This is a genomic window from Streptomyces sp. NPDC058284, from assembly GCF_042881135.1.
Taxonomy (GTDB): Bacteria; Actinomycetota; Actinomycetes; order Streptomycetales; family Streptomycetaceae; genus Streptomyces.
On sequence record NZ_JBHVYE010000006.1, the window covers coordinates 1 to 113,921 of the forward strand.

The 113,921-nt window shown below is 71.0% G+C and carries 100 protein-coding genes, 1 rRNA gene, 3 pseudogenes and 1 riboswitch (1 of these 105 running past the window's edge); of the genes and pseudogenes, 67 read left to right on the forward strand and 37 right to left on the reverse strand.

Annotated elements, in window-relative coordinates; translation table 11 throughout:
• Positions 1–153: 153 nt before the first annotated feature.
• From rrf to ACFVYR_RS10935, 11 genes and pseudogenes are all read left to right on the forward strand, one after another.
• Positions 154–270 (forward strand): 5S ribosomal RNA (gene rrf, locus ACFVYR_RS10885).
• Positions 271–447: 177 nt separating this feature from the next.
• Positions 448–1,056 (forward strand): CDP-alcohol phosphatidyltransferase family protein, encoded by a 609-nt coding sequence (locus ACFVYR_RS10890; protein ID WP_384251734.1) that lies wholly within the window; start codon positions 448–450, stop codon positions 1,054–1,056.
• Positions 1,057–1,168: 112 nt separating this feature from the next.
• Positions 1,169–3,664: a sugar phosphate nucleotidyltransferase gene (locus tag ACFVYR_RS10895; RefSeq protein WP_384251737.1), complete on the forward strand. Its 2,496-nt coding sequence runs from the start codon at positions 1,169–1,171 to the stop codon at positions 3,662–3,664.
• A gap of 88 nt (positions 3,665–3,752) precedes the next feature.
• Positions 3,753–4,652: a DUF881 domain-containing protein gene (locus tag ACFVYR_RS10900; RefSeq protein WP_384251740.1), complete on the forward strand. Its 900-nt coding sequence runs from the start codon at positions 3,753–3,755 to the stop codon at positions 4,650–4,652.
• Positions 4,649–4,981, forward strand: coding sequence for a small basic family protein (locus ACFVYR_RS10905; RefSeq protein ID WP_003988855.1), 333 nt, complete (start codon positions 4,649–4,651; stop codon positions 4,979–4,981). The genes ACFVYR_RS10900 and ACFVYR_RS10905 overlap by 4 nt, the downstream gene beginning before the upstream one ends.
• Positions 4,982–4,986: 5 nt before the next feature.
• Positions 4,987–5,820: a DUF881 domain-containing protein gene (locus ACFVYR_RS10910; RefSeq protein ID WP_384251743.1), complete on the forward strand. Its 834-nt coding sequence runs from the start codon at positions 4,987–4,989 to the stop codon at positions 5,818–5,820.
• An 82-nt stretch (positions 5,821–5,902) separates the two neighbouring features.
• Complete coding sequence (locus ACFVYR_RS10915; protein ID WP_384252138.1) at positions 5,903–6,865, forward strand: FHA domain-containing protein; 963 nt, start codon at positions 5,903–5,905, stop codon at positions 6,863–6,865.
• A 44-nt stretch (positions 6,866–6,909) separates the two neighbouring features.
• Positions 6,910–7,653, forward strand: a complete 744-nt coding sequence (locus ACFVYR_RS10920) for a MerR family transcriptional regulator (protein ID WP_384251745.1) — start codon at positions 6,910–6,912, stop codon at positions 7,651–7,653.
• A 75-nt stretch (positions 7,654–7,728) separates the two neighbouring features.
• Positions 7,729–8,202 (forward strand): bifunctional nuclease family protein, encoded by a 474-nt coding sequence (locus ACFVYR_RS10925; RefSeq protein ID WP_384251747.1) that lies wholly within the window; start codon positions 7,729–7,731, stop codon positions 8,200–8,202.
• 169 nt (positions 8,203–8,371) lie between these two features.
• Positions 8,372–8,986 (forward strand): MerR family transcriptional regulator, encoded by a 615-nt coding sequence (locus tag ACFVYR_RS10930; protein WP_384251750.1) that lies wholly within the window; start codon positions 8,372–8,374, stop codon positions 8,984–8,986.
• Between the two features lie 46 nt (positions 8,987–9,032).
• Positions 9,033–10,648 (forward strand): annotated as a pseudogene (locus ACFVYR_RS10935) (DNA polymerase IV).
• Here the strand turns inward: ACFVYR_RS10935 and ACFVYR_RS10940 are convergent.
• Positions 10,564–10,944, reverse strand: coding sequence for a PRC-barrel domain-containing protein (locus ACFVYR_RS10940; protein ID WP_384251753.1), 381 nt, complete (start codon positions 10,942–10,944; stop codon positions 10,564–10,566). The pseudogene ACFVYR_RS10935 and the gene ACFVYR_RS10940 overlap by 85 nt on opposite strands.
• Before the next feature lie 144 nt (positions 10,945–11,088).
• A riboswitch (glycine riboswitch) is annotated at positions 11,089–11,187 on the forward strand.
• 188 nt (positions 11,188–11,375) lie between these two features.
• On the opposite strand from ACFVYR_RS10940, the gene gcvP reads away from it, so the two are divergent.
• The gene (gene gcvP, locus ACFVYR_RS10945; RefSeq protein WP_384251756.1) at positions 11,376–14,264 is read left to right on the forward strand and encodes an aminomethyl-transferring glycine dehydrogenase; all 2,889 of its coding nucleotides are present in this window, start codon (positions 11,376–11,378) and stop codon (positions 14,262–14,264) included.
• Between the two features lie 121 nt (positions 14,265–14,385).
• Here the strand turns inward: gcvP and ACFVYR_RS10950 are convergent, their stop codons facing one another.
• Together ACFVYR_RS10950 and ACFVYR_RS10955 are read right to left on the reverse strand one after the other, a co-directional pair.
• On the reverse strand, positions 14,386–14,592 hold the full coding sequence (locus tag ACFVYR_RS10950) for a DUF5999 family protein (RefSeq protein WP_384251759.1): 207 nt from the start codon (positions 14,590–14,592) through the stop codon (positions 14,386–14,388).
• A gap of 305 nt (positions 14,593–14,897) precedes the next feature.
• Complete coding sequence (locus ACFVYR_RS10955; RefSeq protein ID WP_384251762.1) at positions 14,898–15,482, reverse strand: hypothetical protein; 585 nt, start codon at positions 15,480–15,482, stop codon at positions 14,898–14,900.
• Between the two features lie 483 nt (positions 15,483–15,965).
• On the opposite strand from ACFVYR_RS10955, the gene ACFVYR_RS10960 reads away from it, so the two are divergent.
• Complete coding sequence (locus ACFVYR_RS10960) at positions 15,966–17,486, forward strand: glutamate--cysteine ligase (RefSeq protein ID WP_384251764.1); 1,521 nt, start codon at positions 15,966–15,968, stop codon at positions 17,484–17,486.
• Positions 17,487–17,509: 23 nt separating this feature from the next.
• Here the strand turns inward: ACFVYR_RS10960 and ACFVYR_RS10965 are convergent, their stop codons facing one another.
• Positions 17,510–19,309, reverse strand: a complete 1,800-nt coding sequence (locus ACFVYR_RS10965) for a substrate-binding domain-containing protein (RefSeq protein ID WP_384251767.1) — start codon at positions 19,307–19,309, stop codon at positions 17,510–17,512.
• Positions 19,310–19,494: 185 nt separating this feature from the next.
• Here ACFVYR_RS10965 and ACFVYR_RS10970 point away from each other — a divergent pair, with 185 nt between their 5' ends.
• Entirely contained in the window at positions 19,495–20,298 is an 804-nt protein-coding gene (locus ACFVYR_RS10970; RefSeq protein WP_384251770.1) for a CPBP family intramembrane glutamic endopeptidase, read from the forward strand.
• Between the two features lie 160 nt (positions 20,299–20,458).
• Here the strand turns inward: ACFVYR_RS10970 and ACFVYR_RS10975 are convergent, their stop codons facing one another.
• Positions 20,459–21,280, reverse strand: coding sequence for a PhzF family phenazine biosynthesis protein (locus ACFVYR_RS10975; RefSeq protein WP_384251773.1), 822 nt, complete (start codon positions 21,278–21,280; stop codon positions 20,459–20,461).
• 243 nt (positions 21,281–21,523) lie between these two features.
• Here ACFVYR_RS10975 and ACFVYR_RS10980 point away from each other — a divergent pair, with 243 nt between their 5' ends.
• Positions 21,524–22,195 (forward strand): PadR family transcriptional regulator, encoded by a 672-nt coding sequence (locus ACFVYR_RS10980; protein ID WP_384251776.1) that lies wholly within the window; start codon positions 21,524–21,526, stop codon positions 22,193–22,195.
• Positions 22,196–22,303: 108 nt separating this feature from the next.
• Here the strand turns inward: ACFVYR_RS10980 and ACFVYR_RS10985 are convergent, their stop codons facing one another.
• Both ACFVYR_RS10985 and ACFVYR_RS10990 read right to left on the reverse strand, forming a co-directional pair.
• Entirely contained in the window at positions 22,304–22,735 is a 432-nt protein-coding gene (locus ACFVYR_RS10985) for an SRPBCC family protein (protein ID WP_384251779.1), read from the reverse strand.
• A 95-nt stretch (positions 22,736–22,830) separates the two neighbouring features.
• A complete protein-coding gene (locus tag ACFVYR_RS10990) occupies positions 22,831–23,037 on the reverse strand; it encodes a hypothetical protein (RefSeq protein WP_384251783.1) in 207 nt (68 codons plus the stop codon).
• Between the two features lie 164 nt (positions 23,038–23,201).
• Between ACFVYR_RS10990 and ACFVYR_RS10995 the strand changes: the two genes are divergently transcribed.
• The 3 genes from ACFVYR_RS10995 to ACFVYR_RS11005 all read left to right on the forward strand — a co-directional run bounded on the left by ACFVYR_RS10995 (position 23,202) and on the right by ACFVYR_RS11005 (position 26,399).
• Complete coding sequence (locus ACFVYR_RS10995; protein WP_384252142.1) at positions 23,202–23,885, forward strand: Clp protease N-terminal domain-containing protein; 684 nt, start codon at positions 23,202–23,204, stop codon at positions 23,883–23,885.
• Positions 23,886–24,008: 123 nt separating this feature from the next.
• Complete coding sequence (locus ACFVYR_RS11000; protein ID WP_384251786.1) at positions 24,009–25,115, forward strand: DMT family transporter; 1,107 nt, start codon at positions 24,009–24,011, stop codon at positions 25,113–25,115.
• Positions 25,116–25,376: 261 nt separating this feature from the next.
• Entirely contained in the window at positions 25,377–26,399 is a 1,023-nt protein-coding gene (locus tag ACFVYR_RS11005; RefSeq protein ID WP_384251789.1) for a DMT family transporter, read from the forward strand.
• Between the two features lie 44 nt (positions 26,400–26,443).
• Here ACFVYR_RS11005 and ACFVYR_RS11010 read toward each other — a convergent pair whose 3' ends face one another.
• The gene (locus tag ACFVYR_RS11010; RefSeq protein WP_384251792.1) at positions 26,444–27,154 is read right to left on the reverse strand and encodes a pyridoxamine 5'-phosphate oxidase family protein; all 711 of its coding nucleotides are present in this window, start codon (positions 27,152–27,154) and stop codon (positions 26,444–26,446) included.
• Between the two features lie 107 nt (positions 27,155–27,261).
• Between ACFVYR_RS11010 and ACFVYR_RS11015 the strand changes: the two genes are divergently transcribed.
• Positions 27,262–28,593: an aminotransferase class I/II-fold pyridoxal phosphate-dependent enzyme gene (locus tag ACFVYR_RS11015; protein ID WP_384251795.1), complete on the forward strand. Its 1,332-nt coding sequence runs from the start codon at positions 27,262–27,264 to the stop codon at positions 28,591–28,593.
• Here ACFVYR_RS11015 and ACFVYR_RS11020 read toward each other — a convergent pair.
• Positions 28,584–29,612 (reverse strand): DMT family transporter, encoded by a 1,029-nt coding sequence (locus ACFVYR_RS11020; RefSeq protein ID WP_384251798.1) that lies wholly within the window; start codon positions 29,610–29,612, stop codon positions 28,584–28,586. The genes ACFVYR_RS11015 and ACFVYR_RS11020 overlap by 10 nt on opposite strands.
• Before the next feature lie 75 nt (positions 29,613–29,687).
• Here ACFVYR_RS11020 and ACFVYR_RS11025 point away from each other — a divergent pair, with 75 nt between their 5' ends.
• Positions 29,688–30,590 (forward strand): LysR family transcriptional regulator, encoded by a 903-nt coding sequence (locus tag ACFVYR_RS11025; protein ID WP_384251801.1) that lies wholly within the window; start codon positions 29,688–29,690, stop codon positions 30,588–30,590.
• A gap of 11 nt (positions 30,591–30,601) precedes the next feature.
• Here ACFVYR_RS11025 and ACFVYR_RS11030 read toward each other — a convergent pair whose 3' ends face one another.
• Entirely contained in the window at positions 30,602–31,087 is a 486-nt protein-coding gene (locus ACFVYR_RS11030) for a pyridoxamine 5'-phosphate oxidase family protein (protein ID WP_384251804.1), read from the reverse strand.
• A gap of 215 nt (positions 31,088–31,302) precedes the next feature.
• On the opposite strand from ACFVYR_RS11030, the gene ACFVYR_RS11035 reads away from it, so the two are divergent.
• Positions 31,303–31,947 carry a cysteine hydrolase gene (locus ACFVYR_RS11035; protein ID WP_384251807.1) on the forward strand — a complete coding sequence of 215 codons (645 nt, stop codon included), beginning with the start codon at positions 31,303–31,305 and terminating at the stop codon, positions 31,945–31,947.
• Positions 31,948–31,994: 47 nt separating this feature from the next.
• On the opposite strand, the gene ACFVYR_RS11040 is transcribed toward ACFVYR_RS11035, so the two are convergent.
• Positions 31,995–32,450, reverse strand: coding sequence for a Rieske (2Fe-2S) protein (locus ACFVYR_RS11040; RefSeq protein WP_384251810.1), 456 nt, complete (start codon positions 32,448–32,450; stop codon positions 31,995–31,997).
• Positions 32,451–32,510: 60 nt separating this feature from the next.
• A complete protein-coding gene (locus ACFVYR_RS11045; RefSeq protein ID WP_389611649.1) occupies positions 32,511–34,694 on the reverse strand; it encodes a prolyl oligopeptidase family serine peptidase in 2,184 nt (727 codons plus the stop codon).
• Between the two features lie 63 nt (positions 34,695–34,757).
• On the opposite strand from ACFVYR_RS11045, the gene ACFVYR_RS11050 reads away from it, so the two are divergent.
• The 7 genes from ACFVYR_RS11050 to ACFVYR_RS11080 all read left to right on the forward strand — a co-directional run bounded on the left by ACFVYR_RS11050 (position 34,758) and on the right by ACFVYR_RS11080 (position 40,821).
• Positions 34,758–35,546, forward strand: coding sequence for a HipA family kinase (locus ACFVYR_RS11050; protein ID WP_384251815.1), 789 nt, complete (start codon positions 34,758–34,760; stop codon positions 35,544–35,546).
• Positions 35,543–35,926, forward strand: a complete 384-nt coding sequence (locus tag ACFVYR_RS11055; protein ID WP_384251818.1) for a DUF3037 domain-containing protein — start codon at positions 35,543–35,545, stop codon at positions 35,924–35,926. The genes ACFVYR_RS11050 and ACFVYR_RS11055 overlap by 4 nt, the downstream gene beginning before the upstream one ends.
• A gap of 149 nt (positions 35,927–36,075) precedes the next feature.
• On the forward strand, positions 36,076–36,837 hold the full coding sequence (gene fabG / locus ACFVYR_RS11060; protein WP_384251821.1) for a 3-oxoacyl-ACP reductase FabG: 762 nt from the start codon (positions 36,076–36,078) through the stop codon (positions 36,835–36,837).
• Between the two features lie 21 nt (positions 36,838–36,858).
• A complete protein-coding gene (locus tag ACFVYR_RS11065) occupies positions 36,859–37,614 on the forward strand; it encodes an SDR family oxidoreductase (protein ID WP_384251823.1) in 756 nt (251 codons plus the stop codon).
• A 137-nt stretch (positions 37,615–37,751) separates the two neighbouring features.
• On the forward strand, positions 37,752–39,359 hold the full coding sequence (locus ACFVYR_RS11070) for an ABC transporter substrate-binding protein (protein WP_384251826.1): 1,608 nt from the start codon (positions 37,752–37,754) through the stop codon (positions 39,357–39,359).
• Positions 39,360–39,466: 107 nt separating this feature from the next.
• On the forward strand, positions 39,467–40,150 hold the full coding sequence (ung, locus tag ACFVYR_RS11075; protein ID WP_384251829.1) for a uracil-DNA glycosylase: 684 nt from the start codon (positions 39,467–39,469) through the stop codon (positions 40,148–40,150).
• A gap of 182 nt (positions 40,151–40,332) precedes the next feature.
• The gene (locus ACFVYR_RS11080; RefSeq protein ID WP_384251831.1) at positions 40,333–40,821 is read left to right on the forward strand and encodes a hypothetical protein; all 489 of its coding nucleotides are present in this window, start codon (positions 40,333–40,335) and stop codon (positions 40,819–40,821) included.
• 117 nt (positions 40,822–40,938) lie between these two features.
• Here ACFVYR_RS11080 and ACFVYR_RS11085 read toward each other — a convergent pair whose 3' ends face one another.
• Together ACFVYR_RS11085 and ACFVYR_RS11090 are read right to left on the reverse strand one after the other, a co-directional pair.
• Positions 40,939–41,430: a hypothetical protein gene (locus ACFVYR_RS11085; protein WP_384251833.1), complete on the reverse strand. Its 492-nt coding sequence runs from the start codon at positions 41,428–41,430 to the stop codon at positions 40,939–40,941.
• A 125-nt stretch (positions 41,431–41,555) separates the two neighbouring features.
• Complete coding sequence (locus ACFVYR_RS11090) at positions 41,556–42,149, reverse strand: TetR/AcrR family transcriptional regulator (protein ID WP_384251836.1); 594 nt, start codon at positions 42,147–42,149, stop codon at positions 41,556–41,558.
• Between the two features lie 137 nt (positions 42,150–42,286).
• Here ACFVYR_RS11090 and ACFVYR_RS11095 point away from each other — a divergent pair, with 137 nt between their 5' ends.
• Complete coding sequence (locus tag ACFVYR_RS11095; RefSeq protein WP_384251838.1) at positions 42,287–43,459, forward strand: FAD-dependent monooxygenase; 1,173 nt, start codon at positions 42,287–42,289, stop codon at positions 43,457–43,459.
• A 207-nt stretch (positions 43,460–43,666) separates the two neighbouring features.
• Positions 43,667–45,080, forward strand: a pseudogene (locus tag ACFVYR_RS11100) (hydrolase).
• A 54-nt stretch (positions 45,081–45,134) separates the two neighbouring features.
• Here the strand turns inward: ACFVYR_RS11100 and ACFVYR_RS11105 are convergent.
• Together ACFVYR_RS11105 and ACFVYR_RS11110 are read right to left on the reverse strand one after the other, a co-directional pair.
• Positions 45,135–45,806, reverse strand: a complete 672-nt coding sequence (locus ACFVYR_RS11105) for a LuxR C-terminal-related transcriptional regulator (protein ID WP_384251841.1) — start codon at positions 45,804–45,806, stop codon at positions 45,135–45,137.
• Between the two features lie 269 nt (positions 45,807–46,075).
• Positions 46,076–46,822 carry an FG-GAP repeat domain-containing protein gene (locus ACFVYR_RS11110; RefSeq protein ID WP_384251843.1) on the reverse strand — a complete coding sequence of 249 codons (747 nt, stop codon included), beginning with the start codon at positions 46,820–46,822 and terminating at the stop codon, positions 46,076–46,078.
• A gap of 463 nt (positions 46,823–47,285) precedes the next feature.
• Here ACFVYR_RS11110 and ACFVYR_RS11115 point away from each other — a divergent pair, with 463 nt between their 5' ends.
• Entirely contained in the window at positions 47,286–48,191 is a 906-nt protein-coding gene (locus ACFVYR_RS11115; protein WP_384252145.1) for a Gfo/Idh/MocA family protein, read from the forward strand.
• On the opposite strand, the gene lnt is transcribed toward ACFVYR_RS11115, so the two are convergent.
• The 5 genes from lnt to ACFVYR_RS11140 form a co-directional block, all read right to left on the reverse strand.
• A complete protein-coding gene (lnt, locus tag ACFVYR_RS11120; protein ID WP_384252148.1) occupies positions 48,115–49,893 on the reverse strand; it encodes an apolipoprotein N-acyltransferase in 1,779 nt (592 codons plus the stop codon). The genes ACFVYR_RS11115 and lnt overlap by 77 nt on opposite strands.
• A 148-nt stretch (positions 49,894–50,041) precedes the next feature.
• Positions 50,042–50,569, reverse strand: coding sequence for a nuclear transport factor 2 family protein (locus tag ACFVYR_RS11125; protein ID WP_384251846.1), 528 nt, complete (start codon positions 50,567–50,569; stop codon positions 50,042–50,044).
• An 89-nt stretch (positions 50,570–50,658) separates the two neighbouring features.
• The gene (locus ACFVYR_RS11130) at positions 50,659–50,838 is read right to left on the reverse strand and encodes a hypothetical protein (protein ID WP_384251848.1); all 180 of its coding nucleotides are present in this window, start codon (positions 50,836–50,838) and stop codon (positions 50,659–50,661) included.
• Between the two features lie 386 nt (positions 50,839–51,224).
• Positions 51,225–52,211 carry an endonuclease/exonuclease/phosphatase family protein gene (locus ACFVYR_RS11135; protein WP_384252151.1) on the reverse strand — a complete coding sequence of 329 codons (987 nt, stop codon included), beginning with the start codon at positions 52,209–52,211 and terminating at the stop codon, positions 51,225–51,227.
• Between the two features lie 116 nt (positions 52,212–52,327).
• Positions 52,328–53,008, reverse strand: coding sequence for a M15 family metallopeptidase (locus ACFVYR_RS11140; protein WP_384251850.1), 681 nt, complete (start codon positions 53,006–53,008; stop codon positions 52,328–52,330).
• 87 nt (positions 53,009–53,095) lie between these two features.
• On the opposite strand from ACFVYR_RS11140, the gene ACFVYR_RS11145 reads away from it, so the two are divergent.
• From ACFVYR_RS11145 to ACFVYR_RS11195, 11 genes are all read left to right on the forward strand, one after another.
• Positions 53,096–53,791, forward strand: coding sequence for a response regulator transcription factor (locus ACFVYR_RS11145; RefSeq protein ID WP_384251852.1), 696 nt, complete (start codon positions 53,096–53,098; stop codon positions 53,789–53,791).
• Complete coding sequence (locus ACFVYR_RS11150) at positions 53,784–54,857, forward strand: sensor histidine kinase (protein ID WP_384251855.1); 1,074 nt, start codon at positions 53,784–53,786, stop codon at positions 54,855–54,857. The genes ACFVYR_RS11145 and ACFVYR_RS11150 overlap by 8 nt, the downstream gene beginning before the upstream one ends.
• A 238-nt stretch (positions 54,858–55,095) precedes the next feature.
• Positions 55,096–55,365 carry an acyl carrier protein gene (locus tag ACFVYR_RS11155; protein ID WP_384251857.1) on the forward strand — a complete coding sequence of 90 codons (270 nt, stop codon included), beginning with the start codon at positions 55,096–55,098 and terminating at the stop codon, positions 55,363–55,365.
• A complete protein-coding gene (locus ACFVYR_RS11160; protein WP_384251860.1) occupies positions 55,355–56,578 on the forward strand; it encodes a beta-ketoacyl-[acyl-carrier-protein] synthase family protein in 1,224 nt (407 codons plus the stop codon). Before ACFVYR_RS11155 ends, ACFVYR_RS11160 begins: the two co-directional genes overlap by 11 nt.
• Positions 56,579–56,627: 49 nt before the next feature.
• The gene (locus tag ACFVYR_RS11165; protein WP_384251862.1) at positions 56,628–58,760 is read left to right on the forward strand and encodes an MMPL family transporter; all 2,133 of its coding nucleotides are present in this window, start codon (positions 56,628–56,630) and stop codon (positions 58,758–58,760) included.
• Between the two features lie 5 nt (positions 58,761–58,765).
• Positions 58,766–59,881, forward strand: coding sequence for a type III polyketide synthase (locus ACFVYR_RS11170; protein ID WP_384251865.1), 1,116 nt, complete (start codon positions 58,766–58,768; stop codon positions 59,879–59,881).
• A gap of 68 nt (positions 59,882–59,949) precedes the next feature.
• Positions 59,950–60,882, forward strand: a complete 933-nt coding sequence (locus ACFVYR_RS11175) for an acyl-ACP desaturase (protein WP_384251867.1) — start codon at positions 59,950–59,952, stop codon at positions 60,880–60,882.
• Between the two features lie 14 nt (positions 60,883–60,896).
• The gene (locus tag ACFVYR_RS11180; protein WP_384251869.1) at positions 60,897–61,541 is read left to right on the forward strand and encodes an isoprenylcysteine carboxyl methyltransferase family protein; all 645 of its coding nucleotides are present in this window, start codon (positions 60,897–60,899) and stop codon (positions 61,539–61,541) included.
• Between the two features lie 357 nt (positions 61,542–61,898).
• Entirely contained in the window at positions 61,899–62,174 is a 276-nt protein-coding gene (locus ACFVYR_RS11185; RefSeq protein WP_384251872.1) for a DUF6879 family protein, read from the forward strand.
• Complete coding sequence (locus ACFVYR_RS11190; RefSeq protein ID WP_384251874.1) at positions 62,171–63,010, forward strand: helix-turn-helix domain-containing protein; 840 nt, start codon at positions 62,171–62,173, stop codon at positions 63,008–63,010. Before ACFVYR_RS11185 ends, ACFVYR_RS11190 begins: the two co-directional genes overlap by 4 nt.
• A gap of 544 nt (positions 63,011–63,554) precedes the next feature.
• A complete protein-coding gene (locus ACFVYR_RS11195; protein WP_384251876.1) occupies positions 63,555–64,043 on the forward strand; it encodes a hypothetical protein in 489 nt (162 codons plus the stop codon).
• A gap of 222 nt (positions 64,044–64,265) precedes the next feature.
• On the opposite strand, the gene ACFVYR_RS11200 is transcribed toward ACFVYR_RS11195, so the two are convergent.
• From ACFVYR_RS11200 to ACFVYR_RS11210, 3 genes are all read right to left on the reverse strand, one after another.
• The gene (locus ACFVYR_RS11200) at positions 64,266–65,138 is read right to left on the reverse strand and encodes an undecaprenyl-diphosphate phosphatase (protein WP_384251879.1); all 873 of its coding nucleotides are present in this window, start codon (positions 65,136–65,138) and stop codon (positions 64,266–64,268) included.
• A gap of 286 nt (positions 65,139–65,424) precedes the next feature.
• Positions 65,425–66,579: an ACR3 family arsenite efflux transporter gene (gene arsB / locus ACFVYR_RS11205; protein WP_384251881.1), complete on the reverse strand. Its 1,155-nt coding sequence runs from the start codon at positions 66,577–66,579 to the stop codon at positions 65,425–65,427.
• Positions 66,576–67,043, reverse strand: a complete 468-nt coding sequence (locus ACFVYR_RS11210) for a metalloregulator ArsR/SmtB family transcription factor (protein ID WP_384251884.1) — start codon at positions 67,041–67,043, stop codon at positions 66,576–66,578. The genes arsB and ACFVYR_RS11210 overlap by 4 nt, the downstream gene beginning before the upstream one ends.
• Positions 67,044–67,139: 96 nt before the next feature.
• On the opposite strand from ACFVYR_RS11210, the gene ACFVYR_RS11215 reads away from it, so the two are divergent.
• On the forward strand, positions 67,140–67,562 hold the full coding sequence (locus tag ACFVYR_RS11215) for an ArsI/CadI family heavy metal resistance metalloenzyme (protein ID WP_384251886.1): 423 nt from the start codon (positions 67,140–67,142) through the stop codon (positions 67,560–67,562).
• Positions 67,563–67,634: 72 nt separating this feature from the next.
• Here the strand turns inward: ACFVYR_RS11215 and ACFVYR_RS11220 are convergent, their stop codons facing one another.
• Positions 67,635–68,567 carry a LysR family transcriptional regulator gene (locus ACFVYR_RS11220; RefSeq protein WP_384251888.1) on the reverse strand — a complete coding sequence of 311 codons (933 nt, stop codon included), beginning with the start codon at positions 68,565–68,567 and terminating at the stop codon, positions 67,635–67,637.
• A gap of 179 nt (positions 68,568–68,746) precedes the next feature.
• Between ACFVYR_RS11220 and ACFVYR_RS11225 the strand changes: the two genes are divergently transcribed.
• Positions 68,747–70,030, forward strand: a complete 1,284-nt coding sequence (locus ACFVYR_RS11225) for an MFS transporter (protein ID WP_384251891.1) — start codon at positions 68,747–68,749, stop codon at positions 70,028–70,030.
• Here ACFVYR_RS11225 and ACFVYR_RS11230 read toward each other — a convergent pair.
• Complete coding sequence (locus tag ACFVYR_RS11230) at positions 70,002–70,706, reverse strand: TVP38/TMEM64 family protein (protein ID WP_384251893.1); 705 nt, start codon at positions 70,704–70,706, stop codon at positions 70,002–70,004. The genes ACFVYR_RS11225 and ACFVYR_RS11230 overlap by 29 nt on opposite strands.
• A gap of 49 nt (positions 70,707–70,755) precedes the next feature.
• Between ACFVYR_RS11230 and ACFVYR_RS11235 the strand changes: the two genes are divergently transcribed.
• The 3 genes from ACFVYR_RS11235 (at position 70,756) to ACFVYR_RS11245 (ending at position 73,890) form a co-directional block, all read left to right on the forward strand.
• Entirely contained in the window at positions 70,756–71,466 is a 711-nt protein-coding gene (locus ACFVYR_RS11235; protein WP_384251896.1) for a DNA alkylation repair protein, read from the forward strand.
• A 295-nt stretch (positions 71,467–71,761) separates the two neighbouring features.
• Positions 71,762–72,940, forward strand: coding sequence for an elongation factor Tu (gene tuf, locus ACFVYR_RS11240; RefSeq protein ID WP_384251897.1), 1,179 nt, complete (start codon positions 71,762–71,764; stop codon positions 72,938–72,940).
• A 104-nt stretch (positions 72,941–73,044) separates the two neighbouring features.
• The gene (locus ACFVYR_RS11245) at positions 73,045–73,890 is read left to right on the forward strand and encodes a spermidine synthase (protein ID WP_384252153.1); all 846 of its coding nucleotides are present in this window, start codon (positions 73,045–73,047) and stop codon (positions 73,888–73,890) included.
• On the opposite strand, the gene ACFVYR_RS11250 is transcribed toward ACFVYR_RS11245, so the two are convergent.
• The 3 genes from ACFVYR_RS11250 to ACFVYR_RS11260 all read right to left on the reverse strand — a co-directional run bounded on the left by ACFVYR_RS11250 (position 73,852) and on the right by ACFVYR_RS11260 (position 77,492).
• On the reverse strand, positions 73,852–75,168 hold the full coding sequence (locus ACFVYR_RS11250; RefSeq protein WP_384251900.1) for an MFS transporter: 1,317 nt from the start codon (positions 75,166–75,168) through the stop codon (positions 73,852–73,854). The genes ACFVYR_RS11245 and ACFVYR_RS11250 overlap by 39 nt on opposite strands.
• A 72-nt stretch (positions 75,169–75,240) precedes the next feature.
• On the reverse strand, positions 75,241–76,332 hold the full coding sequence (locus tag ACFVYR_RS11255; protein ID WP_384251902.1) for a hypothetical protein: 1,092 nt from the start codon (positions 76,330–76,332) through the stop codon (positions 75,241–75,243).
• 101 nt (positions 76,333–76,433) lie between these two features.
• Positions 76,434–77,492 (reverse strand): hypothetical protein, encoded by a 1,059-nt coding sequence (locus ACFVYR_RS11260; protein WP_384251905.1) that lies wholly within the window; start codon positions 77,490–77,492, stop codon positions 76,434–76,436.
• A gap of 80 nt (positions 77,493–77,572) precedes the next feature.
• On the opposite strand from ACFVYR_RS11260, the gene ACFVYR_RS11265 reads away from it, so the two are divergent.
• From ACFVYR_RS11265 to ACFVYR_RS11285, 5 genes are all read left to right on the forward strand, one after another.
• The gene (locus ACFVYR_RS11265; protein ID WP_384251907.1) at positions 77,573–78,031 is read left to right on the forward strand and encodes a DUF4442 domain-containing protein; all 459 of its coding nucleotides are present in this window, start codon (positions 77,573–77,575) and stop codon (positions 78,029–78,031) included.
• A gap of 141 nt (positions 78,032–78,172) precedes the next feature.
• A complete protein-coding gene (locus tag ACFVYR_RS11270; RefSeq protein ID WP_384251909.1) occupies positions 78,173–78,571 on the forward strand; it encodes a hypothetical protein in 399 nt (132 codons plus the stop codon).
• A 204-nt stretch (positions 78,572–78,775) separates the two neighbouring features.
• Positions 78,776–81,259: a beta-glucosidase gene (locus tag ACFVYR_RS11275; protein WP_384251912.1), complete on the forward strand. Its 2,484-nt coding sequence runs from the start codon at positions 78,776–78,778 to the stop codon at positions 81,257–81,259.
• Positions 81,256–82,887 (forward strand): carboxylesterase/lipase family protein, encoded by a 1,632-nt coding sequence (locus tag ACFVYR_RS11280; protein ID WP_384251914.1) that lies wholly within the window; start codon positions 81,256–81,258, stop codon positions 82,885–82,887. Before ACFVYR_RS11275 ends, ACFVYR_RS11280 begins: the two co-directional genes overlap by 4 nt.
• Before the next feature lie 87 nt (positions 82,888–82,974).
• Positions 82,975–83,640 (forward strand): DedA family protein, encoded by a 666-nt coding sequence (locus ACFVYR_RS11285; protein WP_384251917.1) that lies wholly within the window; start codon positions 82,975–82,977, stop codon positions 83,638–83,640.
• Between the two features lie 9 nt (positions 83,641–83,649).
• Here the strand turns inward: ACFVYR_RS11285 and ACFVYR_RS11290 are convergent, their stop codons facing one another.
• Positions 83,650–84,183 carry a gamma carbonic anhydrase family protein gene (locus ACFVYR_RS11290; protein WP_384252156.1) on the reverse strand — a complete coding sequence of 178 codons (534 nt, stop codon included), beginning with the start codon at positions 84,181–84,183 and terminating at the stop codon, positions 83,650–83,652.
• 157 nt (positions 84,184–84,340) lie between these two features.
• Between ACFVYR_RS11290 and ACFVYR_RS11295 the strand changes: the two genes are divergently transcribed.
• Positions 84,341–85,078, forward strand: coding sequence for an acyltransferase (locus ACFVYR_RS11295; RefSeq protein WP_384251919.1), 738 nt, complete (start codon positions 84,341–84,343; stop codon positions 85,076–85,078).
• A 255-nt stretch (positions 85,079–85,333) separates the two neighbouring features.
• A complete protein-coding gene (locus tag ACFVYR_RS11300; protein WP_384251921.1) occupies positions 85,334–85,900 on the forward strand; it encodes a YbaK/EbsC family protein in 567 nt (188 codons plus the stop codon).
• Positions 85,901–85,924: 24 nt separating this feature from the next.
• Here ACFVYR_RS11300 and ACFVYR_RS11305 read toward each other — a convergent pair whose 3' ends face one another.
• Both ACFVYR_RS11305 and ACFVYR_RS11310 read right to left on the reverse strand, forming a co-directional pair.
• On the reverse strand, positions 85,925–87,127 hold the full coding sequence (locus ACFVYR_RS11305) for a CaiB/BaiF CoA transferase family protein (RefSeq protein ID WP_384251924.1): 1,203 nt from the start codon (positions 87,125–87,127) through the stop codon (positions 85,925–85,927).
• A 73-nt stretch (positions 87,128–87,200) separates the two neighbouring features.
• Entirely contained in the window at positions 87,201–88,226 is a 1,026-nt protein-coding gene (locus tag ACFVYR_RS11310; RefSeq protein ID WP_384251926.1) for a LacI family DNA-binding transcriptional regulator, read from the reverse strand.
• Positions 88,227–88,586: 360 nt separating this feature from the next.
• Here ACFVYR_RS11310 and ACFVYR_RS11315 point away from each other — a divergent pair, with 360 nt between their 5' ends.
• The 7 genes and pseudogenes from ACFVYR_RS11315 to pulA all read left to right on the forward strand — a co-directional run bounded on the left by ACFVYR_RS11315 (position 88,587) and on the right by pulA (position 99,038).
• A complete protein-coding gene (locus tag ACFVYR_RS11315; protein ID WP_384251928.1) occupies positions 88,587–89,858 on the forward strand; it encodes an extracellular solute-binding protein in 1,272 nt (423 codons plus the stop codon).
• Positions 89,859–89,878: 20 nt separating this feature from the next.
• Positions 89,879–90,889: a carbohydrate ABC transporter permease gene (locus tag ACFVYR_RS11320; RefSeq protein WP_384251931.1), complete on the forward strand. Its 1,011-nt coding sequence runs from the start codon at positions 89,879–89,881 to the stop codon at positions 90,887–90,889.
• Positions 90,890–90,924: 35 nt separating this feature from the next.
• Complete coding sequence (locus ACFVYR_RS11325) at positions 90,925–91,794, forward strand: sugar ABC transporter permease (protein ID WP_384252159.1); 870 nt, start codon at positions 90,925–90,927, stop codon at positions 91,792–91,794.
• Between the two features lie 183 nt (positions 91,795–91,977).
• Positions 91,978–93,627, forward strand: a complete 1,650-nt coding sequence (locus tag ACFVYR_RS11330) for a glycoside hydrolase family 13 protein (RefSeq protein WP_384251933.1) — start codon at positions 91,978–91,980, stop codon at positions 93,625–93,627.
• Complete coding sequence (locus tag ACFVYR_RS11335; RefSeq protein ID WP_384251935.1) at positions 93,615–94,682, forward strand: LacI family DNA-binding transcriptional regulator; 1,068 nt, start codon at positions 93,615–93,617, stop codon at positions 94,680–94,682. Before ACFVYR_RS11330 ends, ACFVYR_RS11335 begins: the two co-directional genes overlap by 13 nt.
• Before the next feature lie 100 nt (positions 94,683–94,782).
• A pseudogene (locus ACFVYR_RS11340) lies at positions 94,783–96,177 on the forward strand (alpha-amylase family protein); the annotation flags it as partial.
• A 128-nt stretch (positions 96,178–96,305) separates the two neighbouring features.
• Entirely contained in the window at positions 96,306–99,038 is a 2,733-nt protein-coding gene (gene pulA, locus ACFVYR_RS11345) for a pullulanase-type alpha-1,6-glucosidase (protein WP_384251938.1), read from the forward strand.
• A gap of 14 nt (positions 99,039–99,052) precedes the next feature.
• Here pulA and ACFVYR_RS11350 read toward each other — a convergent pair whose 3' ends face one another.
• Together ACFVYR_RS11350 and ACFVYR_RS11355 are read right to left on the reverse strand one after the other, a co-directional pair.
• Positions 99,053–100,108: a chitinase gene (locus ACFVYR_RS11350; RefSeq protein WP_384251940.1), complete on the reverse strand. Its 1,056-nt coding sequence runs from the start codon at positions 100,106–100,108 to the stop codon at positions 99,053–99,055.
• A 162-nt stretch (positions 100,109–100,270) separates the two neighbouring features.
• On the reverse strand, positions 100,271–100,726 hold the full coding sequence (locus tag ACFVYR_RS11355; protein ID WP_384251942.1) for an Lrp/AsnC family transcriptional regulator: 456 nt from the start codon (positions 100,724–100,726) through the stop codon (positions 100,271–100,273).
• Between the two features lie 141 nt (positions 100,727–100,867).
• Between ACFVYR_RS11355 and ACFVYR_RS11360 the strand changes: the two genes are divergently transcribed.
• Together ACFVYR_RS11360 and aspA are read left to right on the forward strand one after the other, a co-directional pair.
• Entirely contained in the window at positions 100,868–101,893 is a 1,026-nt protein-coding gene (locus ACFVYR_RS11360) for an asparaginase (protein WP_384251945.1), read from the forward strand.
• A 101-nt stretch (positions 101,894–101,994) separates the two neighbouring features.
• Positions 101,995–103,404, forward strand: coding sequence for an aspartate ammonia-lyase (gene aspA / locus ACFVYR_RS11365; RefSeq protein WP_384251947.1), 1,410 nt, complete (start codon positions 101,995–101,997; stop codon positions 103,402–103,404).
• Positions 103,405–103,478: 74 nt separating this feature from the next.
• On the opposite strand, the gene ACFVYR_RS11370 is transcribed toward aspA, so the two are convergent.
• The 3 genes from ACFVYR_RS11370 to ACFVYR_RS11380 all read right to left on the reverse strand — a co-directional run bounded on the left by ACFVYR_RS11370 (position 103,479) and on the right by ACFVYR_RS11380 (position 109,583).
• Positions 103,479–103,961 (reverse strand): Lrp/AsnC family transcriptional regulator, encoded by a 483-nt coding sequence (locus ACFVYR_RS11370; protein WP_384251949.1) that lies wholly within the window; start codon positions 103,959–103,961, stop codon positions 103,479–103,481.
• A gap of 124 nt (positions 103,962–104,085) precedes the next feature.
• A complete protein-coding gene (locus ACFVYR_RS11375) occupies positions 104,086–105,096 on the reverse strand; it encodes a LacI family DNA-binding transcriptional regulator (protein ID WP_384251952.1) in 1,011 nt (336 codons plus the stop codon).
• Between the two features lie 149 nt (positions 105,097–105,245).
• Positions 105,246–109,583 (reverse strand): discoidin domain-containing protein, encoded by a 4,338-nt coding sequence (locus tag ACFVYR_RS11380; RefSeq protein ID WP_384252162.1) that lies wholly within the window; start codon positions 109,581–109,583, stop codon positions 105,246–105,248.
• Positions 109,584–110,003: 420 nt separating this feature from the next.
• Here ACFVYR_RS11380 and ACFVYR_RS11385 point away from each other — a divergent pair, with 420 nt between their 5' ends.
• The 4 genes in view from ACFVYR_RS11385 to ACFVYR_RS11400 are tightly spaced (at most 26 nt apart) and all read left to right on the forward strand, a layout consistent with a single transcriptional unit that may run on beyond the window.
• Positions 110,004–111,371, forward strand: coding sequence for an ABC transporter substrate-binding protein (locus ACFVYR_RS11385; RefSeq protein ID WP_384251955.1), 1,368 nt, complete (start codon positions 110,004–110,006; stop codon positions 111,369–111,371).
• Between the two features lie 5 nt (positions 111,372–111,376).
• On the forward strand, positions 111,377–112,321 hold the full coding sequence (locus ACFVYR_RS11390; protein WP_384251957.1) for a carbohydrate ABC transporter permease: 945 nt from the start codon (positions 111,377–111,379) through the stop codon (positions 112,319–112,321).
• 4 nt (positions 112,322–112,325) lie between these two features.
• Complete coding sequence (locus ACFVYR_RS11395) at positions 112,326–113,207, forward strand: carbohydrate ABC transporter permease (protein WP_384251960.1); 882 nt, start codon at positions 112,326–112,328, stop codon at positions 113,205–113,207.
• Positions 113,208–113,233: 26 nt separating this feature from the next.
• Positions 113,234–113,921, forward strand: partial view of a glycoside hydrolase family 13 protein gene (locus tag ACFVYR_RS11400; protein ID WP_384251962.1) — the start only. Its footprint extends 875 nt past the window's final position; only the first 688 of its 1,563 coding nucleotides appear in the window; its start codon is at positions 113,234–113,236; its stop codon lies beyond the right edge, outside the window.

Below are 113,921 nucleotides of genomic sequence, written 5' to 3' on the forward strand. Positions count from 1 at the left end.
AGATCTGGAAGCCCGGTAACGGGTGGAGGTGACTGGTACTAATAGGCCGAGGGCTTGTCCTCAGTTGCTCGCGTCCACTGTGTTGGTTCTGAAACCACGAACAACCCCGTATGTCGGGCCACGACTGCGGTGCGGTTGACAGTTTCATAGTGTTTCGGTGGTCATAGCGTGAGGGAAACGCCCGGTTACATTCCGAACCCGGAAGCTAAGCCTCACAGCGCCGATGGTACTGCAGGGGGGACCCTGTGGGAGAGTAGGACGCCGCCGAACTCAATTTGATAAAGCCGTGGTCCCTAGACAATGTCTGGGGACCACGGCTTTTTTGTGTTTCGGGTCGAGTATCAAGTCGGATGCCCTTACTGCCCGTCCACCCCTCTGCACGGTCGGGCGACAACTGAGGGTAAGGTCAGGGGGCATCATTGGCTCTTTCCCACAGGAGGCCCCCGGGTGGAGGTCCAGGAGACTCGCGTCCAGACGGACCGGGTCCTCACCATCCCGAACATCCTCAGCATGGCGCGCCTGGCCGGCGTACCCCTCTTCCTGTGGTTGATCCTCAGGCCGGAGTTCGGGGGCCCCAAGAGCGACGGGTGGGCGCTGCTGGTCCTGGCGCTCAGTGGCATCAGTGACTACCTCGACGGCAAGCTCGCGCGCCGCTGGAACCAGATCAGCAAGCTCGGCCGGCTGCTCGACCCCGCGGCCGACCGGCTCTACATCCTCTCCACGCTGGTAGGCCTGACATGGCGGGAGATTCTTCCGCTCTGGCTGACCGCGGCGCTGCTGCTGCGCGAGCTGGTCCTGCTGGTGATGGTCGGCATCCTCAGGCGTCACGGCTACCCGCCGCCGCAGGTGAACTTCCTGGGCAAGGCCGCGACCTTCAACTTGATGTACGCCTTTCCACTACTGCTCCTCAGTGATGCAAGTGGCTGGATCGCCACACCCGCTGCTATTTTCGGATGGGCGTTCGCCGGATGGGGTACAACTCTCTATTGGTGGGCAGGGATCCTCTATGTGGTTCAGGTCCGCCGACTTGTGAAGGCGGACAACACGGCCGATTGAGCTCGCCGATTCGGCGGCTGTAACGGCTCCCAGGCCCGCATCTGACATATGCGGGCCCTCTCGGTGAGCTGAGTCGGCCAGACCGTCGTCTAATGAGGAGGACGTTTCCGACATGAAGGCCGTCGTGATGGCCGGCGGTGAGGGCACGCGCCTTCGCCCCATGACCTCGAGCATGCCCAAGCCGCTCCTTCCCGTGGCCAACCGGCCGATCATGGAGCATGTGCTACGCCTGCTCAAGAGGCACGGGCTCACCGAGACCGTAGTGACAGTGCAGTTCTTGGCGTCGCTCGTCAAGAACTACTTCGGCGACGGCGAAGAGCTTGGGATGGAGCTCACCTATGCCAATGAAGAGAAGCCCCTCGGTACCGCAGGCAGCGTGAAGAACGCCGAGGAAGCGTTGAAGGACGACGCCTTTCTCGTGATCTCCGGTGACGCGCTGACCGACTTCGACCTCAGCGACCTGATTGCCTTCCACAAGGAAAAGGGCGCGCTGGTCACTGTCTGCCTGACGCGCGTACCCAATCCGCTGGAATTCGGCATCACCATCGTCGACGAAGAGGGAAAGGTCGAGCGCTTCCTCGAGAAGCCGACCTGGGGGCAGGTCTTCTCCGACACGGTCAACACGGGCATCTACGTGATGGAGCCCGAGGTCTTCGACTACGTCGAGGCCGATGTGCCGGTCGACTGGTCCGGTGACGTCTTCCCGCAGCTCATGAAAGAGGGCAAGCCCATCTACGGCTACATCGCCGAGGGCTACTGGGAGGACGTCGGTACGCACGAGAGCTACGTCAAGGCGCAGGCCGACGTGCTGGAGGGCAAGGTCGACGTCGAGCTCGACGGCTTCGAGATCTCGCCCGGCGTATGGGTCGCGGAAGGGGCCGAGGTGCACCCCGACGCCGTACTGCGCGGCCCGCTCTACGTGGGTGACTACGCAAAGATCGAGGCGAACGTCGAGATCCGTGAGCACACTGTCATCGGGTCGAACGTCGTGGTGAAGGACGGTGCGTTCCTGCACAAGGCGGTCGTGCACGACAACGTCTACATCGGACAGCACAGCAATCTGCGGGGCTGCGTCGTCGGCAAGAACACCGACATCATGCGTGCCGCGCGTATCGAGGACGGCGCTGTCATCGGTGACGAGTGCCTGGTCGGTGAAGAATCGATCGTTCAGGGCAACGTCAGAGTTTATCCATTCAAGACGGTCGAGGCCGGTGCGTTCGTCAACACGTCCGTGATCTGGGAATCCCGGGGGCAGGCGCATCTCTTCGGAGCGCGCGGGGTCTCCGGCATCCTGAATGTGGAGATCACGCCCGAGCTCGCCGTACGTCTTGCGGGCGCGTACGCGACGACCCTGAAGAAGGGCTCCACCGTGACCACCGCGCGTGACCACTCGCGTGGTGCGCGGGCCCTGAAGCGGGCGGTGATCTCGGCACTGCAGACCAGCGCCATCGACGTACGGGACCTGGAGAACGTGCCGTTGCCGGTCGCCCGTCAGCAGACGGCGAGGGGCAGCGCCGGCGGAATCATGATCCGGACGACTCCCGGCGTGCCGGACTCCGTCGACATCATGTTCTTTGACGGGCAGGGCGCCGACCTGTCGCAGGGCAGCCAGCGGAAGCTGGACCGGGTGTACGCGCGCCAGGAGTACCGGCGGGCCTTCCCCGGTGAGATCGGCGATCTGCACTTCCCGTCCAGTGTCTACGACTCCTACACGGGCTCCCTGCTGCGGAACGTGGACACCACAGGTGTCGCCGAATCAGGACTCAAGGTCGTCGTCGACGCGTCCAACGGAAGCGCGGGACTCGTCCTCCCGAGCCTCCTCGGGAAGCTCGGGGTGGACGCCCTGACCATCAACCCGGGGCTCGACGAGTCGCGGCCCACCGAGACCGCCGACGCCCGCAGGTCCGGGCTCGTGCGGCTCGGGGAGATCGTGGCGTCCGCCCGGGCCGCGTTCGGCGTGCGGTTCGACCCGGTGGGCGAGCGGCTGTCGCTCGTGGACGAGAAGGGCCGGATCGTCGAGGACGACCGGGCCCTGCTGGTCATGCTCGACCTGGTCGCCGCCGAGCGGCGCAGCGGGCGGGTGGCGCTGCCGGTGACGACGACGCGCATCGCCGAGCAGGTCGCGGCGTACCACGGCACCCAGGTGGAGTGGACGACCACGTCGCCGGACGATCTCACGAGGGTCGGGCGCGAGGACTCGACCATCTTCGGCGGCGACGGACGCGGCGGGTTCATCGTCCCCGAGTTCAGCGGCGTCTTCGATGGCACCGCCGCCTTCGTGCGGCTCGTCGGCCTCGTGGCGCGTACGCAGCTCACGCTGAGCCAGATCGACGCGCGCATCCCGCGTGCGCATGTGCAGCGGCGCGACCTCGCGACCCCGTGGGCCGTCAAGGGCCTGGTCATGCGGCGCGTGGTGGAGGCGGCCGGAGAGCGGTCCGTGGACACCACTGACGGCGTGCGGGTCGTGGAGAGCGACGGGCGGTGGGTGCTCGTGCTGCCCGACCCCGCCGAGGCCGTCACCCATTTGTGGGCCGAAGGGCCCGACGACGCGTCCGCCCAGGCGCTGCTCGACGAGTGGTCGACGGTGGTGGACAGCGCCGGCCGCTGACCTGCCCCGGCACCGGGCGGCACCCGCAACGGGTGCCGCCCGGCGCGCCGGTGGGGCCATTCGGAGGTAGCGCCCGCGACGTGCGACGATGTGCGGCATGCCGCAGCAGCCCCCCGTTCGGAGCACCCCCTCGCGCCCTCGGCGTCCGGACGCGTCCATGTCGCTGCTCACCACCGTCATGGACCACAGCCTGGACGAGGGATACGCGGAGGCGGCGGCCCGCAAGAAGGCCAGAGGGGCCAGTGGTGTGCCCCGCCCACTGCGGGCCAAACTGGGACTCGCGGCCGGACTCGTGCTCGCGGCGCTGGTGGTCACCGTGGGGGCCGCGCAGGCGCGGATAGAGGCGCCGGTGGTGGCCAAGGAGCGCGAGGAGCTCATCGACCGCGTCGAAGAGGCGACGGCGGGCGCCGACGCGCTCGAGGACGACGTGGACAAACTCCGCGACGATGTCGGAGAGCGGCAGGAGGCCGCGCTGAAGGAGCACGGCGGCAGCCAGGGCGAGCTGGTGGGGCTCCTCTCCGGCGCCACGGAGGTCCACGGGCCCGGCGTCAAGCTGGTGGTGGACGACAAGAAGCAGGCCGACCAGGGCGGCGGCGGACCCCGTGAGAGCGCCGACTTCTCCGACACCGGTCGGGTGCGCGACCACGACATGCAGCGGGTCGTCAACGGCCTGTGGCAGTCGGGCGCCGAAGCGGTGTCCATCAACGACCAGCGCCTCACCGCGCTGTCGGCGATCAGGGCCGCGGGTGACGCGATACTGGTCGACAACAGACCGCTGGTGCCGCCGTATACGGTGCTCGCGGTGGGGGACGCGAAGCGCTTGAGTACCCGGTTCCAGAACAGCTCCGACGGTCAGTACCTGCATGCTCTGCAGGAGAACTTCGGCATCCGGACCAGCATCTCCGTGTCGGACGAGCTCCGGCTGCCGGCAGCGCCCAGCGTGACCGTACGTACAGCAGAGCCGAAGGCAGGAAAGGGCACATCGTGATCGCCGTACTGGGCCTCGTCGTGGGAGTCGTGGCCGGATTGTTGGTTCGGCCCGAGGTTCCGGCGGTGGTCGAGCCGTACCTTCCGATTGCCGTCGTCGCGGCTCTCGACGCCGTGTTCGGCGGTCTGCGGGCCATGCTCGACGGCATCTTCGACGACAAGGTGTTCGTCGTGTCGTTCCTGTCGAACGTGGTGGTGGCCGCGCTGATCGTGTTCCTGGGGGACAAGCTGGGCGTCGGCGCCCAGCTGTCCACCGGCGTCGTCGTGGTCCTCGGCATCCGGATCTTCTCCAACGCCGCGGCGATCCGTCGGCACGTCTTCAGGGCGTGACGCCGATGAGTTCCGACGAGAGGCCCGAGTACAACCGGCGCAAGGAACTCCCGGCGGAGGTCCCCAGCGCGCCCGAGACGCCCGTACCGCCGGAGCCCGGACGGAAGCCGCAGCTCACCGGCCGCCAGCGGCTGGCGCAGGGGCTGTGGCCGCCGCGAGTGACGCGCCCTCAACTCATCGTCGCCCTGCTTCTGTTCGTGCTCGGGCTCGGTCTGGCCATCCAGGTGCGGTCCAACAGCGACAGCAGCGCACTGCGCGGTGCGAGACAGGAAGATCTCGTACGCATCCTCGATGAACTGGATGACCGAACTCAGCGTCTGGAAGAAGAGAAGCGACGTCTCGAGGACCAGCGGACCGGGCTGGAGAACAGCTCGGACCAGGCCGAAGAGGCCCGCAAGCAGACGGTCGAGCGGGAGAGGCAACTCGGCATCCTGGCCGGCACCGTGGCGGCTCAGGGGCCCGGCATCACGCTGACCATCGAGGACAAGAGGGGGGCGATCAAGGCGGACATGCTGCTTGACGCCATTCAGGAGCTGCGCGCCGCCGGCGCCGAGGCGATCCAGATCAATGACGTACGCGTCGTGGCCAACACGTACTTGTCGGACGCCGGCGGCGGCCGTGGCGTACGGGTGGACGGTCACAAGGTCGGCGAACCGTACCTCTTCAAGGTGATCGGCAAGCCGCAGGATCTCGAACCTGCGCTGAACATCCCGGGAGGCGTGGTGCAGACTCTGGAGAAGGAGCAGGCCACGGTGACCGTGGAACGCTCCGAGAAGATCGTTGTGAACGCCTTGCGACCTGCGAAGCAGCCTGACTACGCTCGGTCGTCCTCCCAGTGAGGGGCGGGCGCGTGGGCGCCGGGAGGCGAGGGCATGAGGTTGCGGGGGGTCGGCGCACCGGAAGCGTGGTGCGTGGTGGAAACTGTTTGGTGGACACGGACGTTGTGAGGATGTCTGGCTCACCGATGAATGCCGGTGTGTGCAATCAGGGTTCGTCCTGCCCCACGGGCGGGTCTGTTTCGGTCAAGGGGAATCGCCCGTGAAGTTGTTTGCGAAGTTGTTCGGCAAGAGCGCACGAGAGGACAGCGGCAATCCGGCCACTGCCCGTCATCGTGCCCCGCGCCATGGTGATGGTGAGGAGCAGGGCGCCGAGCGCCCGATGTTCCGCGATCAGGTCGCTGGTCCAGGTGGTGACATTTCGGGCGGACAGGGCGCGTCGTCTGTTGACCCTGCCGGTCCCGGCCGCATAGGTTTCGGAGAACCTTCAACCTCAGGTACGGGTGGAGGGTTTACCCCCGGCCCGTACGCATCGAATGCCCCTGCGGGGCAGCCACGGCAGGAGGACCAGTCCATGGCCCTGGTGTGTACGAGGTGCGGGAACCGCAACGCCGAGGCGAGCCGGTTCTGCTCCAACTGCGGTGCGCCGCTGCGGGCCGGAGCCGCGCCGGAGCGTCCGTCCGAGACGACCTCGACGATCTCCATCTCGGGTCTCGAGGCCTACGACGCCGAGACGACGGGGCAGACCCTGTCTCCCGCGCTCTCCCCGGAGGCGCAGGCGGCCGTGGACGCGCTGCCGCTCGGTTCCGCGCTGCTCGTCGTGCGCCGCGGTCCGAACTCGGGCAGTCGTTTCCTGCTCGACGGCGAGCTGACCACGGCGGGGCGTCACCCGCAGAGCGACATCTTCCTCGACGACGTGACGGTGTCGCGTCGCCACGTGGAGTTCCGTCGTGTCCAGGACGGTTCCTTCACCGTCGCGGACGTGGGCAGCCTCAACGGCACATACGTCAACCGTGAGCGCATCGACTCCGTCGCGCTCTCGAACGGTGACGAGGTGCAGATCGGCAAGTACCGGCTGGTCTTCTACGCGAGCCAGCGGGGCATCTGAACCACCCCCAGACGCCGTCCGGGGGGCATCCCCAGGGAAGGTCCATGCTTCAAACACCGAGGGGCGGTGCCGACTTCGGCACCGCCGCCGCGGACCGTCGGCTGATGAGCATCGGTACCGTGCTGAACGTCCTGCGCGACGAATTTCCCGAGGTCACGATCTCCAAGATCCGTTTTCTGGAGACCGAGGGGCTCATCGAGCCCCAGCGGACGCCGTCCGGTTACCGGAAGTTCAGTGCTCAGGACGTCGAGCGGCTCGGGCACGTGCTGCGGATGCAGCGGGACCACTACCTGCCGCTCAAGGTCATCCGGGAGCATCTCGACGCGCTGGAGCGCGGTGAGCGGCCTCCGATGCCGTCGCTGGGGCGCCAGCGGGACGGCGGGGACGCGCAGGGCCTGGACGAGGCCGAGGGGCCGACGGTGGCCCGCGTGGGCCGTGCCGAGCTGCTGGCCGCCGCCGAGATCGATGAAGTGCAGCTCAGCGAGTGGGAGGCGTACGGTCTCGTCGCACAGCTGCCGGACGGCGGGTACGACGCGGAGGCCGTCACGGTCGCCTCGCTCGTCCTCGAACTCGGCCGGTTCGGTATCGAGCCACGGCACCTGCGGGCCATGAAGGCCGCCGCCGAGCGCGAGGCCGGGCTCGTGGACCAGGTCGTCGCACCGCTGCGGCGGCACCGTAATCCGCAGACCAGGGCCCATGCGGAGGCCCGTACGAAAGAGCTGGCGGGACTCACGGGCAGGCTCCATTCGGCGCTCGTGCAGACGGCGCTCGGGGTCAGACTGCCCTGACCCGGACCACGCCCGGCCGGTACTCGGCGGGTGCCCGACTACCCAAACCTGCCGACCACGTCCTAGGGTTGCTGTGTGAACGAGCTCGACGTCGTAGGTGTCCGGGTCGAAATGCCCTCCAACCAACCGATCGTGCTCCTGCGTGAAGTGGGAGGCGACCGGTACCTTCCCATCTGGATCGGACCAGGTGAGGCGACCGCCATCGCCTTCGCACAGCAGGGCATGGCACCCGCACGGCCGCTGACCCACGACCTGTTCAAGGACGTGCTGGAAGCGGTGGGACAGGAGCTCTCCGAAGTGCGCATCACCGACCTGCGGGACGGTGTCTTCTACGCGGAGCTGGTCTTCGCCAGCGGGGTCGAGGTGAGCGCCCGGCCGTCCGACGCCATAGCGCTGGCGCTGCGCACCGGGACGCCGATCTTCGGCAGCGACGGGGTCCTCGACGACGCCGGTATCGCGATCCCGGACGAGCAGGAGGACGAGGTGGAGAAGTTCCGCGAGTTCCTCGACCAGATCTCGCCCGAGGACTTCGGCACCAACAGCCAGTGAGCCGTCTCGGGCGGCCCGCGTCGGGCCATTCGGCTAGCCTTTCCCCGCGGTGAGGCACGCGAAACCACTCTCAGGGTGATTATCACTCGGCGTGCCGAGTGTGGCGATCGTTGACGAGCCCCTGGCGACTGCCTACCGTCGAGAAGGCAGGTCAAGGAGGGAGGTCGGCGTGGGAAGCAGCGGCGACGGTACGGCGGTGGGCGGGCCGTACCCGCTCCACGGCGGGGCGACCGGTCACTCTCCGAATCGACCGATGGCGGTCCAGGGGAGCGGGGACGCGACGTCCGGGCACGAGCAGATCGGCTACCGCGGTCCCACCGCGTGCGCGGCCGCGGGCATCACTTACCGACAGCTCGACTACTGGGCGCGTACCGGCCTGGTCGAGCCCAGCGTGCGGGCCGCGGGCGGCTCCGGTACGCAGCGCCTCTACAGCTTCCGCGACGTGGTCGTCCTGAAGATCGTGAAGCGGTTCCTCGACACCGGCGTCTCCCTCCAGAACATCCGCACCACGGTCCAGCACCTGCGGGAGCGCGGGTTCACGGACCTGGAACGGATGACGCTGATGAGTGACGGCGCGACGGTCTACGAGTGCACGTCGCCCAGCGAGGTCCACGACCTGCTCCAGGGCGGCCAGGGGGTCTTCGGGATCGCCGTGGGCGTCGTATGGCGTGATGTCGAGGCCGCGCTGTCCCAGCTGCACGGAGAGCGCATCGACACCGGCGAGACGCTCGTCGGGCACAACCCGGCCGACGAGCTGGCCAGGCGCCGCAACAAGGCCGTGTAGGTAGCCTCGGGCAGCGTTGTCAGTGGCATAGGGCAGCATCAGAGGTGTGAGAAGCGCGCCGACGATCCTGCATCTGGACATGGATGCCTTCTACGCGTCCGCGGAGCAGGCCGCGAAACCCAGCCTGCGCGGAAAGGCCGTGGTGGTGGGCGGTCTGGGGCCGCGGGGTGTGGTCGCCACCGCTTCCTACGAAGCGCGTCGTTTCGGCGTGCACTCGGCGATGCCCATGGGGCAGGCACGACGGCTCGCGCCGAACGCCGCGTATCTCGTGCCGCGCTTCGGGCTGTACCGCGAGGTCAGTGAGCAGGTGATGGGCCTGCTGCGGGAGCTGTCGCCGCTCGTGGAGCCGCTCAGCCTGGACGAGGCCTTCGTGGACCTGGAGGCGGGCGGTGTCGCCGACGACGAGGAGTCGGCCAGGGCCGTGGGGGAGCGGCTGCGGGCGGACATCAGGGCGGTGACCGGGCTGACCGGGTCCGTGGGGCTCGCCGTCTCCAAGATGCTGGCCAAGATCGCCTCCGAGGAGGCCAAGCCGGACGGGCTCAGGCTGATAGCGCCGGGCACGGAGCGGGCGATGCTCGGACCGATGTCGGTGCGTACGCTGCCGGGGGTGGGGCCGGCCACGGGGGACCACCTGCGGCGGGCCGGAATCACCACGGTGGAGGAGATCGCGGAGGCGGGCGAGGACGAGCTCGTGCGGCTGCTCGGCAGGGCGCACGGGGGATCGCTGTACGCGATGGCGCTCGCGCACGACGAGCGGCCCGTGGTGGCCGAGCGGGACACGAAGTCGGTCAGCGTGGAAGACACGTACGACGTGGACATCCACGACCGGGTGCGGGTCCGCGCGGAGGTCGCGCGGCTCGCCGAGCGCTGTGTGCAGCGGTTGCGGGCGGCGGGCCACTCGGGGCGGACCATCGTGCTGAAGGTGCGGCGGTTCGACTTCTCGACGCTGACGCGCTCCGAGACGCTGCGCGGGCCCACGGACGACCCCGGGGTGGTGCGGGAGGCCGCGGCGCGGCTCCTTGAGTCCGTGGACACCACGGGTGGCGTGCGGCTCCTCGGCGTGGGCGTCTCCGGCCTCACGGACTACACGCAGGAGGACCTCTTCGCGCAGGCCCAGGCGGAGGCCGCCGCGACGGAGACGGTCGAGGGCGGAGCCGGTGAAGGCGGTGCGCCCGGGGACGAGGCCGATGTGCCCCGGGAGCCGGGTGTACAGGCGGTGGAGAATGCCGAGGAGCCCGTGGTGCCAGTCGAGCGGCGGTGGCCGGCCGGTCACGACGTGCGGCACGCCGCGTACGGGCACGGGTGGGTGCAGGGGAGCGGGCTTGGGCGGGTGACGGTGCGCTTCGAGACGCCGTACTCGGCGCCGGGACGGGTGCGGACGTTCCGGACGGACGACCCGGACCTCGTTCCTGCCGAGCCGTTGCCGCTGGTGGCCGCCGGCCCGGATGGGGAGGCGGCCACTGGAGCGGTGGTGGAGGCGGTGTCCGGTGCGGCTCGTGCGGAGGCGGGGGAGCAAGGCTGAAATGCGGCGGCGGACGGGGGCGCGTCTGCTGGGGGCTCTCGCCCCCGCAGCGGGGTCAGGGGCCCTCGGTGCCCGCGATGCGGCCGAAGCTCTGGTCGGGAGGGGGTGGGGAGGGCGGTGGCGCCGTGTCCAGGCCGTAGTGGTGGTAGAGCTGGAGCTCCTGCTCGGGTGAGAGGTGGCGGCCCACTCCGAAGTCGGGGGCGTCCCTGATGAGTGCGCGCTCGAACGGGATGCGTACGGTGCCGTCCCCGGTCAGCTCGCTGGGCTCCAGCGGGACGAAGGCGTCGCGGCTGAACAGGCCGGTGCGTATGGCGGCCCACTCCGGGGCGCCGGTGGCGTCGTCGAGGTAGACCTCGTCGATCGTGCCGATCTTGGTCCCGTTCCGGTCGAACGCCTTGCGGCCGATCAGGTTGCGCGGATCGATGTCGGTCTGCACGGGCCCTCCAACGGGTCGCGGCCTGACGAAATCGGGCGTAACTCATCCTTAGTCGTTCGTAGTCACTACGAAAGAGCACTTCGGGGCAGGCGGCCACTCGAGGGAACGGCCGTGGTCCCCGCTGGTAGGCTGGCGTACGGCTGTTGACCCCGTGCGGGAGAGCTCTCCGGAACACGCTCCCGGAGGCGCCGAAGGAGCAAATCCTCCCCGGAATCTCTCAGGCACCCGTACCGCACGGACGAGGTCACTCTGGAAAGCAGGGCGGGCGTCGGGCGGGCACGTTCGGAACCCTTCCTCACCGACGGTGAAAGCAGGTCTGCCGACAGGCAGGCCTGTGAAGCTCTCAGGTTGAGATGACAGAGGGGGAGGCCGTCCGGGTACCCGCGCCGTGGTACCCCTCGCAGGTCGTGCAGACCAGGAGGCCTCCCGCAATGACTGCCACCAATCGCATCCCGCTCTCCGAGCTCGAACAGGGAATTCCGTTCGAGCAGCGGCACATCGGGCCCGATGCGGAAGAGCGGGCCAAGATGCTCGCCCAGGTCGGATACGGCTCGCTCGACGAGCTGACGGCCGCCGCGGTGCCGGATGTGATCAAGAACGCCGAGGCGCTGAACCTGCCGGGTGCCCGCTCCGAGGCCGAAGTCCTTGCCGAACTGCGCTCCCTCGCGGACCGCAACCAGGTCCTCGATTCCATGATCGGCCTCGGCTACTACGGAACCTTCACCCCGCCGGTCATCCTGCGGAACGTCATGGAGAATCCTTCCTGGTACACCGCCTACACGCCGTACCAGCCGGAGATCTCGCAGGGCCGCCTCGAGGCGCTGCTCAACTTCCAGACCATGGTCGCCGAGCTGACCGGCCTGCCCACCTCCGGGGCCTCGCTCCTGGACGAGGGCACCGCCGCCGCCGAGGCCATGGCCCTGTCGCGACGCATGGGCAAGGTCAAGAACGGCGCCTTCGTCGTCGACGCCGACGCGCTGCCCCAGACCATCGCGGTCATCCGGACCCGCGCCGAGCCCACCGGTGTCGAGGTCGTCGTCGCCGATCTGAGCGACGGCATTCCGGCCGAGGTCGCCGAGCGCGGTGTCGTCGGCGTCCTCATCCAGTACCCGGGCGCCTCCGGAGCCGTACGCGACATCAAGCCGCTCATCGATCAGGCGCACGAGATCGGCGCCGTCGTCACCGTCGCCGCCGACCTGCTCGCACTGACGCTGCTCACCTCGCCCGGCGAGCTGGGCGCCGACATCGCCGTCGGCACGACGCAGCGCTTCGGCGTCCCGATGGGCTTCGGCGGCCCGCACGCCGGATACATGGCGGTGCGCGAGAAGTTCGCGCGCAGCCTGCCGGGCCGGCTCGTCGGCGTCTCCGTCGACGCCGACGGCAACAAGGCCTACCGGCTCGCGCTGCAGACCCGCGAGCAGCACATCCGCCGCGAGAAGGCCACCAGCAACATCTGTACCGCTCAGGTGCTGCTGGCGGTCATGGCCGGAATGTACGCCGTCTACCACGGGCCCGACGGCCTGAAGTCCATCGCGCGGCGCACCCACCGCTACGCGACGCTGCTCGCGGCGGGGCTCACGGCCGGCGGCTTCGAGGTAGTCCACGGCGCGTACTTCGACACGCTGACCGTACGCGTCGAGGGCAGGGCCGAGGCGCTGGTGCACGCCGCCCGGGAGGGTGGCGTGAACATCCGCCAGGTCGACGCCGACCACGTCTCCCTCGCCTGCGACGAGACGACCACCCGGGCGCAGCTGGCCGCCGTCTGGCGCGCGTTCGGCGTCGACGCCGATGTCGAGTCGCTCGACGCCACCGTCGCGGACACGCTGCCCGAGGGCCTGCTGCGCCAGGACACCTACCTCGCCCACCCGGTCTTCCACCAGCACCGCTCCGAGACGGCGATGCTGCGCTACCTGCGCAAGCTCGCCGACCGCGACTACGCCCTCGACCGCGGCATGATCCCGCTGGGCTCCTGCACCATGAAGCTCAACGCGACCACCGAGATGGAGCCGGTCACCTGGCCCGAGTTCGGGCAGTTGCACCCCTTCGCCCCGGCCCAGCAGGCGCAGGGCTACCTCACGCTCATCCGTGAGCTGGAGGAGCAGCTCGCCGAGGTCACCGGCTACGACAAGGTCTCCCTCCAGCCCAACGCCGGTTCGCAGGGCGAGCTGGCCGGTCTGCTCGCCGTCCGCGGCTACCACCGGGCCAACGGCGACGAGCAGCGCACCGTCTGCCTCATCCCGTCGTCCGCGCACGGCACGAACGCCGCGAGCGCCGTCATGGCCGGCATGAAGGTCGTCGTGGTCAAGACCGCCGACGACGGCGAGATCGACGTCGAGGACCTGCGCGCCAAGATCGAGAAGCACCGCGACGAGCTGGCCGTGCTGATGATCACGTACCCCTCGACGCACGGCGTCTTCGAGGAGCACGTGGCCGACATCTGCGCGTCGGTGCACGAGGCCGGTGGCCAGGTGTACGTCGACGGGGCCAACCTCAACGCCCTGGTGGGCCTGGCCAAGCCGGGCCACTTCGGCGGCGACGTCTCACACCTGAACCTGCACAAGACGTTCTGCATCCCGCACGGTGGCGGCGGCCCCGGCGTCGGTCCTGTCGGCGTCCGCTCGCACCTCGCGCCGTACCTGCCCAACCACCCGCTGCAGCCCGCTGCCGGTCCCGACACCGGTGTCGGCCCGATCTCCGCGGCGCCCTGGGGCTCGGCGGGCATCCTGCCGATCTCCTGGTCGTACGTGCGCCTGATGGGCGGCGATGGCCTCAAGCGGGCCACCCAGGTCGCGGTGCTCTCCGCCAACTACATCGCCAAGCGGCTCGAGCCGCACTACCCGGTGCTCTACACCGGCCCCGGCGACCTCGTCGCGCACGAGTGCATCATCGATCTGCGGCCGCTCTCCAAGGAGACCGGTGTCAGCGTCGACGACATCGCCAAGCGGCTCATCGACTACGGCTTCCACGCGCCGACCATGTCGTTCCCGGTCGCGGGGACCCTGATGATCGAGCCGACGGAGAGCGAGGACCTGGGCGAGATCGACCGGTTCTGCGAGGCGATGATCGCCATACGCAGGGAGATCGAGAAGGTCGGCTCCGGCGAGTGGGCCGCCGACGACAACCCGCTGCGGAACGCCCCGCACACCGCCGCCGCGCTGAGCGGTGAGTGGGAGCACGGGTACAGCCGCGAGGAGGCCGTCTTCCCGGCCGGTGTCGCCGCGTCGGACAAGTACTGGCCGCCGGTACGCCGCATCGACCAGGCGTACGGCGACCGGAACCTGGTCTGCTCCTGCCCGCCGCTGGATGCGTACGAGGACTGATGCCGGCGCCCGCGCGGAGCGGGCATGCGGCGGGGCCGGTTCGGAGAGTGTTCTCCGGGCCGGCCCCTCGTCGTTCGGTGGTGCGGTGCGGTGCGTTCGTGCGGGTGTGCCAGCGGTGCGCTCAGGCGGCTGTCATGACCCGATCGGTGCCCAGCGGTCGGTGCGGGGCGATGATCTGGCCGTCCGGCAGCAGCTCACCGGTGTCCTCGAAGAGCAGGACGCCGTTGCACAGCAGGCTCCAGCCCTGTTCCGGGTGGCTCGCCATGAGGAGCGCGGCTTCCCGGTCGGCGGAGTCTGCTGTCGGACACGCTGGTTGGTGCTGGCACATGGAAGGGTTCTTTCGCTGCGATGAGATGGCTGTGACGTCGGTCCTGTGGCTCGATGCGGTGTTCATAACCGCCCCCCGTTGTAGTCGGTCCGGTCCCAGTGTTGCCCTCCGCGCGTCAATCCGCAGGGATTTTGCCGCAGCGGCTCCTACTGCTTAATGACGTATCACCCGCCCGGACGGTTCAGCCCAACTTCCGTGTCTCTTCGGGTGGTTCGGGGTGGCCTGACTGGGCTAGTCCACTCGGGCGGGCAGCGCTGTGCCCCGCGGCCGGGGGCGGCGGGGCACAGGAAGCGGGTGGGGCGGCGTCAGGCGGGTGAGCTCAGCAGCGGTGCGGGCGTCAGGCGGTGGTTGAGCATCGGCAGCAGTTCGGCGACGCGGTGCGGGCGGTGGGCCGCGATGCCGGGCGGGGCGGGCGCCAGCGGTACGAGCAGGTCGGTGGCGGCCAGCGGGCCCTCGGCGCCGTCGTCCGTGCAGTCGCGGTGCAGCCAGAGCGTGAGCATGTAGAGCTCGGGCACGGAGAGCAGCCGGGGCTGCCAGGGCGTCGGCATCGCCTCGGCATGCCGCAGCGCGCGTTCCGTGGAGGTGATGTACGGGCCCTCGAAGAAGTGGGAGAACGCCCACCCGTCCGGAGTGAGCATCGTGTCGGCCGCGGCGACGGCGCGTTCGCCGCAGCGGATGAGGAAGCGCCAGCCGGCGAGGCGGGTGGGCGAGGTGCCCTCCGGGGTGATGCGGTCCAACACATGGACTGGCAGCGGGAGTTCGGGGCTTACCGGGCCCTGCGCGGTACGCAGGGACGGCGTGCGGGCTTCACGTACGGCTGTGGGGGAACCGAGTGCCGCGAGAACGCTGCGCAGGGCGGGCGCGGGGGCCGGGGGGACATGCAGCGGCATGGTGGGTCGCCTCTCTCATTCGACAGGCACGGTGGAACGGGGGCAGGTGCGTGACGGCGCTGTCAGCTCTGGGTCAGAGGGGCGGGGGCTGGGAACCGCGAGCGCCAACTCTCTGCCTAGATTGCGGAGTTTATACGAGGTGTGTTCGAGCAGTGTTTCCTCTAGATGTACCGGATATTGCCGGCAAGGCGTTAATGCGCCGTCCTTGTGGGACGTTTATCCCGATTTCACACCGGCCCTGCCGTCATGACCTCGGATTTCTCGCGATACGCGGTCGGCCGATTTTTGCCGGTACTTTTGACCAGGCACTCCGGAACGGAATCTGCGCCGTGCCGCATGCCTGGTGAATGTGCCGGACAGCGGCTGCGTCGAGGGTACCGGCCGACGGCCCCGCGTGGGGCGTTATCGATCACATTGCCGGGGCATCATCCCCCGTACACAGCGGCCGGACCCATGGCTGCCCGTTCGAGGAGGGACGCTTCGATGGGGGAGAAGGTCGTGGCGGGCACGTTCGACCTGGCCGATCGGCACCACTACCGAGGCAAGCTCCGAGAGTGTCTCGCGGGGCTGGAGCGATTGCTGGCGGAGGAGCGGTTCGACCGGCCCAGGAATCTGATGGGCATGGAGATCGAGCTGAATCTCGTCGGGCCCGACGGGCTGCCGAGAATGTTGAATGCGCAGGTTCTCGAGCGCATCGCGAGCCGGGATTTCCAGACGGAACTCGGAATGTTCAATCTGGAAGTGAACATCGCCCCGCACCGGCTCGGCGGACGCGTACTCGACCGGCTCGCCGAAGAGCTCCGCACCGGCCTCAACTACGCCCATAGGAAAGCGAACGAGCTCGCCGCCGGAATTGTCATGATCGGCATCCTGCCGACGCTGAACCGCGCCGATCTCGTCTCCGCGAACCTCTCCGACGTCGATCGCTACGCCCTCCTGAACGATCAGATCGTGGCGGCGCGCGGCGAGCACTTCGCCCTGGACATCCAGGGCGTCGAGCGGCTGACCTGCACCTCGGCGTCGATCGCACCCGAATCGGCGTGCACCTCCGTGCAGTTGCACCTCCAGGTCACCCCGGGCCGGTTCGCCGACGTGTGGAACGCGGCGCAGGCCATCGCGGCGGCGCAGGTCGCGGTGGGTGCCAACGCGCCGTTCCTGTTCGGCCGTGAGCTGTGGCGCGAGTCGCGGCCGCCGCTGTTCCTGCAGTCCACCGACACGCGGCCGCCCGAACTGCAGGTCCAGGGCGTGCGGCCGCGCACCTGGTTCGGGGAGCGGTGGGTCACCGGGCCGCTGGAACTCTTCGAGGAGAACCTCCGGTACTTCCCGGCGCTGCTGCCGCTGATGGAGGAGGAGGACCCGCTGGGCGTCCTGGACGCGGGCGGTGTGCCGCGGCTCGGCGAACTCGTCCTGCACAACGGCACCGTGTACCGCTGGAACCGCCCGGTGTACGGCATCGCCGACGGCGTCCCGCACCTTCGGGTGGAGAACCGCGTACTGCCCGCGGGCCCCACCATCACCGACGTCATCGCCAACGCCGCCTTCTACTACGGCCTGGTGCGGGCGCTCGCCGAGGAGCCCAGGCCGGTGTGGTCACGGCTGCCCTTCGAGGCCGCCGCCCGCAACTTCGACGCGGCGTGCCGCCACGGCATCGACGCCACGCTGCAGTGGCCGCGGCGGGGCAGGCTCGGCGGTACCACCGAGGTGCCGGCCGTCCGGCTCATACGCGACGAACTGCTGCCGCTGGCGGCCTCGGGTCTCGACGCGTGGGGCGTGGAGGCCGCCGACCGGGACCTGTACCTCGGGGTGATCGAGGAGCGGTGTCGGCTGCGGATCAACGGATCGTCGTGGCAGGCGATGACGTACCACCGCGCCCTGGAGAGCGGCATGGCCAGGGAGGAGGCGCTCGCGGCGACCACCAAGGGGTACTGCGAGCTGATGCATGCCGGGGAGCCGGTGCACACGTGGCCCGTGGGGCTGCGGGAGCCTGCGGTGCCGCTCGGCTGAGATCTCCGGCCGGAGGTCTTCGCTCAGCCCCGGTTGCCGCCCGCCTCCATGATCGCCTTGAGGATGACCGCGTGGATCTGCGCCGGGTCGTCGACCTGGTGGCCGGAGCCGCCGGTCGCCTCGGCGATCTGCTGGACCTCGCCCTTGTCCGCGTCGGGGCCGACGGCGATGGCGATGACCGGCACCGGCTCCTTGGGGTCGGTGAGTTCCTCGAGACGGGAGATGAGGGCCCCGCGCGAGATGCTGTCCGGGTCCTGGTTGACGCCGTCGGTCAGGATCACGAGGGCGTTGAACTTGCCGCTCTCGTACGTCGACCGCGCGTGCCTGTAGGCGGCGAGTGTCGTGTCGTACAGACCGGTGGCACCGCCCGGCACGGGCTGCAGGCCACGGAAGGCCTTCGACAGCCTGTCGCGGTGGGTGGCGCCGCCCCTGCGCTCGCCGAGGCGCTCGGCCGGTTCCAGTTCGCGGTAGTCGCGGGCGCCGTCCAGCCGCGTGGCGAACTCCCACAGGCCGATCTCGTCCCTCTCGGTGAAGCCCGCGAGGGCCCGCAGCAGCGCGGACTTGGTGACCTCCATACGGGAGCGGGCGCGGCCGGGGACCAACTGCCGCATGGACTCCGACGCGTCGACGACCGTGCTGATCCGGGCGCTCTGCACGGTGATCGTCCACATGCCCAGGGTCTCCTGGAGCTGCTTGTCGGACGGCGGGTCCGTCGCCTGTGCCGCGTAGGGTTGCGGGGTGCGGCCGCCCGCGGTGGTGACGAGGCGGTCGGAGGGCCGGTCGGAGCCGGTCCTGAAGCCGTGCTCCGCCAGGATCCGTTCGCCGTCGTCGTCGCTGAACAGCGCCATGTAGCGCAGGGCCGCGCGGCTCATGTCGGTGGTCATCTCGTTGTCCTCGACGAGGGTGTACGGGTAGTCGAGCCGGGGTGAGCCGTCCTTGGGGTAGAACAGGTCGAGGCGGTTCTCGGCGCCCGCCGCCGTGTTGTGCGCGTACGCCGCCTGTTCGGAGAGGATCAGGGCCTGGTTGCGGCGGGCATCGCCCGGCTCGGCGCCGGAGCCGTCGCGGGCCAGGGTGTCCAGGAGCCGGCCGTCGCTGTCCGACGTACGGGCGGAGAGGGCCTTGGCCAGGGCGGCGGCCCGGGTGCCGCCGTCCTTGCCGTTCTCTCCGCCACCCTGCTCGGCGGCTTGCCTCTTCACCGACGCGCCCAGCGCGGCGAGGGCGAGCAGGCCGGTGGCGCTGCGCGCGGGGTCGGCCGCGCCCAGGCGGAGCTTGTCGCTCCGCAGGGCGGCCGTGGTCAACTCCGGCCAGTCGTACGTCTTCCCGGGCCAGCCCAGCGACGCGGCGGCGGACGGGACCATGCCGATGCCGACGGGTGACGAGGCGATGTTGCCCGCGGGCGAGATCTTGTTCTGCTGGGAGCCGAGGCCCACCTGCCGCACCCAGATGTCGGAGTCCGGCACCCATACGTCGTACTCCGGATCGCCTCTGCCCGCGCGGAGTTGGGCCGCGACCTCGTACGAATCGCGCGCCGTCACCCGCACGTCGATGCAGTGGCCGTCCGAGGTGATCTCCTCCTCGCGGGCGTGGTCGGCCGCCTCGCGCAGGGCGGGGGCCACCGCGGGCGCGGCGACGACGTCGAGGCGTACGGCGTCGTCGCCGCAGGAACCGCCGAGGGAGAGCAGGCCGCTGCGGACCGCCGCCGCCGTGCCGCCCGCGATCACGAGGACGAGCGCCGTCGCGATGGCGATCGTGCGCCCGCGCGCACGCGATCGGGGGTCGGGCGCTGCCGCCCCGTGCTCATCGGGCAAGCTGTGACGTCCCATGGCGGTGGTGCCCCTCCTTGAACGATGTAGCAAGGAAAGGGGAGCTGTACGTCCGAAAACGGCGTGCACGCCCGGAATCGGCGTCCGTCCCCCTCGGCCTGTCGCGCACGGTCTTCGCAACTTCTTTCGCGACCCTAGTGGGGCGAAGATGGGGATGAGACGGGATTACTCAACTGGAGGCGGAAGTGCAAGCGGAGCCGGGGCCGATGGCCGGTTCTTTTCGAACGGAGGGGGCTTCGCGACGGAACCTCCGGGATGAGACGTTGCTCGTCCTGGCTCTCTCGCTCGGCGCGAGCGGTGTTTCCGCGCTGATCAGCTTTGTCGGTTCGGTCACCAGACCGGGCGGCCTCAAGGATCAGGCGGCGACGATGAACACGTCGGCGGCGCCGGGGCGGCCCTGGCTGGATCTCGCGTGGCAACTCTTCGGAATCGCGACAGCCCTGGTGCCGGTCGCGCTGGTCGCGCACTTCCTGCTGCGGGAGAGGGCGGGGCTGCGGACGATCGGTTTCGACCGGAGCAGGCCGTGGCCGGACCTGGGGCGCGGCGCCGCGATCGCCGCGGTGATCGGCAGTACGGGCATCGCCTTCTACCTGTCGGCACGCGGGCTCGGCTTCAACCTCACCGTGGTGCCCGAGGCGTTGCCGGACGTGTGGTGGAAGTACCCCGTCCTCGTGCTGTCCGCGGTGCAGAACGCGGTCCTGGAGGAAGTGATCGTCGTCGGCTACCTGCTGCGCAGGCTGGGGCAGTTGGGGTGGACGCCGATGGCCGCGCTGGTGGGCAGCTCGGTGTTGCGGGGTTCGTACCACCTGTACCAGGGCATCGGCGGCTTCCTGGGCAACGTCGCGATGGGCGTGGTGTTCGTGCTGCTGTACCGCAGGTGGGGGCGGGTGGGGCCGCTGGTCGTGGCCCATTCCCTGCTGGATATCGGGGCGTTCGTCGGGTACGCGCTGCTCGCGGGGAAGGTGGGGTGGCTGCCGACGCCTTCGTGAGGCGCCAGGCGCGGCCGGGTTCGGTGCTGTGGGGACGTACGAGGATCTCGTACGTCCCCACAGTTGCGTCCGCACGGTGCTGAGCCGTCCCACGTGGTGGCAGTCCGGGTTCTCCGGGTGAGCGGTCTTCGGTTGAGCGGCCTCCGGGTGACCGGCGCCGTCAGGCCAAGAGGTCGCCCTCGATGACCGTGACCGCCCGGCCGGTCAGGAGCGTGCGCTCGCCCCGCAGCCGGGTGCGTACCAGGCCGGTGCGGGCGGAGGCCTGCAGGCCGGTGAGCTCGGCGCGGCCGAGGCGCTCGGACCAGAAGGGCGCGAGCGCGGTGTGCGCGCTGCCCGTCACCGGGTCCTCGTCGATACCGACGCGCGGGAAGAAGCAGCGCGATACGAAGTCGTAGCCGCCGGAGGGGTCTTCGGCGCGGGCCGTGGCGATGACTCCGCGTTCGGAGTGCCGGACAAGGGCCTTGTGGTCCGGGGTGAGCGACCTGACCGTCTTCTCGTCGGCGAGCTCCACAAGCAGGTCGCCGACCTGCCGGCCCGTGTCGTACGCGGTGACAGGATCGGCGCCCAGGGCGTCGGCGATCCCGGCGGGGACCTCGGCCGCGGTGAGCGTGGCGGTCGGGAAGTCGAGGGTGAGGGCGCCGTCCTCGTGCGCGGTGGCGGTGAGGACGCCGCTGCGCGTGGCGAAACGGACAGGGCCCGATGTGGCGCCCGTGGTGTGCAGGACGTGCGCCGTGGCCAAAGTGGCATGACCGCAGAGGTCGACCTCGGTGGCGGGCGTGAACCAGCGCAGCGCCCAGTCGGCGTCGGCGCCCGCGGGCAGCCGGTGGGCGAAGGCGGTCTCGGCGTGGTTGACCTCTCTGGCCACGTGCTGCAGCCAGGTGTCGTCGGGGAAGGCGTCGAGGAGCAGAACGCCGGCCGGGTTGCCGGCGAAGGGCCGGTCGGTGAAGGCGTCGACGATGCGGATGCGGTGGGAAGTCGGCATGGTGAGGACGGTAGAGGGCCGCGGAGCGCTGTGGGTAAGGCCAATGTGCGGGAACTGGACTGAGTTGCGGGCGCGATTGGCGTGGGGCGACACGGACCGCACGGTCCGGATCCTGAACGGGGTGAAGGGGTTGCCGAACGAATGTTGCCGATATATCGTTGACGCATCGCGATAGGGACGCGACGGATCAAGGATCCACATACCGATTGGGTTTCCGATCGACTGCATCAAGGAGTGATTGCTATGCGTTCCCATGGTTTTGAACACGAGCACGGACGCGGGCATGGGCATGGACACGGGCGCCGTGGTGGCTCCGAGGGCCGCGAGGGAGGCTTCGGCCGCGAAGGGTTCGGTGGCTTCGGCGGCTTCGAGGGGCGGCGCGGTGCGTTCGGTCCCTTCGGTCCAGGCTTCGGCGGCCCCGGCGGCCCCGGCGGCCCCTGGGGTGGTCGCGGTGGCCGCGGCGGACCGCGGGGCAGGGCGCGGCGCGGCGATGTGCGCGCGTCGATCCTGGCCCTCCTGAAGGACCGGCCCATGCACGGCTACGAGATGATCCAGGAGATCGCCGAGCGCAGCGGCGGGGCGTGGAAGCCAAGCCCCGGTTCGGTCTACCCCACCCTCCAGCTCCTGGAGGACGAGGGCCTGATCAGCAGTGCCAGTGAGGGCGGCAAGAAGCTCTTCTCGCTCACCGACGCCGGCCGTGAGGCGGCCGAGGGAGGTCCCGAGGCGCCCTGGGAAGAGGCCGGGCGCGGGGTCGACTGGGACACGCTGAACGAGATCCGGCAGGCCGGCTTCGGTCTGATGGAGGCGTTCGGTCAAGTCTGGAAGACCGGCAGCAAGGAGCAGCGCGAGAAGGCGGTATCCGTCATCAACGACGCCCGCAAGAAGCTGTACCTGATCCTCGCCGATGAGGACTGAGGCGATGGAGGCCGACGGCTCGCCGTCGTGGACGAGGCGCCCCGCACGCATGGTGTGGGGCGCCTCGTTCTCGTTGTGGAGGTCGTTCTTCTACGGAGGCGGCGCGCGTCAGCCCGTCACCAGCCCGTCCAGCTTGCGCAGCGACTCGTTGAGGGCGGCGGTCGCCGAGTCCTTCAGCTTGCCCGCCATCAGGGACACGGCGGCGCCGGTGAACTCTCCCTCGATGCGGACCACCGTGCCGGAGCCCTCGGGGGAGAGGGAGTAGCGGGTGCCGACGTTCACGCCCATCGGGCCCTTGCCCGCGATGGCCAGGGCGCGGGTGGTCTCCAGCTCCTCGATCGTCCACTTGACCTCGGCGGGGAAGCCCATCAGCTTCATGTTCTCCACGAAGGTGCCGCCGCGCTCCAGGGTGGTGGGCGTGCCCTGGGGGAAGCTCGTGTGCGTGGAGTTCCACTCGCCGTACGAGGAGAAGTCGGTGAGCCGGGCCCAGACCTTCTCGACGGGTGCCTCGATCCGTGCCTCCGCGCTGACTTCGGCCATGTGACCACCCCTTCCCCTCGGGCGCTGCGACGGCCGCAGCTACGGTGTCGCGGAACGTAGCCGCAGGGTCCGGAACATTCAATACTGATGAACCGTCAGATTTGCTGGGACGTCAGGCCCACGCGCCGTATCACCGCCGCGTCGAAGAGGTCGGAGGCGCGCGGGAACGGTCCTTCGTCGTGGCAGTGCCAGGCCTCCCAGAACAGGTCGGCGGGCAGCGCGTCCTCGGGGGCGTACACCCGGTAGACGTACTCCCTGCCGTCGAGCGCCGGCAGGGCGACCATCCAGCACCTGTCCTCCATGCCAGGGAAAGACGAACGGCGCCGGGCGGCGGTTGCGGAGGCGCGGCGGAGCGTGGCCCGCAGGCGACCGGAGGGCCGGGCGGATCTCATCCGTAAGGAGGACAACCGACGCGGGTGTGCCCAACCTGTGTCGGACGCCAAGATGCTTCCCGCCGCCGATGCATATGCCAGTGGGGGTTGATGTGGTGGGAGATGTGCAAAGCCGTCGTACCCCTTCCGGCGCCGAACCCGGCCCGATTCGAGCAGAACCGGACTCCGGACTCAGTCCCGAGCTGGCGTCCGTGGTGGCGGGCGCGCGACGCCGCGCCGTGCGTGACGGGGACCGGCAGATAGACACCGCGCACCTGCTGCACTCCCTCCTGGAGACCGGCTCCGAAGTACGCGCCGTCTTCGAGAGTGGTGCGCAGGCGGTGCGCGTCCTCGGCTATCTCGTGCAGCGCAGCATCGGCTACGGCCTCCAGTGGCAGGCCGCCGTGGAGGACTCCGGCGCCGTGCCGGTGGTCTCCTCCGTCCCCGAGGCGGGCTGGTCGCCGGCCGCCACCAACGCGATGGACGTGGCCCTTGAACGCGCCGCACTGCGCGGCGAGCCGCGCGCCCTCGGCATGGATCTGCTCGCCGGGCTCGTCGCCGACCCGGACTGCCGCGCCGTCGAGGTCCTGGCGCGGGCCCGGGTCGACGTCCCGTCGCTGCTGCGGCGCATAGAGGCGGGATGCAGGCAGTACGTGTCCGGAGGCGCGGGGCACACCGAGGGCGCGGGGTGCGCCGAGGGCGCCGGGTACGCCGGAGGTTCCGGGTGTACGGAAGGTGCTCGGTACGACGGAGTGCAAGGGGCCGGTCCCGACTGCTGATCCGCCTTCCTGCGAGCGGCATGGCGTCCGCCGATTGAGACAGGGGTCAGTAGGGGTGACGCTCATGACGCCGCCTGCCATGATGTGCCGGTGCAAGCGTCTGACGGGGTACAGAAGAGCCGGGTGGGTCGGCGGAACGCGGGCGTCCGGGGAGATCGGGGCGGCCGGGGCGAGGGCGGCAGGGGCGTCGGGCTCACCCTGGCCCTGGTGTCGGCGGTCGCCTTCGGCGGCTCCGGTGTCGCGGCGAAGCCGCTGATCGAGGCGGGACTCGACCCGCTGCACGTGGTGTGGCTGCGGGTGGCGGGCGCCGCCCTGGTGATGCTGCCGGTGGCCTGGCGCCACCGCGGACTGCTGCGGAGCAGGCCCGCGCTGCTCGCCGGGTTCGGTCTCCTCGCCGTCGCGGGCGTCCAGGCCTGCTACTTCGCCGCGCTCTCGCGCATCCCCGTCGGTGTCGCGCTGCTGATCGAGTACCTCGCGCCCGCGCTCGTCCTCGGCTGGGTGCGTTTCGTGCAGCGGCGGCCCGTCACGCGGGCGGCCGCGCTCGGTGTGGTGCTCGCCGTCGGCGGCCTCGCCTGCGTGGTCGAGGTGTGGGCGGGGCTGAGCTTCGACGCCGTCGGGCTCCTGCTCGCACTCGGCGCCGCCTGCTGCCAGGTCGGCTACTTCGTCCTGTCCGACCAGGGCAGCGAAGCGGGCGATGACGCCCCCGACCCGCTCGGCGTCATCGCGTACGGCCTGCTCGTCGGCACCGTCGTACTGACCGTCGTCGCGCGGCCGTGGGGCATGGACTGGTCGGTGCTCGCGGGGGACGCGGATCTGGACGGTTCGGCCGTTCCGGCCTGGGCCCTGCTCAGCTGGATCGTGCTGATCGCCACGGTCGTCGCGTACGTCACCGGCGTCCTGTCCGTGCGCAGGCTCTCGCCCCAGGTGGCCGGCGTCGTGGCCTGCCTCGAAGCGGTCATCGCGACCGCCCTTGCCTGGGTCGTCCTCGGCGAGCGCCTCTCGGCGCCGCAGGTCGTCGGCGGTGCGGTGGTCCTCGTGGGCGCGTTCATCGCGCAGTCGTCGGCGCCGACCGAGCCCGCGGAGACGACGGAAGCCGCGGAGACGACGGAAGCCGCGGAGACGACGGAAGCCGCAGGGGAGGGCGGAGGCCCGAAGAAGGGCGGGGGCTCGGCGGAGGGCGGAGTCCCGGCATCCGAAACTGAGTTGTCGCGCGTCGGCGACGCGACCTAACGTGCTGATCATGCACGCACGAGCGCTCGTTCTTCCGCCCCCCGCAGCCTAGGGCCTGTCTCTCGGATCTGTCCGGGGTCGCAGCTGCACGCACCAGACCCCGCTCGAGCCCCACCCAAGGCAAGGCCACCCAAGTCCGGCCTGATCCGAAAGACAGACCCTAGCGCGGGGCGCTCACGAATCATGCCCGGCCGACGGCCGGGCCGAACAGCGCTGCCCGCAGACGGAGCCACCCATCCCTCTCTGCTGCGGAGAACTCACGTGTCACACACGCCGAGCACGTCCGACGTACCCACTGTCGGCTCCCATTCGACCGCCGGCCTGTCCGTCGGGCGGGGCCTGCTCTACCTCATCGTCGCCGGAACCGCGTGGGGTACCGCGGGCGCGGCCGCCGCGCTGGTCTTCGCGGCCGGTGGCATGGGTCCGGTCAGCCTCTCCTTCTGGCGGTGCGCGGGCGGGTTCGCCCTGCTGCTCGTCGCACGCACGGCCGCACGGCTGGTACGCCCGCCCCGGGCGGCCACGCGGGGGGCGGCTGCCGGGCCGCTGAGCCGCAGGGTGCGCCGGATCGTCGTGACGGGCGTGGCTCTCGCCGTGTTCCAGACCGCCTACTTCGCGTCCGTCGAGGCGACCGGCCTCGCGGTCGGCACCGTCGTCACCATGGGTTCGGGGCCCGTCCTCATCGCACTCGGCGCCCGCCTGACGCTGGGGGAGCGGCTCGGCCGCGGCGGCGCTGTCGCCGTCCTCGGCGCACTCGCAGGCCTCGTCGTGCTCGTCCTCGGGGGCGGCGGCGGCGCGGGCGGCGCGAGCGTGCGGCCGGTGGGTGTGGGCTGGGGGCTCGTCTCCGCGGCCGCGTACGCCGCCATGACGCTGCTCACGCGGCGGTGGGGGCGGGACGGCGGAGCGGACTCGTCCGACACCACGGTCTGGGCGTTCGCCGTCGTCTCGCTCTGCCTGCTGCCGCTCGCCATGGCGGAGGGGCTGCTGCCGCACACCGCCGAACCCGCGCGCGTGGGCCTCTGCCTGCTGTACATCGCCGCCGTGCCGACGGCGGTCGCGTACGCGCTGTACTTCGCGGGTGCGGCCGTCGTGCGCTCCGCCACCGTTTCCGTGATCATGCTCCTTGAGCCGGTGGGCGCCGCCGTCATCGCGGTCACCCTGCTCGGTGAGGCGCTGACGGCGGCGACCGTGGCGGGCACGGCCCTGATGCTGGCCGCCGTGACGGGCCTCGCGGTCGCGGAGACGCGGGACGCGGTGGCGGAGCGGCGGGAAGTGGCGGCGGTGTAGGAGGCACAGGCTTTGGGGCCCGGGCGCCGCGGACGCCGACGGCCCTACGGCTCGATCAGGTACTCCGGGACCTCGATGTCCGGCGCGAGGTCCGCCGAGGGGATCAGGGCGCCGCGGCCCTTGCTCAGCGGGACGACGCCCGCCCAGTGGGGCAGGTCCATGTCCTGCGGCTCGTCGTTCGGGCCGCCGGTGCGCGCCTTCGCCGACACCTCCCTGAGATCGAGGCGCAGGACGGCGGTCGCCGCGAGCTCCTTGGCGTTGGCGGGGCGCGAGTCGGCGGCGCGCCCCGGCACGACGTGGTCGACCAGCGCGTCAAGGGCGGCGCGCTTCTCCTCGGGGTCCGTCACCTGGTGGGCGGTGCCGTGGACCACCACGGAGCGGTAGTTGATCGAGTGGTGGAAGGCCGAGCGGGCCAGGACCAGGCCGTCGACGTGGGTGACGGTCAGGCACACCGGCAGGCCGGGGTCCCGCTCCTCGGAAGCCGCGGCGCCCGCCATGCGCAGCGGCCGGGAACCCGTGGAGCCGTGCACGTACAGGCGCTCGCCGACGCGCGCGTAGAGCGTCGGCAGGACGACGGGGGCGCCGTCGCGCACGAAACCGAGATGGCAGACGTACGCCTCGTCGAGTATCGCGTGCACCGACTCCTGGTCGTACGAAGCGCGTTCGGCTGAGCGAGTGGGGGTGGTGCGGCCGGTCGGTGTGTAGGCGGCGCTCTCCGGCGACATGGTGTCGGTGGTACTCGGCGTCGTCTGCATGGCTCTCCCTGTACGGCTTCCTTGTGCGGCTTTCCCGGACTGCTTTTCCTGCTGCCGCTCTGCTCACGATTTGCCGGCAGCTATTGCACTAGTGCATAATCAGCTTTGTGCTAGGAGAGTATCGGATCGAAGGCCGACGCGCAGCCGAGATCGCTGCGAGCGTGGAGCGTGCGGTGGGTGAAGGCGGCCTCGAACCGGGCCAACTGCTGCCGCCCATGAGGGAGTTGGCGGAACGCCTCGGAGTGAATCCCAATACCGTGGCGGCCGCCTACCGCACGCTGCGCGAACGCGGCGTCATCGAGACGGCGGGACGGCGCGGCAGTCGCGTACGCCCGAAACCCGCGACCACCACGCGCGAGCTGATCCGGGTGGACGCGCCGCCCGGGGTGCGCAACGTCTCCCAGGGCAATCCCGACCCGGAGCTGCTGCCCCCGCTGTCCGCGGCCTTCGCGGCGGCCGCCGCGCAGAACGACCGGCAGCCCGTCCTCTACGGCGAGGGCGCGGTGGACCCCGAACTCGAACGCCACGCGCGCGTGGCCTTCGACGCCGACGGCGTCCCCCATGGCCCCCTCGCCGTCACCTCCGGTTCGCTCGACGCCATCGAGCGAGTGCTCGCCGCCCACCTCAAGCCCGGCGACGGGGTGGCCTTGGAGGACCCGGGCTGGGGAAGCCTGCTCGACCTCGTCTCCGCCCTCGGGCTGCGCGCGGTCCCGGTGGGCGTGGACGACGAGGGGCCGCTGCCCGCCGATGTTGAACGAGCGCTGGCATCCGGTGCCCGGGCGGCCGTGGTGACCGACCGCGCGCAGAACCCCACGGGCGCCGCCGTCACCGCCGCGCGTGCGCACGCCCTGCGGGAGGTGTTCGCCGCGCACGCGGACGTGCTGCTCATCGAGGACGACCACGGCCACGGCATCGTCGACCTGCCGCTGCACCCGCTGGCCGGGTCGACCCGCAGCTGGGCCCTCACCCGCTCGACCGCCAAGGCGTACGGCCCCGACCTGCGGCTCGCGGTGGTCACGGGCGACCCCGTCACCATCGACCGGGTGCGGGGGCGCCAGCGGCTCGGGCCCGGCTGGGTGAGCCGGCTCCTGCAGCGGGCCGTCGCGCAGCTCTGGGCCACGGGAGCGGTCGACGCCCGGGTGGTGGCCGCGTCCTACGGGCGGCGCAGGGACGCGCTGATCGGGGCGCTCGCCGAGCGGGGTGTGGCCGCGTACGGGCGCAGCGGCATGAACGTATGGGTGCCGGTGCCCGATGAGACCGGGGCCGTCGCACGGCTGCTGCACGCGGGGTGGGCGGTGGCTCCGGGAGCGAGGTTCCGCCTGGGCACGCCGCCCGGGGTGCGGATCACTGTGGCGGCGCTCGGCGACGAGGACATCGTGGTGGTGGCGGACGCCGTCGCCGCCGCGACCGGGCCAGCTCCGGCGCGCCGCTACGACTGACGGGCGGACTGGCGGGCCGGCTGGTCGGCGGATTGCCGGGCGGGCCGGTCGGCGGGGGCCGCCGTGGCGCGCCGGGGTCTGGACTGGGTGAGGGCCGCGCCCGCCAGGATGATGACCGCGCCGACCGGCGTCGACCAGCTCAGGGACTCGCCGAGCACCGCGACGCCCGCGGCGGTCGCGATGACCGGAACGAAGTACGTGACCATCTGGGCGGTGGTCGGGCCGACCTCGTCGACCAGTGCGTACTGCAACAGGAAGGCGACCCCGGTGCCCAGGGCGCCCAGCGCCACGATCGCCAGCAGCGGTATGACGGGGAAGTGGGCCGGGAGCGAGGTGAACAGCGGCGTCACCACGGCCAGTTCGAGCGAGGCGACCAGCAGCTGGGCGCCGGAGAGGGAGAGGTTCGAGTGTCCGGCGCCGGCCAGTGTGCGGCGCACGTAGATCCAGCCGATGGGGTAGCTGACCGAGGCGAGCAGCGCCATCGCCGTGCCGCCGAGATCCAGTCCGCTGAAGCCCTGCCATACGCCGAGCACGGTGAGCACCCCGAAGAAGCCGAGGCCCAGGCCCGCGACGCGGCGCCGGGTCGGCCGGTCCTCGGAGAGCGCGACGAGGGAGAGTGCCATGCCCCAGAGCGGCGACGTCGCGTTGCAGATTCCGGCGAGAGTCGACGGGATCGTCAGCTCCGCGTAGGCGAAGAGGGAGAACGGCAGGGCGTTGAGGAAGAAGCCCGCCACCATCAGATGCAGCCAGGTCCGTGCCGTGCGCGGCAGCCGCTCCCGCTTCGCCACGAGCACGACGGCGATCACCGCCGCGCCGAACACGAGCCGCCCCAGGGTGACCTGGAACGGTGCGTACCCCTCGGCGCCCACCTTGATCAGCAGGAAGCTGAAGCCCCAGATCAGGGAGAGGAAGCCGAAACGGACGCGCCAGTCGAGGGCGGGGCGGCCGGGTGCGGGGGAGTCGGCGGCCGGTGCGGCGGCTGATCGGGGCGGCGTGGGCGGTGGGGGTGCGGAACTCATGCCTCTCACCATGGACCTCAAGGATCTCGTAGCACAAGCGAGTTTTTGTGCGAGTCATCGCGTAGCATCACTTACATGTTGAACCTGGAGCGCCTGCGTACGCTCGACGCCCTCGCCCGGCACGGCTCGGTCAGCGGAGCCGCCGCGGGCCTCCACGTCACGACGTCCGCGGTCTCGCAGCAGATGACGAAGCTGGAGCGCGAGGTGGGCCAGCAACTGCTCGCGAAGAACGGCAGGGGCGTGCGCCTGACCGACGCAGGACGGCTGCTCGCCGAGCACGCGGCCCGCATCCTCTCGCAGGTCGAGCTCGCCCAGGCCGACCTGGAGGAACAGCGCGGCAAGGCCGTCGGCGAGCTGCGGATCGCCGCGTTCCCCACGGCCATGCGGGGCCTGCTGCCCGCCACGCTTGCCGCGCTGCGCACCGAGCACCCCGGGCTGCGGGTGGGCTGCCACGAGATGGAGCCGACGCCGGCCGTCTCGGGCGTGGTGCGCGGCGACATCGACATGGCGGTCGTCCTCGACTGGTACAACAAACCGCTGCCCGTCCCGGAGGGCCTGGTCAAGACGCCCCTCCTCGACGACCCCGCCGACGTCGCGATGCCCGCGGCGCACCCCCTCGCCGACCGTGCCGAAGTGGACCTGGAGGAGTTCGCGGACGACGAGTGGATCACCTGGGCGGAGGGCGAGTTCTGCCATGAGTGGCTGATGTTCACGCTGCGCGGCAAGGGCATCGAGCCGCGCATCGCCCACCGCGCGGAGGAGCACCACACCCAGCTCGCCCTGGTCGCGGCCGGTCTCGGCGTCTGCGTGGCACCGCAGTTGGGCCGCGACCCGATGCCTGCGGGCGTGCGCGCGGTTCCGGTGCGGCACCGGGTGCGGCGGCATGTGTACGTGGTGTGGCGCGCGGACGCGGACCGCCGCCCGTCGATCAGGGCAGCAGCGCAGGCGCTCAGGGCGGCCGGGGCGGGGCTCCGGTAGGGGGAGTCGCCTCAGCCGGATGTGCGGCCCCCGGCACCCGTCAGCTTCCTGAAGTCCCACGACGCGACGGCGTCCGGCGTCAGGCGGACCCACGCGTGACGGCCGTCGTGCGGCATCGTGTCAAGGCCGAAGAGCTTCTGGGCGAACAGCCGCTCCGGCGCGTCGAGTTCGGGGCACGGCTCACCCGTGCGCGGGGCCTCGCCGACGAAGGTCACCGTGCCCGACAGCTCGACGCCGCGCAGCTCCCCGTACTCCTCGCCGGTGTCGACGACCACGGCGATCCGCGGGTCCTTGCGCAGGTCGGCCCAGCGCTTGCTGCGGATGATCGAGTACAGCCACAGCGAGGTGCCGTCCCAGGCGAACCAGAGCGTGCTGACGTGCGGGGCGCCGTCCGCGGACACGGTCGCCACCCGGCAGGTGCGTTCCGCGGCGAGGAAGGCGTCGAGCTCGTCCGGCGTCATCATGATCCTGCGGCCCCGGCGCTGCGTGACGGCCATGTGGATGTCCCTCCCGAGTGGCGATCCGGCCGCACGACCCCTCGTACGGCCGACCTGGCTGCACCGGCTTACCTGACATCCCGTCAGGGGCCCGCGTCAGGAAAGGATGAGGGCTCTTCCTTCGTGACGCAATGGCCGTTAGCCTCGCGCGGATTCCGGGCCCGTGCGCCGGCCCGTCCCGCCGGCGTCCCGGACGTCCGCGACAAGGGGGAGCCATGCCGTCGTACGAACAGCTCAGGGAACTCCTCGATCCCGCCACCACGGCCCTGCTGACCGTCGAGTGCCAGCAGGGCGTCATCGGCACGGAGAGCGCCCTGCCCGAACTCGCCGCCGAGGCGCGGTCCTCGGGCGCACTCGCCAATGTCGCCCGGCTGGTCGCCGCGGCCCACCTGAGCGGCGTCCAGGTCCTGCACGCGATCGCCGAACGGCGGCCCGACGGACGCGGGGCCAATCGCAACGCCCGGCTCTTCCGCGCCGCCGAACGGCTGCCCGTGCGGCAGCTCTCGGGCACCGCGGCCGTGCGTGTCGCACCGCCGATCGAGGTGGCGGACGAGGACTTCCTCGTGCGCCGCCTGCACGGTCTCTCACCCGTCGCGGGCACCGACGTGGACGCCCTGCTGCGCAATATCGGCTGCCGGACCCTGCTCGTCACCGGGGTCTCCGCCAACGTCGCGATCCCGAACGCCGTGTTCGACGCCGTGAACCTCGGCTACACCGCCGTCGTGCCCGCCGACGCCATCGCGGGAGTCCCCGCCGACTACACGAAGGCGATGATCCGCAACACGCTCGCGCTCGTCGCCACCGTCACCACCACGGGGGAGATCCTGAGCGCCTGGAAGCGCCCGCGACGCGCCGGTTAGGGCATGTGCATTCTTCCGGCCGGGGGGCGGGGGCAAAGGGCAGGCGTTCAGGCCAGCTTGACCGAGCCGCCCGTCACGGTGATCTCGGCGGCCGGCAGCGGCTTCGGCGCGGGGCCGCCCTTGACGCTGCCGTCCGCCACGTCGAACTTGCTGCCGTGGCAGGGGCAGTTGATGGTGCCGCCCTCGAGACTCGACACCGGGCACTGTTTGTGGGTGCACCGGTTCGAGAAGGCCTTGAACCGGCCCTTGACCGGCTGGGTGACGACCACGCCCGCGTCCTTGAAGATCTTGCCGCCGCCCACCGGAATCTCCGACGTCCTGGCCAGCACGGTCCCGGCGGCCCCCGCGTCACCGCCCGGCGCCTGCGCGCCCGCGGGTTCGGAGGAGTCGTCGCTGTCACCCGCCCCGCAGGCGGTGAGCGCGGCGGCGAAGCCCGCGGCGCCGAGTGTGGCCACGACGGTGCGGCGGCAGGGCCCGGAAACGGTCTCTTCGGAAGTCGTCATGGCCAGTGATACGGGGCTCCGGGCCCCGGTGTTCAAACATTCACCACGGCATTCCGACGTTCAGGCATGTCCGCCCGGAAGAGCGGCGTGGGCCGGACGGGCGGTCGGCTTCAAGTGCTTGTTCAGGAAGTCCAGTTCGAGCCGCAACAGATTCGCGGCCTGGTCCTCCTGGCTCAGCAGGTGGCTCGCGCCGGACAGCGGCAGCACGGTGTGCGGACGCCCCGCGGCCAGCAGGGCCGAGGAGAGGCGCAGCATGTGCACGGGGAGCACGTTGTCGTCGGACAGCCCGTGGACCAGCATCAGCGGCCGGCTCAGCCGATGCGCGTGCGCGACCAGGGAGCAGTTCTCGTACGCGGCGGGGCGCACGTCCGGGTGCCCCAGATAGCGCTCCTTCCAGTGCGTGTCGTAGAGGCGCAGGTCCGAGGGGGCCGCGCCCGCAACTGCCGCGTGGAAGACGTCGGGGCGGTGCAGCACGGCGCCCGCCGCCAGGTACCCGCCGAACGACCAGCCACGGATGCCGACGCGCTCCGGATCGAGGTCGGGGAACCGCTCGGCGGCGGCGTGCACCGCGGCCACCTGGTCGTCGAGCACGGGGGTCAGCTGGTCGCCGTGGACGGCCTTCGCCCAGTCCTCGCCGCGCCCCGGAGTGCCGCGCCCGTCCGCGATCAGTACCGCGTACCCCTGCTCGGCGAACCACTGGGCCACAACCGTCCACCACGCGCGCGCGTGGACCACGAGTTGGATGCCCGGACCGCTGTAGGGGCAGAGCAGCACCGGCAGCTTTCCCGAACCCGGCTCGTACCAGGACGGCAGGTACAGCGCGCCGCGCAACTCCCGCTTCCCGAGGGTGAGGTGGCGGGGGCGCGGGGTCACGACCGGCTCCTCGGCGTACACGGCGATCCGGCCGACCGGCTCGCCCCCGCGCAGCACGGTCACCGTCTGCCCGTCGGGCGTCCTGCTGTCGAGTACCACGGTGTCGCCCCCGACGGCTGCCGTGTGGACGCCGGGACCCGAGCTGATCTGCTTCAGGGTGCCGGTGCCGGAGCGGCGTTCGGGGCCGGGCCCGTGGCCCGCGTGGTCGAACGTCCAGACGTGGACCTCCGTCGGCTCGGTCGACGCGGTGAACCACAGGCGCTCGCCCGCGGCGGCCAGGACCTCGCGCACCTCAAGGCCGCCGGGCGTGCTCGTGTCGCCCACCCACAGACCGCGCGTGCGGCCCTGTACGTCTCCGTGCCGGACGACCCGACCGCTCTCCAGGCGCAGCGGTGTACCCGGCATCAGCTCCAGCCAGGCGGGATCGTGCCGTCGGCCGAGCAGGCGTGTCCGGCCGGTCTCGGGGTCGACCTCCAGGAGGTGGACCGAACGCTGGTCACGGGTCTGCAGAGTGATCAGCGGCCCGTGGGCGTCCCAGCGCGCCGTGGGGACGTAGTCGAAGGCGTCGTCCGTCCACTGCTCGGCGACGGGGTGGTCCGCCGCGCGCTCCGGGGTGACCACCGCGGTCCTGGTGCCGTCCGTGCGCACGATGTGCAGCGACGTCTCGGCGTTGGCGGTACCGGCCGCCGGGTAGCGGACGGCGCGCGGCGGGCGCTCCGGGTGCGCCGGGTCCGAGAGCCACCAGACGCGTACCGCAGAGGCGTCCACACGCGCGACGAGCAGGGCGTCGCTCTTCGGGGACCACCAGAAGCCGCGCTGTCTGTCCATGGACTCGGCGGCCACGTGGTCGGCGAGCCCGTAGGTGACCGCCGCGCCCTCGGGCTCCGCGAGCGCCCTGTCACCCGTACCGTCGGCGCCGACCACCCGCAGGGCGCTGTCGCAGACGTACGCGATGAGGGCCCCGTCCGGCGAGGGGCGCGGGTCGACCGCCGGGCCCGCCGTGCGGATCCGGCGCGGCGGGCCGCCGGCCGTCTCCACCACCCAGAGCGCCCCGCCCAGCGTGAAGGCGGCCACGCGCGCGTGGTGGTCGCTCGCGTAGGCCACCACTCCTTGCGTCGTCTCGCGCGCCCGCTCCCTGCGGACCCGCTCCGCCTCCGGCACCGGACCCTCGGCCCCCAGCGCCCGCGGATCGGCGAGCACGCGCTCGGCCCCGTCCTCGTACAGCCACAGCCTGCCGACCGGATCGTCGCCCGCCGTCGACCGCACGAACAGCACCCGCTCGCCGTCCGGGGAGACCGTGAAGCCGCGCGGCACACCCAGGGAGAAGCGGCGCGTGCGCGCGAACTGGCGGGGAAGATCAATCGACTCCATGCCGGGCACTGTAAGCACCTCCCACGTGATCCAACAGCGTGGAACCGGCAGTAATCTGGGGCAATGCTCAGCGAAGTCACCGCGGTCCGCTACGTCACGCCCCTGCGGGAGGGCGGATCGCTGCCCGGGGTCGTCGAGGCCGACGACCACGGGACGTACGGGACGTACGTCATCAAGTTCACCGGCGCGGGACAAGGGCGCAAGACGCTCGTCGCCGAGGTGATCTGCGGTGAGCTGGCCCGCGGGCTCGGCCTGCGCGTGCCGCGTCTCGTGGCGGTCCGGCTCGACCCGGTCCTCGGACTCGGCGAGCCCGACGAGCGGGTCCAGGAACTGCTGAAGGCGAGCGGCGGCCTCAACCTCGGCATGGACTTCCTCTCCGGCGCGCTCGGCTTCGACCCGCTCGCCTACGACGTCGGCCCGGCCGAGGCCGGCCGCATCGTCTGGTTCGACGCCCTGATCAACAACGTGGACCGGTCCTGGCGCAACCCCAACCTGCTCCGCCTGCACGGCGATCTCTGGCTCATCGACCACGGGGCGAGCATGATCTGGCACCACAACTGGCGCACCGCCGAGACCGCGGCCGCCAAGCCGTACGACGCGTCCGACCACGTCCTCGCCCCCTACGGCCCCGACATCGCGGCCGCCGCCGCCGAGCTGGCCCCCCGCGTCACCGAGGAACTGCTCGCCGGGGCCGCGGCCGCGGTGCCCGACGAGTGGCTGGCCGACGAGCCCGGCTTCGCGAGCCCGGACGACGTGCGCCGCGCCTATGTGGCCGCGCTGCTGCCGCGCGCAGCGACCATCCACGAACGGATCGCGCTGGGCGAACCGCAGCCGAAGGGTGCCCTCAAGTGACGAAGCGGGACGTCTTCGAGTACGCGCTGGTGCGTGTCGTGCCCCGGGTGGAGCGCGGCGAGCAGATCAACGCGGGGGTCGTGGTCTACTGCCGCGCCAAGTCCTTCGTGGCCGCCCGCACCCACCTGGACGAGGCCAGGCTGCGCGCCCTGGATCCGGCGGCCGACGTGGCCGGCATCAGGGCCGGGCTCGGCGCCGTCGAGCGGATCTGCGAGGGCGGCGAGGCCGCGGGCCAGGCCGAGCACGACGACGCGGGGCGGCGCTTCAGGTGGCTGATCGCGCCCCGCTCCACGGTGATCCAGCCGGGTCCGGTGCACACGGGCCTGACGGCGGATCCCGGGGCCGAGGTCGACCGTCTCCTGCAACTGTTGGTGAGGTAAAGCGTCACACCTCTCCTGTGGGCCGTTGACACCCGGTGCCAGGGCTTCTAGCGTCTCGTCCAGCTGAAGGTACTAAGCGGTCGCTCACCATCGGGGCGTACCGTGGGCCGCACCCCCAAGAGCCGTATCCAAGGGCGAGGAGAACCAGCATGTCCACCACAGAGCAGCGCGTCGCTGTCGTGACCGGCGCGGCACGAGGCATCGGCGCCGCGACCGCCGTACGCCTCGCCGCCGAGGGCCGCGCCGTGGCCGTCATCGACCTCGACGAGGCCGCCTGCAAGGACACCGTCGCGCAGATCACCGCGGCCGGCGGCAAGGCGCTCGCCGTGGGCTGCGACGTGTCCGACGAGGCCCAGGTCGAGGCCGCCGTGGCCCGCATCGCCGAGGAGCTCGGCGCGCCGACGATCCTCGTCAACAACGCCGGTGTGCTCCGCGACAACCTCCTCTTCAAGATGAGCGCGGGCGACTGGGACACGGTCATGAACGTGCACCTGCGCGGCGCCTTCCTGATGACCAAGGCCTGCCAGAAGCACATGGTGGACGCCAAGTTCGGCCGCGTCGTGAACCTCTCCTCGTCCTCCGCGCTCGGCAACCGCGGCCAGGCCAACTACGCCGCGGCCAAGGCGGGACTGCAAGGCTTCACCAAGACCCTCGCCAAGGAACTCGGCAAGTTCGGCGTCACCGCCAACTCCGTCGCCCCGGGCTTCATCGTCACCGAGATGACGAAGGCCACCGCCGAAAGGGTCGGCATGGGCTTCGAGGACTTCCAGGCCGCGGCCGCCACCCAGATCCCGGTGCAGCGCGTCGGCCGCCCCGAGGACATCGCCAACGCCATCGCCTTCTTCACGGGCGACGCGGCGGGCTTTGTCTCCGGGCAGGTCATGTACGTCGCCGGCGGCCCGCTCAACTGACCCGGAAGGCGGAGACAGACCATGGCTGTGCAGGACAGTGGGAAGGTCGCGCTCATCACGGGCGCGAGCCGCGGCATCGGATACGGCATCGCCGAGGCGCTGGTCGCCCGCGGCGACCGGGTCTGCATCACCGGACGCAACGAGGACGCCCTCAAGGAGGCCGTCGAGAAGCTCGGCTCCGACCGGGTCATCGGCGTCGCGGGCAAGGCCCATGACGAGGCGCACCAGGCGGTCGCCGTCGAGCGCACGATGGAGGCGTTCGGCAGGGTCGACTTCCTGATCAACAACGCGGGCACCAACCCGGTCTTCGGCCCGATGGCCGAGCTCGACCTCAACGTGGCCCGCAAGGTGTACGAGACCAACGTCATCTCGGCGCTCGGCTTCGCCCAGCAGACCTGGAAGGCCTGGCAGAGCGAGAACGGCGGCGCGATCGTGAACATCGCCTCCGTCGCCGGTGTCTCCGCCTCGCCCTTCATCGGCGCGTACGGGATGAGCAAGGCCGCCATGGTCAACCTCAGCCTTCAGCTGGCGCACGAGTTCGCACCGAAGGTGCGCGTGAACTCCATCGCGCCCGCCGTCGTCAAGACCAAGTTCGCCCAGGCCCTGTACGAGGGCAGGGAGGCGGAGGCGGCCGCCTCCTACCCGCTCGGCCGGCTCGGTGTGCCGGAGGACATCGGGGGCGCCGCCGCGTTCCTCACCTCCGGCCAGTCCGACTGGATCACGGGCCAGACACTCGTGGTCGACGGCGGCATCTTCCTCAATGCGGGCGTCGGCTGACCAAGGCCGCACACCCGCCCAGTACGCCTCTTTCAGTGACGTACGCACTCATCAAGTGCCCTGTCGGAATCCGCAGTTGGACCGGCGGGGCACTGCGATATTGTCTCCCGATTCCATGGCATGGCCGATCGAGGAGCGTGCGCGTGTTCAGTGAAGTTCCCCCAGCCAGGCGGACCAGAGGTCTGCGTCCGGTGGCGGCGATCGCGTCCATATCGCTGCTCGCCGGATGCGGAATGCTGTCCTCCGAGGGATCGGACGACGACGAGCAGATCACCGTCGGCACGATGAGCGCGCCGAGCACCCTGGACCCGGCGAAGGCCTGGGACAGCTCGTGGGAGCTGTACAGGAACGTCTTCCAGACGCTGCTCAGCTTCCCCTCGGGCGCCACCGAGCCCGAACCGGACGCGGCGGAGTCCTGCCGGTTCAGCGACTCCTCCAGCACGGTCTTCACCTGTGAGCTCCGCAGTGGCCTGCGGTTCTCCGACGGCGACACGCTGGACGCGGCGGCCGTGAAGTACTCCTTCGACCGGATACGGAAGATCGGGGCTAAGGGCGGACCGACCGGGCTGCTCGGGTCGCTCGACACGGTCGAGGCGAAGGGGAAGCGGACCGTCATCTTCCGCCTCAAGAAGGCGGACGCGACGTTCCCGTTCGTTCTCGCGACCCCGGCCATGTCGATCGTCGACCCCGTCGAGTACCCGGCGGACCGGCTCCGCGAGGGCGACGAGATCACCGGCTCCGGGCCCTACACCCTCGACGCGTACACCGCGAACGAGAAGGCGGAGCTGCGCAGGAACGACAAGTACAAGGGCGCGGCCGACGTCAAGAACGAAGCCGTCACCATCCGCTACTTCAAGAAGTCCTCGGCCATGGTCGACGCCCTGAAGGACAAGCAGATAGATGTGACCTTCCGCGGTCTGGCCTCGAAGGACATCGTCGAGATGCAGGGCAGGGGCAGGCGCGAGCAGGACATCGAGCTCGTCGAGGGCGCGGGCACCGAGATCCGCTACCTGGTGTTCAACACCAAGGACCCGTGGGTGCGGAAGCTGCCCGTCCGGCGGGCCTTCGCGCAGCTCGTCGACCGCGGGGCCATCGCCCACAAGATCTACAAGGACACCGTGGAGCCGCTGTACTCGATGGTGCCGCGCGGGCTCACGGGTCACGCCACCGGCTTCTTCGACGAGTACGGCAACCCCAGCGCGGCCAAGGCCAGGAAGATCCTCACCGACGCCGGAATCCACGGGCCGGTCCCGCTCACCCTCTGGTACACCACCGACCGCTACGGTTCGGCGACCGAGGCGGAGTTCGCCGAGATCAAGCGGCAGCTGGAGGGCTCGGGGCTCTTCAGGATCACGCTCAAGAGCCGTCCCTGGACCGAGTTCCAGGAGGGGTACAGCAACGGCGAGTACCCCGTCTTTGGACGCGGGTGGTTCCCCGACTTCCCGGACGCGGACAACTTCATCGCGCCGTTCGTGGGCCCGAAGAACGTCCTCAACACGCCGTACCCGTCCAAGGAGATCACCGACGAGGTGCTGCCGCGCGAGCGCAGGGAGGCCGACCGGGGCGCGGTGATCAACGATTTCCAGCGGGCCCAGGACATCCTCGTCGACGACGTCAGGCTGCTGCCGCTGTGGCAAGGCAAGCAGTACATCCTGTCCAGCGAGGAGATCGCGGGCGGCGAGCGAGCCCTCGACCCCTCCGCGATCATGATGATGTGGGAGCTGCAGCGCAAGACCAGCTGGTAGCCGGGCACCGGCGGGCGGGCGGCCGGACCGATTGTCAGTGCGCGCCGGTAGGTTCTGGGGTTCAGAGACTGGATCTGAGAAATGACCGTACACCGGAGGTTGTTGACGTGACCGACATCGCCATGCTGCCCGCGTCCTGGCGCGGAGTCCTCGGCGAGGAACTCCAGAAGCCCTACTTCAGGGAGCTCACCGAGTTCGTCGAGGAGGAGCGGGCGAAGGGCCCTGTCTACCCGCCGCGCGAGGAGGTCTTCGCCGCCCTCGACGCGACGCCGTACGACCGGGTGAAGGTCCTGGTCCTCGGCCAGGACCCCTACCACGGCGCGGGCCAGGGGCACGGGCTCTGCTTCTCCGTGCGCCCCGGTGTGAAGACCCCGCCCTCGCTGCGGAACATCTACAAGGAGATGAAGGAGGAACTCGGCCACCCCGTGCCGGACAACGGCTACCTGATGCCGTGGGCCAGGCAGGGTGTCCTCCTGCTCAACGCGGTGCTCACGGTCCGTGCCGGGGAGGCCAACTCCCACAAGAGCAAGGGCTGGGAGAAGTTCACGGACGCGGTGATCCGCGCGGTGGCCGACCGCCCCGACCCGGCCGTCTTCGTCCTGTGGGGGAACTACGCCCAGAAGAAGCTCCCCCTCATCGACACGGAGCGGCACATCGTGGTGAAGGGCGCGCATCCCTCGCCGCTCTCCGCGAAGAAGTTCTTCGGCTCGCGCCCGTTCACGCAGATCAACGAAGCGGTCGAGGCGCAGGGGCACGAGCCGATCGACTGGCGGATCCCGGACATCGGCTGAGGTCTCCGGGCCGGGAGCCTGTCTTCGGGGTTTCCCGGCCGAGGGGGCCGCGGGCGTCACCGGCCTGGCCCAGCGCCGGGGGTGAGCGCCCCGCCCGCGAACGTGCCTGACCGTGATTGTCAGTGGTGGCCGCTAGCGTCGTGAGGGATGGGGGCTACGGCCGTACGACCACGGAGGACCCGGTGACGGAGCAGCAGGAGCAGACGGCGGAGGACGCGATGATGACCCGGATCGGGCAGGCGGTCATGCTGCACCACGGCGGCGACCGCGAGGAGGCGCAGGACCGCTTCCTCGGCCTGTGGGGGGAGATCGGCGAGGACGGCGACGCGCTGCACCGCTGCACGCTCGCGCACTACATGGCGGACACGCAGGCCGACCCCTCGGACGAACTGGCGTGGGACCTGCGGGCGTTGTCGGCGGCCGACGAGCTCACCGACCAGCGCCTGAACGAGCACCACCAATCGCTCGCGGTGCGCGGCTTCTACCCCTCCCTGCATCTGAACATCGCCGCGGACTACGTGAAGCTGGGCCGTCCGGAAGCGGCCCGCAGCCATCTGCGCCGGGCCCGCGGCGCGGTGGGCACCCTGGAGGACGACGGCTACGGCAACGGCATCAAGGAGGCCATCGCGAGGCTGGAGCGCGAGGTCGGGGAGGGCAGCGAGGAGGAGTAGGGAGGCAGGGGGGAGAGGGCAAGGGGGGGCAGGGGGAGGGGGCGGCGCGGAGAGTACGGCGCCGCCCGACGCGGGGCCGCCGCCCGACGCAGGGCCGCCCGATGTGGCACCGCCGCGTCAGCGGCCGTACGTCTCGCGGCAGATGACGGCCTGGGCGCTGCCCGGCGGCCAGTTGCCGTAGGCCTCGCCGAGCGCGCACACGTCGGCACCGGGCGCGGCGGGGGCCGTGGCCGGGGCGGGCCGGGTCGCTCCCGCGTCGGGCCGTGCCGGAGGGGGCCTGCGGGCCGGTTCCGAGGGCGCGGGCGCGGGCGGGCGCGCGGGCCGGGCGGGGCCGGGTGGGGGAGTCGACCGGGCGGCCTCGGGGGCGGTCGGCCGGGAGGTGGCGGGTCCGGGCGGGGTGCCCATACGCTCCAGCGCCTCGCGCGCCGGAGCCTGGACGACGCGCGGCCTGCTGCTCCCGTCGGGGTGGGGCGCGGGCGCCGACGTGGTGGCCGCGACGGGACCGGTCCCCGCGGGCCGCTCGACGCTCACGCACCCGGAGACGGTGGCCGTGACGGCAGTGACGGCCGCGGAGACGAGGAGCGCGGCGGTGGTCGTCGATCGATGCACCCGCGCAACTCTGCTGCGCGGAGCCAGTTGACCCGGGAAGTCCGGGAGGTTGCCCCGCACGGGTGATGCGGGACGCGCGGCACGGATGATCACGGCCTCTCACGGACGGAGGCCCCCCTCCCGCCTCACCCGTCCAGCATCCCCCTCAGCAGCTCCCCGACGCTCCTGCGAAGCTCCTCCTCCGTCGGCGTCGTGGCGTGGTACGAGCCCGCCACGCACGAGAACATCAGGCCGTCGCACCACGCCACGAGGGAGAGCGTGTGGAGCTCGGGGGCGGAGGAGCCCGCGGCCCGGAGCAGGGCCTCCAGGGGCTCCCTGAACTGGGCGCCCGCCGCGTCGTAGTGGGCGCGCAGTTCCGGTCTGCGGGTCGCCTCCAGGGCCAACTCGTAGCGCGATACGAGCAGTTGGCGGGCGTCGCCGGAGAGGTAGCGGTGCAGGGCGGCGGCCAGGCCGGTGACCACCTGCTCGCGGCCGGCCGCCAGGGCGGGCATGTCGGCAGGGCTCAGGAGCTCCGCCTCGCGTTCGGCCTGTCGCCGCACCGCCGTCTCCAGGAGGGCGAGCCGAGTGCGCGCGTGATTGGACGTGGACCCCTGCGGCAGTCCCGCCGCCTCGTCGACGGCCCGGTGGGTGAGGCCGCGCATACCGCGCTCCGCGAGCAGGGAGAGGGCGGCGTCGGCGATGAGCTGGGGGCGGGTGGGTCCCGCGCTGCGTACGGACATGGCGAAAACCTTACCTCCCTCACTACAGATGTAGTACGGTCATCCTCGGCGTCGCGCACTACATCTGTAGTGCAGGAGGGCGCGGGAGTGGATGGCACGTACACAGTGGCCGTGTGCGGCGCCCCGGAGGAGGAGCCATGAAGCAGCAGCCCCACGCGGTCGTCATCGGCGGTGGCATCGGCGGACTCACCGCCGCCCTCGGCCTGTACGGGTCCGGGTGGCGCGTCACGGTCCTTGAGCGTGCCGCCTCCCTCAAGCCCGTGGGCGCCGGCATCGGACTCGCGCCCAACGGCCAGCGCGCCCTGGACGTCCACGGCCTCGGCGACCGGGTCCGTGCGCTGGCCGCCTGGCAGGGGGACGGCGGCATGCGTGCCCAGGACGGCCGCTGGCTGGTGCGCACGAGTGCGGCCGAGACCCAAGCGGCGTACGGCGGAAGCCTGGTGATGCTGCACCGCGCGACCCTCGTCGACCTGCTGGTCTCCGCGCTGCCCGAGAAGGCGCTGCGTACCGGCGCGCGGGCCCGGCTGTCGGACCCGGGCGCCGCGGGCCGCCGCGCCGTCGTCAGCACCGACGACGGCGACATCGAGGCGGACCTCGTCGTCGGCGCCGACGGCATCGACTCCGCCGTGCGGGCCGCTCTCTTCCCGGTGCACCCGCGCCCCGGGTACGCGGGCTTCACCGCCTGGCGGTTCGTCGTCCCGGCCCCCGACGAGCCCTTCGCGCCCCACGAGACCTGGGGCCGCGGCGGCGTCTGGGGCACGCAGCCGCTCAAGGACGGCAGGGTGTACGTGTACGCCACCGCCCGCCTCCCCGAGGGCGGCAGGGCGCCCGACGACGAGAAGGCCGAGCTGGAGCGCCGGTTCCGTGACTGGCACGACCCGATTCCCCGGCTGATCTGCGCCGTGGGCGCCGACAGCATCCTGCGCAACGACGTCCGTCACCTGCCCACGCCCCTCGCCGTCTTCCACCGGGGCCGCGTCGTCCTCGTCGGCGACGCCGCGCACGCCATGACGCCGAGCCTCGGCCAGGGCGGTAACCAGGCGATCGAGGACGGCGTCGTCCTCGCCCACCACGTGGCACCGGACGCCGACCTCGCCGCGGGCCTGGCCGCCTACAGCGCGGCGCGCGTCCCGCGTACCACGGACATCGTCCGCCGGTCGGCACGCACCTCCCGCGTCACGCACCTGACCGGCGCCCCGGCCATCGCCGTACGCGACGCCCTCATCTCGGCGGCGACGAGAATCGCCCCCCACTCCGTGCTGCGCGGCCTCTCCGCCATCACCGACTGGCGTCCCCCGCAGGCCCCTTGAACCCAGGCTCCATCAGCCGCGGGAACGGAGGCCGGGGCGGGGAGGGAGAAGCCACCCCCTCACCCCGCTCGGCCTCCCGGCTGTCGCGGGCGGCGCCGATCCAGGTGTCGAAGACCGGACCGGCGGGCATCGGGGCCGCCCCTGTGGGCAACCGGCTCTGCCCCCCGGTCTCCTGACGGGCTCCGCGAGGGCTCCTAGCGTCGTGGCGTGAGCCTTTGGACCTCCCTGGAACCTGCCTCCGTGACCGTCGACCCGGGCAGCGGCACCACCGTGCAGCTGCGGGTGCGCAACACCGGTGACATCGTCGACGAGTACCGCTTCGAACCGGTCGGCGACCTCGCGCCCTGGGCCACGGTGGAGCCGGCGATTTTGCGGCTCTACCCGGGGACGACCGGCACGGTGGAGCTGACGTTCGCCCCGCCCCGTACGCCCGACGCGGTCGCAGGACCGCACCCGTACGCGGTACGGATCACACCGGCGGAACACCGCTCCGCCGTCATCGTCCCCGAGGGGAACGTCACCGTCACTCCCTTCACCGAGGTGCGCGCCGAGCTGGTGCCGCCGACGGTGAAGGGGTGGTTCCGCGGACGGCCCCAGCTGGCCGTGGACAACATCGGCAACACCGGGGTCACCGCGTCACTCAGCGGCAACGACACCGGCGACAGGCTCTCCTACGACCTCCAGCCGGGCAACGTCCAGATCGAACCGGGGCGGGCCGCGTTCGTGAAGGCGACGCTGCGGCCCCGGCAGATCACCTGGTTCGGTTCCAAGCAGGAGCAGCCCTACGCGCTGGCCGTGCGGCGGTCCGGCAGCGAGCCGGTGAACGTGGACGGTGTCTTCGTGCAGCGCGGGGTCTTCCCGGGCTGGCTGGACCGCCGTGCTCGGCGTGGTCCTCGCGCTGACCGTCGCGTTCGTGACGATCTGGATGTCGAACCGGCCGCAGCTGCGGACCCAGGCCAGGGAGAAGCTGGAGCAGGGCGGCCGGCTCAAGCCGGACAGCCCGCCCCCGCCCCCGAAGAGCGCGCCGCCCGCCCCCGAGAAGCCGCAGGAGGCTCCCCAGGAGCCCGGCGGGGACGGCCAGAAGGACGAGAAGGACGCAGGCGGCGGTGACGGTGGCGGGGGCGGTGGCGGCGGCGAGAAGGACGAGCCCGACGAGGTGACGGCGGCCGACGCGGTGCGTGAGCTGGCCGGGAGCAGCGAGGGACGCCACATCTGCTACCGCGCCTTCGTCCAGGGCGACGGCTGGCAGGACGCCGTGTGCGACGGCGCGGAGGCAGGCGCGGCGGGCCAGGGCACCCCCATCAAGGCGCTCAACATCGCGGTGTCCGACACCCAGGGCGTCACCGGCACGGGCGCCTTCGTGGGCGAGGGCTGGCGGGAGGGGATCCCGTGGTCGAACGCGGACGACACCGAGGACATGTTCTTCGGCAGCACCGAGGAGGCCGACCCCGCCCTTGAGGGCTACACCTACAAGGTCTTCGACGGCTCCGTGTGCAGTGACGCCTACGTGAAGGACCGGGACTGGATGGGCGAGGTGTGCACCGACCCCGGCCAGTTCAAGTACCACGGGAGTCCGATGGAGCTGAACCTCCAGCTGGAGGCGGTCCGCTTCACCGTCTGACGAGTCGTCGGGGGAGAGGCCCACCCACGGGAGGCCCACCACGGGGCTCTTCCCTCAGATGTAGCCCTCACGCAGGGCGTACGCCACCACGTGGGCGCGGTTGCGCAGGTGCAGGCGGGTGGTGAGGCCGTGCATCACGTTCTTGACGGTGCGCTCGGAGTACGACAGCTTCACGGCGATCTCCGAGGTGTCGAACCCCTCGGCCACCAGCCGCACCACGTCCACCTCGCGCTTGGTGAAGCTCATGAAGAACCCCGGCTGGTCGTCGCCGCCCCGGTGCAGGCGCCGCACCTGGCCGATGAGCTGCCCCAGCAGGTCCGCGGGCAGGTCGCCGCCTCCCTTGGCGGCGGTCACCACCGCGTGCACCAGGCGCTGGACGGTCGCCTCGTGGCGCCAGACGATGGCGCCGACACCGCATTCGATGACGTCGAGGAGTTCGTGCTCACGGACCGCCCCGGCGACGAGTACGGCACGCGTGCCCTCGCTGCGCACGGTGCGCCGCAGGCGGGCGAGCGCGGCCTCGTCGATGGTGTCCTCGATGACCAGGACGACCGCGGCCCGGCCGGAGTCCCCGCACACCTCGACCTCGGGGTGCCGGCGCAGCTGGCTGAGGGCGCCCTCGCGGCTGATCGGATCCGGGGCGACCACGGCGACGGCGACCCGCACGCGGTTCGTCTTCGGCAGACCGTGCGAGGGGGCCGCGGAGAGCGGGGACTTGGGGGCCATAGGGGATACGGGGGAGATGGGTGAGCTCGGGGAGATGGGGGAGGCTGCGGAAACAGTCGAGGCGGGGGAGGCCGCAGGGGCCGCGGGGGCCACGAAGGCCGGGGGCGAGCTGGACACGCGATCTTCCTCTGGTCTCTGACTCTGGCTCTGGGGGCGGTTCGTGCTCTGAGGGGTCGGCGCCGCGGACGGTGTGCCGGCGGACGCCACCGGGTGCCGCCGGTCCCCCTGGAGGCCCGGGAGGCCCGAGGACCGGCGGCACCCGGTCGAGGTCAGGAGCAGGGCTTGAAGAAGTGCTTCCAGCCGTCGCCGGGCATGGCCGGCGGCTCGGCCGGGGTGCCGGACTCGCCGTACTTCTGCTGGTGATCGGCGTTGTAACGGCCGGGGCCGCTGCTCGCCTTGGTCAGGCGCACCTCCCGCTCCCACACGCCGTCACCGGCGTTGACGAGGGTCGCGAGGTCCGGGTAGGCGTCGTTGCCGTAGTTGGCGATCCGCAGCTGTTTGACCTCGCGGCTGTCGCCGATGTCCAGGCGGCGGGCGTGGGCGGAGCCCAGGTTCGCGCGCTTGAGCGGCCCGGGGCGGTACTCGGCGACGCGCGAGGTGGACGGGTCGTCCACGCCGGAGGGGGTGACGAGGTTGACGACGATGTCCAGGGCGCCGTCCTTCTGGAAGTCGGCGACCGCGGCGGTCGCGACCTCGCCCGGCTCGGCGCCGAGGAGCTTGCCGACGGAGTGCTTGGTGCCGAACGTGCCGTTCGCGGTGCCCCACTGGACGGTCATCTTGGTGCCGGTGTGACCCGGGTCGATGATCTTGTCCGGGCGGCCGTCACCGTCGAGGTCGCCGACCAGCGTCGTCGCGCCGGTGAGGCAGGGGCCCGCCGCCCGCGCGGTCGTGGCGGAGCGTCCCGCGCTGCCCGAGTCCGCCGACCCGGCCGCGCTGGCCTGGTAGCCGGCGGCCGTCAGGGTCAGGGCGACGGCCGCGACCGGTGCGGCGATCAGACGTGAGCGCTTGCGAAGCATGTACGAACTCCCGATGTCGTTGCTACTGGGTTGTGCCGGGTGGCCCGGGGGCCTTCCCGGATGAGCACGACTCGAGCTTGCGGGCCGAGCTGTCCCAACGGCCAGGAATGCCGGGCAGTTGGGGACACTGGAATGCGAAAATGGGCCCTGGCCTGGGAGAACGTACGGCGCCTGGAACGCGGAACTGGGACGAGGCGGGCCGTAGGTGCACCGCGGAGCGCCGGATTCCTGGCCGTGGGGCCGGCATGTGCCGACCGTTCGGCCCCGGCCCCGCCCGCGTGACGCGGCGTAGGGCGCGCATGGGAGAGTTTCGCGAGAAGTCATGACTGCCGGGACCGAGAACGGGCGGAACCGCTCAGCCGGCCGGCCCGTCATGACGCGACCGCACACTGTCAGAGCCGCACGCTCTGCTGAACACACGAAGGACGAGGGCGGAGCGGTGGACACCAGCGCGAACCGGGACATGAAGATCGGCTGCATCGGGCTCGGCGACATCGCGCAGAAGGCGTACCTGCCGGTGCTCACCACCCAGCCCGGCGTCGAGCTGCACCTGCAGACGCGCACGCCCGCGACCCTGGCCCGGGTCGCGGGCGTCCACCACATCCCGGACTCCCGCTGCCACACCGACCTGGACGCACTGCTCGCCCAGGGCCTCGACGCCGCCTTCGTGCACGCGCCGACCGCCGTGCACCCGGAGATCGTCGCCCGGCTCATCGAAGCGGGCGTACCCACCTATGTCGACAAGCCGATCGCATACGAACTCGCCGACTCCGAGCGCCTGGTGAACCTCGCGGAGGAGCGCGGCGTCAGCCTCGCCGTCGGCTTCAACCGTCGTTACGCGCCCGGCTACGCCGAGTGCGTGGAGCACCCGCGCGAGCTGATCCTCCTGCAGAAGCACCGCGTCGGCCTGCCCGAGGACCCGCGCACGCTGGTCCTCGACGACTTCATCCACGTCGTGGACACGATGCGGTTCCTCGCACCGGGACCGATCGACCACGTCGGGGTGCGCGCCCGCGTCGTCGACGGCCTCATGGAGCACGTCGTGCTGCAGCTCGCCGGCGCCGGATTCACCGCGATCGGCATGATGAACAGGCTCAGCGGCTCGGCCGAGGAGATCCTCGAGGTCTCCGGCCAGGACGCCAAGCGGCAGGTGATCAACCTCGCCGAGGTCGTCGACCACAAGGGCGGGCCCAGCGTGCGGCGGCGCGGCGACTGGGTGCCGGTGGCCCGCCAGCGCGGCATCGAGCAGGTGGTGCTCGCCTTCCTCGACGCCGTGCGCGTCGGCAAGGTACTCAGCGCCCGGGACGCACTGGCGACCCATGAGCTGTGCGAGCGCGTGGTCCTTGCCGCTCGGGAGCAGGCCGCCTGACGGTCCGTACGCCCTCGATCGCGGCCAGCAGCAGGAGCACGACGAGCGCGGCGCGCACGGGCCAGTCACCCCACCTGACGTACGCCGTGGTTCCCGTGCCCAGCGGCACGTCGTACACCGCCGCGGCGCTCGCCGAGGTGCCGAGCGGGGCGCCGACGCGCGAGCCGTCGGGGGCGTAGACGGTGGAGACGCCGGTGAGCGTGGCGTGCACCATCGGGCGGCCCGTCTCGGCGGCCCGCACCGCCGCGAGGGAGGCGTGCTGGCGGGGCGCCCAACTGGACTGGAACGACGAGGTGGCCGACTGTGCGAGGAGCACCTGCGCGCCGTCACGGGTGAGTTGGCGGCTCATGTCGGGGAAGGCCGACTCGAAGCAGACCAGCGGCCCGATCCGCAGATCGCGCCCGACGTCCATCACCACCTGCCGGTCACCGCGTTTGCGGTCCTCGCCCGCCGCCTTGCCGACCGACGTCGCCCAGCCGAGCAGGGAGCGCGCGGGGACGTACTCGCCGAAGGGCACGAGCCGCATCTTGTCGTAGCGGTCGCCGGTCGGTCCTTCCGGGCCCACCAGGACCGAGCTCTTGAAGATGCCGGGCCGGTCGGACCGGCGCGCGTCGACGTTCACCAGGATGTCCGCGCCGACCTCGCGGGAGAGCGCGGCGATCCGGCGTGCGACGTCCGGCCGGTCCGCCAGGTCGAAGCCGACGCTGCTCTCGCCCCAGACGACGAGGTCCAGGTCCCGGCCGGCCAGCGTGCGGGTCAGCTCCTCCTCGCGGGCGAGCCGCCGGTCGGCGCTCCCGGCGCCGTCGATGACGCCCGGCTGGACGACGGCGACATGCACGCGTCCCGCGGACTCGGGGCGCGGTGCCCACGCCCAGGCGGCGGTGGTGGCGGCGGCCACGGCGAGCAGGCCCGCGACGGCGGGGACGGCCGCCATGGCGGGGGCGGCCCGAAGAGTGGTGGGGGAGAGGAGCCGGTCCTCGGACGACCTGGTCGCCGTGGGCAGGGGCGCGGGCCGGGCGAACGAGCGCGGGCGCGCGATCCGGGGCGACACGCGCACGGCTGTACGCGGCGCCGCGGGACGCGGGTCCACGCGCGAGGTCGAGGGAGGCACGGCTATTCGTACCGGCGAGGTATGCGGGGACGCGCGCAACATCGAGGCGCGCACCGCGACGATCAGCAGCGCCACACCCGTGTTCACCGCCACCAGCAGCGCGCTGACCAGCCACACCCCGCCCACCGAGGCGAGCCGCAGCGCGGGCGCCACCTGCCACTGGCTGGAGCCGAGCAGGCCCCACGGCCCGCCCAGCCCCTCCCAGGACCTGACCAGTTCGACCATCAGCCAGCCCGACGGCAGCACCACGAGTGCGACCGCGGCCCGCCCGGGCACCGCCGCCCCGCCCACGTACCGGCGCACCAGCCATCCCCAGGGCGCCCACAGCAGCCCGAGCAGCGCGGCGATGACGACCGTGAACACATGCAGGCTCGGCAGCAGCCAGTGGTGCACGGCCACCATGAAGCCGAGGCCGCCGAGCCAGCCGTCGACCGCGGCCCGCCGACCGGTCGGGGCCGACGCGGCAAGGAGGATCCAGGGCACCAGTGCGACGTACGCGAACCACCACAGCGAAGGGGCGGGGAACGCCAGCGCGGGCAGCGCCCCTGCCACCACGGCGATGCCGCCGCGCCACCTGGGCGAGGCGAGCATCCGCGCGGCGCGCCGCCTGAGCCGCTCCTGCCGCTCCCACCGTTCCCGCCGGTCAACGTCCCGGCCCTCGTCGCCGAACAGATCCATGCAGCGCCTCCCTAGGTCCCCGACGCCCTGATCGTTCCCCAGTGTGCGCGCCCTGAACGATCTAGGACAGTGGGTGAGGACTGTCCGTGGCCGGCTCCTGCCGCTGCCGCTCACCGGCCATGCGGCGCCACTTCTCCGTGACGACCACGCGCCGCAGCCGCCAGCCCCCCGGCGTACGCACGAGCGTGAAGGCGTAGCGGCCGCCGCAGACGAAGTCCGGCGCGGTCGACGGATCCGCTGCCGGGGTTGTGCCCGGGCGGTCGGCGAAGCGCATGGGGTTCAGATAGTCGGCCTGTACGTGAGCGGTGTCGCCGGTGTCCTGGTCCAGCGTCCCGAACTCCAGCTTGCGGTTGGAGATCAGGTGCTGGCGCATGGGAAACATCCGCATCGTCTCGGCCAGCCACCCGGCGACGTCGTCGGCGCCCCCTTCTATGCCGCCCGCCGAGCGGTAGTCGGCGCTGCCCCCAGGGGCGAAGAGCTGTCGGTAGGCGTCCCAGTCGCCGTCGTCGACGGTCACCGCGTACTCGGTGATGAGGGCATCGATGGCCAACCGGTCCATCACGGCGGCGAGTTCCACGCGCTGCGTCATCGGCTCAGTGTTGGGCACGGGAGGTGCCGAGCCAAGGGGGCGGGCAGCGAAGAGTGCGTACGCGTCCGGTCCGGCGCCGGGCGGGCCGCCTACGCGGCTTCGACCATCTCCTCGCGGACCGCGGCGGCCCACTCGGTCACCAGCTGTTCGTACTCCCGGCGCTGCTCGGGGCTGAGCCGGCCGCCGGTGCGCAGCCACAGGTCGCGGATCCGCTCGTTCAGTTCGACGGAGGACCGCGCGACACCACGGGATGGCGGGGTTAAGGGCATGAAGTCAACCTTAGGCGATGGCTACGACAATCGGAACTGTCAGCTACCACACACCTCCGCCACGTGATCACCGCGCCCGGTCGCCATCGGCATAGCGGTATGGAACGGTGGAAAGCAGCGAAAGAGCAGGCTTATACCGCAAACCTGCTCGATCCTGACCGAAACTGCTCTCCGATGGAAAGGGGCGGCGACATGTCCTCGAAGCGACGCCGCAAGAAGAAGGCCCGCCGCAAGCACGCGGCCAACCACGGCAGCCGCCCCCAGTCCTGATCGGGCCCCGCCCAGTACCGCTGAGCGGGTGGGCAGGGCGTGCGGGGCAGGGCGTGCAGGGCGTGCAGGGCGTGCAGGGTAGGGCGGGGCGTGCAGGCCGGGGTCGGTACGCGCGTTCACCAGCTGATCCCGGCCGCCACCGGCCGGTGATCGCTGTCGGTGGCCGGCAGCACCCATGAACTCGTCGGCGCGACGCCGCGGACCAGGATCTGGTCGATCCGCGCCACCGGGAACTTCGCGGGCCAGCTGAAGCCGAAGCCGTCGCCGGCCTCCTCCTGGGCGGAGTCCAGCCGCGAGGTGATGCCGGCGAGCGCGCGGTCGTCCTCCGTGCCGTTCAGATCACCGAGCAGCACCATTCGCCTGTTCGGCTCCGCGGCGACGGCTTCGGCGAGCGCCTTCGCGCCGCGGTCCCGGCTGCCGGTCCAGAAGCCGTCGCGGGGGAACACGCGTACGGACCCCAGATGGGCCACGTACACCGCCAGCGGACCCTTGTCCGTGGCCACGGTGGTGCGCAGCGCCCGCGTGTCGGCCGACGTGGCCTTGGCCGGCCTGGTGTCCGCCAGCGGTCCGTAGTCCGTCTCGATGTCGACACGCCTGGTGTCGGACAGCGGAAACCTGCTCCACAGCCCGACCGTGCCCCGCACCGCGTGGTACGGGTACGCCTTGGCCAGAGCCTTCTCGTACAGCGGCTTCGCCTGCGGGGTGATCTCTTCAAGGGCCAGTACGTCGGCCTTGGAGGCGGCCAGATCGCGGGCGGTGCCGACCGGGTCGGGGTTGGCGGCGTCGACGTTGTGGCTGACCACGGTGAGGTCGCCGCTCGGGTGGGACTTGTCGCCGAGCAGCCCGCCGAAGAGGTTCAGCCACACCGTGACCGGCAGCAGCAGCGCGACCACGGCCGAGGCGGAACGGCGCCACAGTGCTGCGGCCAGCAGCACCGGAATGAGCAGGCCGTACCACGGCAGGAAGGTCTCCACCAGACTGCCGAGGCCGCCGCGGTCGGTGATGTGCGCGTGCAGCAGCAGGAGCAGGCCGAGGGAGAGCGCCAGGGCCGCGAGGATGAGGCCGCGCTTCCATATGCCGGGCCGGAGGGCGCCACCGACCAGCCGGCGGACGCGGAGGATGCCGAGGGCGCGCCGGGCGCCAGGTCGGGCCCCGCCCTGCCGGGCCTCCGCTCCAGCACCGGCCTCAGCTTGTGCCGCCGCCGTCTCCACACTGCTGTTCACTGCTGCATCCTCGGGTCCTGGGAAGGGTCGGCATACATGCGCGGGCAGTGGCCGTCGGCCGCTTCGGGGCGCAGTTCGTAATGCCAGGGTTCGTTTTCGTAGAGGGGGCACAGCCCGTATGCGGCGCCGTGCTCGGACAGCCACGCCGTTGCCTGTGAGCGTCCGATGTCGACCGCGTCGCCCGACACATGGGGAGACGTCGCCGCGGTCGCCACCCATCGGGCCGCCTCGTCCTTGGAGCCGTACTTGTCGACCGCCTCGCGAAGGAGCTGATTCTGGTACCGCGAGGAGCGCCAGCCGCTGTTCACGTAGAACTCGACTCCGTCGTCCGCGGCGGCCCCTGCGGCCCGGTGGAGCGCCTTGAGCAGATCCGGATCGAGGTTGGCCACGGCGGGAACCGAGTCGTCGAAGACCGTCACACCGTCCGGTACGACACCGTCGGCCTCGTCCAGCGCATCGCGGGACTCGCGGGACTCGCCGGATTCACGGGGCTCGCGGGACTCACCGTGCTCACGGTGCAGAGAATTCGTCGGTAAGGGGGTCGAGGAGAACGAGGATTCCAGTACGTCGCGGCCGAGGACCGCGGCGATCGCCGCTGTGAGGACCAGCAGGCCGACGACGAGAAACCGGCGTATTCGACGGGGTGATGATCGTGCTGATGGTGGGATCCGAGTCATGCCGCCAGTCAAGGCAGCACGGTGTTGTCAGCACGTATGCGGTTTTCGATACGCCGACGATAAGTGTCGGCTCGTAGCATCGCAGCCATGCGTGTGCTCATCGTCGAGGACGAGCCCTATCTGGCGGAAGCCATCCGCGACGGCCTGCGGCTGGCCGCGATCGCTGCCGACATCGCAGGTGACGGGGGCACGGCTCTGGAACTGCTGAGTACCAACAGCTACGACATCGTCATCCTCGACCGCGACATCCCCGGGCCGTCCGGCGACGAGATCGCCGCACGCGTCGTCGCCTCCGGCAGCGGCATGCCGATCCTCATGCTCACCGCGGCCGACCGTCTCGACGACAAGGCCTCGGGCTTCGAACTCGGAGCCGACGACTACCTCACGAAACCCTTCGAACTCCGCGAACTCGTGCTCAGACTCAGAGCACTCGACCGCAGGCGCGCCCACATCAGGCCGCCCGTGCGGGAGATCGCGGGGCTTCGGCTCGACCCGTTCCGCAGGGAGGTCTACCGCGACGGCCGTTACGTCGCGCTGACCAGGAAACAGTTCGCCGTACTCGAAGTCCTCGTCGCCGCGGAAGGCGGTGTCGTCAGCGCCGAGGAACTCCTTGAGCGGGCCTGGGACGAGAACGCCGATCCGTTCACCAACGCGGTGCGCATCACCGTCTCGGCACTGCGCAAACGACTCGGCCGGCCCTGGATCATCGCCACCGTGCCGGGTGTCGGCTACCGCGTCGACACGCCATCACAGGCCGAGGACCAGGGAGCGGACTGTGGCTAGAACCCCCGGGCTCAGCGTTCGCGCCAAACTCACCCTCAGCTACGCCGGTTTCCTCATGCTCACCGGCGTCCTGCTGCTCGCGGCCGCCTGGGTGTTCCTGACGCGTGTGAACCACGTCGGACTCGTCTTCAGGCCCGGCTACAGCCTGTCCGTCCTGCGCGACTTCGCTCCGATCGCGGCGGTCGTCCTGACGTTCCTGCTGGTGTTCGGCCTCGGGGGAGGGTGGCTGCTCGCAGGCCGGATGCTCGCACCCCTGACGCGCATCACCGAGGCCACCCGCATCGCCGCGAACGGTTCCCTCTCCCACCGCGTCCGGCTGCCGGGCCGCAACGACGAGTTCCGCGAACTCGCCGACGCCTTCGACACGATGCTGGCGCGGCTCGAAGCGCACGTCGCCGAGCAGCGGAGGTTCGCGGCCAACGCCTCGCACGAGCTGCGCACCCCGCTGTCCGTGACGAAGGCACTTCTCGACGTGGCCCGCACCGACCCGAACCGCGACACCGACAAGATCATCGAACGCCTCCACACCGTCAACACCCGGGCGATCGACCTCACCGAAGCCCTGCTGCTGCTCAGCCGCGCCGACCGGCGGTCCTTCACCCGTGAACACGTCGACCTGTCCCTCATGGCCGAAGAAGCCACCGAAACGCTCCTCCCGCTCGCGGAGAAGCGCGGCGTCACCCTTGAGACGGGCGGTGACATCACTCCGACGACCGGCTCGCGGGCCCTGCTGCTGCAGCTGACCACGAACCTCGTCCACAACGCGATCGTCCACAACTTGCCGCGGGAGGGAATGGTGCGGGTCACGACCGGCGTCCACCGCCCAGGGACCGTACTGCTCACGGTGGAGAACACCGGCGAGCAGGTCACCCCGGAGCTGGCCTCGACCCTCACCGAACCGTTCCAACGCACCGAACGCGTACGCACGCACACCGATCACGCCGGCGTCGGCCTGGGCCTGGCCATCGTCAAGACCATCACCGAGGCCCACGACGGCACACTCACCCTGACCCCGCGCCCCACCGGCGGACTGCACGTGACGGTGGAACTCCCGATGAGGGCATGAGACCCGTCGGACCCGCCCGTCCCGAGCCGCTGGTCAGCCCCGCAAGTCCGGCACGCGGCCCTACGAACACGAACGAGTGACAGGTCGTTCCCTACACACCTTGTTGGTGTTTACACAGCGACGCACAGCTGAACAGATGACGGGCAGGACGGGGGAGAGGTGCGGGCGTGGTCGGCAATATGGCGGAAGCTGTGCTGCGGGAGCGGGAGCGAGAGCTGTGGAAACAGGAGACCAAGACATGAGGCAGGCGGCAGAAGGCGCGGCGGAGTCGGCCCTTCCCGAGGAGTTGGTGGCCCTGCTGACCGGCCATCTCAATGTCGAGGCGGATGCCGGTGAGTTCTCCGCCAGGACAACGTTCGAGAGTCTCGGCCTGGACTCGCTGTCGCTGTTCGAGTTGGTGGTGGCGGCGGAGGAGGAGTACGGAATCGTCCTGCCCGAGAACGCCCTGGACATGCGCCCGTCCTCGACCCTGGGCGAGGCGGCTCGGGCGTTCGAGCATGCACGCTGAGATCGCGGTCACCGGGCTGGGGCTTGTGACTCCGGCCGGGCATACGGCGGAGGCGAACTGGGCGGTCCTGTGCCGGGGGCGCTCGCTGGCCGCGACGGATCCCGGCCTGGCGGGCCTGCCCGTCGACTTCTCCTGCCGGGTGACGGACTTCGACGCCGAGACGGAACTCGGCCGGGCGTCGGCGCGGCGCGGGGACCGCTTCATCCAGTTCGCCCTCGTCGCAGCCCGGCGGGCTGTCGCGGACGCGCGCCTCGATCGTCGTACCTGGGAAGCGGAGCGAGTCGGTGTCGTCCTGGGCGTGGGATCGAACAGTTTGAGCACGTACGTCACCGAGTTCGGCCACCTCGGCGCCGGGCGGCCGGAGCGGGTCTCGCCGCTCGCGCTCCCGCGCAGCGTTCCGAGCATGGCCGCGGGCGAGGTCGCCATCGACCTGGGCGTGCGCGGCCCCAACTTCACCACCGCCAGCGCCTGCGCGTCGGGTGCCACCGCGATCGGAGTGGCCCGGGACCTGCTGCGATCCGGTACCTGCGACATCGTCCTTGCGGGCGGCAGTGAGTCGGCTCGCTCGCGCATGACGGCCACGTGTTTCACGCGGATGCGGGCACTGTCCCGGCGCAAGGCTGAACCGGCTCTGGCCAGTCGGCCCTTCGACGCGCAACGTGACGGCTTCGTCCTGGGCGAGGGCGCCGGCATCCTCGTCCTCGAACGCGCATGCGCGGCGCGGGCCCGCCGGGCTCCCGTACTGGCGCTGCTGCGGGGTTACGGTGCCGGCGCCGACGCTCACCACCCCATCGCCCCGCACCCGCAGGGCGACGGCGCGGTCCGCGCTGTCCGTACCGCTCTCGCCGACGCCGCGTGCGGGCCGATGGACGTCGGCCACGTCAACGCGCACGGTACCTCCACCCCGCTGAACGACGCGGCCGAGGCACGAGCCCTCGTCCGCGTCTTCGGTGACGACGGGCCGCCGGTCACCGCGTCCAAGGGCGTGATCGGGCATGCGCTGGGGGCGGCCGGGGCGATCCAGGCGGCGTACACGGTTCTCGCGCTGCGCCATGCGGCCGTCCCGCCGGTGGCGAACTTCGAGGGCCAGGACGGGGACCACAAGCTGGACATCGTCGCCGGACGTCCCCGCCCCACGCGCGGCGACGCGGGGATCAGTTGCTCCTTCGGCTTCGGTGGCCAGAACGCCGTTCTGTTGTTCACGGCTTCCTGACGGGAGCCGGACGAAGCGTCCGGATCGGATGCAAGACGGAGACACGCGGATGGATGCGGTGCGGCGCCGGGCCTGGCTGGTGGTGGTGAGCGCCCTGCTGGCGGCGGTGTGCGCGGGGGTGCTGGCCCCGGTCGCCTTCTCGGCGCTGAGCACGGGCGGCGCGGTCGCGACGGACACGGAGGCGAGGCGCGCCGGACGACAGGCGGAGCGGCTCGGTGTGCCCTCGCCCGATCTGCTCCTGGCCGTTTCCCGGCGCACCGGCGTTTCGCAGCCCACCGACGGTGGACGGGGGGTCTCCGTCCGGGACGGCACCACAGCGGTGACGGACACGCTGGCCGGGCAGCGCGACGTCAAGACCGTGTGGTCGGCACGGACCACGCGTGACCCGTGGCTGCGCTCCAAGGACGGACGGACCCTGCTGGTCGCCGTACGGCTGAAGGGGACGGACAAGGAACGTAAACAGGTGGCACCCGGCGTGGTGGCGGCGGCCCGCTCAGCCGTCCCGGGGATGCGGGTGGAGCCCAGTGGCGAAGTATGGGCCAACCGGGAGATCGACGAGACCGTCGAGCGCGATCTGAGCCGGGCCGAACTGCTGGCGGCGCCGGTACTCTTCGTCGTCCTGGTCTTCGCCTACGGGTCCGTGGTGTCCGCGCTGCTGCCCGTGGTCGTGGCCGCGCTGGCCATCGGCTGCACCATCCCGGTCCTGGGCCTGCTGGCGCAGGTGACCGACGTTTCACGGGTCGCGGTGAACGCCGCATCGGCGATCGGTTTCGGCCTGGCCGTCGACTACAGCCTCTTCCTGCTGGCCCGCGTACGGGAGGAGACCTCGCGGGGCGCGGACCTTCACACGGCGCTGGCGGCCGCCCGCCGCTCCAGCGGCCGTTCGATCGCGTTCTCCGCCGCCGCAGTCACCGTATGCCTCGCCACCGCCTTGGTGGTGCCGGTGCCGATGCTGCGCGCACTGTCCCTGGCGGGCATGGTCGTCACCGCCCTCGCGGCGTTGGTCGCCCTGACCGTGCTGCCCGCCAGTCTGCGGCTGCTCGGCCCCCGGGCCCAGGCATGGGACCCGCTGGGGCGGTGGCGGCGTGCCCGTACCGGGGACGGGAGCCGCTTCTGGCATCGCACGACGTCCAGGGTCACCGCCAGGCCCCTCCTGTCGGGCGGCCTGGCGGTGCTGCTGCTGGCCCTGTTGGCGCTGCCCTTCACTCACGCTCGGCTCGGCATCGTGGACGAACGTACGCTGCCTCCGTCGGCTCCGGCTGCCGCAGCGGCCGAGCGTGTGCGCGCCGGGTTCACCGCGCCACCGGAGCGGCTCCTCACCGTGGTCGTCACCGGACCGCGGGCGACGGACGGTGCACCGGTGTACGGCGACCGAATCGCCCGTGTCCCGGGCATCTCCGGTGTCCGCGTGGTGCGTGCGGCTCCGTCCGGTGAGGCCCTCGTGCTGCTGGCGACCATGTCCGCCGCCCCCGGCACGCCGGAGGCGGGCACCGTGGTGCGCGAGGTACGGCAAACCCCCGCCCCGGGAAGCGTGGCGGTGGGCGGGCGAGCCGCGGAGGTCGTCGACACGGTGGACGCCGTGCTCGGCGCCCTCCCGTGGTGCCTGTCTCTGCTGGCTGTGGGACTCCTGGCCCTCCTCAGCGCCTTCACGCGAACCCTGGTTGCCCCCTTGAAGGCTCTGATCGTGGCCGCCGCCAGTCTCGGGGCGAGCCTCGGCGCGCTCGTCGTTCTCTTCCAGTACGGCCACGGCAGCGCGGTGCTCGGCCACTTCACGGCGACGGGCACGCTGGACGCCTCGACGCTGCTGTTCGTCCTGTTCATCGCGCTCGCCCTGTCGGTGGACTACGAGGTCTTCCTGCTCGGCCGTATCCGGGAGGAGTACGACCGCTGCGGAGACAACCGCACCTCGATCATCGAGGGCGTCGCCCGCACCGGCCGGCTGATGACGTCCGCCGCGGCAGCCGTGGCGGTCTCGACCGCGGCCATGGCCACCTCCCACGTCGCCCTGCTCAAGTTCATCGGCATCGGCGTCGCGCTCGGCGCGCTCGTGGACGCCGTCCTGGTGCGGGGAGTTCTGGTGCCCGCCGTCATGGCGGCCCTCGGTCCGGCGAACTGGTGGGCTCCGGCGCGCATCAGGTTCCCGTTAGTGATCACTGCACCCGTGAAGAAAGACGGAAGCTGATGTCGATGCCTCAGGCGACACATGACCGCACCACCCGGCAGTCGGCGGTCACCGGCCCACAGGTGGCGGCGATCCGGACGGCCTTCCCGCCGTACCAATACCGGCAGGAAGAGATCCTGGCCGCGCTGGCCCGCACGACGCTGCTGGAGTCCGAGACGGGCGCTCTGGTACTCCGCAAGATCCATGCCAACTCGGGTGTGGAGACCCGCTCGCTCTCCCTGCCGCTGGAGAAGCTCGCCGATCTCGCCCGCAGGGAGGACTTCACCGAGCAGAACCGCGTCTGGCTCGAGACCGCCATGGATCTGGGGGAACGGGCGCTGACCGGCGCGCTGCGCGCCGCGGGCGTCCGGCCTGAGGAGGTCGACGCGGTGATCAGCACCACCGTCACCGGGCTGGCCGTGCCGTCGCTGGAGGCGCGGCTCGCCCACCGGGTCGGGCTGCGGCCGGACGTCAAACGTATCCCGCTGTTCGGCAACGGCTGCGCCGGAGGCGCCGCAGGTCTGGCGCGGCTCCATGACTACCTACTGGCCCACCCCGACCAAGTGGCCGTCCTCCTCGCCGTGGAACTGTGCACACTGGCGCATCAGCGCAATGACGGTTCCGTGGCGAACATCGTCGCCGGGAGCCTCTTCGGGGACGGCGCTGCCGCCGTCGTGGCCTTCGGAGCCCAGCGGGACGGCTGCCCCGCCGGGCCTGAGCTGGTGGACACCCACAGCCTGCTGGTCCCCGGCACCGAGGACGTCCTCGGCTGGGACATCGGCTCCCACGGCTTCCGGATCCTGCTGTCGCCCGAGGTCCCGACGCTCACGGAGAAGCACTTGCCCACGGCCGTCCAAGGGCTCCTCGCGCGGCACGCGTTGGCGCCGCACCAGATCGCGAGCTGGATCATCCACGGTGGTGGGCCGAAGGTCTTCACCGGTGTACAGCAGGCCTTGGACCTGCAGCCCGGCGCCTTGGACCTCACTCGGCGCTCCGTGGCCGAGCGGGGCAACCTCTCGTCCGTCTCCGTACTGGACATCCTGCACGCGGCCATGGAAACACCGCCCCCCGCGAACGCGCCCGGCCTGGTCGCCGCCATGGGGCCGGGGTTCGCCATCGAACTGGTCCTCCTCCGCTGGTAGCCACGCCCCGTAGGGGGACGCCTGCCGCCGAACCCGACGACTGCACGACAAGAAAGGTGTCCCGGACCATGCCCGCCGTCCCCGCAGACGTACGCATCCTGATCGACCTCGAACCGGTGGTCACCGACGCCCTCGACACGCATCTCCGGACCACCGTCGACTGGTACCCGCACCAGTACGTCCCGTGGAGCCAGGGCCGTGACTTCGACGGTCTCCTCGAAGGGGAACCTTGGGACCCCTCCCAGCAGAAGCTGAAGGCGGCCGCTAGGGACGGTCTTCTCTACAGCCTGCTCACCGAGGAGAACCTGCCCAGTTACCACCGGGTGATCGGGGAAATGCTGTCGCTCGACGGCCCTTGGGGTGTCTGGGTCAATCGATGGACCATGGAGGAGGCCAGACACGGCACCGCCATCCGTGACTACCTCGTGGTCACCCGCAGTGCCGACCCGGCGCTTCTGGAGGACGCCCGCGCCGCGCATGTGCAGCACGGCTACGAGATCGACTACCGCGGCGACCTCATCGCCTCTCTGGTCTACGTCACCATCCAGGAACTCGGCACCCGCGTCAGCTACCAGGGAATCCGCCGACTCTGCGACGAGCCGGTGTGCGGGGCCCTGATGCAGCGCATCGCCCACGACGAGAACCGGCACATGCTCTTCTACCGGACCACCCTCCAGGCGTGCATGCGCATGCACCCCGACCGAACGCTGCAGGCTGTGGCCAAGGTCCTCAGGACATTCCGCCCCCCTGGCCACGCCGCACCCGGCTTCGGCCGACTGGTCAGCTCCATGGCCAGGTCGGGCATCCTCTCACCGGAGATCTACTACAAGGACATCGCCCTTCCCTTCGTCCGCATGCTCGGCGCCCTCGACACCACCGGACTCACACCGGTCGGACAGCACGCCCAGGAGGAGATCGCCGCCCACCTGGAGGAATCAGCGGACCGTGCCGGCAGGTACCGCGCCCTGGCCGAACGCCTCAACCGGCTCGCGAACGCGTAGAAGGAGGAGCCGACATGACCCTGGGCTGGGTGGCGATCCCCGTAAGCCTGTTCGTTCTCATGACCGCGGTGACCATCGTGCGCCTGGTCGAACTGACAACCGCCCGTCGGAACGCGCGATGGGCCATCGACCGCGGAGGCATCGAGTACGGGCAACGCCACCACCCCGTCATGATCACCCTTCATGTCTGCCTGCTCGTCGGGATCGTCGCGGAGGTCGCCCTCACCGACCGGGCCTTCGTCCCTTGGATCGGCTGGCCGGCGCTGGCCGTCCTCGTCCTCGTGCAGGCAGTCCGCGCCTGGTGCATGAGGGCGCTCGGCCCCCGATGGAACACCCGCGTCATCGTCGTACCTGGGCTGCCGCTGGTCACCACCGGGCCCTACCGCTGGATGCGGCACCCCAACTACCTCATCGTCCTGTTCGAAGGCATCGCCCTGCCCCTCGTCCACACCGCATGGATCACTGCCATGCTCTTCACCATCGCCAACACGCCGTGGCTCGTCGTCCGCGTCCGCACGGAGAACGCGGTGCTGTGGCCTGCGGCGGGACCAGCGGGGCGGGGCAATTCGCGGAGCTGTTCGCCGACCTCGTCAACGGACTCCTACTGTCCGTGCCGCACGTCATCTAGTTGCACGTCACCTACCCGCACAACGTCGTGAGCATCGATCGGCGAGGCCCTTTGCGCGTGGACCGGGCCAGGCCGTGGCGTTCGGGGGCGTCGAGCTGGGTCATCGTGCCTGGCGGCGGGCGTTTGTGAACTGCCTGCGGGGGCCTGTGGGTAACCGACACCTGTGGGTAACCGACACAATGCGGGGCGTGGATTCTGGAAGCGTCGCCACACTCGGCGCGGTCGCAGCTGTTCTAGGTGGGGTCGTTGAGGCTGTTGGCGCGATCGGCGGCGCCATTGCGACAACACGCTTACAAGACCGTTCGCGACGACGAGAGCAAGTTGCGGAGGCGTTCGCGGCGTTCGCGGCGTTCGTCGAAGCGATCTTCGCTTGGGACGCTCTGATCCCATGGCGAGCGCACCGAGCAACGTCGCCGCGGGCGAGGACATCCGACACCTCACGCGCTCGCGTGCGCAGGAACTCCGGCTGCCCAGCTGCGACTTCTGGCTGTTCGACTCCCGACTTGTCGCCCGCTTCGCTTTCGACGAGGACGACACCGCCCTTGGCGTGTACGTCACCGAGGACCCTACTGAAGTCCTCGCCGCATGCCAGGCCCGCGACGCCGCATGGCATCACGCGACGCCTACCAGGAAGTTTCAGCGACGGGTACGTTCCAATGTGTGAGTGACTTCCAGGAGGCCCGGCAGATCCTCGGTGCACGGCTCAGTGAGCTGCGCGCCGAGTCGGGCATGGAGGGCAAAGACCTCGCGGCCAAGCTGGGTTGGCAGCCGTCCAAGGTGAGCCGTATCCAGAACGGTCGACAGTCGGCGAGCGCGCGTGACGTCACCGCTTGGGCCGGCGCCGTGGGCCGACCGGAGGTGGAGCCCGAGTTGCAGGGGCTACGCGCGGGTGTGGAGATGAAGCACCGTTCCTGGCGGCGGCAACTTGCGGGCGGCCATTCGGAGCGGCAGAAGCTTGCGATCCGTGAGACCGAGGCGACGCGCCTGATCAGGGCTTTCGAGGTCACCCTGATTCCGGGTCTGCTGCAAACCCGCGAGTACGCGCGTGTCATCTTCGACTCGAACGCTGCCTTTCGCGAGATCCCGGCCACGACCGAGAAGGCCGTGGAGAACCGCATGCGCCGCCAAGGGGCTCTGTACGAGCCAGGCCGCGAGTTCCGATTCCTGCTGTGTGAGGCCGCGCTGTACCACCGTTCGTGCCCGAAGGGTGTGATGGCCGCACAGCTCGACCGCTTGTATAACGTGGTCGGTCAGCCTCAAGTCGACCTCGCTGTGATCCCGTTCGGGGCCGAGCTGCGCCGTACGGCAGCGCACTCATTCTGGATCTACGACCGGCGGCAGGTCATCGTCGAGACCATCACTGAGGAGCTCTGGCTCACGGCCGAGGAGGACATTCGACTGTACGAGCGGGCGTGGGACTGGCTCGATGAGTCGGCGGAGCGCGGGCCGACGGCGCGGCGTCTGATCGGCCGCGCCCGTGCCTCTCTGGACCCTTCTTGAGCAACCCCTGCAACTGACATCTCGTTAGGTGCAATCGCGCGCAATCGATCAACAATCGAGCGCGCCGGACTCCTACGGTCCTACTCATGGTCTCAACGACACACATCCCTGAGTACGGAGCCGGGGATGCCTGGCTTGCTGACTGCGTCCGAGCCCCCGATGCAGCCCGTAAAGCATGGGCGGGCGGCGAGCTCGCCGCCATCCACTCCACCCGATGGCTTGTCGCCGAGGCTCAGCATTCCCACGCCCTTCAAGCCGTCCAACGCGTCCCAGACCACCAGCAAGGCCCGGTGTTCCTCGACTTCCGGGTCGACCGCGCATGGTGGCCCGTTCCGCTCGATGCCGCCGAGCAGCTCGCCGACGTCCGACCGCTCACTGTGCTGCCCCCTGACTGGCCGCTGCGCTGCCCGCCACCGAACAGGACTATCGGTAGCCGCGTATGGCTGGAGGGTCCGGACGGTTCAGGCCGCCCGACAGACCCGGTATACCTCGCCGCCGCACTATGCCCCGGCGGTGGCCCACGACTTCCCGCGGAGGCATTCGGATGACCATTCAAAGAGATGGCTCGGCCATCTCCGACTGGCTGGCGCGTTCCCTGCAGGAGCCTGCGCAGGCCCGCCGGGAGTGGGCGGATACCGGCGTAGCGCTGCTCCCGTGCGGCCGCAGGTTCGATGCAGTCCGCCTGCCCGAGCGCCTTGTGCGCGCTGCGGTGCGCTCCACCGATCCGGAGGTGGTCGCGGCCCGGCTGGCGCAGCATCTCGACGGCCCTGTGATCTATGACGGCCGCACCATGGGCGGCACGTACTACGCCCTCACGAGGCGACGCCGTAAAGGGACGTGGCGGCATCAGGACGTCGCGCCGTGGCTGGGAATTGACACCTTCCTCGGCGTGCCGAGGCTCGACCGCACCGAACCGCCCGGCACGCAGTGGGTGGTCGTGCCCCGCTTCGAGGGCGATCTGTGCGAGCCCCTCGCCGTGGAGGCCCTCAGCCGCATCGGACGCAGTGCCGAGGAGGGGGCAGAGCAGTGCTGACGGAACGGACAGCCGAGGAGCGCCAAGAGCAGGAGACGTACCAACGTCTCCTCGCGCACCGTGACGGATGCGGCCCCTGCCAGGCCATGACGGACTGCGAGGAGGGCGGGAGGATCCGGCGCGCGCTCCGCGCCGCCCGGGCCGCACGGGCAGAGGCCCCCCGGAGCCTGCCGAGGCCGCCCTCTACTCCGACGGACTGACCCGCCCCCCTCCTAGCCCGTTTCAGTGGCTCGCTTCACCGGCGTGAGGGCTCAGCGCACCCATGCTGACCAGCACAACCAGGACGATGCCGAGCAGGATCCGGTAGTACACGAACGGCATGAAGGACTTCGTAGTAATGAACTTCATGAACCAGGCGATGACCGCGTAGCCGACGACGAAGGCGATGATCGTGGCGAAGATCGTCGGGCCCCAGGCGACGTGTCCCTCGCCCGCGTCCTTCAGCTCGAAGACGCCGGACGCGAGGACCGCGGGGATCGCGAGGAGGAACGAGTAGCGGGCCGCGGCCTCGCGGGTGTAGCCCATGAGGAGGCCGCCGCTGATAGTGGCGCCCGAGCGTGAGACGCCGGGGACCAGGGCCATCGCCTGGCAGATGCCGAAGATCAGGCCGTCCTTGACGCCGAGTTCCCTCAGGCCCTTGCGCTCCCGTACGGCGCGGTGCTTGCCGCCCGTTTCGTCGCGGGCCGCGAGGCGGTCGGCGATGCCGAGGACGACGCCCATCACGATGAGCGTGGTGGCGATCAGCCGGAGGTCGCGGAAGGGGCCCTCGATCTGGTCCTTGAACGTGACGCCGAGGACGCCGATGGGGATGGAGCCGACGATGACGAGCCAGCCCATCTGCGCGTCGTGGTCCGAGCGCGGCACCTTGCCGAAGAGCGAGCCGAACCACGCCGACAGGATCCGCGCGATGTCCTTGCGGAAGTAGATGAGCACGGCGGCCTCGGTGCCGATCTGCGTGATCGCCGTGAACGCGGCCCCGGGATCGTGCCAGCCCGCGAACGCCGCGGTCAGCCGCAGGTGCGCGCTGGAGGAGATGGGGAGGAACTCGGTCAGTCCCTGGACGAGTCCGAGGATGAAGGATTCAAGCCAAGACATGGAAACTGCGCCGTCCAAGTACTGATCATCAGGCCGCGGATGCGGTCGTAGCGGTCATAGCGGGCGAGGCTGAGGCGTGGCGGAAAGGTGACTTCGGCGTGCGCGGGGCGGAACGCCGGAGCACGAGGCACGGTCGGGTTCCTCGTCGTGGGCAGCGTAGCGGTCTTGGGTTACGGGACGGTGGGAGGGCCGTCGACCGCGGGCCGCGCCGACCCGGCGGGGGCCCGGTCGACCGCCGTGATGCTCGCGGGCTGCCCGTCACCCCCGGAACGACGGCTCGCGCTGTTCACCTCCGGAGCGACGGCTCGCGCTGTCCCGTCTCCTCGCCGACCGGGCCCGACGGCGGCGACGCCCCGGCCGCCCCGGCCGCCCCGGCCGCCCCAGGAAAGAAGCGGCGCGCGGCGAGGGCGACATACACCAGGCCGATCAGAACGGGGACCTCGATGAGCGGGCCGACGACTCCGGCGAGGGCCTGCCCGGAGGTGGCGCCGAACGTGGCGATGGCGACCGCGATGGCCAGCTCGAAGTTGTTGCCCGCGGCGGTGAACGCGAGCGTGGTCGCCCTCGGATGGTCGAGTCCCACCGCGCGGCCCACGGCCATGGACCCGGCCCACATCAGCGCGAAGTAGACGAGGAGCGGCAGCGCGATGCGGGCGACGTCGAGGGGCCGGGAGGTGATGGCGTCGCCCTGGAGGGCGAACAGCACGACGATGGTGAACAGCAGTCCGTACAGGGCGTACGGCCCGATGCGGGGGATCAGCTTCGTCTCGTACCAGGTACGGCCCCTGGCCTTCTCGCCGAGGCGGCGGGTGAGGAACCCGGCGAGCAGCGGGATGCCGAGGAAGATCAGCACGCTGCGGGCGATCTCCCACACGGACACGTCGAGCGCCGTCTGTTGCAGTCCGAGCAGGCCGGGCAGCACGGACAGGTAGAACCAGCCGAGCAGGCCGAAGGCGAGGACCTGGAAGACGCTGTTCAGGGCGACCAGGACGGCGGCGGCCTCGCGGTCGCCGCAGGCGAGGTCGTTCCAGATGACGACCATGGCGATGCAGCGGGCGAGGCCCACGATGATCAGGCCGGTGCGGTACTCGGGCAGGTCCGGCAGGAACAGCCAGGCGAGCGCGAACATCAGCGCCGGGCCTACGAACCAGTTCAGGACCAGCGAGGGAACGAGCAGGCGGCGGTCACGGGTGACGGTGTGGAGGCGGTCGTAGCGGACCTTGGCCAGGACCGGGTACATCATGACGAGCAGGCCGAGGGCGATGGGCAGCGACACCCCCGTGACGGTGACCTTCGCGAGTGCGTCGCCGAGGCCGGGGACGAGGCGGCCGAGGCCCAGGCCGGCGGCCATCGCGACGAGGATCCACACGGCGAGGAATCGGTCGAGGAACGACAGCCGGCCGGCGACCGGCCCCGCGGACGTGGAAGTGCCGGTGCTCACGAGACGGCCCCGGCGGGGGTGGGCGAGGGCTGCCCGGCGGGGGTTGCCGGGGTCTGCCGGGCGGAGGTGGGCGAGGGCTGCCCGGCAGGGGTGGCCCGGGTCTGCCCGGCGGGGCGGGTGAGAAGCGCGGCGAGCTGGTCGGTCATGTCGGGCAGCAGCCGGTAGTACACCCAGGTGCCGCGCCGCTCGGAGTCGATGAGCCCGGCCTGCTTGAGCAGTTTGAGGTGGTGGGAGATCGTCGGCTGGGACAGGTCGAATGCGGGGGTGAGGTCGCAGACGCAGACCTCGCCGCCGGACCGGGAGGCGATCATCGACAGCAGCCTCAGCCGGACCGGGTCGCCCAGGGCCTTGAACACCTTTGCCAGCGTCTCGGCCCGGTTCTCGTCCAGCGGAGCGGTCAGCAGGGTGGGGCAGCATCCGTCCGCGCCGTCCTGGCCGAGCACCACGAGCTCTTGTTTCGACATCCTTCTATATTGACGCCCATCGATCCAGGGCGCAAGGTGGCCATGTCCGTCATGCATCGACAGACATCGATGCAACACCAACCCGGGAGGACCGCCATGTCCCGTGCCCAGCTCGCGCTCAACGTCGCCGACCTCGAAGCGTCCGTCACCTTCTACTCCAAGCTCTTCGGGGTCGGGCCCGCCAAGCGCCGCCCCGGCTACGCGAACTTCGCCCTCACCTCCCCGCCGCTCAAGCTCGTCCTCATCGAGGGCGAGCCCGGCCAGGAGACCCGCCTCGACCACCTCGGCGTAGAGGTGGAGAGCACGGACGAGGTCACCGCCGCCACGACCCGCCTCAAGGACGCGGGCCTCGCCACCTTCGAGGAGAACGACACCTCCTGCTGCTACGCCCTCCAGGACAAGGTGTGGGTACACGGCCCCGGCAAGGAGCCGTGGGAGGTCTACGTCGTCAAGGCCGACGCCGACCGGATGGGCAAGAGTCAGGCCCTTGCCCCGACGGATTGCGCCTGCGGCAGCTGAGCGTCTCCGGGGCCCTGGCGTCGACGCTGGGAGCTGCTACGGAGCTGAGGGCTGCTACGGAGCTGAGGGCTGCTACGGAGTCGTGGCCCAGGACGGGAGCCAGACCGGCTCGGGGAGCGGCGCCAGGTTGGCGAAGTGGTTGATGACCGGCCGGAGACCCGGGTGCGGGTTCGTCCGGGGGAGCATGAGGGAGAGCGGGTAGGCGGGCGTCGGGTTCACGATCGGGATGCGGCGCAGGTCATGACCGGCCGGCCAGATGTAGCGGTCGCGCGCGCCGACGAGCGTGGCCACGTCGGCGGAGTCCGCGAGGGCGTCGAGGAGCACCTCGTTGCCGAAGTTCGGGCCCGCCGCGTCGACGCGCAGGTCGAACTGGCCGGCCAGCTCGTCGTAGAACTCCGCCCACTCGCTGCGGGGAGCGATGCCCGGCACCCAGATCCGCAGCCCGCGCAGCCGGGCCGGTGTCACCGTGCGCGCGGCTGCGAGCGGGTGCTTGGGGCCGACGAGGAGTTCCAGCGGGGAGTGGAAGGCGTGGATCATCCGCACGTCGGGCGGGAGCGCGGCCGGGTCGGTGACGCTGCGGAACGAGGCGTCGACATCGCCTGCCCGGACCGCGGCGGCCGCCACGTGCGGGTCGTCGACCCTGAGGGTCACCACGTCGAGGTCGGTCCCGGGATGCGATCGCCAGTAGTCGTGCAGGATGACGGCCTGCGCGCTGCGCAGGCCCAGAACGTCGATGCGCAGGGCCCGTGAGCCCGGCCTGACGGCGCCGACGGCGCGGTCGACACCCGCGACGATGCTCCGCGCGTGCGGCAGGAAGGCCTGGCCGTCGAGGGTCAGCTCGACTCCGCGCGCGGTGCGGGTGAACAGGCGGACGTCCAGCTCGCGCTCCAGGGCGGCGATCCGCTTCGAGACCGCCTGCTGTGTCACGCCCAGCTCGTCGGCCGCGTGCCGCAACTGCCCGAGCTCGGCCGCACGGACGAACGATCGCACTGCCTCGGTATCCACGGGGGCAGCCTATGGGGCCTATGGGGCGTGATCCGGCAGACGTAGGGGAGACAGACTCAACCGATCGTTGTGGCTCGCCGAGCCACGGTTGTTTGCGCCTGCGGCCGGACGGGCGATGTGATGCGGGACCCAAGCATCAGTTGTCCACCTCCGAGTGGATCGAGTGGAGGGGCCATCGCGTGCGCGTAAGGCTGGGTTCCGACTTCGGCCGGCTCTGGTCGGCCTACGCGGTCAGTACGTACGGCACCTGGACGGCCTTCGGGGCGTTCCCGCTCATCGCGGTGCGGGTGCTGCACTCGTCGCCGTTCGCCGTTTCGCTGCTGGGGGCGGCCGGGCTCGCCGTCGCGGCGCTCGTGGCGTTCCCGCTCGGGCCGTGGGTCGAGCACCGGGCCAAGCGGCCGGTGATGGCCGCGACGGACTTGGTCCGCTTCCTCGCGATGGGAAGCGTCCCGCTCGCGTACGTCCTCGGCGTGCTGTCCTACGGCCAGTTGCTGTGCGTCTCCGTCATCTGCGGCACCGCGGGCATCGCCTTCACCGCCGCGTCCGGCGCGTACCTGAAACACCTCGTCCACAGTGATCATCTGCTCGTCGCGAACAGCAGGTTCGAGGGCACGAGCTGGGTGGCGACCGCGGTGGGCCCGCCCCTCGGCGGCGCGCTCATCGGGCTGCTCGGCCCGGCCGTCACCGTCCTGCTCGACGCCCTCAGCTACCTGCTGTCCGCGCTCGGGATCCTGCGTATCCGTGGCGGCGATGTCGCGACGCCCCGCTCCCCGGCGGGCGGGCCGCGCGGCGCCGACCTGCTCGACGGCTGGCGGTGCATCCTGCGCGACGGCGCACTGCGGCGCCTGTTCCTCAACTCGATCCTGGTCAGCGGACTGATCATGGCCGCCGTGCCGCTTTTGACCGTCCTCCTGCTGGGCGTCTACCACTTTCCGGCCTGGCAGTACGGTCTCGCCTTCGGCGTTCCCGCGCTCGGCGGTCTCGTGGGCGCCCGCCTCAGCGCACGCCTGGTGAGGCGGTACGGCCGGTACCGGGTGCTGACCGTCTCCGGTCTGCTGCGGGCGCTCTTCCCGCTCGGTCTCGCGTTCGTCCGGCCGGGGATTCCCGGGCTCCTCACGGTGATCGTCGTCGAGAGCCTGCTGATCACCTGCATGGGCGTCTTCAACCCGATCCACGCCACGGAACGCCTGCGCCGGGCCCCCGCGGACCGCGCCGCCCAGGTCATCGCCGCATGGAGCGTCAGCAGCCGACTCGTACAAGCCGCCCTCACGGTGCTCTGGGGCATCCTCGCCACGCTCACCGGCCCGCTCGCCGGGATCACCCTCTCCGGCGTCCTCCTGCTCGCCACTCCGCTCCTGCTGCCCGGACGGGCACACCTGTCCGGTTCCGTGGAAGGCGGTTTGGAGAGCGGTTCGCGGAAGAGGGGCGCCGCCCTCAGCGGTCGCGGAAGTGGTGGCGCTTGAACCAGGCCACCGCCGCCCCGCCCAGACCCGTCACCGCGATGAACCCCATCGCGATCAGGAAGACCGGCGACGTGGGCGTGGAGGCGCGCGCGCCCGCGATGACGTACGCCGCCGTGTTCGGGATGGACCCCAGGCCGGTGGCGATCAGGAACGGCAGCCAGCCCATGCGGGACACGGCGGCGCAGTAGTTGGCCGCGGCGAACGGCACCCCGGGGAAGAGCCGCACCGCGAGCATCGACCGGAAACCGTGCCGGCTGAGCTGACCGTCGACGGCCTTCAGCCAGCGCCCGCGCAGCAGCGGCCGCAACGCGTCCTGGCCCAGCATCCGGCCGAGCCCGAAGGAGATCCCGGCACCGAAGACCGTGCCGGCGATCGCCGAGACGAGCCCCGCCTGCGAGCCGAAGAGCGCCCCCGCCGCCAGATTGAGCAGCGGACGCGGCACGAACGCGGCGGTGCACACCCCGTACGCCACCGCGAACAGGGCCACCGCCGTGGCTCCGCCCACCTGCGCGGGCCAGCCGTCGGAGAGGAGCCGCTGCGGCTCGAAGACCAGCACACAGGTCGCCGCCGTGACCAGCAGCATCACGAGCAGGGAGAGCCGCGACCACGGCGAGAGCAGCGCTCTGGCGCAGCGCACGGCGAGGCCCTGCGGACGGGTGACGGCGGTCTGGAGCATCCGGGAAGCGTAGCCGGAACATGTGTCTGATCGCCGTATGGTGCGTCTCATGAGCGTCACAGTCCCGGTACGGGCGCCGCACAGTGAGGTCGCCGACGTCGTCGTCCGACGGCTCGTCACCACCTACGCGCAGGCGGCCGATCCGGTCCGGGCCGCGCGGATGAGGGCGTACATGAAGGACGTCGCCCCCTTCCTCGGCCTGCCCTCGCCGGTCCGCCGCGAGCTGTCCCGCACCGTCCTTGCCGGTGTCCCGCGGCCCGGCCAGAGGGACTGCACGGCGATCGCCCTGCGCTGCTGGGAGCTGCCCGAGCGCGAGTACGCCTACTTCGCCGTCGACTACCTGACCCGCCACGTCCGGCGCTGCTCCTCGGACTTCCTCCCCGTCGTACGCCACCTCATCACCGCCCGCCCCTGGTGGGACACGGTCGACGCGCTCGCCGCGCACGTCGTCGGCGCGCTGGTCACCGCCGACCCGCAGCTGCGGACCGTCATGGACGAGTGGATCGGCGACGAGAACCTGTGGGTGGCCCGCACGGCCCTCCTCCACCAACTCCGCCACAAGTCGGCCACCGACACCGAGCGCCTCTTCGCCTACTGCGTACGGCAGTCGGGGCACCCCGACTTCTTCATCCGCAAAGCGATCGGCTGGTGCCTGCGGGAGTACGCCAAGACCGACCCGGAGGCCGTGCGCGCCTTCGTGGAGCGGGAGCGGGACCGGTTGTCGCCGCTCTCCGCACGGGAGGCGCTGAAGAACCTCTGAGGCGCGGGCGCGGGCGTGGGCCGCGCGAAATTCATTCGACGTGGGCCTTCTCTTCGGTGAGGATCAGGCCATGTTCCGGTACGCCTTCCTCGCAGCCACGCCCGCAGTCGCGGGCGCTGCGAAGGCTGCCGTCCTTCCCCCCGCCGCCTTCGACGGCGCCCGAAGCTGACCCTCCCCGGACATTCCGGCGGACCCCCAAGGGGGAGGGTCGGTCGGGCCCAGGGGTCCCCGTCCCGACCGCGCGCACCGACGCGGGCCCGGGGCAGCAGCTTCGAGTTCCGGAGAAGGAACCACCATGCCCAAGACGGCTTATGTCCGCACGAAACCGCATCTGAACATCGGCACCATGGGCCATGTCGACCACGGCAAGACCACCCTGACCGCCGCCATCACCAAGGTCCTCAGCGAGCGCGGCACCGGCGGCGGCACCCAGTACGTGTCCTTCGACCGCATCGACCGCGCGCCGGAGGAGGCGCAGCGCGGCATCACCATCAACATCGCGCACGTCGAGTACGAGACGGACACCCGGCACTACGCGCACGTGGACATGCCGGGCCACGCGGACTACGTGAAGAACATGGTCACCGGCGCGGCGCAGCTGGACGGGGCGATCCTCGTGGTGTCGGCGCTCGACGGGATCATGCCGCAGACCGCCGAGCACGTGCTGCTCGCCCGGCAGGTCGGCGTCGACCACATCGTCGTCGCCCTCAACAAGGCCGACGGCGGTGACGAGGAGCTCATGGACCTCGTCGAGCTCGAGGTCCGCGACCTGCTCTCCGAGCACGGGTACGGGGGCGACTCCGTCCCCGTCGTACGGGTCTCGGGGCTCAGGGCGCTGGAGGGCGACCCGCGGTGGACGTCGGCGATCGAGGCGCTGCTCGACGCGGTGGACACCTATGTGCCGATGCCCGAGCGCTACCTCGACGCGCCGTTCCTGCTGCCCGTCGAGAACGTGCTCACCATCACCGGGCGCGGCACCGTCGTCACCGGCGCCGTGGAGCGCGGCACCGTCCGCGTCGGGGACCGCGTGGAGGTCCTCGGCGCGGACACGGAGACGGTGGTCACCGGCCTGGAGACCTTCGGCAAGCCGATGGAGGAGGCGCAGGCGGGCGACAACGTGGCGCTGCTGCTGCGCGGCCTGCCCCGCGACGCCGTACGACGCGGCCATGTCGTCGCGGCGCCAGGCAGCGTCGCCCCACGGCGGCGCTTCACCGCCCAGGTCTACGTCCTGTCGGCGCGCGAGGGCGGCCGCAGGACGCCGATCACCACCGGGTACCGGCCGCAGTTCTACATCCGCACCGCGGACGTGGTCGGCGACGTCGACCTCGGCGGGGCGGCCGTGGCCCGACCCGGCGACACGGTCACGATGACGGTCGAACTCGGCCGCGACGTACCGCTGGAGACCGGCCTCGGCTTCGCCATCCGTGAGGGCGGCCGCACGGTCGGCGCGGGCACCGTGACCGAAGTCGCCTGACCGGCGGCGCCCGGTGCCGCCCGCCTCGGGGGAACAGGCCCCCGGGGCGGGCGGGCACAATGGGCGGCGTGGACGAGCACGAGTTCGAGGGCGGGGCCGACGGCGTGGCCGAGGCGGTCCCGGTCATCAGGGAAGTCGACTACGGCACCGCCAAGCTGATGCCCGACGTGGACCGGCCGCGCGCCTGGCTGCTCACGGTCGACGGCGCGCCCCAGTCGTACGTGGATCTGGACGAACCCACCCACCTCGAGTTCGAGTACCTGCGCAGGCTCGCGCACGTACTGGACACCGCGGCGGAGCCCGGCGCCCCGCTCGACGTCACCCATCTCGGCGGGGGAGCGCTCACCCTGCCCCGCTACCTCGCCGCCACCCGCCCCGGTTCCCGGCAGCAGGTGGTCGAGGCGGACCGGGGCCTGCTGCGACTGATCGCCGAACGGCTGCCGCTGGCCGAAGGGAGCGGGGTCGGCGTGCACGGCGCGGACGCCAGGCAGTGGCTCGAAGCGGCGCCGGCCAGGAGCGCCGACGTCGTCGTCGCCGATGTCTTCGGCGGCTCCCGCGTCCCCGCGCACCTCACTACGGTCGCGTACGCACACATCGCCGAGCGGGTGCTGCGCCCGGGCGGGTACTACGTCGCGAACCTCGCCGACGGCGCGCCCTTCACGTTCCTGCGCTCCCAACTGGCCACGTTCGCCGAGGCCTTCGAGGAGCTCGCGCTGATCGCCGAGCCGTCCGTGCTGCGCGGGCGCCGCTTCGGGAACGCGGTGCTGATCGCCGCGCACGGCCCCATCGACGTCGGAGAACTGGCCCGCCGAACTGCGTCCGACGTCTTCCCCGCCCGGGTCGAGCACGGCGACGCGCTGCGGCGCCTCATCGGGGACGCGGCACCGGTGCGCGACGAGGACGCGGTGGCCTCACCCGAGCCGCCCGACGGCGCCTTCTCCATCGGGTGAGGGATCGGCGGCCCCGCGCGAGAGGGGTTTCGCCGACGCCACCACCTCCGTCGTACGCCGGGTCAGCCGGCGTACGTCGGGGACGAACAGGACGGCCGCCGTCACCAGGACCACCAGCACGGCGCAGCCCCACAGCGACGCGGACAGGCCGAACGCGGACTCCGCGGGCCCGGCGAGCGCCGTGGCCAGCGGCACCATCGCGACCGAGCCGAACCAGTCGTAGGCGGAGACGCGCGACAGCTTCTCCTCGGGGATTTCCTGGTGCATCGCGGTCATCCACGACACGCCGAACACCTCGATCGCCACCCCGCTGACGAACATCACCGCGGCGAGACCGGCCACCGGCAGCGGCACGGCGAGCGCCGCCGAAGGGGCGGCCAGCGGGAAGACGCAGAGCGTGCCCGCGAACAGCAGCCGCCGCGGCTTCCACCACGTCATCAGGAACGCCCCGCCGACCGTGCCCGCGCCGAACGCGCCGAGTGCCAGGCCCCACGGTCCCGCGCCGCCCAGTTCGTCGCGCGCCACCAGCGGCCCGAACACCGACTCGGCGGCGCCGACCACGGCGACCACCACCGAGAACTGCGCCACGATCGACCACAGCCAGGGCCGCCCGGTGAACTCCCGCCAGCCGTCCCGCAGATCGGCGAGTAGCCCGCCGCCGGGCGTGCGCTCCGGTATGTGACCGACGTCGAGGAAGGAGCGCAGCGCACCGGAGACGGCGAACGCCGCGGCGTCCACGGCGAGCACCCAGCCGGGCCCGATCGCCGCGACCATCAGACCGCCGAGCGCGGCCCCGCCGAGCCCCGCGCCCTGCATCGCCATCCGGTACACCGCGAACGCCCGGCCCGCCTGCTCGCCGGTGACCGACGACATCAGCATGCCCTCGGCGGCCGGTCCGAAGAAGGCCTGGCCCGCTCCGCCGAGCCCGGCGAGGACCATCATCTGCCACAGCCGGGGTTCGCCCGCGAGGACGAGCGCGGCGAAGGCGGCCTGCGAGAGGCAGTTGAGGGCGTTGGCCGCGACCATGACGTGGTGGCGCGGCAGCCGGTCGGCCACCGCGCCGCCGATCAGCAGGAACAGGACGAGCGGCAGCGTCCGCGCGGCGGCCACCAGACCGACGTCACCGCCGTCGCCGCCCGCGTCGAGAACCGCGAACGCCGCCGCGATCAACGCCCCGTGGCTTCCGAGGTTCGTCACGATCGCGGCGGCGGTGAGCAGGGTGTAGTTGCGGCCCGCCCAGGAGGGACGGCGGCGCGGTGCGGGGGCGGCAGTGGTCACCCCGGGACTATCCACGACGGGCCGTCGGCCTGCCAAACCGTTTGTCCGGCTCCGCCCCGGGGTGCCGGTGGATCAGGAGGGGGAGTCCTCGGACGCCGCCTCGCTCCACCGGACCGTGCTCAGGATCTTCTTCACCGTGGCGTCGGGGACCTCGTCCTTGACGCCCTTGGCGCCGTAGAGGGTCCAGGCCACGTACTCGCCGGCCTCGTTCTTGAAGCCGAACGTGGTGGCCTTGCCCTCGGAGTCGCACTTGGCCGAGGTTGCGGCGCCGGACGTCGTCGACGTCGCGAGGCTGCCCTTGATGCCCGACGCGGTGGTGTAGTCCTCGATCTTGCTGATCTTGATCTTCTTCTTGTCGGCCTTCGTCTGCTCGGTGTAGCCGCCGTAGACCCACCAGGCGGAGTCGTTGCGCGCGATGTCCTCGGTGTTCTTGGCGCCGTTCTGGCCCTTCGTGCCGACCGCGGCGAGCTTGGTGTCGTCCATCTCACCGTCCTTGTCGTCGTCGGACGAGCACCACTTCTCCTTGAGGATCGCGGGCGCGGTCATGATGATGATCGACTTCGCGCCGTTGTCCTTGCGGTCGTCGAAGCCGATGAGGGTGTCCGGCGTCTCGACCTTCCAGTCGGGCGGCACGTCGAACGCGGTGCCCCACTTGGGGTTCACGACCACCTGCCAGCCGTCGATCGTCGGCTTGTCCTCGCCGCCCTCGCCGCGCGCGTTCCCGTCGTCGCTGGGCTTCGGGCTCGGATCCTTGGACACGGACTTCGCCGGGGACGGCTTCGCCGGGCCCGCCTCGTCGTCCTTGTCACCGCCGAGGACGAGGTAGCCGGTGACGCCGGCGGCCACCACCACGGCGAGCGCGGCCACGATGGCGGTGATCTTCGTCTTCTTGCCGTCGCCACCGCCCTGACCGCCACCGTTCTGCGGCGGCGGCATGGGCGGCGGCGTCGGGGCCGCCCACTGCTGCGGCTGCTCGGGCTGGGAGAACCCGGCCGAATGCGGCTGCTGGTAGCCCCCCGCAGGCTGCTGGTAGCCCGGTTGCTGCTGCTGGTATCCCGGCTGCTGATAAGGGTTCGGCTGCTGGTACCCCGGCTGCTGGTACGGGTTCTGACTCTGGTCCTGCGGGTTCTGCTCGCCCCCGGGCGGCTGCTTTTCTGGCCACATGGCCAGTAACCATAGAGGGGCCCGGGGCGCGGTGCCATCCGCGCCCCCTGTGGGGCGCGGACCGGACCGGGAAGCGGAGCCGCGGGCGGGCCGGTGGCGACTCAGTTCTCCGAAGCCTCGTACTCGCGCACCGTCGAGAGGATCTTCTTCACGGTCGCGTCAGGGACCTCGTCCTTCACACCCTTGGCACCGTGGAAGGACCAGGACGCGAACTCCCCCTCGGAGTCCTTGAAGGCGAACACCGTCGCCTTGCCGTCCGAGTCGCACTTGTCCGGCTTCTCGGCACCGGACGAACTCGCGCTCACCAGGCTGCCCTTGAGACCTGACTTCGTCGTGTACGTCTCGGTCGGCCCGGTGGTGACCTTCTCCCTGTCGGGCTGCGTGTACGCGCCGTAGACCCAGTTGGCCGCGTCGTGCCGCGCGGCCTCCTCGGTGCTCCTGACACCGCGGTTGCCCCGGGTGCCCGCGGCCGCCAGCGCCGTGTAGTCCTTCGTGCCGTCCCGGTCGTCGTCGCTCGCGCACCACTTCTCCTTGAAGTAGGCGGGAGCGGCGTACGCGGCGAGGAACTCGGCCGACTCGTCCTCGGCGTCCTTGTCCTCCACGACCCCGCCGGCCCAGTCCCGCGACTCCAGGGACCACCCGGCCGGCACGTCGAACGCGAGGCCGCGCTTGGGATTGACGACGACCTTCCAGCCGGCCACGGTCGGCTCCGGCATGCCGTCACCGGTACGGGGGTTGGCGTCATCGTCGGCCGGGTCGGCCGAGGCGGACGCGGAGCCGGTCGGTCCCGGCTTCGCGGTGTCGTCCCCGTCACCGCCGAGGAGCAGGTAGCCGGTGACGCCCGCGGCCACCACGACGGCGCCGACGGCGACGAGAGCGATCAGCTTGGTGCGGCTGCCGTTGCCCTTGCCCATGCCCTCGCGCGGAGGCTCGGGTGCCGCGCCCTGCGGGCCGCCGGGCATGGTCGGCGCGTTCCACGGGGCCTGCTGCCCGTACGGGGCCGACTGCTGGTACCCGGGCTGGTGGTACGGGTTCTGCCCCACGCCCGGATTCTGCCCCACGCCAGGGTTCTGCCCCGCGCCCTGGTTCTGTCCCGCGCCCTGATGTCCCTGGCCACGCTGGTTCTGTTCGCCCCCGGGCGGCTGCTCTCCTTGCCACATGGGTGTCAACGATAGGTGACGGTGATCCACGCCAAGACAGGTCCTGGTCAAGAATCGCTACTCGTGGGTAACATCACGGTATGAGCGCAGACCAGATGTCGATCGGCGAGATGCTCGCCGCCACGGTTCCGATGGCCAGGACCCTGAACCTCGAATTCCGGGAGACCTCGCCGAGCAGGGCCGTGGTGGCCCTGCCCGACCAGAGCGAGTACCACAACCACGTCGGCGGCCCGCACGCCGGCGCCATGTTCACGCTGGGCGAGTCCGCGAGCGGCGCCATCGTCCTCGCCGCGTTCGGGGCCGAGCTGCAGCGGGCCGTGCCGCTCGCCGTCAGCGCCGAGATCGCTTACAAGAAGCTGGCGATGGGGCCCGTGACGGCCACGGCGACCCTCGGCCGCCCGGCCGCCGACGTGATCGCCGAACTCGACGCGGGCGAGCGCCCCGAGTTTCCCGTCGCCGTCGAGATCCGGCGCGAGGACGGCGCCGTCACCGGCGAGATGACCGTCGTATGGACGCTGAGGCCGAACAACCCCAGCTGACCCGCATCGGCGAAACCGGCGCCGGACGCGCCGGTTCCGTACGCTCCGGATGCCGAACAGGCCTGCGTGGGCCCGTGGTTGAGAATCGTGGCGAGGAGCCCCGGTGCCGCCACGGGCCTCCCGTCGTGCGAGACTCCGCCGATGCCCGCATGGATCACTCCGCGCCGACTCGGCGCCGCCGCCGCCCTTTACGCCGTCTTCGTCTCCGGCTGGTGGTTGGGCCAGCCCGTACGCTCCGACGGCTGCCTCGAGGACTCGGCCGCCCAAGGTCAGTACGGCCGCTCCGACGCGGGCGGGCGGCTGACGGAGCCCGGCGAACCAGGCCGCTATCTGGACCGGGCCACCGGAAAGCTCCGGGGTCTGCAGGACTGGGCCGACGATCTCGACGGCTACCGGGACGGTGAGTACGGCCCGTCCGGCTACGGATACGAGATCGTCGAGCCGCGCGTCATGGACCAGGCGTTCACCTCCACCCTCAGTGTGTGCTCGTACAAGGAGCGTGCCCGCCTCGTCTCCTGGGTGAATGGCGACTGGGGCTGACGGCGCTTTCCGTTCAACTCATTGACACGAGTCATCCACGGTCATAGTTTTCCCGCCGCCACACCTGGTGCCTAACGGCGTGTCAAGTCCGCTCTGCCCCATAGTGCGTTCAAAGAGCGAACGTCGACCCGCCACTGGCACGTGTACACGCTTCGCTTCGCACAGTCGTGTTCGCGCACAAGGCACAGAAGGAAGTGACGGCTCATGTCCGACTCCGTGTCCCGGCGGTCAGCGCTCAGGCTGGTCGGCGGTGCGATCACCGTGGCGGCCGCGGCCACCGCCGGTGTGCCGGCGCCGTCGTACGCGGCCCGCGCCCGGCAGGGTCCCGGCGCGGGCCCCCGCGTCGAATCCCTCATCGTCAGACTCACTCTCGACGAGAAGATCTCCCTGCTGCACGGCGCCACCGACCCCGAGAGCCTCGGCCAGGCCGGATACGTCCCCGGGGTGCCGCGCCTGAAGATCCCGCCGCTGCGGCTCGCCGACGGTCCCGCGGGCGTCCGCGTCACGGCCCGCGCCACCGCCCTGCCGGCCCCCGTCCTGCTCGCCTCCGCCTTCGACCCGGCGCTCGCCCGCCGCTACGGCCGCGTCATCGGCCGCGAGGGACGCGCCCTTGGGCAGGACGTGCTGCTCTCGCCCATGGTCAACCTCATCCGCACCCCGTACGCGGGCCGCAACTTCGAGACCTTCGCCGAGGATCCGCTGCTCGCCGCCGACATCGTCTCCGCGGAGATCAAGGGCATCCAGGGCGAGGGCCTCATCGCGACCGTCAAGCACTTCGCCCTGAACAACCAGGAGAAGGACCGCATGTCCATCGACGTGCGGGCCGGCGAACGGACCATGCACGAGAGCGAGCTGCGTGGATTCGAGGCGGCCGTCGCCGCGGGCGCCGGCGCCGTCATGGGCGCGTACAACAAGGTCAACGGCACCTTCGCCTGCGAGAACAAGGAACTGCTCGACGACATCCTGCGCGAGCGCTGGGGCTTCGACGGCCTGGTGATGACCGACTGGTTCGCGCAGCACAGCGCCGCCGCCGCCCTCGCCGCCGGACTCGACATGGAGATGCCCGACGACGCCTACTACGGCGCCGCCCTGAAGAAGGCCGTCAGGAACGGCAGCGTCCCCGAAGCGCAGGTGGACCGCTCGGTGCGCCGCGTCCTCGGCGTCATGGACCGGTTCGGGCTGCTCGGCAGGAGCGCGCCGCCGCGTCCGGAGCGCGACGCGAAGGCCGGTGCGGCGGTCGCCCTGGAGGTCGCCAAGGCGGGCGCCACCCTGCTGCGCAACACGCACAGGACCCTGCCGCTGACCGGCCGCGCCGCCCGCGACATCGCCGTCGTCGGACCCACCGCCCGCCACCCGTTCGTCAGCGGGGGCGGCAGCGCCCACGTCGTCCCCGACCGGGCCGACAGCCCGCTCCACGCCATCAGGGCGCGCGCCGGACGCCACGCCGACGTCACCTACGCGCTGGGCGAGGACCTCTACGGCAAGGCCGTCCCGCGGCGCGCGCTCAGTCCCGCCTTCGACACGGAGGGGCAGCGGGTCGCTGCCGGGAAGGAGTGGACGTACGAAGGGACGCTGACGCCCGGGGAAGCGGACGAATGGACACTCGTCATCCACTACTCGGGCGAGCGGCCCAAGGTGGAGCTGGACGGCGTCGAGCTCTACCCGACGCTGCCGGGCGTCGGCGAGTACTTCTCCGGCGGTCTCGTCTCCACCGCGCCCGACGGCCTCAACGTGCGCCGCGCGACGCTGCGCCTCGACGCCGCCCGGCACCGGCTGCGGATCAGGGCGAAGGGCGGCGACAAGGGGCAGACGTTCCGGCTCCGCCGCGTCACCGGCGCGACCCTGGCCGCGGACGTCGCCGCGGCGGTGCGGGCGGCGCGCGGCGCGCACAGCGTTCTCCTCTTCGCGTACGAGGACGCGACCGAGGGCCAGGACCGCACGACCGTCGCGCTCCCCGGCCACCAGGAGGACCTGATCCGGGCGGTGACCGCCGCCAACCCGCGTACCACCGTCGTCTTGAACACGTCGTCGGCCACCTCCATGCCGTGGCTGGAGCGGACTGCCGCCGTGCTGCAGATGTACTACCCCGGCCAGGAGGGCGCGGCCGCCACCGCCGCCGTCCTGTTCGGCGACTGCGACCCCGGCGGCCGGCTCACCCAGTCCTTCCCGGTGGACGACGACCACCATCCGATGGCGGGGGACCGGCGCCGCTACCCCGGGGTCGACGGCGTCGAGGAGTACTCGGAGGGCATCCACGTCGGCTACCGCTGGTACGACGCCGAAGGGGTGCGGCCGCTCTTCCCCTTCGGGCACGGCCTCTCGTACACGACGTTCTCCTACCGCGATCTCACCGTCCGCAGGTCGGGGCAGGGGCTGGACGTGAGCTTCACCGTGCGCAACACCGGTCGACGCGACGGCATCACCGTCGCGCAGGTGTACCTAGGGCCCTCGCCCGACCTGGGAATGGCGCAGGCCGAGCGGGCGCTCGGCGGCTACCGGCGGCTCGCCCTGCGCGCGGGTCAGCGGCGGCGCGTCACCGTCCACGTCGACGGGCGTTCCCTGTCGGCGTGGGACGTCGAGCGCCACGGCTGGGTGCGCGGCACGGGCCGGCGTACCGTTCAAGTAGGCACGTCCGTACGCGAGTTGATCCTCTCCACGACCACCGTCATCAAGGGAGGCAAATCATGAGGGGAAGAGCCGGCGGGATACGCCGGGCCGTGTCGGTCGGCGCCGCACTGGCGGCGACCGCCGCGGCCGCACTCGTACCCGTCCAGGCAGCGGCCCACGGCGGCCCGGCCGGCGCGGACAGCACGCTGGTGCGCACCGACGCCGGCTGGATCAGGGGCGCGTCCACCGCCGAGGGCCGCCAGTTCCTCGGCGTCCCCTACGCGCGGCAGCCCGTCGGACGGCTCCGCTGGCAGGAGCCGCGCCCCGCAGAGCCCTGGCAGGGCGTGCGCCGAACGACGGCGTTCGGCCACCGCTGCGTGCAGAGCGCAAGCTGGGACCCCGGCTACGAGAACCCAAGCCACACCGAGGACTGCCTCGACCTCAACGTCTACACCCCGAGGGGCCGCGCCGCGCACCGCCCCGTCATGGTGTGGCTGCACGGCGGCGGGCTGACCGCGGGCGCGGGCGAGGACATCGTGCCCGACGCCTTCGCCCGCCGGACCGGCACCGTCGTCGTGACCGTCAACTACCGGCTCGGAGCGATGGGCTTCCTCGCCGCGGAAGGCCTCGACGGCGAGGCCTCCGACGGCGTGTCGGGCAACTACGGCCTGCTCGACCAGCAGGCCGCGCTGCGCTGGGTGCGCGCCAACGTCGGAGCGTTCGGCGGCGACCCGGACCGCGTCACCATCGCCGGTGAGTCGGCGGGCGGCCGTTCGGTCTGCACGCTGCTCGCCTCGCCGACGGCCCGCGGCCTGTTCCGCGCGGGCATCATCGAGAGCGGCGCGTACGGCGACTGCGCGGCCCGCGAGCGACGGCGGGCGGCCGGCGACGGCGCGGCGTTCGCGAAGAAGGCCGGCTGCCCGGACCCGAGGACCGCACTCGCCTGCCTGCGGCGCAAACCCGCCAAGGACATCCTCACCGCGCAGGCCGGCTTCGACTGGGGCCCGGTCGTGGGCGGCGCGTTCCTGCCGGTGCAGCCCGAGGAGGCTTACCGGAAGGGGAGCGCGGCCCGCGTACCCGTCCTGAACGGCGCCAACAGCGACGAGGGACGGCTCTTCGCCTTCGGGCAGTTCGACGGGCAGGGCAGACCGCTGACCGCCGAGCGGTATCCGGCCGCGCTCACCGAGGCGTACGGCCCCGAGCTCGGACGGCGGGTCCTTACGGCCTACCCGCTCGCGCACTACACCTCGCCCACGCACGCGTACGCCGCGGCGCTCGGCGACCGGATGTTCGCCTGCACGGCGCTGCGCCTTGACACGGCCCTCGCGGCCCGCGGGCCCGTCTACGCCTACGAATTCGCGGACCGCACCTCGCCGCCCTTCGCGTCGCTGCGGAACCTCGGCACCGACTTCGACTTCGGCGCGACCCACGTCAACGAAGTCCAGTACCTCTTCAAGCACTTCGGCCTCGACTCGCCGTTCGACGCGGAGCAGCGCGCGCTGGCCCGGCAGATGGTCCAGTACTGGGGTTCCTTCATCAGGACCGGGGTGCCGCGCGCCGCGGCCGGGCCCCCCGCGCCCGACCAGCGCGTCAGGCCGGGGCAGGTGCTCTCCCTGCGTACCGCCTCGGCGGGCGGGAACGCGATCAGTACGACGGTGCGCGAGGAGCACCGGTGCGGGCTCTGGGACGACGCCATTCCGGCCGGGTGAGCCCGTCCGGGTAGGCTGCCCGGCGTGCGCGACCGAGGGGGGAGCGCACGCCGGGCACACACACTTGGACCACGGGAGGAACCGGCGTTGCACGTTCAGGAGTGGCTGGAGCACGTACCAGCCGTCAGCATCTACGCGCTGGTGGGTCTCGTCATCGGACTGGAGAGCCTGGGCATCCCACTGCCCGGTGAGATCGTCCTGGTCTCCGCGGCGCTCCTCTCCTCCCAGCACGGCGACCTCAACCCGGTGATCCTCGGGGCGTGCGCCACCGTGGGCGCCATCGTCGGCGACTCCATCGGATACGCCATCGGACGCAAGGGCGGCAGGCCGCTCCTCGCCTGGCTGGAGCGCAAGTTCCCCAAGCACTTCAGCGCCGCCCATGTGGCGAGCGCCGAGCGCTCCTTCCAGAAGTGGGGCATGTGGGCGGTCTTCTTCGGCCGCTTCGTCGCCCTCCTGCGGATCTTCGCAGGACCCCTCGCGGGCGTCCTGCGCATGCCGTACTGGAAGTTCCTGATCGCCAACGTCCTCGGCGGCGTCATCTGGGCGGGCGGCACCACCGCCGTCATCTACTACATCGGCGTGGTCGCCGAGGACTGGCTCAAGCGCTTCTCGTACGTGGGACTCGGCATCGCCGTGCTGATCGGCATCGGCTCGATGCTGCTGGTCAAGCGGCGGGCGAAGAAGGCGGCGGCGGAGCTGGAGGCCGAGGAAGCCGCGGCGGCCGATCCGCGCCCCCTCACCGCCACCGACTGACCTGCCCGGTCAGCCCGCCGCGTGCGCGTCGCGGTGGGCTTTGACCAGCTCCAGGTACATCGTGCCGTTGAGGGTGATCCCCGCGCGCTCCTCGTCGGTGAGCGCCCGGCGCACCTTCGCGGGCACCCCCGCGACGAGCGACCCCGGCGGCACCTCCATGCCCTGCGGCACGAGGGCCTGCGCCGCCACCAGGGAACCGGCGCCGATCACCGCGCCGTTGAGGACGGTCGCGCCCATGCCGATCAGGCTGTTGTCCTCGACGGTGCAGCCGTGCAGGACGGCGTTGTGCCCGACCGAGACGCGCTCCCCGATCGTGAGGGGGAAGCCGGGGTCGACGTGCAGGGTGCAGTTGTCCTGGATGTTGCTGTCGGCGCCCACGACGATGGGCCCGCAGTCGGCACGCAGCACCGCGCCGTACCAGGTGCTCGCCCCGGCGCGCAGGGTCACCTCGCCGAGCACGACGGACGTCGGCGCGGTGAAGGCGTCCGGGTCGATCTCCGGAACCTTGCCGCCGATGCCGGTGACGAGTGCCTCGTGGCCCATCGGGTCCGCCTCTCCTGTATCCGTCACTCTTGTATCCGTCCGCGACGCGTCGCGCCTGACGGCACCGTACGGGACGCCGCGGCGGCAGCGGGCGCGTGGGGCGAAGATCACAGGCGGGCGGCCTGCGGGGCACCTCGGCACTGAGTAACGTGAGCGCGTGCCGAAGAACAGGAACACGTTCTCATCGCTTGCCACTGGGCCCCGCCGCCTGGCGCAGCGCGCCGTCCACGCGGGGTGGGAGTGGGTGCAGCGCACCGGCGCGGTGACCGCCGCGCACCCCGGGCGGCTGCGGTTCGGCGCGATCGGCGAGGGCACGAAGCTCGCCTTCCCGCAGGGCACGGTCTTCGGTGAGCCGTGGATCACGATCGGCGACCACTGCATCGTGGGCCAGCACGTCACGCTCACCGCCGGGATGATGCCGGACCTCGACCTCGGCCCCGACCCGATACTCCGGATCGGCAACGGCGTCGTCCTCGGCCGCGGCAGCCACGTCATCGCCGACACGACGGTCTCCATCGGCGCCGACTGCTACTTCGGCCCCTACGTGTACGTGACCTCCACCAACCACTCCTACGACGACCCGCACACCCCCATCGGCAAGCAGTGGCCCCGCATGGACCCGGTGGAGATCGGCTCCGGCTGCTGGATAGGGACGGGCGCGGTGATCCTGCCCGGCGCCCGGATCGGCCGCAACGTGGTGGTCGCCGCGGGCGCGGTCGTCCGCGGCGAGGTCCCCGACCACGCGGTGGTGGCGGGGGCGCCCGCCCGGGTCGTCCGCACCTGGCACCCCGACCAGGGCTGGCAGCCCCCACTGCGCACCCCCGCACCGGTGCCGATCCCCGACGGCATCACACCGCAGCAGCTGATCGCGCTCGGGGAGTTGGGGGAGGGGTGAGAGGCAGCCCTGCTCCGAGACCGCTGACGGCCGGTGCCGTCAACAGGCCCCTCCACGGCGGCTGTTAGAGCCTGTCTTTGAACCCCCGTCTGCGCCCCGGCGCCCGGCACGCGCCCTCGGCGCACGGAGCCCCAGGACAGGTGGCTCCGCCACATGACCTGGGACTCCGCACTCCGATCGCACGCACCGAACACCGCTGCGCCCGCGCTTCGCGCGGACGACGGGGGTTCAAAGACAGGCTCTTAACGTGCCGCCATGCGCGCTCCTCTCGGTGATTTCGACGTCGTCAGCCCCGCCTCCGAAGCCCTCGACCTGCTCGTACCGTCCGTCGCGGACGCCGTACGGGCCTGGGGCGGGCCCGTCCCGGCCGACGAGCTGGTCCACGTCGACACGGCGCCGGAGTGGGCCGACACCGCCACGTTCCTAGAGCACTACGGCCCCGAGCTCCTCAGCCGGTCCGCCAACTGCGTCGTCGTGGCGGGCAAGCGCGGTGGTGAGACCACGCTCGCCGCGTGCGTCGTCCTGTCCGGTACGCGCGTCGACGTGAACGGCACGGTGCGCCGCCAACTGGGCGCGCGCAAGGTGTCGTTCGCCCCGATGGAGACGGCCACGGGTGAGACGGGGATGGAGTACGGCGGCATCACGCCGATCGGGCTGCCCGCCGCGTGGCCGCTCCTCGTCGACGCCGCGGTGGCGGACCTGCCGCACGTCCTGGTGGGCAGCGGCAGCCGGCGCGGCAAGCTCATCGTGCCGGGCAAGGTGTTCGCGCAACTGCCGAACGCGGTCGTCCTGGAAGGGCTCGGCGTCGCCGTCGACGGCTGACCGCCGGCCGAACGCGCGGGCCGCTCACCGGCAGACGCCCTCCTCGCGCAGCCGGGCGACGTCGTCCGGAGTGCGGCCGAGCTCGGCGAGGATCGCGGCCGTGTGCTCGCCCGCCGACGGCACCGGGCCCATGCGCGGGGTGACCCCGGAGAGGTTGGCCGGGGGCAGCAGGGCCTGGACGGGCTCCGGCGCGCCGGGCACCTGGATGTCCTGCCAGCGGTCGCGCCCGGTGAGCACGGGGTGGGCCAGGAACGCGTGGACGGAGCTGACCCCCGCGTTGGCGATGCCCGTGCGGTCGAGCAGCTCCGTCGCCTCGTCGCTGCCGAGTTCGGCGAAGCGTGCGGAGATGATCGCGTCGAGCGCGTCGCGGTGGGCCACGCGGTCGGACCCGGTGGCGAAGCGCGGATCGTCCGTCAGCTCGGGGCGGCCGATGAACTCCCGGCACAGCGCCGCCCATTCGCGTTCGTTCTGCACGGAGAGCAGCACGTCGTTGCCGTCGGACGCGGTGAAGGGACCGTACGGCGCGATCGTCGCGTGGCGGGCGCCGACGCGGGGCGGCTGGGTGCCGCCGTAGCGTGTGTAGTACGCGGGCTGGCTCATCCACTCGGCGAGCGCGTCGAAGAGGGACACCTCGACGGCGGGCGCCCGCCCCGTCGTCGCCCGTGTGAAGAGCGCCGACAGGATGCCGCTGTACGCGTACATCCCGCCCGCGATGTCGGCCACCGAGATGCCGACGCGCGCGCACTCGTCCGGGGAGCCGGTGAGCTGGAGCAGCCCGGTCTGGCACTGCACCAGCAGGTCGTAGGCCTTGCGGTCCGCCCACGGCCCGTCCGTGCCGTAGCCGCTGACGGTGCAGGGGATCAGGGACGGATGGCGGCCCTGCAGCTCCTCGGCGCCCAGGCCCATGCGGGCGGCGGCGCCGGGGGCGAGGTTCTGCACGAACACGTCGGCCCCGGCGAGGAGTTCCTCCAGGATCTCCCTGCCGTCCGTCGACTTGAGGTCGAGGGTGAGTGACTCCTTGGAGCGGTTGAGCCAGACGAAGTAGCTGGCCTGGCCGTGCACGGTCGTGTCGTAGCGACGGGCGAAGTCGCCGCCGCCGGGACGCTCGACCTTGATGACACGGGCCCCTAGATCGGCGAGCTGACGCGTGACGAAGGGCGCGGCGACGGCCTGCTCCAGGCTGACGACGGTGATGCCGGTGAGGGGGAGGGGAGAGGGTGTACGCATGCCGCGTTTGTACGGGCAGGTGAACGAGGCGTCAATGAAGGGGCATGCCACCCCGGCCGCGCCCGCCGGCCGTTCACTGCGGCGTGCGCCGCCCCGACCCCGTGGAACCCCGCACCACCAGCTCCGGCATGAAGACGAACTCGCCGTGCGGTGCGGGCGTTCCGCCGATCTCCTCGAGCAGCGCCCGGACCGCCGCCTGGCCCATCGCCTGCACCGGCTGGCGGATCGTGGTCAGCGGCGGGTCGGTGAACGCGATGAGCGGGGAGTCGTCGAAGCCGACCACGGAGATGTCCGTGGGTACGGAGAGGCCCAGGTCGCGGGCGGCCCGGATGGCGCCGAGCGCCATCATGTCGCTGGCGCACACGAGGGCGGTGCAGCCGCGGTTGATGAGGGTGGTGGCGGCGGCCTGGCCGCCCTCCAGGGTGTAGAGGGAGTGCTGGATCAGCTCCGCCGCGTCCTCGTCCGTGAGGTTGAGGCGCTCCTGCAGTGCGAGCCGGAAGCCCTCGATCTTGCGCACCACGGGGACGAACCGCTTCGGGCCGACCGCGAGTCCGATACGGGTGTGGCCGAGCGACGTCAGGTGGGTGACGGCGAGGCGCATGGCGGCCCGGTCGTCGGTGGAGACGAAGGGTGCGGCCACCTCCGCGGAGAAGCCGTTGACCAGCACATAGGGGACGTCCTGGCCGCGCAGCGCGTCGTAGCGCGCCATGTCGGCGGTGGTGTCGGCGTGCAGTCCGGAGACGAAGATGATGCCGCTGACACCCCGGTCCACCAGCATCTCGGTGAGCTCGTCCTCGGTGGAGCCGCCCGGGGTCTGCGTCGCGAGCACCGGGGTGTAGCCCTGGCGCGTCAGCGCCTGCGCGATGACCTGGGCGAAGGCGGGGAAGATGGGGTTGTCGAGCTCCGGCGTGATGAGGCCGATGAGTCCGGCGCTGCGGCGGCGCAGCCGCACGGGGCGTTCGTATCCGAGGACGTCGAGGGCGGCGAGCACCGCCTCGCGGGTGGCCGCGGCCACTCCGGGCTTGCCGTTGAGGACGCGGCTCACGGTGGCTTCGCTGACCCCCGCGTGGGCTGCGATGTCGACAAGCCGTGCGGTCATGGCACTGGACTGTACCTGTCATCGCGAAGATTGCACACCGGCTCTGAAAGCTTGCGGAAAGAGCTGTCGTGCAAGAACCTTTCAGCCGGTTTCAGCACCTGTGCGACACCGGTCGGCATCGCGTGCACCGCGCCCAACTTCCCCTGGTCCGCAGCTCACAGAGGTGTCAAGCGCGGGAGCGGCAACGGAAAGGACACGCAGATGTAACGATCACCGGCTCTTGCAGAAATATTCCGCAAGCTCTTTCGACGCCCTTGCAACGCTGTTACGTTCCTGGCAACCCGGCGCCGCGTCCAGAGCGGCCAGCAGGAGGCACCTCTTCGTCTCCCCGTGATTCCGGGATCAGTTGAAGGAGTTCACATGCGGCGTGGCATAGCGGCCACCGGGCTGATCGCGGCCCTGGCCATGACAGCGGCAGCGTGCGGTGGCGACGACGACGGCGGCGGCAGCAAGGGCTCGGGGAAGATCTCCGGCACCGTCACCTTCTGGGACACCTCGAACGACGCCGAGAAGGGCGCGTACGAACAGATCGCCAAGGGGTTCGAGAAGCTCCACCCGGATGTCAAGGTCAACTATGTGAACGTCCCGTTCGGCGAGGCCAACGCCAAGTTCAAGAACGCCGCGGGCGGCAACTCCGGCGCCCCCGACGTGATGCGCACCGAGGTCGCCTGGACCCAGGACTTCGCCTCGCTCGGCTACCTCGCCGCGCTCGACGGCACCGCCGCGCTCGACAAGCCGGACGACTACCTCCCGCAGGCCGCCGCGAGCACCAAGTTCAAGGGCAAGACCTACGCCGCGCCGCAGACCATCGACACCCTCGCGCTCTTCTACAACAAGAAGATGCTGAAGGCCGCGGGCGCCGACGTGCCGAAGTCCTTCGACGAGGTGAAGTCCGTCGCGAAGAAGATCAGGTCCAAGACCGGCAAGACCGGCCTCTACCTGCGCGGCGACGACCCGTACTACTACCTCCCGTACCTCTACGGAGAGGGCGGCGACCTCCTGGACACCAAGAGCAGGAAGGTCACCGTCGACGACCCCGAGGGCGCCAAGGCGTTCTCGGTGATGAAGGACCTTCTCGACTCCAAGGCGGCGGTCACCGACGCGAGCGACGGCTACAACAACCAGCTCAACGCCTTCAAGGACGGCGACGTCGCGATGGCGCTCGACGGCCCCTGGTCCATCGAAGGCGCTCTGAAGGGCAAGGAGTTCAAGGCCGACAAGGGCAACCTCGGTGTCGCCCCCGCTCCGGCGGGCAGCGCGCGCCAGGGTGCCCCGCAGGGCGGCTGGAACCTCGCCGCGTACGCCGGGTCCGGCAACCTCGACGCGGCGTACGAGTTCATCAAGTACATGAGCTCCGCCAAGGTGCAGCAGCAGACCACCGAGCAGCTCAGCCTGCTGCCGACCCGTACGTCCGTCTACGACGTGAAGTCCGTCAAGGACAACCGGATGGTGCAGTTCTTCAAGCCCGCCGTGGCCAAGTCCGTGCAGCGGCCGTGGATTCCGGAGGCCAACGCGCTCTTCGAGCCGATCCGCCTCCAGCTGGAGAAGGTGCTCAGCGGCAAGTCCTCGCCCGAACAGGGCGCCAAGGGCATCGGTGACGCCTACCGCAAGCTCCTCAAGGGCTACAAGTAAGAAGGAGGGCCGACCGACCCATGGCTGTCGAGACCGGCCGGTCGGTGGCGAAGGCCGTGGACGCGCAGAGCGTCCGCGGCCGCGGCCACCGGCCCGGCACAACCCCGGGGCCGCTGCGCAGGGCGCTGGCCACCCACTGGTACGCGTGGGCCATGGTGGCCCCCGTGGTGATCGTGATCGGCGTGATCGTCGGGTACCCGCTCGTGCGCGGCATGTACCTGTCGACGACCGACGCCAATGAGGCGAACGTCGAACGGCACATCGGTGTCAACGACATCCCGGCCACGTACAAGTCCGTCGGTCTCGACAACTACTCGTCGATCCTCTCCGACGGCGTCTTCTGGGACCGGCTCACCTGGACCGTGGTGTGGACCGTCTCCTGCGTCGCGCTCTCCTTCGTGCTCGGCCTCACGCTCGCCACGATGCTCAACCGCAAGCTGGCCGGGCGCTCCTTCTACCGGATGGCGCTGATCCTGCCGTGGGCGGTGCCGGCCTTCGTCTCCGTCTTCACCTGGCGGCTGCTCTTCAACGAGAAGAAGGGCCTCCTCAACAAGATCCTCGAAGGCGGCGGCATCGACGCGGTGCCGTGGCTCAACGACCCGACTTGGGCGAAGATCTCGGTGATCACCGTCAACGTCTGGCTCGGCGTGCCGTTCATGCTGGTGGCCATGTTGGGCGGCCTGCAGTCCATTCCGGGCGAGCTGTACGAGGCCGCCGAGATGGACGGCGCGGGCGCCTGGCAGCGCTTCCGGCACATCACGCTGCCGGGGCTGCGCTCCGTCGCCAGCACGGTGATCCTGATCAGCGGCATCTGGACCTTCAACATGTTCCCGGTGATCTTCCTCCTTACCAGGGGCGGCCCGGGAGACGCCACCGAGATCCTGGTGACGTACGCCTACCGGCTCTCGTTCGTCGTCAGCCCCCGTGACTTCGCGGGCTCCGCGGCCTGGGGCGTGCTCATCCTGGCCCTCCTGTCGATCATCGCCGTGGCCTACCGCCGCGCGCTCCGCAAGCAGGGAGAGGTGTGGTGACCACCGTGCCGACCAGAACCGTGCCGACCGAAACCGTGCCGACCGAAACCGGGAAGAAGCCGCGGCGGAAGCCCAGGGGGCGCGACGAGCGCGGGCCGCTGGCCTCCATCGCCCTGCACCTGACACTGCTGATCACGAGCGCCATCGCGGTGGGGCCACCGCTGTGGCTCCTGGTCACCTCGTTCAAGCCGGAGAGCGAGGCCTTCACCACCGACCTGGTCAAGGACTTCACGCTCGGCAACTACGACCACGTGCTCAACGACACCGAGTTCCCGAACTGGCTCCTCAACTCCCTCATCGTGGTGGGCCTGACCACGGTGATCGGCGTCTTCATCGCCGCCACCACCGGCTACGCGGTGAGCCGCTTCAAGTTCCCCGGCATGCGGCCGCTGATGTGGCTGCTCCTGATCACCCAGATGTTCCCCGTCGCGGTACTCATCGTGCCGCTGTACAACCTGCTGGCCGACCTCGGCCTGCTGAACCAGCCCATCGGCCTCGTCGTCACCTATCTGACCATCGCCGTGCCGTTCTGCGCCTGGATGATGAAGGGGTACTTCGACACCATCCCGGTCGAGATCGACGAGGCCGGACGGGTGGACGGACTCAACCCCTTCGGCACCTTCTGGCGGCTCATCGTGCCGCTCGCCAAGCCGGGTCTCGCCGTCACCGGGTTCTACACCTTCATCACCGGGTGGGCCGAGGTCGCCTACGCCTCCGCCTTCATGACCGGCGAGGAGAACCTGACGCTCGCCGGGGGACTCCAGACCTTCGTCAACCAGTACACCAGCGACTGGGGTTCGCTGACCGCGTCCGCGGTGATCGTCGCGGTGCCCGCCGCGGTCATCTTCGGCTTCGCCCAGCGCCACCTCGTCTCCGGCCTCACGGCGGGCGCGACGAAGTCCTGACCAGGCATCCGTCCCGAGGCGTCCCGTCCGCGGGCCTCAGAGCCTGTCTTTGAACCCCCGCCTGCGCCCCGGCGCCCGGCACGCACGCACCGAACACCGCTGCGCCCGCGCTTCGCGCGGACGACGGGGGTTCAAAGACAGGCTCTCACGCCGCCCCCACCACACTCGATCCCCAGGGAAGACATGACCCAGCATCTCGCTGCCCCTGCCGCCCCCGCCACCGAGACGCACACGGACTGGTGGCGCGGCGCGGTGATCTACCAGGTGTACCCGCGCAGCTTCGCCGACGGCAACGGCGACGGCATGGGCGACCTGGCGGGCATCCGCAGCCGGCTGCCGTACCTCAGGGACCTCGGCGTCGACGCCGTCTGGCTCAGCCCGTTCTACGCGTCCCCGCAGGCCGACGCCGGTTACGACGTCGCCGACTACCGGGCCATCGACCCCATGTTCGGCAGCCTCCTGGACGCCGACGCGGTCATCCGCGACGCCCACGAGCTCGGCCTGCGCATCATCGTGGACCTGGTGCCCAACCACTCCTCCGACCGCCACGACTGGTTCCGGCGCGCGCTGAGCGAGGGACCGGGATCCCCGCTCCGCGAGCGCTACCACTTCCGCCCGGGCAAGGGCGCCGACGGCGAACTCCCGCCCAACGACTGGGAGTCCATCTTCGGCGGCCCCGCCTGGACCCGGCTCCCCGACGGCGAGTGGTACCTGCACCTCTTCGCCCCCGAGCAGCCCGACTTCAACTGGGAACACCCCGCAGTGCGGGACGAGTTCCGCTCCATCCTGCGCTTCTGGCTCGACATGGGCGTCGACGGCTTCCGGGTCGACGTGGCGCACGGCCTGGTCAAGGCGGCCGGTCTGCCCGACATCGGCAGCCGCGACCAGCTGAAGCTGCTCGGCAACGACGTCATGCCGTTCTTCGACCAGGACGGCGTGCACGACATCTACCGCAGCTGGCGGCAGGTCCTCCAGGAGTACGAGGGCGCCCGCATCCTCGTCGCCGAGGCGTGGACCCCGACCGTCGAGCGCTCGGCCCACTACGTGCGCCCCGACGAGATGCACCAGGCCTTCAACTTCCAGTACCTCGGCACCTCGTGGGACGCCGCCGAGCTGCGCGAGGTCATCGACGTGTCGCTCGCCGCGATGCGTCCCGTGGGCGCGCCCGCCACCTGGGTGCTCTCCAACCACGACGTGACCAGGCACGCCACGCGCTACGCCAACCCGCAGGGCATGGGCACCCAGCTGCGCACCGCGGGCGACCGCGAACTCGGCCTGCGCCGGGCCCGCGCCGCGACCCTGCTGATGCTGGCCCTGCCCGGCTCCGCCTATCTGTACCAGGGTGAGGAGCTCGGCCTGCCCGACGTCACCGACCTGCCCGACGAGGCGCGTCAGGACCCGTCGTTCCACCGCGCCGACGGTCAGGACGGGTTCCGCGACGGCTGCCGGGTGCCCATTCCGTGGACCACCGAGGGCCCGTCGTACGGCTTCGGCGCGGGCGGCAGCTGGCTCCCGCAGCCGGACGGCTGGGGCAAGCTGAGCGTGCAGGCGCAGACCGGCGACCCCGGCTCGACCCTGGAGCTGTACCGCAGGGCCCTCGCCGTGCGCCGCGCGGAGCCGGGACTCGGCGCGGGCGCGGCGATCGAGTGGCTCGACGCCCCCGAAGGCGTGCTCGCCTTCGCCCGCGACGGCTTCGTCTGCACGGTGAACACCACCGCGCAGGCCGTCCGGATCACCGCACCCGGCCGCGTCCTGCTCGCCACCGAGGAGGCGGAGATCGTCGAAGGGACCGTACGGCTGCCCGCCGACACCACCGTCTGGTGGGCGGTGTGACGTTGCCCTCCGTGCCGCGGGACGCCGCCCACCGCGGCGCCCCGCGGCTCGTGGACATCGCCGCCCAGGCCGGCGTCAGCGAGGCCACCGCGAGCCGGGTGCTCAACGAGAAGGCGGGGGTGGCGGCGGGCACCAGGCGCCGGGTCCTCGCCGCCCTCGACGTCCTCGGCTACGAGCGCCCCAGCCGCCTCGGGCGGCGCAGCGCCGGTCTCGTCGGCCTCGTCATCCCCGAGCTCACCAACCCGATCTTCCCGGCCTTCGCGCAGGTCATCGAGCAGGTCCTGGCCGGACACGGCTACACCCCGATGCTCTGTACGCAGATGCCGGGCGGCGCCACCGAGGACGAGCTGGTCGAGCAGCTGGAGGACCGCGGGGTCAGCGGCATCATCTTCCTCTCGGGGCTGCACGCCGATCTGACGGCCGACACCGCGCGCTACCGCGAACTGGCCCACCGCAAGGTGCCCTTCGTCCTCGTCAACGGCTACAACGAGGCCATCCCGGCCTCCTTCGTGTCGCCCGACGACCGCTCGGCGGTACGCATGGCGGTACGGCACCTGGCCGACCTGGGCCACGAGCGGATCGGCCTGGCCGTCGGACCGACGCGGTACGTCCCCTCCCTGCGCAAGGCGGAGGCGTTCCGGGCGGCGCTGCGCAGCACGTTCGGCCTGGCCCCCGCGGAGATCGAACGCCTCGTGCAGCGCACGCTGTTCACGGTCGAGGGCGGCCAGGCCGCGGCCGGTGCCCTCCTCGACCTGGGGTGCACCGCGATGGTCTGCGGCAGCGACCTGATGGCGCTCGGCGCCGTCAGGACGGTGCGCGAGCGCGGTCTGACCGTGCCCGGCGACGTCTCCGTGGTCGGCTTCGACGACTCCCAGCTCATCGCCTTCACCGACCCGCCGCTGACCACGGTGCGCCAGCCGGTGCAGGCGATGGCGACCGCCGCGGTGGGCGCCCTCCTGGAGGAGATCGACGGAAACCCCGTGCAGCGCACGGAGTTCGTCTTCCAGCCGGAGCTGGTCGTACGCGGGTCCACCGGGGTCTGCCCAGAGGGTTGACCCCGCCCTTGGGGCGCCATACGGTCCAACCCGCAACAACTTGTGCCAACTTGCTGCAAGAAGTTGCTGGAGGTTCTCCCCCCAACCGCAGGAGGTACCCATGACCGGCCGGACCGTCAGACGCCGCAGGCCCGTAGCGACCGCGCTCGCCCTCCTGGCGGGCGTCGCGGGCGGTGTCGTCGCCGCCCCCGGCGCCCAGGCCGCCCCGCCCGGCGCCAAGGACGTCACCGCCGTCCTCTTCGAGTGGAACTTCGCTTCGGTGGCCAGGGCCTGCACGGACCGGCTCGGACCGGACGGCTACGGGTACGTCCAGGTGTCGCCGCCCCAGGAACGCCTGAAGGGCGACGCCTGGTGGGCCGCGTACCAGCCCGTCAGCTACCGCATCGGGACCCGGCTCGGTGACCGCGCCGCCTTCAAGCACATGGTCGACACCTGCCACTCGGCCGGGGTCAAGGTCGTCGCCGACACGGTGATCAACCACATGACCAACGCCTCCGGCACCGGCTCGGCGGGCTCGTCCTTCTCCAAGTACGACTACCCCGGCACGTACTCGGCCGCCGACATGGACGACTGCAAGGCCGACATCAGCAACTACCAGGACCGCTGGAACGTCCAGCACTGCGAGCTGGGCGGCCTGGCCGACCTGGACACCGGCGAGGAGTACGTACGCGGCCGCATCGCCGGGTACCTGAACGACCTCCTCTCGCTCGGCGTCGACGGCTTCCGGATCGACGCGGCCAAGCACATGCCCGTCGACGACCTGAAGAACATCAAGTCGCGGCTGAGCAACCCGGGCGTCTACTGGAAGCAGGAGACCCTGTACGGCGCCGGCGAGGCGGTCTCCCCGAGCGAGTACACCGCCACCGGTGACGCCCAGGAGTTCCGCTACGCCTGGGACCTCAAGAGGGTCTTCAAGGACGAGAAGCTCGCCTACCTCAAGAACTTCGGCGAGGGCTGGGGCTACATGCCGGGCAGCACGTCGTCGGTGTTCGTCACCAACCACGACACCGAGCGCCACGGCCAGACCCTCAGCTACAAGGACGGCGCCGACTACACCCTCGCGCACGTCTTCATGCTCGCCTGGCCCTACGGTTCCCCCGACGTCCACTCCGGCTACGAGTTCAGCGACACCGACGCCGGATCGCCCGACGGCGGCCAGGTGAAGGCCTGTTACAGCGACGGCTGGAAGTGCCAGCACGCCTGGCCGGAGATCCGCCGCATGGTCGCGTTCCGCAACGCCGCGCGCGGCGCCGCCGTCACCGACTGGTGGGACAACGGCAACGACGCCATCGCCTTCGGCCGGGGGAACAAGGGGTACGTGGTCATCAACCACGAGGGTGCCCCCGTCGACCGCACCTTCCAGACCTCCCTGGCCGCGGGCACGTACTGCGACGTGCAGAGCGGCAGGAGGGTCGGTGTGGACGGCTCGGGTCGGTTCACCGCCTCGGTCGCCCCGAACACCGCCCTCGCGCTGCGCCCCGGGGCCAAGAACTGCTGACCGGTCCTCCTCTACGGCCGATTCTCCCCCCTGCCCGGCCGCCCGGCCCGTCCAAGTCCCCGCAGCCGGGCGGCCACACCCTTCCTCTCGCCCCGGACTCCCGCCCTCCCCAAGGAGAACCCTTCGTGACCGGCTCCCCGCGCCGTACCGCCGTGACCGTGGTGACCGTCCTGCTCGCCGCGGTGGCGCCCCTGACCGCGACGGCGACGGCCGTGCCGCTCGACCCGCCGACACCGTCCGCCGCGGCCGGGCCCGCCGACGCCCTGGACCTGTCGAAGTCGAGGGCGCAGTGGATCGACCGGGACACCCTCGTACGGGAAGCCGGCCCAGGCACCGTCCACGAACTCCTCTACGCGCCCCGCGGCGGCCTCACCGTCAAGGACGGCGACATCGAGGGCAAGGCCCGCCGACTGCGCCTCACTCCGGTCGAGGGCGGTCTCACCGACGCCCAGAAGACCAAGTTCCCGCACCTCAAGGGCTATGCCGCCTACACCGTCGACCGCCGGGACCGCGACCGGATCCGCACCGCCCTCACCGGCCAGCTCGTCGCCACCGCACGGTCCGCCGACGGCACCCTGCGCTCCGCCACCGGTGTCCAGACGCAGGGCGTCCTCGACGACCTGTACGCCACCGCCGCCGCCGGGGCGGTCCTCGGCCCCCGCTTCGCCCACGGCCGCACGGCCCTCTCCGTCTGGGCCCCCACCGCTCAGGAGGTCTCCCTCGACATCGGCGGCCGCACGGTCCCGATGCGCCGCGACCCCGCTTCCGGCGTGTGGTCCGCGACGGGCCCCCGTAGCTGGCAGGGCAAGGCGTACCGCTATGTGGTGAAGGTGTGGGCGCCGAGCGTCCGGAAGATCGTCACCAACAAGGTCACCGACCCGTACTCGACCGCCCTCACCAGCGACTCCCGGCGCAGCCTCGCCGTCGACCTGGACGACCCGCAGCTCGCCCCCACGGGCTGGGCCGGGCTGCGCAAGCCGGAGCCGGTCCCGCTGCGCGACGCGCAGATCCAGGAACTGCACATCCGCGACTTCTCCGTGGCGGACCGCACGTCGAAGCACCCGGGCCAGTACCTCGCCTTCACGGACAAGCGGTCCGACGGGATGCGGCACCTGCGCGGCCTCGCCCGCTCCGGCACGTCCTACGTGCACCTGCTGCCCGCCTTCGACATCGGCACCATCCCCGAGCGCGCCTCCGACCGGGCCACCCCCGACTGCGACCTGCCGTCGTACGCGCCCGACTCCGACGAACAGCAGGCCTGCGTCACCAGGAGCGCCGCCGACGACGCGTACAACTGGGGCTACGACCCGCTGCACTTCACCGTTCCCGAGGGTTCGTACGCGAGCGATCCCGACGGCGCCCGCCGCACGGTCGAGTTCCGCAGGATGGTGCAGGGACTGAACGGCTCGGGTCTGCGTACCGTCATGGACGTCGTCTACAACCACACCGTCGCGAGCGGCCAGGCCGACAGGTCCGTGCTCGACAGGATCGTGCCCGGCTACTACCAGCGCCTCGAGGCCGACGGCACGGTCGCCACCTCCACGTGCTGCGCCAACACGGCGCCCGAGAACGCCATGATGGGCAAGCTCGTCGTCGACTCGGTCGTCACCTGGGCCAGGGAGTACAAGGTCGACGGCTTCCGCTTCGACCTGATGGGCCACCACCCCAAGGCGAACATCCTCGCCGTCCGCAAGGCCCTCGACGCGCTGAGCGTGGAGAAGGACGGCGTCGACGGGAAGGACATCGTCCTGTACGGGGAGGGATGGAACTTCGGCGAGGTCGCCGACGACGCCCGCTTCGTGCAGGCCACCCAGAAGAACATGGCGGGCACCGGCGTCGCGACGTTCTCCGACCGCTCCCGCGACGCGCTGCGCGGCGGCGGCCCCTTCGACGAGGACCCGGGTGTGCAGGGCTTCGCCAGCGGTCTGTACACCGACCCCAACTCCTCGAAGGCGAACGGCACTCCGGCCGAGCAGAAGGCCCGGCTGCTCCACTACCAGGACCTCATCAAGGTGGGCCTGTCCGGCAACCTCGCCGCCTTCACCTTCAGGGACTTTGCCGGTCGTACGGTCAAGGGCGCGGACGTCGACTACAACGGCGCCCCCGCCGGGTATGCGGTGGCTCCCGGCGACGCGCTCTCCTACGCGGACGCGCACGACAACGAAACGCTCTACGACGCGCTCGCCTTCAAGCTGCCCACGGACACCGCACCGGCCGACCGCGCCCGCATGCAGCTCCTCGCGATGGCCACGGCCTCCCTTTCCCAGGGGCCGGCGCTCTCCCAGGCGGGCACGGACCTGCTGCGATCCAAGTCGCTCGACCGCAACTCCTTCGACAGCGGCGACTGGTTCAACGCCGTCCACTGGGACTGCCGTGCGGGCAACGGCTTCGGCCGCGGTCTGCCTCGGGCCGCCGACAACCAGTCCAAGTGGCCCTACGCGAAGCCCCTGCTGTCGTCCTCACCGACACTGATCCCCGGCTGCGCGGAGATCAACGGCACGTCGGCCGCGTACCGGGACCTGCTGAAGATCCGTACCACCGAGCCCGCCTTCTCCCTCGCCACGGCCGACCGGGTCCAGTCGGCGCTCTCCTTCCCGCTCTCCGGCACCGCGGCCGAGACGCCCGGCGTCATCACCATGCAGCTGGCCGACCTCGTGGTGGTCTTCAACGCGAGCCCGCGCGCACAGCAGCAGCGCGTCGCGGCGCTCGAGGGCACCGCGTACGCCCTGCATCCTGTGCAGCGTTCGGGCGCCGACCGAGTGGTCAAGTTGGCCAGGTACAACCGGAGTTCGGGGACCTTCACCGTCCCGGCGCGGACGGTGGCGGTCTTCAGGCGGGGGTTCAAAGACAGGCTCTGAGCACCCGGCGGCGGCTACCTGAGCCGGTTGAAGTTGTCCCCGAAGGTCCAGCCCTTCGACCCGTCCCAGTTGATGGACCAGGTCATCAGGCCCTTCAGGGCGCCGTTGTAGTGGTTCCAGGCCTGGCCGACCAGGCTGGGGGACATGTAGCCGCCGCCTGCGCCGGGCTGGGCGGGGAGGCCGGGGACCTGCTTGTCGTAGGGGACCTTGATGGTGGTGCCCTGGATGACCAGGCCCTTGTTGAGGCAGTCCGTCTGGGCGATGAAGCCCTGGACGGTGCCCGCGGAGTAGGAGTCCCCGGCGCAGCCGTACATGCTGCCGTTGTAGTACTGCATGTTGAGCCACCACAGGCGGCCGTTGTCCGCGTACTTCTTGACGATGGGCAGGTACGCGCCCCAGATCGAGCCGTACACGACGCTGCCGCCGGTGACGTACGCCGTCTCGGGAGCCATCGTGAGGCCGAAGCCCGCGGGCATCCTGGCGAGCACGCCGTCGATGATGCGGATGAGGTTGGACTGCGAGGCGGAGAGCTGGTTGATGCTGCCACCGCCGACGAGGCCGGTCTCGATGTCGATGTCGATGCCGTCGAAGTTGTACTTCTTCAGGATCGGCACGATCGTCTCGACGAAGCGGTCGGCGACGTTCGTGGAGTTCAGGTCGATGCCGGCCGCCGCGCCGCCGATGGACATGAGGATCGTGGCGCCGTCGGCCTTGGCCTGGCACATCTCCGCGGGCGTCGCGACCTTCACCGTCGCGTCCATCCCGTCCTCCCACAGGACGGTGCCGTCCGAGCGGATCACGGGGAAGGCCGCGTTGATCACGTTGTAGCCGTGCTGTTTCATGCGGCTGTCGGTGATCGGGGTCCAGCCGAACGGCGGGTGCACGCCGTTGGAGGCGCCGTCCCAGTTCTCCCAGTACCCCTGGAGCACCTTGCCCGAGGGCCTCGGCTTGGTCGCGCAGGTGTCGCCCTGCGGCGCGGCCGGGCCCGGAGCCGCGGCGGCGGCCGGCAGCTGCGCGGCACAGACCAGTGCCAGGGCGGATCCCAGCAGGCGTAACGTCCGACCGATCACACTGTGCTCCCTGGGGGCGGAGGGGGATCTGGAGACGAGCCTCGTGCGGTGCGTCAACTTAGGCTGGTGCAGACCAGGCGTCAATAGGTCTGTACCAAAGTGGAGTTGGGTGCGGGGGTCGCCCGGGAGGTGAACGGTCGGCGGCCGGGTTGCGGTCCGGCGTCAGCCGTCCACCGGGAGCCCTTGCGGCTCCTTGATCCGCTTCATGATGATCTGCGAGTTGACCTCGGTGACCCCCGCCAGTGCCGTGAGCCGTTCGATCCAGAGCCTTTCGTACGCCGCGAGGTCCGCGACGGCGATGCGCAGCAGGCAGCCGGGGCTGCCGAACAGGCGGTGCGCCTCGATGACGTCCGGGATGTCCTGCAGCGCCGCCTCGAACGCCTCGACCGTCTCGCGGTCGCGCCGCACCTCGATGGAGACGAGCACCTCGAAGCCGCGGCCGACGGCCTCCGGGGCGACGACCGCGCGATAGCCCTGGATCACGCCGTCCAGTTCCAGCTGGCGCACCCGCCGCATGCAGGGCGACGGGCTGAGGCCGACCCGTGCGGCCAGCTCCTGGTTGGTCAGCCGGCCGTCCTTCTGCAGCTCGCGCAAGATACTGCGGTCAATATCATCCATGACGCAATTATCCACCACGCATATTGCACAGACGCCCGTGTTTGGCAAACACATTGCGCCGTGTTCGACCTATCCTTGCGCCGAGACTGCCCACCACTCCGGGGGCTGACGGTATTCAGGGCTCCTGGGAGGGACGCAGACGTGGAAGCACAGGCGCGACGGGTCGTGGTCATCAGCACCGGCGGGACGATCGCCAGCCGCTGGCAGGGGACCGGCTTCGCCGCCGACGCCCCCGGCCGCGAGGTGCTCGCTACGGCGTCGATACCCCACGGCATAGCCTCCGAGGTCATCGACCTCTTCAACGTCAACAGCCCGCGCCTCACCTCCGCCCAGCAGGTCACCCTGTTGCGCACCGTGCGCGAGGTGTTCGCGGACCCCGCAGTCGACGGCATCGTCGTCACCCACGGCACGGACACCCTCGAAGAGTCCGCCTTCCTGCTCGACCTGCACCACGACGACCCCCGCCCGGTCGTCTTCACCGGGGCCCAGAAGCCGCTCGGCGCCGAGGACGGCGACGGCCCCGGCAACCTCTACGACGCGCTCCTCACCGCCGCCACCGTGCGTGACCTCGGGGTCCTCGTCGTCTTCGACGGCAAGGTGCACGCCGCGCGCGGCACCGTGAAGAGCCAGACGCTGGCCGCCGACGCGTTCGCCGACCCGTCCGGGCCGCCCGTCGGCAAGGTCGGCTTCGGCAAGGTCTCGGTCCTGCACCGCCCGGTCCGCCCCGCGCCGCTGCCGCCGCCCCCGGCCGTCGCACCCGGGTCCCTGCCGCGGATCGACATGGTCATGCACCACGTCGACGCCGACCCGCTGTTCCTGGAGACGGCGGTCGAGGCAGGTGCCGAGGGCATCGTGCTCGTCGCCACCGGCGCGGGCAACGCGACCCCCGAGTTCGTCACCGCCGTCACCGCCGCCATCGAGCGCGGCGTCGTCGTCGCCCTCACCACCCGGGTCCCGGCCGGCCCCGTCACCGAGATCTACACGCACGGCGGAGCCGTCGACCTCTCGGCCGCCGGAGCGGTCCTCACCGGCACGCTGCGCGCCGGTCAGGTGCGCAGTGCGGTGCTCGCGGCGCTGCTCGCCGCGCCGGAGCCTGCGGAGCGTACGGCGATCCTGCGGCGCCTCGTCGGTGAGCCGGAGACATCGGACGAGGCCGCTGCCGCCTGACCGCCGCCCGAGTGTGTTCGTCTGCGCCGCCGGTCATGGCCGGCCGCGCAGTTCCTCGCGCCCCTGGTGGGGCGCTTGTGCCCCGGAAGAGATCAAGCATCATGAGCACCATCCCCGCCCCCGCCCCGCGCCGCGAGCACGACCTGCTCGGCGACCGGGACGTTCCCGCCGACGCCTACTGGGGCATCCACTCCCTGCGCGCCACGGAGAACTTCCCCATCACGGGCATCCCGATCTCCGTGTACCCGCAGCTCATCGACGCGCTCGCCGCCGTCAAGGAGGCCGCGGCCCGCGCCAACGAGGAGCTCGGGCTGCTCCCGAAGGCCAAGGCCGACGCGATCGCCGCCGCCTGCCGGGAGATCCGCGCGGGGCGCCTGCACGACCAGTTCGTCGTCGACGTCATCCAGGGCGGCGCGGGCACCTCGACCAACATGAACGCCAACGAGGTCGTCGCCAACCGGGCGCTGGAACTCCTCGGGCACCCCAAGGGCGCGTACGAGCACCTCCACCCCAACGAGGACGTCAACCTCAGCCAGTCCACCAACGACGTCTACCCGACGGCCGTGAAGATCGCGACCATCAGCGCCGTGCACGGGCTGCTGCGTGCGATGGCGGTCGTGCAGGACGCGTTCGCGGCCAAGGCCCTGGAGTTCCGCGACGTCCTGAAGATGGGGCGCACGCAGTTGCAGGACGCGGTGCCGATGACGCTCGGCCAGGAGTTCTCCGCGTACGCCGTGATGCTCGACGAGGACCGTATGCGCCTCGCCGAGGCCGTCGAGCTGATCCACGAGATCAACCTCGGCGCCACCGCCATCGGCACGGGCCTCAACGCCCCCGCCGGTTACGCCGAGACCGCCCGCCGCCGCCTCGCCGCAATCACCGGCATGCCACTGGTGACGGCCGCCAACCTGGTCGAGGCGACCCAGGACTGCGGCGCCTTCGTGCACCTTTCCGGCGTCCTGAAGCGGATCGCGGTCAAGCTCTCCAAGAGCTGCAACGACTTGCGGCTGCTGTCATCGGGTCCGCGCGCGGGCTTCAACGAGATCAACCTGCCGCCGGTGCAGGCCGGTTCGAGCATCATGCCCGGCAAGGTCAACCCGGTCATCCCCGAGGTCGTCAACCAGGTCGCCTTCGAGGTGATCGGCAACGACGTCACGATCACCATGGCCGCGGAGGCGGGCCAGCTCCAGCTCAACGCCTTCGAGCCGGTCATCCTGCACTCGCTGGCCAAGAGCATCACCTCGCTGCGCGCGGCCTGCACGACGCTCGCCGAGCGGTGCGTGGCGGGGATCACGGCCAACACGGAGGTGCTGCGGCACTCGGTGGAGACCTCCATCGGCCTGGTCACCGCGCTCAACCCGCACATCGGCTACACGGCTGCGACGGAGATCGCGCGCGAGGCACTGGCCACGGGGCGCGGCGTCGCCGAACTCGTCCTGGAGAAGGGCCTGTTGCCGCCGGAGCGGCTCGCGGAGCTGCTCACCCCCGAGCGGGTGGCCGGCGCCGTCTGAGCGGGAGAAGACCATCCCCGTCATGCGGGGTGACCGCACGCCGACCATGACCTCCAGCATGCCGGACGAGCTGGTCATCCCTGCCCGGCGGCCGACCTGCCGACCGACTCGACCAGCGGCAGCAGCCGGTGCGGAACCCGCTCCCGCAGCGCCATCTCCGTACGCGTGCGCACCACACCCGGCAGGTTGATCAGCTGCTGGATGACGTCTTCGAGGTGGCCGTTGTCCCGGGCCGCGACACGCGTCAGCAGATCGCCGCCGCCCGTGATCGAGTACGCCTCGATGATCTCGGGCACGGCGGCCAGCGCGTCCCCGACCTCGTCCAGGTACCCCTGCGTGACCTCGATGTGGACGAAGGCGAGCACGGGGTGGCCGAGCGCCGCGGGGGAGAGGAACGGACCCGTGCCGGTGATCACGCCCTCGCGCTCCATGCGGTCGAGCCGGGCCTGCAGGGTGCCGCGGGCGATACCGAGGACGCGCGCGTACTCGCGCAGACTGGTGCGCGGCTGCTCCAGGAGCAGCCGCAGGATGCGGGTGTCGAGTGCGTCGACGGCCATGGTCCGAGCTTCTCCCAGGTGAGCGAGGGTTCAAAGACAGGCTCTGATCGCTGGTGACTGTAGCCGCCGGCCGGCGCTCCCCGCGGCACCCGACCTCCGCGTACTACTCGGGCTACTCGGGTGATCAGCCGGTGGACCGCTGCGCCGTCGACCCGCGGACGACGAGCTCGGGTTCGAAGAGGAGTTCGCCGGGATGGGTCTGGTGGCCCTGGATCTGGGCGCACAGCAGGTCGACCGCCGCGCGCCCCATCGCCTCGATGGGCTGACGCACCGTGGAGAGCGGCGGCTCCGTGCAGGTCATGAAGGCCGAGTCGTCGTACCCGACGACCGACACGTCAAAGGGGACCGAGAGCCCGCGCCGACGGGCCGCCCTGATCGCGCCGAGCGCGAGCGGGTCGCTTCCGCAGACGATGCCGGTGACCCCGCGCCCGAGCAGCCGGGTGGCCGCGGCCTGGCCGCCCTCCAGGGAGAAGATCGACCGTTCGACGTATTCGTCGGCCAGCTGGGTGCCCGCTGCCTTCGCGATGCCCCGGGCCGCCTCCAGCTTGCGACGCGAGGGTATGTGGTCGGACGGGCCGAGCAGCAGGCCGATCCGCTCGTGTCCGAGTGAGGCGAGGTGGCGCCAGGCCTGTTCGACGGCGACGGCGTCGTCGCACGCGACACAGGGAAAGTCCAGGCCCTCGATCGACGCGTTGATGAGGACGACCGGGATCTTCCGCTCCGCCAGCTGGTGGTAGTGGTCGTGCGGGGCGTCGGTCTCCGCGAAGAAGCCCCCCGCGAACACGACACCGGAGACCTGCTGCTGGAGCAGGAGGTCCACGTAGTCCGCCTCGGAGACGCCGCCCCTGGTCTGCGTGCACAGCACGGGCGTGAGCCCCTGCTGGGCGAGCGCGCCGCCGATCACCTCGGCGAACGCGGGGAAGATGGGGTTCTGCAGCTCCGGGAGCACGAGACCGACGAGCCGGGCACGCTCTCCGCGCAGCTGCGTCGGCCGCTCGTACCCGAGGACGTCCAGCGCCGTCAGTACGGACTGTCGAGTCGCTGCGGAGACACCGGGCTTGCCGTTGAGGACACGGCTCACCGTGGCCTCGCTCACCCCCACCTTCTTCGCAACTTGAGCAAGTCGTCGCGTCATATGCGCAAGCGTATAGCAAGCAGCGCAAGCCAGTTACGGTCCTGTGCCGGATCTTGTTCGCTCGGCTGTTGTCGCGTTGCAGGCCGGGAGGCCCCGGCCGCCCGTCTCCGGTCGGCCGGGGCCGTGCTCCCCTCGGTGGCGGTCGTCGGTCAGGGCTGTACGCCCATCCTGAAGGTGGATGTGGTGTTCTTGACGTCCTGCGCGTTGTCGCTCAACTTCAGGTTGTGGAAGGTCGCTTCGCCGACCGCCGGGCCCTGCCCGTCCTCGGGCATCTCGTTGGCCCAGACACCGAACCCCGACTTGTGGTCGTAGGCGTCACCGCTCTTGTGGGCCCCCGTGACGGTGATGTCCCGCAGGACCGTGTCCTTGATCGGGAACTGCGGCCTGCCGCCCACGTAGTTCGTCTGGAACATGATGCCGTGGTACGTCGGGTCGGTGATGTCCACGTTGTTGATCCGGATCCCCTGGAAGACCTTGGACGCGGAGAACAGCCAGATTCCGGGGAAGGTCTGCCCGTTCCAGAAGTGACCGCCGGCCCGCTCGATGGAGATGTTCTCCAGGGTCGTCGGATCGGTGCCGAAGCCGTTCATCGGGTAGCCGAAGTCCAGGGAGCTGACCGTGATCCCGGAGTACACGAGGGTGTCGGCGATACGGATGTTGCGGAAGGTGTTGTTGTAGCCGCCGTAGACGGCGATGCCCGCCGCGCGCCAGGTCAGCAGGGAGGTCAGGTTCTCGTAGACGTTGTTCTTCATGTCCGCGCGACCGGCGTCGATGGCCGAGAAGAGGGCGAAGCTGTCGTCGCCCGTCGCCCGTGCCTCGTTGTTCGCGACGAGGTTGTCCGTGCTGCCGTTGGTCATGTTGATCCCGTCGGCGAACATGTCGCGGATCCGGGAGTTCTTGATGGTCATGCGGTCCGTGTTGGCGCCCCAGTACAGGCACACCATGTGTTCGTTCCAGATGTCGTCGATGGTGATGTCGGAGACGTTCTGGAAGTCGAACACCTTGCCGGGGCCGTCGATGCGTGACGTGTAGTTGCCGAAGTAGGCGAAGCCCGTGAAGGACGAGCCCTCGGCGTCGGCGTCGGCGCGGAACCCGACGTCGGTGTTCTGCTGGGACGCCGGTGCGTGGAAGCGCGTGAACCAGGGCCCCGCGCCCGCGACCCGCACGGCCTTGCCGTAGACCTGGAACTTGCCGGACGTCTCGTAGTCGCCGGGCGGCAGGTAGACGCCGGTCAGCTTGCCCGTGGTGTCCATGCGGACCTTGTCCAGGGCGTTCTGCACGTCCTGGTGCCCGAACCCGGCCGGCACGACGTACGCGGCCGGATCCGGGTTCGCCTTGGGCTCGGCCTTCTCCAGGTCGACGAAGTCGATGGCGTACCGGGAGGTGTTGGTGCCGTCCTTCTGCAGTTTGATTTTGCTGCCCGCCGCAACCGTCTCGCCGAGCAGGACGTGCGCCTCGTCGTAGATGTGCCGGGCCGGGCCGTCCCCGGGCGAGTTGCCCGGCCCGGCCTCCGCGCCGTACAGCCAGGCGTACTTGGAGGTGAGGTCGATCGCCTTGCGGAAGACCCCGTCGACGTACACGTTCAGCGTCGCCTCGGTGCCGCCGCCGCCCGGCGCGTCCGGGATGGAGAAGCGCGTGACAAGGGTGTTCGTGGGCCGGTCGGCGATGAACTCCACCGAGGCACCGGTCGATTCGAGGGTGACGGCCCGGCGGCCGGACGCCTCGCCCGCCAGGTCACCGATGGTGCGGTTGGGGCCGACCACCTTCGCACCGCCGGCGAGCACACCGGCCTCCGCCTCGTACGTGTCGTACGGCATGGCGGCGCCGCGACCGACGAACAGCGGCCGGGTGCTGGTGTTGTTCACGCGTTTGGCCGGGATCTCGTTGGCGTCGTCGTCGATGACGACCTTGACCGTGTAGCGGCCGTTGGCCGCCGTCCAGGTGCCGAGCTTGACCGGGGCGGTGGTGTCACCCGCGCCGATGGTCCCGTCGTACGTCGCGGTCAGGGTCTTCACCGTGTCGCCCTTGGCGTTCTGCACGGTCAGCGTGATCCGGTGGCCGCCGGACGCGGAGTCCTGCGTGCCCTGGTTCTTGAGCGCGACGCTGAACGCGGCCTCCTTGCCGTTCGCGGGGGCGCTCGGCGTCCAGCTCACCGGGGACGCGAGGAGGTCGGAGCTGCGCACCGGCTTGACGGTCAGCGGCGTCGGGCTGGTGAGGGTGTTGTTCCCCTCGTCCTGCTCGATGATCCCGTCCGCCTCGTCGACGGTCGCGGCGAAGGAGTACGAACCCGCCCCGCGTGCCGGGGCCTTGACGTCCACGGTCGCCGACTCGCCCGCCCCGAGGGCGCCCACCGGGGCCCTGCCTGCCTTGTCGCCGCCGAGCCGGAACGTCACGTCGGAGGCGGCGGACGCCTCCCTGCCGCCGTTGCGCACGGTCGCGGCCAGGGTCAGCTCGTCGGTCTCGTCCGGCGCGGCAGGGTCGTACGCCAGCCTGGTGATCTCCAGGTCGGGGTTGGGCGCGGGTGTGCCCATGACCTGGAGCTCGGCGACCTGCCCCGCCGTCGCCCCGCTGTTCGCGGTGAATTTGAGGCGGACGTCGGCGACCCGGGCCGAGACCGGAACGGTGACGGTGTTCTGGTTGCCGGACGGGCTGAAGGAGTACTCCTCGGCCTCCTTGAGCGTGGTGAAGTCCGTGGCCTTCTGCTCCCGGCCGAGGACCTCCACGGTCTGGGTGCGCGGGCTCCAGGCGGGGTCCGGGTTCAGCTTGACGACGACCGCGTCGACGTCCGCGTTGGCCCGGAGCTTCACGGTCAGGGTGTTGGGGTAGCTCCCGGCGGCGCCCTCCCAATAGGTGGACGTCAGGCCGTCGTTGGCGTTCTCCGCCGCGTAGGTCTGGGTCACCGAGGAGGCGGCGATGGGCTTGCCCTGAGCCAGGTTCGCGCCGTCGTCCGCTCCGGGGCGTGTCACGGTGTTGCTGAAGGCCGAGACGTTCCCCGCGGCGTCGCGGGCGCGCACCGCGTAGGAGACCGTCTTGCCGGCCGCCCGCTGATCGGTGTACGCCGTCGCGTCGCCGCCGACGGACTTGAGCGGCTTGCCGTCGGCGTACACGTCGTACGCCGTGACCTTCACGTTGTCCGTGGAGGCGCCCCAGGTCAGCTTGACCTCGCCGCGCGAGGGCTGGGTGAGCGCGAGGTGGGAAGGGGCCGTCGGCGCCTGGGTGTCGCCCGAATCGCCCTTGCGGGTCACGGTGTTGCTGTTCGGCGACGCGTTGCCCGCCGCGTCGCGGGCCCGGACGTGGTAGGTGACGGTGGAGCTCGTGGGCTGCGTGTCCGTGTACGTGTGCACGGCGCCTTCGACGCTGGTGCGCAGCTCCCCGTTCGCGTACACGTCGTAGGCGGTCACGCCCTTGTCGTCGGTGGCCGCGTCCCAGGTGAGCTTGGGACGGCCCGGCTCCGACTCGGTGAGGGTGAGGTTCTTGGGCGGGGTGGGCGCCTGGGTGTCCCCGCCCGTGGGGCCGTAGATCTCCAGCTCGGCCAGTTGCCCGGCGGGTCTGCCGGTGTTGGCGCTGATCAGTACGCGTACGTAACGGGTGGTGGCGGTGTCGAAGGAGAGCGTGGCGGAACGGCCCGTCGCGTCGCTGAAGACGTGGTCCTTGGCGGCGGACAGGTCGGTGAAGTCCGTGCCGTCGGTGCTGCCTTGGAGTTTCAGGGTCTGGGTGCGGGCCTCCCAACTGGTGGGCACGCGCAGGACCACCTGGTTGACGCGGAGGGAGGCGCCGAGGTCGGCCTGGATCCACTGCGGCAGCTTGCCGTTCTCGCTCTCCCAGTAGGTGTCGCGGTTGCCGTCGCCCGCGAGGGCGGCGAGGTGCGTCCCGGTGTCACTACTGGCCTTGAGGGTCTTGCCCCGCGCCAGATTCCCCGAGACGTCCTCCGCCGCGTGCACCTGCAACTCGGACAACTGGGCTGCGGGCCAACCGGTGTTGGCGGTGATGTGCACGCGGACGAAGCGGGCCTGCGCGGCGGGGAACGCGACCTTCACCGCGTTGGAGCCGCCGGGCTCGAAGGAGCGCGCGGCCGACGCGGACAGGGTGTTGAAGCCGGTGCCGTCGGGGCTGCCCTGGACCGAAAGGGTCTGCTTGCGGGCCTCCCAGGACGGCGGCAGTTCGAGGACCACCTCGTCCACGCGCACGGTGCGGCCGAGGTCCACCTGCACCCATTGCGGCAGATCGCTGCCCGAGCTCTCCCAGTACGTCGCCGGGTTGCCGTCGGTGATGTTCCCCGCCCCGTACTCGCTCTTGGCGCTGCTCGCCTTGGCCGGTCTGCCCGCGGCGAGGTCGGGGCCGCCCGCCGCGGTGGCGGACAGGGCGGGCAGCCCGAGGAGGAGGGCGGCGGTGAGGGCGGCGGCGAAGGTCCGCCACCTGCGGCCGGCCGGCCGGAGCCCATGAGGTCTTCGCGTCGGCGTCGGCCTCGTGCTCGGTGCGGGTCTGATGTGGCTCACGAGTCTCACAGCTCCCTCACATGGGATCGGTGCGCAACTTTTCGCACTGCGATGCTGGAGAGTTGCAGAGAACTGTCGATCTGACTACAGCGACGGCCGAAGTTGTGACGCTGCCTCTGCCCGGCACGCGTTATCGCTGGTTGGGCCATGTGGCACCGCATCGGGAAGGGGCGTGCGGAGGTTCCGGCCCGCCACAGCTGACCGGCTCAACGCCCCTGCCGACAACGGCTATCAGCATTTTGCAATGTCTGCGCAGAATATTGTGCCGCGCTGTCGCCGGTGGTTGAGTGTGCGCCGCACCCGACAGTCACAGCACCGCGGCGGACCGGCCGCGCCCCTCAAGGGCCGCCCTCGCGCCGCCGACCCGGCGCGTCCTCGCGCCGTGCAGCACGACCCGGAGGGGGTCTCCCGATGACATCCACGAGCAGCCGTACGCTCGCACTGGCCACCGTCACCGTTCTCGCACTGGTCGCGGCGTCCGCCTGCGGCACCAGCAGCGACACGTCCGACTCGGACTCGGGCGGCAGGGTGAAGCTCGACGTCAACGGGCAGCCGCCCAAGACCCAGGCCTTCGAACGCGAACTCTTCGACCGGCACGTGGCGCGGTTCGAGAAGGCCAACCCGGACATCGACATCGTGCCGCACGAGGGCTTCATGGACCCGAAGACCTTCAACGCCAAGCTGGCGGGCGGCAAGTTGGAGGACGTCTTCTACGTCTACTTCACCGACACCCGGCCCCTGATCGAGAAGAAGCAGGCCGCGGACATCACGGACGCCGTCAAGGACATGCCGCGCCGCGGCGACATCCAGGAACCGCTGATGAAGATCTTCCAGGACGAGCAGGGCCGCCAGTACGGCCTGCCGACGTCGAACTACTCGATGGGCCTCGTCTACAACCGCGCGCTGTTCGAGAAGGCGGGCCTCGACCCCGACCAGCCGCCGAAGACCTGGGCGGACGTCCGCAAGGCGGCCAGGAGGATCGCCGGACTCGGTGACAACAACGTCGGTTACGCCGACTTCTCCAAGAACAACCAGGGCGGCTGGCACTTCACCGCGGAGCTGTACTCGCGCGGCGGCCGGATCGCACAGGAGAGCGGCGGCAAGTGGAAGGCCGCGTTCAACACCGCGCAGGGCAGGGCCACCCTCCAGGACCTGTACGACATGCGCTGGAAGGACGACTCGATGGGCAGCAAGCAGCTGCTCCAGGTCGAGGACGTCCAGCGGATGATGGGCTCGGGCAAGCTCGGCATGTACGTCTCGGCCGCCGACAACATCACCGTCATCGCCAAGCAGTTCGGCGGGAAGTACAAGGACTACGCCCTCGCCCCGGTGCCGGACGCGAAGGCCACGCTCCTCGGCGGTGAGGGGTACATGTTCAACCCCAAGGCGTCCCCGGAGAAGATCAAGGCCGGCGTCAAGTGGATCCAGTGGCGCTACCTCAACCCCGACCTCATCGAGAAGAACGTCGCCGACTACGCCCAGGCCGAGCTCCCGGTCGGCATCCCGATGCCCACCGTCCCCGACGTCTTCGAGGGCCCGGTCCGCGACCGGATCGAGAAGGCCAAGCAGCGACACGCCAACATGCCGACCGGCAACTACCAGGCGTTCATGGACGCCGCGCCGAAGGTGCCCGGCGTCATCGAGCCCCCGAAGGCCCAAGAGGTCTACGCGGTCCTCGACTCCGTGATGCAGGCCGTCCTCACCAAGAAGAGCGCCGACATCGACGCGCTCCTCGACAGCGCCGAGGACAAGGTCGACGCGATCTACGACGCCTCCTGATGGCCATGTCCCTGAAGACCCCGCCCCGGGAGACGGCCGCGCCCCCGCCGCCGCCCGCTCCCCGGCGGCAGGCAGCGGCCCGGCGCCGCGCACTGCGCGAGAACCTGACGGCGTACGGGTTCCTCTGCGCCGCCGTGGTGATCTTCGCGCTCTTCTCGTGGTGGCCGATCGTCCGCAACGTCATCCTCGGCTTCCAGCACGTCAACTTCGCCACCGGGAACACCTGGGCGGGCCTCGCCAACTTCGAGAAGCTGTTCAACGACCCGCTCTTCCTCACCGCCTGGAAGAACACCGGCCTCTTCACCCTGTACGCGCTGCTGCTCGGCTTCGCCGTGCCGTTCCTGACAGCGGTCCTTCTGAACGAGTTCCGCCACGCGCGCGCGTACTTCCGGGTCCTGGTCTACCTCCCGGTCATGCTGCCTCCCGTAGTGGTGGCCCTGATGTGGAAGTGGTTCTACGACCCGGGCCCCGGACTCCTCAACGAAATCCTCCGCACGCTCCACCTGCCGACCTCGGCCTGGCTCGACTCCTCGTCCACCTCGCTGATCTCCCTGGTCATCGTCTCCACCTGGGCCAACATGGGCACCACGACACTGATCTACCTGGCCGCCCTGCAGACCATCCCCGGCGAGCTGTACGAAGCCGCGGAGCTCGACGGCGCCAACGTGTGGCAGCGCCTGCGCCACGTCACCGTCCCGCAGACCCGCTTCGTCCTCCTCGTCCTGCTGCTGTTGCAGATCGTCGCCACCATGCAGGTGTTCACCGAGCCGTACGTGATGACCGGCGGCGGCCCCGAGGACTCCACGGTGACCGTGATGTTCCTGGTCTACCGGTACGCCTTCGTCTACAACGACTTCGGCACCGCCAGCGCGCTCAGCCTGCTCCTCCTGCTCGTCCTGGGCGCCTTCTCCGCCCTCTACCTGCGGGTCACCCGCGCCGCCGAGGAGTGAGGGGATGTCCGCCTCCATGCGTACCCTCGTCCGCCCCGCCGTCCTGCGGACCCGTAAGGGACGACTGATCTACTGGTCGGCGCTCGCCCTGGCCCTCGCCCTGTTCACGCTGGCCTTCGTCGTGCCGCTGTACTGGGCGGCGACCGGCGCCATGAAGTCGTCCACGGAACTGGCGCAGAACCCGCCCACCTACGTACCGGAGTCCTGGCACCCCGAGAACTACGCCAAGGCGTGGCGGGAGATGGAGCTGACGGACTACTTCCTCAACACCGTCGTCCTGGCCGGCGGGGCCTGGCTGGTGCAGCTCGCGGTGCAGGTGCCCGCCGCGTACGCCCTGTCCAAGCTGCGCCCGCGGTTCGGCAACGCGGTGCTCGCGCTGATGCTGCTGACCCTGATGATGCCCACGACCGCGCTGCTCGTGCCGGTCTACCTCACCGTCGTGGACGTCCCCCTGTTCAACCGCAACCTGATCAACAGCCCGAGCGCGGTCTGGCTCCCGGCCGCCGCCAACGCCTTCAACATCTACATCCTCAAGAACTTCTTCGACCGGATCCCCGACGAGCTGCTCGACGCGGCGAAGATGGACGGCGCGGGGACGCTGACGACCCTGTGGCGCATCGTCCTCCCGCTGTCCCGGCCGATCCTCGCGGTGGTCTCCATCCTGTCCATCGTCACGGCCTGGAAGGACTTCCTCTGGCCGCTCCTCGTGCTGCCCGACCCGGCGGCGCAACCGCTGAGCGTCTTCCTCCAGCGGGTGGCGCAGGACACCCCGCTCAACTCCCTGGTGGCCGGGCTCGTGATGGCCTCGACTCCGCTGATCGCGCTCTTCCTGGTCTTCCAGCGCCAGATCGTCGCCGGGCTGGGCGCGGGCAGCCTCAAGGGCTGAGAGCCCTTCTTCGAAAGGACTTCCTCTTGTCCAGCACGGAGTGGTGGCGCAGCGCTGCCATCTATCAGGTGTACGTCCGCTCCTTCGCCGACGGGAACGGCGACGGCACCGGCGACCTGGCCGGCGTCCGCGCCCGGCTGCCCTACCTCGCCGAACTGGGCGTGGACGCCCTCTGGTTCACCCCGTGGTACCTCTCGCCCCTGGCGGACGGCGGCTACGACGTCGCCGACTACCGCGCCGTCGACCCGGCCTTCGGCACCCTCGGCGAGGCCGAGAAGCTGATGACGGAGGCCCAGGAGCTCGGCCTTCGCTGCATCGTGGACATCGTCCCGAACCACGTATCCGACCAGCACGAATGGTTCAAGGCGGCCCTCGCGGCGGGCCCCGGCTCGCCGGAGCGGGAGCTGTTCCACTTCCGGCCGTACTCCGAGGAACCGCCCAACGACTGGGTCGGCGAGTTCGGCGGGGTGCCGTGGTCCCGCACGGCGGACGGCGAGTGGTACCTCCACCTCTTCGCCCCCGAACAGCCGGACCTCAACTGGAGCCACCCGAAGGTCCGTGCGGAGCACGAGGAGGTGCTGCGCTTCTGGTTCGAGCGCGGCGCGGCCGGCGTCCGCATCGACTCCGCGGCGCTGCTCGCCAAAGCCGAAGGCCTGCCCCCGATGGAGGGCGGCGGCCCGCACCCCTTCCACGACCGGCCCGAGCTGCACGACA

Excerpts from the sequence above, each read along its gene's own strand:
- ACFVYR_RS10895 (WP_384251737.1), top strand. The coding sequence starts at position 1,169 with ATGAAGGCCGTCGTGATGGCCGGCGGTGAGGGCACGCGCCTTCGCCCC.
- ACFVYR_RS10900 (WP_384251740.1), top strand. The coding sequence starts at position 3,753 with ATGTGCGGCATGCCGCAGCAGCCCCCCGTTCGGAGCACCCCCTCGCGC.
- ACFVYR_RS10910 (WP_384251743.1), top strand. The coding sequence starts at position 4,987 with ATGAGTTCCGACGAGAGGCCCGAGTACAACCGGCGCAAGGAACTCCCG.
- ACFVYR_RS10920 (WP_384251745.1), top strand. The coding sequence starts at position 6,910 with ATGCTTCAAACACCGAGGGGCGGTGCCGACTTCGGCACCGCCGCCGCG.
- gcvP (WP_384251756.1), top strand. The coding sequence starts at position 11,376 with ATGACTGCCACCAATCGCATCCCGCTCTCCGAGCTCGAACAGGGAATT.
- ACFVYR_RS10950 (WP_384251759.1), bottom strand. The coding sequence starts at position 14,592 with ATGTGCCAGCACCAACCAGCGTGTCCGACAGCAGACTCCGCCGACCGG.
- ACFVYR_RS10955 (WP_384251762.1), bottom strand. The coding sequence starts at position 15,482 with ATGCCGCTGCATGTCCCCCCGGCCCCCGCGCCCGCCCTGCGCAGCGTT.
- ACFVYR_RS10960 (WP_384251764.1), top strand. The coding sequence starts at position 15,966 with ATGGGGGAGAAGGTCGTGGCGGGCACGTTCGACCTGGCCGATCGGCAC.
- ACFVYR_RS10965 (WP_384251767.1), bottom strand. The coding sequence starts at position 19,309 with ATGGGACGTCACAGCTTGCCCGATGAGCACGGGGCGGCAGCGCCCGAC.
- ACFVYR_RS10975 (WP_384251773.1), bottom strand. The coding sequence starts at position 21,280 with ATGCCGACTTCCCACCGCATCCGCATCGTCGACGCCTTCACCGACCGG.
- ACFVYR_RS10980 (WP_384251776.1), top strand. The coding sequence starts at position 21,524 with ATGCGTTCCCATGGTTTTGAACACGAGCACGGACGCGGGCATGGGCAT.
- ACFVYR_RS10985 (WP_384251779.1), bottom strand. The coding sequence starts at position 22,735 with ATGGCCGAAGTCAGCGCGGAGGCACGGATCGAGGCACCCGTCGAGAAG.
- ACFVYR_RS10990 (WP_384251783.1), bottom strand. The coding sequence starts at position 23,037 with ATGGAGGACAGGTGCTGGATGGTCGCCCTGCCGGCGCTCGACGGCAGG.
- ACFVYR_RS10995 (WP_384252142.1), top strand. The coding sequence starts at position 23,202 with ATGCCAGTGGGGGTTGATGTGGTGGGAGATGTGCAAAGCCGTCGTACC.
- ACFVYR_RS11010 (WP_384251792.1), bottom strand. The coding sequence starts at position 27,154 with ATGCAGACGACGCCGAGTACCACCGACACCATGTCGCCGGAGAGCGCC.
- ACFVYR_RS11020 (WP_384251798.1), bottom strand. The coding sequence starts at position 29,612 with ATGAGTTCCGCACCCCCACCGCCCACGCCGCCCCGATCAGCCGCCGCA.
- ACFVYR_RS11025 (WP_384251801.1), top strand. The coding sequence starts at position 29,688 with ATGTTGAACCTGGAGCGCCTGCGTACGCTCGACGCCCTCGCCCGGCAC.
- ACFVYR_RS11030 (WP_384251804.1), bottom strand. The coding sequence starts at position 31,087 with ATGGCCGTCACGCAGCGCCGGGGCCGCAGGATCATGATGACGCCGGAC.
- ACFVYR_RS11035 (WP_384251807.1), top strand. The coding sequence starts at position 31,303 with ATGCCGTCGTACGAACAGCTCAGGGAACTCCTCGATCCCGCCACCACG.
- ACFVYR_RS11040 (WP_384251810.1), bottom strand. The coding sequence starts at position 32,450 with ATGACGACTTCCGAAGAGACCGTTTCCGGGCCCTGCCGCCGCACCGTC.
- ACFVYR_RS11045 (WP_389611649.1), bottom strand. The coding sequence starts at position 34,694 with ATGGAGTCGATTGATCTTCCCCGCCAGTTCGCGCGCACGCGCCGCTTC.
- ACFVYR_RS11050 (WP_384251815.1), top strand. The coding sequence starts at position 34,758 with ATGCTCAGCGAAGTCACCGCGGTCCGCTACGTCACGCCCCTGCGGGAG.
- fabG (WP_384251821.1), top strand. The coding sequence starts at position 36,076 with ATGTCCACCACAGAGCAGCGCGTCGCTGTCGTGACCGGCGCGGCACGA.
- ACFVYR_RS11065 (WP_384251823.1), top strand. The coding sequence starts at position 36,859 with ATGGCTGTGCAGGACAGTGGGAAGGTCGCGCTCATCACGGGCGCGAGC.
- ACFVYR_RS11090 (WP_384251836.1), bottom strand. The coding sequence starts at position 42,149 with ATGTCCGTACGCAGCGCGGGACCCACCCGCCCCCAGCTCATCGCCGAC.
- ACFVYR_RS11095 (WP_384251838.1), top strand. The coding sequence starts at position 42,287 with ATGAAGCAGCAGCCCCACGCGGTCGTCATCGGCGGTGGCATCGGCGGA.
- ACFVYR_RS11105 (WP_384251841.1), bottom strand. The coding sequence starts at position 45,806 with ATGGCCCCCAAGTCCCCGCTCTCCGCGGCCCCCTCGCACGGTCTGCCG.
- ACFVYR_RS11110 (WP_384251843.1), bottom strand. The coding sequence starts at position 46,822 with ATGCTTCGCAAGCGCTCACGTCTGATCGCCGCACCGGTCGCGGCCGTC.
- ACFVYR_RS11115 (WP_384252145.1), top strand. The coding sequence starts at position 47,286 with ATGAAGATCGGCTGCATCGGGCTCGGCGACATCGCGCAGAAGGCGTAC.
- lnt (WP_384252148.1), bottom strand. The coding sequence starts at position 49,893 with ATGCTCGCCTCGCCCAGGTGGCGCGGCGGCATCGCCGTGGTGGCAGGG.
- ACFVYR_RS11125 (WP_384251846.1), bottom strand. The coding sequence starts at position 50,569 with ATGACGCAGCGCGTGGAACTCGCCGCCGTGATGGACCGGTTGGCCATC.
- ACFVYR_RS11130 (WP_384251848.1), bottom strand. The coding sequence starts at position 50,838 with ATGCCCTTAACCCCGCCATCCCGTGGTGTCGCGCGGTCCTCCGTCGAA.
- ACFVYR_RS11140 (WP_384251850.1), bottom strand. The coding sequence starts at position 53,008 with ATGACTCGGATCCCACCATCAGCACGATCATCACCCCGTCGAATACGC.
- ACFVYR_RS11145 (WP_384251852.1), top strand. The coding sequence starts at position 53,096 with ATGCGTGTGCTCATCGTCGAGGACGAGCCCTATCTGGCGGAAGCCATC.
- ACFVYR_RS11155 (WP_384251857.1), top strand. The coding sequence starts at position 55,096 with ATGAGGCAGGCGGCAGAAGGCGCGGCGGAGTCGGCCCTTCCCGAGGAG.
- ACFVYR_RS11160 (WP_384251860.1), top strand. The coding sequence starts at position 55,355 with ATGCACGCTGAGATCGCGGTCACCGGGCTGGGGCTTGTGACTCCGGCC.
- ACFVYR_RS11165 (WP_384251862.1), top strand. The coding sequence starts at position 56,628 with ATGGATGCGGTGCGGCGCCGGGCCTGGCTGGTGGTGGTGAGCGCCCTG.
- ACFVYR_RS11170 (WP_384251865.1), top strand. The coding sequence starts at position 58,766 with ATGCCTCAGGCGACACATGACCGCACCACCCGGCAGTCGGCGGTCACC.
- ACFVYR_RS11175 (WP_384251867.1), top strand. The coding sequence starts at position 59,950 with ATGCCCGCCGTCCCCGCAGACGTACGCATCCTGATCGACCTCGAACCG.
- ACFVYR_RS11180 (WP_384251869.1), top strand. The coding sequence starts at position 60,897 with ATGACCCTGGGCTGGGTGGCGATCCCCGTAAGCCTGTTCGTTCTCATG.
- ACFVYR_RS11185 (WP_384251872.1), top strand. The coding sequence starts at position 61,899 with ATGGCGAGCGCACCGAGCAACGTCGCCGCGGGCGAGGACATCCGACAC.
- ACFVYR_RS11195 (WP_384251876.1), top strand. The coding sequence starts at position 63,555 with ATGACCATTCAAAGAGATGGCTCGGCCATCTCCGACTGGCTGGCGCGT.
- ACFVYR_RS11200 (WP_384251879.1), bottom strand. The coding sequence starts at position 65,138 with ATGTCTTGGCTTGAATCCTTCATCCTCGGACTCGTCCAGGGACTGACC.
- ACFVYR_RS11210 (WP_384251884.1), bottom strand. The coding sequence starts at position 67,043 with ATGTCGAAACAAGAGCTCGTGGTGCTCGGCCAGGACGGCGCGGACGGA.
- ACFVYR_RS11215 (WP_384251886.1), top strand. The coding sequence starts at position 67,140 with ATGTCCCGTGCCCAGCTCGCGCTCAACGTCGCCGACCTCGAAGCGTCC.
- ACFVYR_RS11230 (WP_384251893.1), bottom strand. The coding sequence starts at position 70,706 with ATGCTCCAGACCGCCGTCACCCGTCCGCAGGGCCTCGCCGTGCGCTGC.
- ACFVYR_RS11235 (WP_384251896.1), top strand. The coding sequence starts at position 70,756 with ATGAGCGTCACAGTCCCGGTACGGGCGCCGCACAGTGAGGTCGCCGAC.
- tuf (WP_384251897.1), top strand. The coding sequence starts at position 71,762 with ATGCCCAAGACGGCTTATGTCCGCACGAAACCGCATCTGAACATCGGC.
- ACFVYR_RS11255 (WP_384251902.1), bottom strand. The coding sequence starts at position 76,332 with ATGTGGCCAGAAAAGCAGCCGCCCGGGGGCGAGCAGAACCCGCAGGAC.
- ACFVYR_RS11260 (WP_384251905.1), bottom strand. The coding sequence starts at position 77,492 with ATGTGGCAAGGAGAGCAGCCGCCCGGGGGCGAACAGAACCAGCGTGGC.
- ACFVYR_RS11265 (WP_384251907.1), top strand. The coding sequence starts at position 77,573 with ATGAGCGCAGACCAGATGTCGATCGGCGAGATGCTCGCCGCCACGGTT.
- ACFVYR_RS11270 (WP_384251909.1), top strand. The coding sequence starts at position 78,173 with ATGCCCGCATGGATCACTCCGCGCCGACTCGGCGCCGCCGCCGCCCTT.
- ACFVYR_RS11275 (WP_384251912.1), top strand. The coding sequence starts at position 78,776 with ATGTCCGACTCCGTGTCCCGGCGGTCAGCGCTCAGGCTGGTCGGCGGT.
- ACFVYR_RS11280 (WP_384251914.1), top strand. The coding sequence starts at position 81,256 with ATGAGGGGAAGAGCCGGCGGGATACGCCGGGCCGTGTCGGTCGGCGCC.
- ACFVYR_RS11290 (WP_384252156.1), bottom strand. The coding sequence starts at position 84,183 with ATGGGCCACGAGGCACTCGTCACCGGCATCGGCGGCAAGGTTCCGGAG.
- ACFVYR_RS11300 (WP_384251921.1), top strand. The coding sequence starts at position 85,334 with ATGCGCGCTCCTCTCGGTGATTTCGACGTCGTCAGCCCCGCCTCCGAA.
- ACFVYR_RS11305 (WP_384251924.1), bottom strand. The coding sequence starts at position 87,127 with ATGCGTACACCCTCTCCCCTCCCCCTCACCGGCATCACCGTCGTCAGC.
- ACFVYR_RS11310 (WP_384251926.1), bottom strand. The coding sequence starts at position 88,226 with ATGACCGCACGGCTTGTCGACATCGCAGCCCACGCGGGGGTCAGCGAA.
- ACFVYR_RS11315 (WP_384251928.1), top strand. The coding sequence starts at position 88,587 with ATGCGGCGTGGCATAGCGGCCACCGGGCTGATCGCGGCCCTGGCCATG.
- ACFVYR_RS11320 (WP_384251931.1), top strand. The coding sequence starts at position 89,879 with ATGGCTGTCGAGACCGGCCGGTCGGTGGCGAAGGCCGTGGACGCGCAG.
- ACFVYR_RS11330 (WP_384251933.1), top strand. The coding sequence starts at position 91,978 with ATGACCCAGCATCTCGCTGCCCCTGCCGCCCCCGCCACCGAGACGCAC.
- ACFVYR_RS11355 (WP_384251942.1), bottom strand. The coding sequence starts at position 100,726 with ATGGATGATATTGACCGCAGTATCTTGCGCGAGCTGCAGAAGGACGGC.
- aspA (WP_384251947.1), top strand. The coding sequence starts at position 101,995 with ATGAGCACCATCCCCGCCCCCGCCCCGCGCCGCGAGCACGACCTGCTC.
- ACFVYR_RS11370 (WP_384251949.1), bottom strand. The coding sequence starts at position 103,961 with ATGGCCGTCGACGCACTCGACACCCGCATCCTGCGGCTGCTCCTGGAG.
- ACFVYR_RS11375 (WP_384251952.1), bottom strand. The coding sequence starts at position 105,096 with ATGACGCGACGACTTGCTCAAGTTGCGAAGAAGGTGGGGGTGAGCGAG.
- ACFVYR_RS11385 (WP_384251955.1), top strand. The coding sequence starts at position 110,004 with ATGACATCCACGAGCAGCCGTACGCTCGCACTGGCCACCGTCACCGTT.
- ACFVYR_RS11390 (WP_384251957.1), top strand. The coding sequence starts at position 111,377 with ATGTCCCTGAAGACCCCGCCCCGGGAGACGGCCGCGCCCCCGCCGCCG.
- ACFVYR_RS11395 (WP_384251960.1), top strand. The coding sequence starts at position 112,326 with ATGTCCGCCTCCATGCGTACCCTCGTCCGCCCCGCCGTCCTGCGGACC.